This window comes from Clostridium nigeriense (genome assembly GCF_900086595.1).
GTDB lineage: Bacteria > Bacillota > Clostridia > Clostridiales > Clostridiaceae > Clostridium > Clostridium nigeriense.
The window spans coordinates 869243-984585 of the sequence record NZ_LT575472.1 but is presented as its reverse complement, the minus strand read 5'-3'; the positions used below and the strand labels follow the sequence as shown (position 1 = coordinate 984585).

Sequence of the window (115343 nt, the reverse complement as noted above, 5' to 3'; positions counted from 1 at the left end):
CAATATATTATCCTTTTTAGTCTTTCTAAGTTTATACATTACCAAATATAAAAAACCATTGACTATTCTTATAATTTTCTTAAACTTATTACCTTTACTATTTCTATTTTCAACATTCTCAACTAATTTTTCGCAAGATATATTAAATGTCTCTTCTGCGATATATTTATATGCTAAATCATTAGTAAGTATTTTTATTTCTTCATTACTATATGTCTTTACTATAGCTTCAATTAATAAGAATTTATATATTAAATCACTCACTTTATTATAAATAGTTCCTCTGGCAAAATTATATACTTCTATTCCATCATATGTATAAATATCTTTTATTCCAATAGAATTTATTTCTTGCGATTCAAATTTATTTATAAAGTTATCAATTTTTTCATTAATATTAAAATCTAATATGTTTTTATCTATAGCTTTTTTTTCTCCATTTTTTATAACATAGATTTCATTCTTATTAATTAAGATTTTTATCATATTTCCTCCAAATTTACCTACTTAATTTATAAGGAACTATATCACTATAGTTCCTTATAAATTTTATAACTATTTACTTATCTTTATCTACAGCTACTTCATTCTTATCTACTCTATGATATGTCGGAACTATGTTTTCCATCATATCCTTTATTTTTTCATTATTATCTTCTTTTAATAATTCTTTAAGCATATTTAATTTCACTTGTAGCTTATCCATACTCTCAAAAGTCGGTTTTCCAATATATATTTTATTATGAGTAGTATTTCCTAAACCTTCTTCACTCATTAATAATTCTTCATATAATTTTTCCCCTGGTCTAAGTCCAGTAAACTTTATTTTAATATCTTTTTCCGGTTCAAAACCTGATAACCTTATTAAATCACATGCTAAATCATAAATCTTTACTGGTTTACCCATATCTAATACAAATACTTCTCCACCTTTTGCAAAAGCTCCAGCTTGTAGTACTAGTTGAGCTGCTTCAGGAATCAACATAAAATATCTAGTAATATTTTTATGTGTTACAGTAACAGGACCACCTTCTGCAATTTGTCTTTTAAATAATGGTACAACTGACCCATTACTTCCAAGAACATTACCAAATCTAACTGCTACAAAATCAGTTTTGCTTTCTTTATTCATTGCTTGAACTATCATTTCACACAGTCTTTTAGTTGCTCCCATTATATTAGTTGGGTTAACAGCTTTATCAGTTGAAATCATAACAAACTTCTTCACCTTATGTTTATCAACCTGTTTTGCTAAATTTAATGTCCCAAAAACATTATTTTTTATTGCTTCTTTTGGACTATCTTCCATCAGAGGTACATGCTTATGAGCCGCTGCATGAAAAACAACATCTATTTCATAATATTTGAAAAGTTCCTCTAGTCTTTTTTCATCTCTTATTGAGCCTATTAAAGTCTTAACATATAAGTCAGGATACTTTGCCCATAATTCATTTTGTATATCGTAAGCATTGTTCTCATATACATCAAATATAATAAGCTTACTTGGATTATAAGTTGCAATTTGCCTACACAACTCTGATCCAATAGATCCTCCGCCACCAGTTACTAAAACTGTTTTACCTGTTAAATAATCAGATATTCCGTCATTATCAAGAACAATAGGATCCCTTCCTAATAAATCCTCTAATTCTACATCCTTTATCTTACTAACACTCGCTTTTCCAGATATTATTTCATAAATACCTGGTATTATTTTTAACTTACACTTAGTTTGTTTACAAATATCAATTAATTTAGCCTTTTCTTCATTTTTTAAAGAAGGAATAGCTATTATTATTAAATCAATTCTTTTTTCCTCAGCAATTCTAGGTATATCATTAATTGTCCCTTGAACCTTTATTCCTGAAATTCTTTTTCTTTTCTTATATGGATTGTCATCTATAAGCACGACAGGATTTAATTTCAAATCTCTTCTTGAAAGAATTTCATTAATAATCATTGTTCCTGCTGAACCCGCACCAACTATCATTACTCTCTTTTGATCTGGAGAATATTTATATGGAGTATATATTAACATACGTCTATAAACTCTATATAAAATTCTTATTCCCAATACAAAACATATAACTAACACTACAGATAGAACACTAACATTTAAAGGAATCACGTTTCCAAAAAACCTAGTATAGACAATTGATAATCCACCTGCTAATACACTTCCACCAACTCCAAGCAAAAATTCATCAGTTCCTGTCAAATGCCAAAGAGAACTATACATTCTAAAAATGAAAAAGCTAATTAAATAAATTAAACTAACTACAATACAATCTTCCTTATATATGGTAACTATCTTTCTAAATTCATCTGAATATATCATATTTATTACTATTAAATATGCCATATTTACCAGAAATATATCTATACATGCTAATATCAGCATTCTCCATTTTTTCATAGGATTACCTCCACAATTTACATTATATCTGAATTTTATCTACATTTCTTGCAAATTTCTTTAATAATTATACTACTTATTATAAACATTGTCTATAAATCTTAATCTTACAATCTTCATTAAACTAGCGTTTTTTAAACCTAATAATAATTAATTTTATATATTTTAAAAAGTCATTTTTATACACTAATATCAAGCATAATAATAAAATTAAAACTATTGTCGATTTTATTAAAATAGACACCCAAAAACTTACTCCAACTATTACAAAAGATAGCATTGATATACATAAAAATATTCCTGAAATAAAAATCAGCTTAATAATACTTAGTTTTATAGGTTCAATTTTTTTAGATATTAAATAAACTAATAAACAAGATACTAACATTGCTATTAAACTTGCTAATGCAGCTCCCATCATCGAATATTTAGGTATAAATATTATATTTAATATTGAATTTAAAATCGCTCCAGTAAATGTCCCTAAAGCAATAAATTTTACACCTTTTTTATTGTAAAATAATGGATTAACATAAAAATAATATATACCATTAAAAACAAAAGAAAAGCTTAATAAAGGGATTACCTTCCATCCTTCACTATAAGCATCATCGACCATGATTTTAAATATTTCTGGTCCAAATAAAGACATCCCCATAGCTAAAAAGCAATATATAATTGTTATATATTCTGCCGTTTTAACTATTTCAGCTTCATTCTTATCCTTATCTTTCATCTTCGAAAAAAACCAAGGTACATATGCTTGATTCACTGCAACTGTTATAACATTAATTATATTAGCGAACTGAGCTCCAGTTGAATATATGGCCGGTACAGCTAATCCTTCATACCCATTTAAAAAAATTCTATCTATCATAGATACAGCCCAACCTGATAAGGAATGAGGAAGTAATGGTAAAGAGTACTTAAGAGCTTGAATTAAGTAACTCTTCTTTATTTTTATTGTTATTGTTGGTATAAATTTTATTAATGTATAAATAAAAAATATTGTATCTGTTATAGCTAAAGATAATAAAACACCTAAAGCTCCAATCCTAAATACTACTACAAATAATATATTTAAAGATAGGTTTATAATAAAATATAGCAAATTATTTAATCCATAGGTTGAACTTTCTTCTCTTGCTTGTAAAGTACTTTGAAAAATTGTATAAATCGGATTAAAAGTAATAGATATTAATCCTAATAATATATAGGGATAAAAATTAATTCCCTTAGCCATTGGTAATAATATTATATCTTTAAATACTATTAGAATAATCGTCATTATAAAACTATTTAATATAACAAAAGCTATACAAGTACCCCAAAATTCTTTTAATTTTTTATTATTTTCCTTATAATCTACATAGAATCTAACTACTGCAGAATTTAATGATAAAGTATAAAAAATCGATAAAAATGCAACTATTGGTTGAATAACATCGGTTATTCCTTTATCAGCCGGCGATAGTAAACTTGTATAAACTGGCAATAAGAATAATCCTATAGCCTTTTGTAAAATCTGAACTAAACTATAAATACCTGAATTTTTAATTAAACTTTTCTTACTACTCATTTATACTTCTCCTATTTAGAATCCTTTTCAAATAATTCATTCATTATTACCTCAGCTATTTTAAAATCTAGCTCAGTATCTATATCTATTGAATAATAAGAGTCCATAACATATCCAGTTAAACTACTGGGTTGAAAAGTTTTTTCTTTTAAAAGCAATTCCGTTTCTATTAAATAAATAGCTCCGTTAATTCTATAAACATCCGGAAGATCCTGTCTTCTAGTTATTTTATATCCATCCTTTATAAATGGCTTTAAAAGCTCGCCATCAAAAACATTTGTCCAATAAGGATTAACTTCACTTTCACAAACTGATATTAAGGCATTCTCACTACTACTTTTAAGTTTTTCAACAGCTTCATTAATATGTTTAAAGTTTCTTAATGGAGAAGTACATTGTAGCAACATAACATGAGTTGGTATGTATCCTTCACTTTCCTTTAAGTAATTTAACATATGTACTACACAATCTACTGTTGGTGCCACATCTCCTGATAAATCTTCAGGTCTTAAACAAGGAATCTCTGCACCATACTTTTTAGATGTCTCTGCTATTTCAAAATCATCAGTTGATACTACTAATCTATTTATATACTTGCTTTTTTTAGCCGCCTCAATAGTATAACTAATTAGTGGTTTTCCGTTTAAATCTCTTACATTTTTTCTATAGACTCCCTTAGAGCCTCCTCTTGCAGGTATAATTGCTAAAATATTCATAAGTATTCTCCTTATATTATTTTGTTACTAATATTAATAATATAACTAATTATATCATATATATTTTATAATAAAAAAAATAAAAGAGTAACAGATTCCTATTACTCTTTTATTAATATTTTCTTAAAATTGTTTTTGAATTTGATCAGCTAGTATCTTAGCAAGCTTTAATTGATTATTTCTATCTGCTAATTTTTTAGCTTCACTAGGATTTGATATAAATCCACATTCAACTAATACAGATGGCATAAGAGTATTTTTAACTACATAAAAATCCTCATCCTTAGCCCCTCTATTATAATAACCTAGTTCTTTAGCTATATTATCTACCATATTTTTAGCAAGAAGTTGACTTGAACTAATCTTGCCTTTTAGCCCATTTTGTATATTACTTGTTCCAGCCAACGGCGTAGCGCTACTATAATATACTTCTACACCATTTGCTCTTGCATCCGGATTAGAATTATGGTGAATACTAACAAATAAATCTGCATTTAAATCATTTGCTAGTTTAACCCTTTTTTCTAAACTCTCTCTCATAGGAATTGTATCCCTATCTGATTCCTCTCTTGTCATTACAACATCAAATCCTCTAGATATTAACTCTTGCTTTAGTTTTGATGCTACTTCCATATTTAAAATTGTTTCATTATAAGTTATTCCACTATGCGCATATTGAGCCCCAGAGTCACCACCATAATTATGCCCAGGATCAATAACTATAAGTGTATTATTTGGTTTTACAGATATATCCTTAGCTATATAATCATCTTTTTCAGCTGTACTATTTTTATGTTTCACATGTACTACTACACTATAAGTTCCAGATGTTTTCGGTGTAAAAGATGAAGTTCTAGTTGTACTCCAGTCACTTAACAAAGTCCAAGTTTCTGTTACTCTATCACATATCCAAATCTTGTAATACACATCTTTTTGTGGTTCAGCTAAAGCATTAATAGAGATTTTATTATTAACTTTATATGTTCCGGTAACATCAAGTGAAATTGCAGTTGCTTTATTTTTTTCATAAGCATAAATATCCTTTGATAAATAGTCTTCTTGGCTATTTGAAGTTGAGTATTTATTTTTTACATGAACCACAAACGAATAATACCCCTTCTTTTTAGGTGTAAAAGTAGCTGTATTCTTGCTGCTCCAATCACTTAATACCGTCCATGTATCTGTGCTCCTATCACATACCCATAACTTATACAATGTATCTCCTGCAGGATCTGCCATCGCTGTTATTGTGATAGGTTGTCCAATTTCTCCATTTCCAGATAGATTCAAACTCTTTACAGTTGATTTTTTATACTGAACATTAATATCCACAGATTTGTAACTATCTTGGCTTGTAGTACTACTATTCTTATGTTTTACATGCACCACCAAAGAATATGTTCCTGCTTTCTTCGGTGTAAAATCTGCTGTGTTTTTTGTGCTCCAATCACTTAACACTGTCCATGTATCTGTACTTCTATCACATACCCATAACTTATATAAAGTGCTTGCTGATGGATCTGCTGTTGCTGTCATTGTAAGTTTTGATCCAACATACTTTTCTCCTGAAACACTAATTGATTTAGCTGTAGATTTTGCATCTCCAACCTTTATATCAATTGATTTATAATTATCTTGAGTATTTGTTCCACTATTTTTGTGCTTTACATGAACTACAAAACTATATGTTCCTGATTTTTTAGGTACAAATGTTGCTGTATTTTTTGCACTCCAATCACTTAAGACTGTCCATGTATCTGTACTTCTATCACATACCCATAATTTATATAATGTGTCATCCGCTGGTGTTCCACTTGCTGTCATGGTTAATGTTTCATTAACCATTTTATTCCCCGTTACATTTAACGACGATACTGTTGATTTTGGAGCTGTAACATTTACATCTACTGATTTATAGCTATCTTGAGTCTTTGTTCCACTATTTTTATGCTTAACATGCACTACAAAACTATATGTTCCTGATTTTTTTGGTACAAATGTAGTAGTATTATTTGTACTCCAATCACTCAATACTGTCCACGTATCTGTACTTCTATCACATACCCATAATTTATATAATGTATCTGCTGCTGGTGTTCCGTTTGCCGTCATGGTTAATTTCTCATTAACAATTTTATTTCCTGTTACACTTAATGATGATACTGTTGATTTTGGAGATGTTACATTTACATCTACTGATTTATAGCTATCTTGAGTTTTTGTTTCACTATTTTTATGCTTAACATGAACAACAAAACTATATGTTCCTGACTTTTTAGGTGTAAATGTTGCTGTGTTTTTTGTACTCCAATCACTTAATACTGTCCACGTATCCGTGCTTCTATCGCATACCCATAATTTATATAAAGTATCTGCTGAAGGATTAGCTCCAGCTGTCATTGTGATAGTTGAATTAACAATTTTATCACCATTAACATTAAGTGTTGTTGCTATTGACGTTTTTGAAGAAACATTAACATCTATAGACTTATAATCATCTTGAGCCTTTGTACTACTATTTCTGTGTTTTACATGTACTACAAAGCTATAAGTTCCTGATTTTTTAGGAGTAAATGTTGTAGTATTCTTTGTACTCCAATCACTTAATACTGTCCATGTATCTGTACTTCTATCACATACCCACAACTTATACAATGTCTCCGATGAAGGATCAGCTCCTGCTGTCATAGTTAATATTTCATTAACCATTTTATTTCCAGTTACATTTAATGAAGTCACCTTTGAATATGGATTACTTATACTCAAGTCTATAGCTCTTGAATCATCACTATCCTTAGTGCTTTCTTTATACTTTACATCAACATAAACCTTATAGCTACCAACCTTTTGTGGCGTAAATACAGCAGTATTTTTACTACTATAATCCTGTATAGTTGTCCAACTTCTATTTGATACATCATATACCTTAAACCTGTATAAACTACTTGATTCTGGATCTGCCTTTGCTGTCAATGTTATATTAGATTTTACAAACTTAGAACCACTAACATTAAAAGAAGTAACACTTGAACTACCAACTTCAACCTTAAAATCCTTATTAATATAATGATCTTGTGATTCAGTTTTAGAATTTTTATGTTTTACATGTACAACAAAACTATAATTTCCAGCCTTATCAGGATAAAAATCAGCAGTTCTTTTAGAACTCCAATCACTTAATAAAGTCCATTTTTCGGTATCTCTATTACAAGCCCAAATTCTATACAATGTATCCTCTGAAGGTGTTGCATTTGCAGTAACTGTTACCTTTGAACCTGTAGCCTGTTTTCCTGAGATTGAAATATCATTTAAAACAGCAAAATTAAGAATTTTTGATTCATTATTTATCTGAGAGATTATATTTAAAATATTATATCCATATCCTTTTGCTGCGGCCCATCCATTTCCCTCTGGATTTTCTGGTATTCCTAAATGTTCAATATAAATTGCGCTTCCTCTTCTAACATAATCAAATCTTGGATCAACAACAGCCTGCTTTAAGGGCTCTGTGGATGCATATGCCTTTAAATGCTGAACTACTGCCCTTATACCAATCTCAACACTTGGAAAGCTATTTCCCGGATTCCCATTACCAGTTGCACCAATTCCAGCAAAATTATTTTGCTCCGGCTTAACATCTCCTCCAAATTTTAAGTATCCTGTTTCATGCATCATTTGTGCAAATAATATATCATGATTTATGCCTTCAATTTTAGCTTCATTAATTGTAATATCAACAAAATCAACTATGTATTTTAAATCAAGTTTTGTATTATTACTTCTTAGGATATTAATCATTTGAACCCTGTCTAATGATCCTAATCCCATTATCTTAGTTTTGTTATTATTTACATTTATATTTATTATAGTATCCGAGCTATTACCTTTAGTATCTAAAACACTTACTTTTATAACATGTTTACCATTTGAAACATTTGTAAAGTTATATTTAAATCCACTATTATTAGAATTAGGATAATCAGGATATTTACTACCTACATCTTTTCTTTCAATTCCATACGTTGCCGTTGCAATTTTATTATTATCTAAATATATTTCAACTTTACTTATCCCATCCTTACTAACAGCATAACCTCTTATTTGAAAAGCATCTGTTAATTGATGATCCATTACAGGATTCTCAACCTTTGAAATTATAGTTGATTCAGAACTTAATGTAGATAAAGTACTATAATTTTCTTTATCTTCTAATTTTAACACAGTATTAGATTCATTATTGATTTCTTTAGAATTATCTACACTATCTTCTATTGGTGTATCTACACTATCTTCTATTGAATTATCAACACTATTTGTTAAACTTTCCCCATTCTCTCCCCCTTCACTTTTTTCTATTTCTTCTTTAATATTATCTTTTTGAGTCTCTGCTTGGATGTTTATATTTTCTTCTAATTGAACTTTAGATTCTTCTTTAGTTTCTGCAAATGATATTATATTTGGAGAAACTATATTAAAAATAAACATACACAAAGCAAATATAGCTATTTGTTTTAATTTTTTCATTTTATATCCTCCCATTATTTAATGGGCTACTAAAATGGAATAAAATAGCATTGTTTTTTTTACTAAGTCATTATAAATTATACAGGCTTAACACTGCTAATTCAACGTTTTTAATAATTTTATTAATAAAATAAAATAAGTGCTATAAAAAATAGCACTTTTTTACTTACAACTAACCTTTTATAATGTCACAAATTTTCCTTACCTCTTCTTGAGTCAATGATACTGAGCTAGGTAAATTAATTCCTCTATTGCTTACATCAATAGTACCTTCCATAGAACTACATTTACTTCCATAATAAGGCTTCATATCATGCACCGGTAAAAAGAAAGGTCTTGCTTGAATCCCATTCTCTTTTAATAATTCTAAAAGTTCATCTCTTGACATCTTAAAATTATCTTCTACTAAAATTGAATAAAGCCAATAACAATTATTTATATAATCAACTTCCTTTATTAAAGATATCCCTTCAACATCCTTTAATAAATCATTATATAATTTTGCATTTCTTCTTTTAACCTCTAAGTAAGCATCCACATTTTCAAGTTGAGCTAACCCCATAGCTGCCAATATATTAGGCATTCTAAAGTTATAACCGATTTCTTCATGGTGCATAGCTCCATTTTCTGTTATAGTTTTAGTTTGATTTGATAAATACTTAGCTCTTTTACCAACTTCCTCGTTATTAGTAATTAGCATTCCACCTGCTCCAGTTGTTATTAATTTGTTACCATTAAAACTAAAACAACCTATATCTCCTAGAGTTCCTGCTAATTTTCCTTTATAAGTCGTTCCTAATGCCTCTGTTGCATCTTCTATGACATATAAATTATGTTTTTTGGCAATTCTATTAAGCTCATCCATCTCAACTGGATATCCATAAATATGGACCGGCATTATAGCTTTAGTTTTTTCTGTAATTAACCCTTCTACTTTACTAACATCCATAACAAAAGTATCTCTCTCTACATCAACAAATACCGGTACTGCCCCAACATATTTTATTGAATTTACAGAAGATATAAAAGTCATAGATGGTACAATAACTTCATCACCTTCACCGATTCCTAAAGTAACTAAAGCTAATTGAAGAGCAGCTGTACCATTCATAGTAACTACAGCCGATTTAGCATTATTGTATTTTGCAAATTCTTCTTCAAACTTATCAACAAATTTACCTACTGAAGAAACCCAATTAGTATCTAAACACTCCTTTATATATTTCCATTCATTCCCTCTAATTTCAGGTATACACAATGGTATCATCTTTATCCCACCTTTATAAATATAACTTAGAGATTATCTAAAATTTAAGATAATCTCTAATATTAAAATACTTAATTAAACATTATAGATGTCTGGTTTATAATATCTCATATTTTCCTTTATCCAAGTTATTGTTTCGGATAATCCTTCATCAATTGAATACTTAGGAACCCAATTTGTTAATTCCTTTATTTTAGTATTATCAGCCCATAATCTATTAACTTCACTTTTTTCAGGTCTTATTCTATCTTCATCACAAATTATCTTAACATCTTTTCCAATAATATCGATAATCTTCTTTACAGTGTCCCCAACTGATATTTCATAATTAGAACCCGCATTAATTACTTCCCCTATAGTTTTATCTGATTCTGCTACCTTTACAAAAGCCTCTGCAGTATCTTTCACAAAGTTAAAATCTCTAGTTGGTGTTAAACTACCTAACTTTATTTCGTTCTTTCCAGCTAAAATTTGTGATATTATAGTTGGAATAACCGCTCTTGCAGATTGTCTAGGTCCATAAGTATTAAAAGGTCTTAAAGTTGCAATTGGCATATTAAATGATCTATAGAAACTTTCTGCCATTTTATCTGCTCCTATTTTGGAAGCTGAATAAGGCGATTGACCTTGCATAGGATGTTTTTCATCTATTGGAACATATAATGCCGTTCCATAAGTTTCAGAAGTTGAAGTATGTATTATCTTTTGAACATCATGATTTCTACAAGCTTCTAAAACATTTGTTGTTCCTTCCACATTAGTTCTTACATAAGCCATTGGTGAAAGATATGAATATGGAATTGCAATTAATGCAGCAAGATGAAAAACTACTTCTTGCCCCTTAATTATTCTATTCATTCCATCTAATTCTCTTATATCTCCAGTTTCAACTCTTATACTATTTAGTACTTCTTTATCAAAGGTGTCAATCCATCCCCAGTTATTAAAAGAGTTATATTGTACTAACGCTGTTACATCTGCGCCTAATTCTACTAATCTCTCTGTAAGATGACTTCCTATAAAACCTTCTGCTCCTGTTACAAGAACTTTTTTTCCTTTTAAGTCCATTTTTTTCACTCCTAGTTATTATTTTTCTCTTTATTTTCTATTTTTTCTACCATTTCCTTCATTTCGCTAATTTGACCCATATCCATCCATGATTGTTCACTTATCGGATATACCCCTACTGGTACTCCACTATTCATATATTCTTCTACAATATCAGGTAAGTTATAAAATTTTCCTTCCGGAATATCATTTAATACTTCCGGTTCTATAACATACATTCCTGTATTTATAAGAAAAGTATATACTGGCTTTTCAACAATTTCATTAATATTTCCACTTTCATTTAATTTAAAAACTCCATAAGGTATTTGGAAGTTTTTAACTGAAGAAACAACAGTAACTTTATATCCTTTCTCCTTATGATGCTTTAATATAGATTCATAATCAGCCTCAATTAATATATCACAATTTGAAACAAAAAAAGTTTTGTCTATTTTACCCTTTAATAAACTTAAACTTCCACCAGTTCCTAACGGTTTATCCTCTTCTACATAATTAATGAAATACTCCTTATCTAACTCATTAAAATAGGATTTTATCATATTTTTCTTATAGTTAACAGTTAAATAAAAATCCTTACCACCATACAAGCAAAACTTATCTATAATCCTTTCAATTATTGGGGTATCACCAATTGGTATAAGAGGCTTAGGTAATATTTTAGTATATGGATACAACCTTGTTCCCAATCCCCCTGCCATAATCACTATAGGAATATCTTGTAATGTTCTATTTTTATTTTCAATAAGGACATTTTTATTTAAAAATTTAACGTCTAAAATATTCCTATTTAAATTAATTATTGGAACTGCTGTTATGGATTTTTCTAACATTACTTCATCAGCTGAATTAACATCACCTTCCATTAAGTAAATAGGATTTTTATTCATAACATTTTCAACTGATTCTTCCATGTTACCGTTCTTTAGTATCCATCTGCGGAAATCCCCATCTGTAAGAGTTCCTATTAACTCATCATCTTTAGATACTACAAAAAGTATTCCTTTTGCACCTGCATCTAATTTTTTCATGGCTTCTCTTATGTTAACTTCTTTTTTTATTTTTAAGTTATCTATATTCACTATATCACCACATTATCTATCATATTATGTTACATAAAATATATATACTATTATAATTTAAAACTCTATATTATAAAAGGACTTCTTAATATCTATTGGCTTATTTAATACTTTTTTAATTTCTATAATAATCTTCTCAGAAGTTTCACCATTTCCATATGGATTAATTACATTTTTTAACACATCTTTAAATTTATCACTTTTAGCATAATTAATGCTCTCAACTATTTCATTTATTATTGGTTTACAATTTATAATAGACTTAGCTTGAGTTCTACCTTTTTGTCTATCTCCTATATTAATAGTTGCTTTCTTAAAAGAAGGAGCCTCAATTATACCACTTGATGAATTTCCAATTACCATATCACAATACTTCATAGCACTAAGATATCTTTTATATCCCATCGAAGTAAAACTTATTACTTTTTCCTTATTATTGACACAATACTCATCTATAATCTTATTAATAATTCTTCCATCACTATCAGAATTCGCTTTAGTAATTATATACTTCATACCATCAACACTATCTAATGCATTTAAAAGTTCTTTAATTTGTTCTTCTGATGTACTATTTTCAAGGGTTACCGGATGAAAGGTAACTAATGAAAAGCAATTTCCTAAATCAAAGCCTATGCTTTTCTCTAATTCTTCTTTAGACATGAGCTCCATTTCAGCTATATTTTCCACTCCAATTGCTCCAACATTAAACACTCTTTGGGGATTCTCCCCTAATTGAATAACCCTTTTTTTATATTCTTCTGTACTAGTAAAATGTAAATAACTCATTTTGGTTATACTATGTCTAAAAGCTTCATCAAAAGCACCTTCTGTAGTTTCACCACCATGTAAATGAGCTATTGGAATTTTTGCAACAACTGCGGAACTACAAACTGCAAATATTTCAAACCTATCACCTAAAACAACTAACATATCAGGCTTTAATCTTTCAAAAGCTTCCGCAAAACTTATAGTAGCTAATCCCATAGATTTTGATATTCCAACAGGAGTATCTGAACTTAATAATATTTCAATTTTTTCATTTACCTTATATCCATCATCTATAATCTCATTATAGGTCATTCCAAACTCGGGAGATAAATGCATCCCAGTTACAATTAATTGCAATTCTAAATCATTATCCTTATTAATTTTATCAATTAGAGGCTTCAATAACCCATACTCTGCCCTAGTACCTGTTACAACACAAACCTTCTTCATTATAATTCCACCATCTCATCTACATAATAATCTTTTTTAGCCCTTTTACCTAATACTTCATCCCACATTTTAGGTGATAAACCTGTTCCTGGCCTCTTTATTGTTAAATTATCTTCAGTAAATATTTCTCCTGCTTTTATACTAGTACTCGAAATAATACTTTTCCTTGCTATTTTAATATTTTTCTTTTCAGAATCTGTTAGAGCCTTAATACCATTCCCTAAAGCAATTTCTACATTTCTTATAGCATCTACCATATTCTTCAATTCATTAGGTTCTAGACTTGCTTTATGGTCTGGCCCTTCCATATTTCTATCTAAAGTAAAATGCTTTTCTATTATCTTAGCTCCTAGAGCAACTGCTGCAATAGGTACTTCTATACCTTTTGTATGATCCGAATATCCTATTTCAACTGAAAAAGCACTCCCTATAGTATTCATTGCCCTTAAGTTAACCTCTTTCATCTTTGTTGGATAATCAGTATTGCAATGAAGCACTGATATATCATTTGCTCCAGATCCCCTTAAAATTTCTAATGCAAACTCTATATCTGACAAATTGCTCATTCCAGTAGATAATATAACTTTCTTACCCGTTTTAGCTATTTTCCTTAAGTAAGGAACATTTTCTATCTCCCCAGAAGGCACTTTAAAAATCTCTATCCCAAGATTATTTAACATATCTATACTTTCTAAATCAAAAGGAGATGATAAAAACATTATTCCTTTTTCCTTAGAATAGTTTATTAATTCATTATGGTCTTCATAGCTTAACTCTAAAGCCTTTAACATCTCATACTGCGAAACTTCTTTCCCCATATTATTTTTTTGATAATCGGCTTGCTTTGCAGCCTTAGTAACTAGATTCTTAGCCTTAAAGCTTTGAAATTTAACTGCATCAACCCCACATCTTGCTGCCTCATCTATAAGTTTCTTAGCAATTTCTATACTACCATTATGATTAACACCTGCTTCTGCAATTATAAAAACTTTACTCATAGAACACCTTCCTTCCAGGATTACCATAAACCTTACTATTATCTTCAATATTTTTAACTACTACACTTCCAGCGCCTATTATACAATCTTTTCCAATAGAAATTCCTTGTATTATATTAGCTCCAGTGCCTATATGTGAATTACTTCCTATGTATACTCCACCGCTCATAGTTGTACCAGGAGCTATATGTACAAATTCCCCTACTTTACAATCATGTTCTACAATTGCTCCAGAATTTATTATAGCATTATTTCCAATATAAGCGTTAGAATTTACAATAGCTCCCTTCCCTATAAAAACACCTTCTTCTACAATAGCATATTTTGATACAATTGCAGTTTTATCAATTATTGTAGGTAACTTAAATCCTATCTTCTTTAAATTGTTATATATATTTCTTCTAATACTAGTATTTCCAATAGACCCTAATGATATAAAGGCATTATTAACTCCGGAATCAAATAATTCCTCTAATATATCATCAGATCCTATAACTTTTACTCCCATTATTTCAAAGTTATTTTTCGTATCAGTTATACCAACCACTTCATAAGTTTCTAGCTCTAACAAAGAATCTAAAACACTTCTACAATGTCCACCAGCGCCTATAAGCACTACCTTTTCCATAATAGCCACCCCTAGCATATATTAGAAACGGTTAATAACTATACACACTAGTTATTAACCGCCTCCTTTAATCTCTACTAAATATATCCCTAGTATAAACCTTGTTTATCACATCAGATATATCATCAGTTATCCTATTTGCAACTATAACATCTGATATAGATTTAAATTCATCTAAATTTCTAATTACTTTAGAATTATAGAAATTATCTTCCTTTAAAGCCGGTTCATAAACTACTACCTCTACGCCCTTGGCCTTTATTCTTTTCATAACACCTTGAATAGCTGATTGCCTAAAATTATCAGAATCCATTTTCATCGTTAATCTATATATACCTACTATTTTAGGATTTTTCTTTAATATCATATCAGAAATATGATCTTTTCTAGTTCTATTAGCTTCAACTATTGCTGTCATTATATTTTGAGGCACATCTGCATAATTTGCTAATAGTTGCTTGGTGTCCTTTGGAAGACAGTATCCACCATATCCAAAAGACGGATTATTATAATGATTTCCTATTCTAGGATCTAAACAAACTCCATCAATAATTTGCTTAGTGTTAAGCCCTCTAATTTCTGCATATGAATCTAATTCATTAAAAAATGCTACTCTCATTGCCAAAAAAGTATTTGCAAATAGCTTTATAGATTCAGCCTCTGTAGAATTAGTAAAAAGTACAGGAACATCCTTTTTTATAGCACCTTCTAATAACAAATCAGCAAATATTTTTGCTCTTTCTGATTGCTCTCCAACTACTATTCTTGAAGGATAAAGATTATCATATAGAGCTCTACCTTCTCTTAAAAACTCAGGAGAAAATATAATATTATTGGTATTAAACTTCTTTTTAACCTTTTCTGTATATCCTACTGGAATCGTTGATTTTATAATCATTATTACTTCTGGATTAATAGATAAAACACTTTCGATTACAGCTTCTACAGTTCTTGTGTCAAAATAATTTTTTTCAGGATCATAATTTGTAGGTGTAGATATAATTACATATTCTGCATCCTTATAAGCTAAATAGTTATCAGTAGTTGCTTTTAAATTTAACTTTTTATTAGTTAAGTAATCTTGAATTTCAGCATCTACTATAGGAGACTCCCCCTTATTTACCATATCAACTTTCTCTTGTATTACATCTAATGCAATTACTTCATTATTTTGTGACAATAATACAGCATTAGAAAGCCCAACGTAACCAATTCCCACAACTGTTATTTTCATTTTAATATCCTCCTATTTAATCCTCAGAGTCTTTAATACTCCCCAATAACATATATGAAATGCTGATCTTATAATTGATAAATTTTCAATTTCCCTATATAGTTTCCAATGATATTTTACTAATTCAATTTTATTACTAGAGATAGAGTTACTTCTTATTCTATATTTCATTAATATATCTGGCATCCCATAGATATATTTTTCTTTTTTTAAAATTTGTAGCCATAAAGCATCATCATTTCTCTTTCTAATATTAGGAACTACAAATTTACCTAATTTATCTACATCATACATTACCGTTGAATTTCCAACAGGACAACTTAATAAAATACCATTATAATCTGTTTTTAACTTTGTTTTAATAACCTTATTTAATGGATTGCCTACTTCATCAATTTGCTCATAAGCTGTACAAGAAAAAGCATAATTATTATTTTTCATAAAATCTAATTGATTTTTTAATTTATCTCTCATCCACAAATCATCACTATCTAAAAAAGCTATATAATTTCCACTTGCTAGTTCCATTGCTTTAGTTCTTGTAACGGCAGCCCCAGAGTTTTCTTCTAATAAATAATATTTAATTCTCTTATCATTATTTATATATTTCTCTACTACTTCCTTTGTATTATCAGTTGAACAATCATCAACAATTATCATTTCCCAATTATCATAACTTTGATCGATAACTGATTTTATAGTTTCTTCAATAAATTTACCACAATTATAAGTTGGGGTAATTATTGATACTAAATCACTCATTAATAGTGACCTCACTTTCATTAACACTTCTATTCTATAATTTATAAATCTTTTCTCTATTGTTTACAACATTCTTAGTTGCATTTCTTGTATCATAAACCACTTTTGCTCTATTTACTATTTCTTCATAGTCATAAGCTGTGTGTCCAGTAGTTATAACTACTATATCAGAATCATCTATAACTTCTTTCCAATCTACTGAATAATAAGTTTTGTTCTTATATTTTGCAGTATCACAGAAAGGATCATTAACTATAACTTCAGCACCATTCTTTTCTAATAATTCTATTACTTTAAATGATGGTGATTCTCTATAATCATCTATATCATTCTTATAAGCTAATCCCATAACTAATACTTTTGAACCATTTAAAGCCTTTTTTTGCTTATTTAATATTTTCATAATATTTTCTAAAACAAAGTCTGGCATAGAATCGTTTATGATTCCTGATGTTTCAATAAGTTTTGTATGATAATCATACTCTTTAGCCTTCCATTCTAAATAGAAAGGATCTAGTGGTATACAGTGTCCACCAAGTCCTGGACCTGGATAGAATGGCATAAATCCATATGGTTTAGTTTTAGCAGCATCTATAACTTCCCACACATCTATTCCCATTCTGTTACAAAGAATAGCCATTTCATTTGCTAAACCTATATTTATATTTCTAAAAGTATTTTCTAATATTTTTTCCATCTCAGCTACTGCTGGTGAAGAAACCTTATGGATTTCTCCTTCTAATACATTTTCATATAAAGCAGCTGCAACTTCAGTACATTCTTCAGTGCATCCACCTACAACTTTTGGAGTGTTTTTAGTGTTGTAGTGCTTGTTACCTGGATCTACTCTTTCTGGTGAGAATGCTAAGAAGAAATCTTCTCCACATTTTAATCCACTTTCTTCAAGAATAGGCTTTAATACCTCTTCTGTTGTTCCTGGATAAGTAGTACTTTCAAGAATTACTATCATTCCCTTGTGAAGATATTTAGCAACATTCTTAGTTGAATTTACCACATAAGATAAATCTGGTTGTTTATATAAATCAAGTGGTGTTGGAACACAAATACATACTGTATCTACATCATTTATAAAACTGAAATCAGTAGTTGCTCTTAGTATTCCTTTTTGTGTTAATTCACTTAATTCAGCATCAACTACATCTCCAATATAGTTTTGGCCTTTATTAACCATTTCTACTTTTTTATCTTGAACATCGAAACCTATAGTTTCGTATCCAGCCTTTGCTTTTTCAACTGCTAAAGGTAATCCAACGTAACCTAATCCTACTACACCAACTTTTGCAGTTTTATTATTGATTTTTTCTAATAATTGGTCCTTTAAAACTGACATTGTTTTTCCTCCTAAACATACTGGAATCTGTTATTTTAATTTACTTATTATATAATCAATTTGTTCTTTAGTTAACTCTGGATATACAGGAATTGCGAAGGTTCTATGAGATAAGTATTCTGATACTGGCATATCTCCTTCTTTATATCCTAAATCTTTATAAACCTTTTGAAGGTGTAATGGCACTGGATAATAAACTCCTGTTGCTATTCCAGCTTCTTTTAGCTTTGCTATAACTGCTTCTCTATTTTCAGATTGTAATATATACATATGATAAACATGTTCATTATAATCTTTTGCTACTGGAGTTACTAAATCATTATTTTGTAAAGCTTCATTATAAATACTTACTATTTCTCTTCTCTTAGCATTCCAATTATCTATTTCTTTTATTTTAACAGCTAGAATTGCTGCTTGAATTGCATCTAATCTTGTGTTGTATCCAATTAAATAATTATAATATTTAAGAGGATTATAAACTGTATCATTAGCTCCTTCTACACTTTGAACTTCTTCTTCTATATTGTTAAGTAAGTTATAAGCCTTTTGCCCATTTTCTCCACTTCCATGAGTTCTAAGAGCTCTTGCAATAGTTGCAATTTCATCATTATCTGTAACTATCATTCCACCATCACCAGCACAACCTAGGTTTTTAGTTGGGAAAAATGAAAAACAAGCTACATCTCCTAAGGCTCCTATTTTTCTTCCTTTATATTTTCCACCTATAGCCTGACAAGCATCTTCTATAACTTTTAAGTTATGCTTCTTAGCTATTTCACTTATTTCATCCATATCTGCACTTTGACCGAATATGTGAACTGGCATTATAGCCTTTGTTTTTGAAGTTATTTTTTCTTCAATTCTTGTTACATCTATATTAAAAGTTTCTTTTTCTACATCTACAAATACTGGAGTTGCTCCTACTGATGATATTGCTTCAGCTGTTGCAAAGAAAGTAAATGGAGTAGTTATAACTTCATCACCTTTTCCTATTCCCATAGCCTTTAAAGCAAGTACTAGTGCATCAGTTCCGTTTCCAACTGATATTGCATGCTTAACTCCTATATAGTTTGCAAATTCTTTTTCAAAATCTAAAACCGTTTTACCCATTATGTAATTAGCTGACGATAATATTCCTAAAGTAGCTTCATTTAATTCTTTAGCTAATGATTCATATTGAGCTTTTAAATCTATTAAAGGTATATTCATAGTTATACTCTCCTTTATACTCTTATTTCTAGAAAACTAACATTTTCATTTTATCACAATTCAAAATATATATAAACTTTTTAATATAATTTTATTACAGTATTTATTTTAAAAATATAATATTTTCAAATTCTTAATACTTATTTAATAAAAAAATAGATTAACTGTATTAAAGTTAATCTATATTAAATACTATATTACTTATTTAAAATATTTTTTACTTCTTTTACTAATTCTTCTGCTACATATTTTACATCCTCTAAATCTAAAGTACTATAAACTGGAAGAGATATTTCATTTTCATATTGAGCATATGCATTTGGGTAATCTTCAACTTTATATCCTAAATTCTTATATAGTGTAAACATTGGAAGTGGTTTATAATGAACATTAGTTGATATTCCCTTTTCACCTAATGTCTTAATAAGTAAGTTTCTCTTTTCTTCATTAAATCCCTTAATTCTTAATGGATATATATGATATGAACTTTCTGTTCCTTCACCATATTCAGTTACTGGAATTATAGAGAAATCCTCCTTCTCTAATATACTTGTATAGGTGTCAAATATTTCTTTTCTGTACTTTAACATATCTTCATATCTAGTTAATTGAACCCTACCAATAGCAGCATTTATATCTGTCATATTACATTTAAATCCATCTGTAATTATATCGTATTCCCAAGCTCCTGCTTTCATCTTAGATAAGGCATCTTTTGATTGTCCATGTAAGGCAGTAAATTTAAAGTCTTGAAACAGATTTTCTCTTCCTCCAAAGTTATTATCATTATATGTGATAGCTCCACCCTCTGCAGTAGTAAAATTCTTAACTGCATGAAAAGAAAAACTATGAAAATCACATTGAGCTCCAACTTTATGTCCCTTATACTTTGCTCCAAAAGAATGGGCTGAATCTACTAAAATCACTATATCTTCTCTATTTTTTTCCTTTAAAACAGATTTAATTTTATCATAATCACAAGGTATTCCTGCAAAATCTACAGGCATAATTACCTTTGTTTTTTCTGTTATTAACTCTCCCATTTTATCATAGTCCATAAAGAATGAATCTTTAGCGACATCACAAAAAATAGGCTTTATACCTCTATGTATTGCTACACTTGCAGTTGCAGTATATGTATAAGGAGTAGTTATTATCTCATCTCCCTCCTTAATATCAAGCACTTTAAGCACAAGCTCCATAGCTGCTGTTGCACTATTTAATGCCACTGCCTTATTTGCTTCACAATATTCAGCTAATTCTTCCTCAAACTTTGCTAAAGTAGGTCCTGAAGTAATCCATCCTGACTTTAATACTTCCACTACTGCATTGATTTCTGCTTCAGAAATATCTGGAGGAGAAAAAGGTATTTTCTTCATTTCTATCATCCTTTCAATCATATACTTTCTACTAAAAGTTTTCTTATTTATTATATAACTCAATTATATTAAATACAAACTATATATTATATAATTATTTCTTACAATTATATTACTTAATTGAAAGAGATAGGCGTTCTATGATAAAATATTAGTTTGAAAGGGAGTGTAATTAATGTCACGTATAGAAAAAGGCATCCATAAAAAAAAGAAAAAAAAGAAATCTTTTGGTTTTAAAATATTTATAGGATTCCTATGCGTATTACTAGCTTTTGCAGTAATTGGGGGAGGATATTTTATAGGTCTATTAAATAAGATGGATAGCGTTAAATTAAATCAAGATAATTTAGGAATTATTGAAGATGAATTTAAAGATTATAATAATGCCAGTAAAATAAAAAATATAGCTTTATTTGGAGTAGATGCTACTGATGGAGAAGCAGGCCGTTCTGATTCAATTATGGTAGCGACTTTAGATCCTGTTCATAATAAACTTAAGCTAACTTCTATTATGAGAGATTCGTATGTTAATATAGATGGCTATGGAGATGATAAAATAAACCATGCTTATGCTTATGGTGGTCCTGAACTTGCTATTAAAACAATCAATGAAAACTTTGGATTGAATATTCAGGAATTTGTTTCTGTAAACTTCTCTTCTCTTCCTATAATAATTAATATTCTAGGTGGAGTTGATATAGAAATTACTAACGAAGAATTAGAATATATAAATAGTTATATAAATGATATTAATAAAAAAGATGGAACAAACTCACCTCATATAACTTCTGCAGGTGTCCAACACTTAGATGGAACCCAAGCTCTTGCTTATTCTAGAATAAGATATACTTCTGGTGGCGATTATAAGAGAACAGAAAGACAAAGAACTGTACTTGCAGCTTTATTTAATAAAATAACTTCTACTTCAATAGCTTCTTATAACTCATTATTAAATGAAGTTTTACCATATGTACAAACTAACTTAAATGCAGGTGATATACTCTCTTTAGGCACTAAGGTACTTAGTATTGGAAATAACTTAGAACAAGATAGATTTCCGAGAGATGGTTATAGTGAAGGTGCCATGATTAATGGAACTTATTACTTAACCTTCGATAGAGAAACTGCTAAGCAACAAATGAGAGACTATATATTTAATGATATAAAATAAAAATATCCTTATAAATGATTATTAATAAAAAATGTGCTAGTATCAAAATAAATTTTGATACTACCCGATAAAAAGGTGGATTAATTAATTTAAACCACCTTTTTGCACATAATAATTATATGAAAAAGATTATTAATATTCATCAAATAGTATTGCAAATTAATTTAGAAATTATTACACCTAAAGACTATTCTATAAGATCGATATATAAAGTAATACAAGTACCATATTATTGAAAATTATACAAATAATATATTTATGTTGACCTACTTTTAGTAGGAACTATATTTATTTTATCTAGAATCTTGATTCCTTATGAAAAATTTTACTAATATAATAGCTAATTTGATATCTTGATAAAAAAGTTACTGGCTAAGCTAATTCCGATATTAACTATTGAAGAATCTATTATTTTAAGATTTTTAAACTTCTTAATATTAACTGGTGTTTTATAATTTGCTTATTTGCTTTAATAAGTAAATTGGGAAATATATTCTAAAATAAACTTACTGGCTTATTTTTATTTAGTCTTGATAACTGAGAAAAACTTAGCATATTAAATTTTTTTTTTACTTTCGATAACTTTCTGTATCTTATGTTTATTTATTAATTTACTCATTAAAAAGAACAACCTTCAATCATATAATTGAAGGTTATCCTATAATTAAATTTTATATATAAATTTAAATGCTTTTATGCAATACTAAAACTGATACAGCCTCTTTTTTTATTTTTAAATCATTTTTATCTTTGTAGTAGCTTCTTATTCTGTTCTACTTATATACTACTTTACAGTATTCTGAGAAATTATTTTGAATTCATTTATGTTAAGAGAGCCTGTATATATCTCTTATTCTAGAAATAAAGTTTATATAAATACTTACTGTTATTCAAAAATTTATTACAAATCATGAACATAAAATCACCTTATTTTTATTAAAATAATTAAAATGATACATATGATAAAACAACTTCTGCTACTTTTATAGACATTATTTTCAAACCCATAGATTACTATATTTATTATATTTTCATACTATCTTTTAAAATGGCATCTTTAATCCCATAATATAATTCAATAGCTTTTGAAAACTCTCCTTTAAAACACATTATTAGAAATTTTATACCACGTGTAATAATAAATTTTAATTTAATAAAAATAAACATACTTTTTGAATTTTTATTTTTATATTTATTCATAAAAATATATCTTCCTCTATTAGACCATCTAATAGTAAAAGCTGATTGCTCACCCCCACTTGACGATCCAATCTTATGATAAATAACTGCATTGGGATTATACATTATTTTGTATCCGTTCTCCAGTATTTTTGCACAGTAATCTACATCTTCATAGTACATAAAATATTCTTCCGATAAATATTTTTCAAAATTTAGCGATACATTAATTAACATTAAGCACCCTGAAGAAAATGTAACATTTTTTATTTCGTTATATTCTCCATTATCATATTCACCTTCACCACAATGTTGACCTGTATATTTTCTCCAGTTTATATATCCGCCGCCATACCATATCTTTTTTGTATCTGGATAGTATAATATTTTCCCAGTTGCCATTGCAATATTATCTTTATCTTTTTCTACTGTATCTACTAAAATATTTAGGAAATCATCATTAACCAATGTATCAGAGTTTAGTAATAATAAATAATCAGTTTTATTATTCAGTGCATATTTTATTCCTAAGTTATTTCCTCCAGCAAATCCAGTGTTTTTGTTATTTTTAATAAAAATACATTTTTCTTTATTTTTTAAATAAGAATCTAGTTTACTAATTTCATTCTCATTAGAACAATTATCTACAACTATAATATCATAGTTCGGATATTTAATATTATATAAACTATTAATACATTCTATTAAATCGTCAGCCGTATTATAGTTTAATAATATAATACTAACCTTTTTATATTTTTTATCATTATTCATTACTAACTCCATTAATAGCTTCTAAAACTTCATTTGCACATTTATCCCAAGAAAACTTTTTAAGTTGAATTTTAGCTTTTTTCATATATTCTATATATTCTTCATTACTTATATTAATCATAGTTAACAAAGCATTTTCTATATCATCTAATTTATTTGGATCAAACATATAAGCTGCATCTCCAACTACTTCTGGCAATGATGAACTATTAGAACATGCAACTACAGTTTCATTGGTCATCGCTTCTAAAACTGGTAATCCAAATCCCTCATATAGAGATGGATAAACAAATAATTTAGCTGCTTGATATAATAATTTCTTATCCTCATTACTAACAAATCCTAAAAATTTTACTTTATCATTAAGATTTTTCTCATTAACAAGATTAATAAGTTCTTTGCCATAGCCTCCTTCTGTGCCACCAACTATAACTAAAGGAACCTTTAAAATCTCTTTATTTCTATCATATGCTTCTATTACACTATGTAAATTCTTATATCTGTAATGAATTCCTACCATCAGAATATAATTTTCTATATCAAACTTTTCCTTAATATACTTTTTACTATATTCCTTATCAATCTTCTCTTTTGTTTCATCAAATCCATTATATATAACCTTTATCTTATCTTCACTAACATTATATTCTTTAAGTATATCTTTTTTAGTATTTTTAGATACTGTTATAATTAAATCTGAATTATTAATTATTCTCTTTAATATTACCTTATAATAAAAATATTGGTGAATTCTACCTTTAGGAAAGTATAATGGCATTAAATCATGTATAGTAATAATTTGCTTAATTCCCCTTATTGAAACACCATGTTGAGTAGGGGAGTAATGAATAATATTACTCCCTTTATTATCTTTAATCCAATTTTTAAAACTTCTATTTCTTAATATTATATTTTTTATTTTATTATTTGCTTTAACTTTTAAAATTATATTTTTATTATTTTCTTGTAAATCTTCATTATAATTATCTGTATATAGAATTACATCAAAATTATTTTCTAATCTTTCTAATATATTCTTAGAATATACTCCTAATCCTGTAAGTCTATCATTTAAAATTGTTGCATTAAATACATTTTTTTTCTTTATAATGTTCACCAGCCTTTAAAATTAAAAATATAATGTATGGAACTATACAAAACTGTATTATTTCTTTTATTGTGAAATACATTGGATTTCTTATAAATGATACGATTAAATAAGGCACTATAAGACTATACAACAAAGTACCATTTATTGACTTATAGCTATAACTTCTAAGTTTCATAAATAGCATACCAATAATAAACATAAATAAAGCGGTAAAAACTACTCCTCCATTAATTAGATTTTGTGCTGCTAAATTCAATCCACCTACAGGACTTATTATCTCTATAGCACTCAATTCGTTCACTTTTTTAGTAATAAAAAGCATATCCCCTTTATTAGGAAGCAAGAATCGAGGTATTAAAAATATAAAGCCATCTAAAATTGATGCTCCCCATAAATAAGAAATCTTTGTAGAATTGATAACATGCATTGTAGTAAAATTAGTATATGAATTTAGAAAATACTCTAATCCTCCAGATCCACCCATCATATATTTTATCATTGTTTTGAAATCACTTGGAATCAAAGTCTTATAATCTCTATAATATCCTATATAGCCAAGCAGCATTACTCCTATTACACCTAATATAAGTATATGTTTTAATTTTATTTTTCGATATTCATAATTAAAAATAAGCACTAAAGATATACAAGCCATTAATACTTGAATTCTTCCACCTTGAATAAATTTAATTCCAGAAAGAAAAATAAATACATATGGTATAGGCCATTTTAATATGTTTTTTATACTAAACTTCTTTTCGTTTAAAAAAATATAAAATGAGATTATAATACCTGCATAAGCAATTTGAATTCCTGTTGTCATAATACCGACTTCAGCTACTTTCTCAGAATTCCATACATACTTACTAAATAAATATGTTAGTCCTCCCATCTTATGTATTCCTATTAAGAAAAATATTGTTCCTACAAAAGTTAAAAAGTAAGCAAATACTCTTATATTTAATATTCTATGATATTTACATATAAAACTTAAAAAAAAGTTCTTTATATCACAATATATCTTTTTCTTCTTAATAAAGCTAAAATCAAATCTCTTTTTCGGTTCTATGTTACTTCCAAAAATAAATGCCATTAATGTTACTAATCCACATACTAGCATAATTTTTGTTCCAAGGCTTCTATCCATAGCAAGTATGTACCATCTTACTGAATAACTATCCTTTAACTGCTTTATTGGTATATTTAATAAATATATAGAATAATGTATTAGAAATAATGAGCTCAATGAAAAAAGATCTTTTTTCATATCATTAAATATGAACATTGAAAGTATAAATAAATAACCCACTATTAATATAGGTAATGCAGATTCCTTTAGAACTATATATGAGATTAACAATAAAAAAAATAATACTAAATATACAGTTTTCCTATTTTTTATCATAAAACTACTCCAATACTAATTATACATTTCTGTATAATAATTTTGATATTGTCCAGATGTTACATTATTCATCCATCCTTTATTATCTAGGTACCATTTTATAGTCTTAACTATTCCAACTTCAAAAGTAGTTTCTGGATACCACCCTAGTTCTTCTTTTATCTTATTTGGATCGATTCCGTATCTTCTATCGTGACCTTTTCTATCTTCAACAAACTTCTTTAAGTTTTCAGTTACTTTGCTATCTACATTTTCATTAATGTATTTAATAACTGTATCTACTATTTGGATGTTAGTTCTTTCATTATGTCCACCAACATTATAAACTTCTCCAAGTCTTCCGTTATTTATAACCATATCTATAGCCTTAGCATGATCTTCTACGTATAACCAGTCTCTTATGTTTAAACCATCGCCATAGATAGGTAAGTCTTTTAATTGAAGACAATTATTTATTAAAAGTGGTATTAATTTTTCTGGGAATTGGAATGGTCCATAGTTATTAGAACATCTTGTTATGTTAATTGGCATTTTATAAGTATCTCCATATGCCTTTACCATCATATCTGATCCAGCTTTACTTGCTGAATATGGGCTATGTGGATCTAATGGAGTAGTTTCCATAAAGTATCCTGTTTCTCCTAATGATCCATAAACTTCATCTGTTGAAACATGTAAGAATTTAACTCCTTCTTTCCATCCAGCTTCAGTTTCCCAAGCATTTTTTGCACAGTTTAATAAATTTACTGTTCCTAGAACATTAGTCTTAGCAAAAACTTCTGGTTCTCTTATACTTCTATCAACATGAGATTCAGCTGCAAAATGTGCTACATAATCTATTTCATATTTTTCAAATAAAGATGATACTAATTCTGCATCACATATATCCCCTTGAACAAATATATGCCTTAAATCACCTTCAATACTCTTTAAATTTTCTAAATTCCCAGCATACGTTAATTTATCCAAATTTATAATTCTTATATCTTCGTATTTTTTTAGCATATATAATACAAAGTTTGAACCTATAAATCCAGCTCCACCAGTTACTAAATAAGTTTTCATTCCTATCTACTCCCCTTACATATCAAATTAGTTATTATACAAATTACTCATAAAACTCTTTAAAGCTTCTTTCCAATCTCTCATTTCATCGCCAACAGTACATCTAAGCATCATATTATCTAAAGATGAATACTCAGGCCTCTTAGCTGAATTTGGATACATGCTCTTATATTCTTCAGAAGTACATGGATTTACTTTGCAATTTCTTCCTGAAAGATTCATTATTTCTTTTGCAAAATCATACCAACTACATTCACCTTTTCCTGTGCAATGATATATTCCATATTCATCTGTTTCAATAAGTTTTAATATATGATATGCTAAATCATTAGCATTTGTTGGATTTCCAAGCTGATCGTTTACTACGCTTATAGAATCCTTTTGCTCTCCTAGATTCATCATAGTATAAACAAAGTTCTTACCAACATAACCATAAAGCCATGCTGTTCTTACTATATAATATTTAGAAGAAAACTCCCTAACATATTCTTCGCCCTTTAGCTTTGTTTTACCATAAACACTATACGGTACAGTTAAATCAAATTCAGTTAATGGTTTATCTCCAACTCCACTAAAAACATAGTCAGTTGAAACTTGAACTAATTTTGCTCCTATTTCATCTGAAATCATAGCTAAATTTCTAGCTCCAATAGCATTAATTTTAAAAGCTAAGTCTTGATTGCTTTCACAACCATCTACATTAGTTGCCGCTGCACAATTTATAACTACATCTGGCTTTATATCCTTTAAAACCATTCTAACATCATCTAATTTAGTAATATCTAACTCTTCAACATCCAACGAAAAAACTTTAGAATGTCTAATATTATCACTAACTCTTCCTATTTCAGCTTTGCCAGTTTCAATGATTTTTTGAAGTTCATTTCCCAATTGTCCCTTAGAACCTGTTATTAATATTTTCATAGACCGTTCTCCTTAATTAGTAAAATAATTTATTCAAGATTATTAAGAAATAAATCTTTATTCATATATATATCTATTTCTTTTTTTATTTGATTTAAATCATTATCCCACCATTTAGATTCTTTAATTCTTTTTATTTCATTTTCAGAAAACCTATATCCAATTACTTTTCCAGGTACTCCCACAACAATTGCGTAATCTGGAATATCTTTAGTTATTACAGATCCAGCTCCTATCACTGCTCCATCACCTATTTTATTGCATTTTGATAATATTATAGAATTCTGCCCTATCCAAACATCATTTCCAATCACTAGTTTACTTCTTTCAATCTTTTCATCTGAAACAAATCCAACCCTAGGATTGTAAATAAATGGATGGCTCGTTATAAACTCTAACGGATGATTTGCATTAAAAATATAAACATCTTTAGCAAATGAACAGTATTTTCCAATTATTGTGCCACTTGCAATATTTTTATAATTAAAGCATCCACCATAACTCCCTATTCCTATATCGATATTATACCACTTCTTATATAAATCTCTTGTAGTTTCAGACCACATTTCACCTTTTTCAAATTTATTACTTATTTTAATAATAAACTTCCTTATTTTATTTGATTTAATATTATAAAGTATAGAGCGAATCATATTACCCTCCTGAAACATTACAACTATATTCTCTTATTTATTATTCTTTTAATAGTTCCTAATAATGTTCTTATTTTTTTCTTGTTACTCTGTAATTTTGAAGCTTTCTTTATACCATTTTCATATTTAGGTACAGTTCTATTGAAAAACTTCATTGCTATAATTCTAGTTAATAATGTCGTCCTTCTATTAAATTGATATGGCTGAACAAGCTTTAAACTTTCTCTAGGGAAGAATTCAGTTTTTATTTTTTTATCTTCTACTAATTTATTTAGTAGTTCCTCTCCAATACTATTTCTTACTACGACTAAACTCTTTCCACTACCTTCAGCAAAAATTGGATATCCCTTTTCGTCACAGTCCCATCCATCTCCAAAAACTAAGTCTGCTGCCATACCAACACCATCTGGACATACTTTGCATCTTGAATGTAAATATTTATTTAAAATTTTACCCCAACTGTCATCATAAGGCATCTTAAATTCCTTTCCTGAAGTACTTACTGCTGTAGTAAATCCAGGCCAACCATTTCCTCTATATCTAAAATTACTAACTTCATCTTTATTTAAAGAGAATTTTTCCAATACCTTTAATGTCCCTTCAATACTTGGAGTTCCCGCACAAAAGAAAGAAATTTTATAAACAATCTTTTCTTTTATAGATGGCTCTATATTTTCATAATTTCTCAATGCCACTATATCGCATGGACGTCCAACAAATGCATATTTTAGTCCACTCTCTAAATTATTAAGAACTTTATTTAAAGGTGATGCAGGGCAATACTTAGATCCAGTGCTATTTATTATTTTATTTATATCATTTGTTATTTCAACTTTGTTTCCTAAAACATTTTCTTTATCGTCTTCTATATGTATTACGTAATCTACAATCTTCTTTTCTAATAAATAAACTAGGGTTTGAGTAATAGTTCCTCCTGAAGAACCACTAAATCTTATTTCTTCATTTGTAGAATATCCCAGATATATATCCTTATAATCTCCCCATACATGATTTTCTTTATTTTCATTTGCATAAGTTTTAACCCCTGGGCATACTTCTTTTACTAAAGTATCCTCACTTACTTCATTACTTTCATGTATATAATTATTTACAGTTAAAAATCCTTCTTTATTATATTCAATCTTTGAACAATTAGAAAATTTAGTACAAATTCCGCAACCAATACATAAGTTTTCATTTACAACATCATTAATCTTTATTAATTTCATTATTCCTCCAATATATTTAACTTCTCTTAATAAAATTTAAATCTTTCTTACTTATATATCCTATTTTTATAAAAATTATCATTGTAACCAAATAAATAACTCCTCCAAATACTATAAATTTTAATATTGAAGAAATATTAATTATACTACTAATAAAATATATAGGAATTGCTATAATAGCTGGAAGTAAAAATATTTTGATTAATTTTTTATAAGGTAAAACATCTTTTAATTTTATTTCAAAACCTTTAGAAATCTTAACTAACTGCAAGTACACCATAAAATAATGCACTATAACAGTTGATATCGCTGGACCTATAATTCCAAAAATATTTAGGAATATTATATTTAAAATTATATTTAAAACTATTCCCATAATAGAATTTACCATAACATATTTCTGCTGTTTAATAACTATTAATATGTTTCCAAATACAGTGAAATACAATGGAAATTTCAAAAGGTAAATAATAAAAATAGGTGTACTACTTTCTACATATTTATAAGAAAATATTAACTCTATGTATTCTCTAGAAAATAACAACGCAATCCAAAATATTGGGAACATTATCAAAGCAGTTTTTTTACAAGACTCACCCCAAATTGATAATACTTCCTTTGAGTTCTTATTTTCTGCATAGCTCTTAGACATTCTTGGTAAAACAACCGAAGCAATTGAAATAGTTATTATACTAACTAAAGGAATATCAGTAGCTGCATTCGCATATGCTGCATACTCTTCTGGATTAAATCTATTAGATATAAATAAATTGTCTACATACATATTTAAATTTTGTACTAAAGCCACTACTCCTAATGGTATAGCAAATTTAATTTGTTTTACTAATAAACTATATTGTGTCCTAAATTTTAAAGATTCTCTTGACCTTATTATATAGTACATAAACATAGTTCTTAAAAACTCTATTATTACCATAACCAATAAAAGATAATATAAATTTCTTGTACTTATAGTAACGAATCCTAGAGTTAAAAAGTTCACTATGGTATATATAACATATATTTTACCTAATGCAACAGTGCTGTTACTTGATATATATAAATTTTCTAAAAAGCTTGATATTATCATTATAAAAATTTGCAGAGATAGTAAAGTTATATAATTTAAAATATTAGGGTTATTTAATAGTAATGCAACTTTTTCTTTGAATAATACAATAGAAAAACTACTTATTGCAGCTATTAAGCCTAAAATTACTATTGTATTCCCTATTAATCTTTCTTTATCTTTTTTATCTGAAGTAATATAAAAATAACTAATAGTCGTCGGAATACCTACAACGCATATCGATGTAACTAAATTTATTATTAAATTTACTTGTTTATATGTACCATATAAACTTTCAGTAAATAATCTAGCTATAATCATATTAAATATGAGCATAAGAACTCCTCTTATGCCTTTACTAAATGTAAGGATTAAAGAATCTTTTAACACTTATATTCCCCCATAATTATTTATTATTTATTATTTATTATTTCTATAATACTTTCTATCTTTTCTTTTAGTAAGGGAATTTCATTATATAACTTTTCTTTTATTTCTTTTTTATTTTTAAAATTATCTATGATAGAATTTATTATCTCTTTTTCTTCTTGTTTTCTAGGATCTGTTACACAATATCCTAAGCCAATATTATCCCATATTCCTATAAATTTTCTACTATATGCAATTGGACTTGTTGGAACACAACTTGAAATAGCTCCTATACAAGCATGCATTCTACTTCCTATAAAGTAATCACATCCACTTATTATAGCTTTTATTTCATCTTCCCTATAATATCTATCTATTGTTTTAATATTTATATTTAATTTAGAGTTTAATTCCCTTGCTATTTTTTTACACACTCTAAAATCATCTTCTACTTCATTATCTTTAACCATTACATGTGGAATTAATATTATTTCTGAATTAGGTATCTTAGATAATTCTTCAATTAATGAATCTATTAAATGCTTGTAATCTATTTTTAAATTAAACATATTATTTCCATTATATCCACCATTATAAAGTAGAGCACTTACATTTATCCCAATTTTTGTATTTTCGTTATTTTCAACAAATTTTTCTATACTAGTATTACTGTCTGGCTTCATATAAAACGCCATATCTGGAATAAATTCTATTTCTCTATTTATCTTTAGTTCTTCAATAGCAACCTTCTTACTTATTTCATCTCTAACAAAAACTATGTCTGCTTTATTTAAAATATTTTTAGCAACCTTTTTAACCCATAAATTTCTAAATGGTCCTAAAGTTTGTGGCATAATCACCAATTTTTTCTTTAAATTGATTGCAATTACTTTTAGTAAAGAATGTTGTATAAATCTTTTTATTCCATATATATCACTAAAGCTATCTCCTTCGCTTATATCAAGGATCATATCGCTTTCTTTCAACATTTTTATTATATAGTTATCTCCAAATGTCTTACTTTTGAAATAAGTTTCTATTAAATTCTTTTTACCACAAGGAATTTCCATTATATTCTTTTGAATATCATTATATTTAATTGAATTATTAGTCTCTTCTTTTACTGTATAAGATAAAACAACTATTTCTATATCTGTTCCATATTTATCAAGAAGAAGTGTAATCTGCCCTCTTGTTAAAGCGTTTACTCCTTTATTTCCTGAATTTAATGATGCCCCTGCTAAAATTATCTTTTTCATTTTATCTCCTTTGTAATTATTAGCTTAAATTTTATTAGTTTAAAATAATCAATTTTCTATTTTATAAAACTACTCACTAAAATCTAATGAGTAAGTGTGAAAATCAAAATTAAATATTTTGATTTTTACTTATACTCAAAAGGTATATTTAATTCTTTTAAAGTTTTTTGTTTCTTATCTTTTTCAGATAAAAGAATTTCTTCAATTCCTTCTAATGGCCACTCTATTCCTACATCTGGATCATTCCAAAGAAGTCCACTATCATATTCTGGAGCATAGAAATCAGTACATTTATAATTAAAGGTAGCTGTATCTGAAACAACTAAAAATCCATGAGCAAATCCTTCTGGAACATAAAACTGCTTTTTATTTTCTGCTGTTAGTAAAACACCTTCCCACATTCCAAAAGTAGGTGAACCCTTTCTTAAGTCTACAGCAACATCATAAACAGCCCCTTCAGTTACTCTTACTAATTTCCCTTGAGTATACTTAGTTTGAAAATGCATTCCTCTTAAAACACCTTTTTTAGACTTTGATTCATTATCTTGAACAAATTCCATTGATAATCCAGCTGCAACAAAATCATTTTTGTTGTAACTTTCCATAAAGTAACCTCTGTTATCTCCAAAAACCTTAGGCTCTATTATGTATAAGTCTTTAATTTTTGTTTCTATAAAATTAAAATTGCCCATAAATTCATCTCCTAATTTATCTTATCTTAGCTTCCAACTCTTCCACTACATCTATTAAGTATTTTCCATATCCTGTTTTCATTAATGATTTAGCAAGTTCTTTAACTTCTTCAGAAGTTATCCAACCTTTTCTATAAGCTATCTCTTCTAAACAAGCTATATATGTTCCTTGCGTATTTTGAACAGCTTCTACAAAATTAGATGCTTGCAACATAGAACCATGAGTTCCTGTATCAAGCCAAGCCATTCCCCTACCTAATAAATTTACTTTTAGATTTCCTTCTTCCATATAAACTCTATTTAAATCAGTAATCTCAAGTTCTCCTCTAGCTGATGGAGTTAATACCTTAGCCTTTTTAACTACAGAATTATCATAGAAATAAAGTCCTGGAACTGCATATTTAGATTTTGGTTTTTCAGGTTTTTCTTCTAGAGAAATAACCTTATTATTTTCATCGAACTCAACAACACCAAAAGCCCTTGGATCTTGAACATAATAACCAAACACAATAGCCCCCTTCTCTAATGAAGCAGCTTCCTTTAAATGATTAGAAAAACTTTGCCCATAAAATATATTATCGCCTAAAATCATAGCGACATTATCATCACCAATAAATTCTTCTCCTATTATGAATGCTTCTGCTAATCCATTGGGTTGTTCTTGAATTGCATATTCTATCTTTAGTCCAAATTCTGAGCCATCATTAAATAATTCTTTAAAGTTAACTATATCCCTTGGTGTAGATATAATTAGTATCTCCCTAATGCCAGCTAACATAAGCACAGACATTGGGTAATAAATCATAGGCTTATCATAAATTGGCACCATTTGCTTTGACATTGCCTTTGTTACTGGATACAATCTTGTTCCTGATCCACCTGCTAATATTATTCCCTTCATATAATATATTCCTCCTCTATAGTTTACCTATTTTCATACCGATAAACCTTGCTATAAAATTCATAAAAACTTTCGGTAAAAAGTATAATCTATTTTCCTCTTTTATCCTTTTAATTATGTACATAAATACATCTAATCCACGTTCATTAACACTATATTTATTTATGTACGAGTTTTCTTTAAAAAACTTCCCAATATCTCTATATCTCTTGAAAGTATCTTTAAATGACAATTCATGAGAATGGACTACTATAGATTCAGCTTCATAACTAATTTTACATCCATTCATAATTAGTTTATACGCAAAATACATATCCTCATTAGTAGGTAGATTTTTTCCATCATATCCATTTAACTCTAAAAATATATCCTTTAGTATAGCTGATGAAGCATCTGAAAAAAAGAATGTCATTAATCCTAACTCTTTTATATCATCTTTTGATACTATTCTAGATTCTGCTGGATAATTAATTTCTCTAGTATATTTTTCTATAGTATGGTTATCATATGCTATCTGTCTACTAAATGCAGCACTACATTTTTTATTTTCAATACTTTTTACTAATTCATATAACCAATTTTGATTTTCTATTTTTATATCTTGAGTTATAAAAACTAATATTTCTCCTTTAGCTTCAAATGCAGCTTTTTCTCTAACTAAACTATGTGAAAAATCTTTAGATTTTATTTTTATATACTCCACATTTAATTTTTTAAGAATATCTTCACTACTATCTTTTGACTCTGTAAGAATAAATTTGACTTCTAATACATTAACCTTTTCTTGTTTTTTAATATTTTTATACAAATTTTCAATATAACTTTCTCCATTATATACAGGACATATGATACTGATATCCAAACTTATTCCTCCATATACTTAATTTTATCTAATTCTTCTTTTGCTTGTTTAATTTCTTGTTCCTTGCTTTTAGATGAAATCATTATGTATTCTTCAGTTTCAACAATAATTATATCCTTGACTCCATTAACTACTATTGGTTTTCTTGATAAAATAATGTTATTACTAGAATTATAAGTGATTCCATTAGCTATGAATACATTTCCATTTTCATCCTTTTCGGCATATCTCTCTAAACTGTTCCAACTTCCAACATCATCCCATCCAAAATCACAAGGAATAACATATATTGATTCCGCCTTTTCCATAACTCCATAGTCTATTGATATAAAGTCAGTTTTATTATAATTATTATCTATTATAGTTTGTAAATCTTCATACTTACATGATATAACACCTTTTAATGCATCATAAGTATTCGGTAAAAATTCCCTAATCAAATCAATTATATATAAAGAATTCCATAAAAACATTCCACTATTCCATAAATAGTTTCCACTTGATAAGTATTTTAAAGCATTTTCATAATTAGGCTTTTCTACAAATTTGATTGCTTTGCTAACCCCTTTGCAATTTCCATCATTCACCTTTATATACCCATAACCTGTCTCAGGTCTGTTAGGTCTAATACCAAAAGTTATAATAGACTCTTTATTATTTATCAAATAATTACTGGCTACTTTAATTACATTAATAAAATCATCTTCTTTTGATACTAAGTGATCCGCTGGTAAAACTAAAATATTACAATTAGGGTAATACTTGTTTATTAAAATTGAAGACAGTGCTATACAAGGTGCTGTATTCATTCCAAACGGCTCTACTATTATATTTTTATCTGGAATATTAGGTAATTGCTTTTTTACTAAATCAATATACTTTCTAGATGTACAGATAAATACTTTTTCAATATCTATATATCCCTCTAATCTATCTACAGTCATTTGTAACATAGATTTATTGCCTAATAATTTTAAAAATTGCTTAGGCTTTTCTTCAGTCGATACTGGCCAAAATCTAGTCCCTTTTCCCCCCGCCATAATAAGTGCACAATTCATCCAATCACCTCTATTAAAATCACTCTTTTATTTAAATTGCTCCGTCTTTCTTTATGACAGAAATAAAAGTTTTTAAAATTATCTTAAAATCCATTAATAATGATCTATTATTAATATAATGAATATCCATTTGAACTCTCTCATCATAGGTTGTATCACTTCTACCATTTGCTTGCCAATACCCAGTAAGTCCAGGTAACACTGAAAAAACTACTTCTGCATATTTACCATACTTAGAAATCTCTTTTTCAACTATAGGTCTAGGTCCTACAATACTCATATCTCCCTTTAAAATATTAAATAGTTGTGGTAATTCATCTAAGCTTGTTTTTCTTAAAAATCCTCCAACTTTAGTTATTCTTGGGTCATTGTCCAATTTAAAATTTATATAATATTCTTTCTTTTGTTCTTCAGTAAAATTATTAAATATTTCTTGAGAATTTTCATACATAGTTCTAAATTTATATATTTTGAACTTTCTCATATTTTTCCCAATTCTTTCATGTCCAAAAATAACTTTTCCTTTAGAATCAAATCTAACTACTAAGGCCACTATTATGAATATAGGGCTTAACACAATTATAGCAAATAATGATAAAACTACATCCGCTACTCTTTTTATTAAATTATATGCTACCCTTTCTGATTGTTCATATATAATATCCATCTGCTGATTACTAGTATTAATATTATCCATGCTTATCCCCCTTATTTACAATATATACACTATTTTCTTTACATATAAATAACATCATTCTAAATTTTGCACGTATAATTATATCATATAATTTTTTTTAATCAAACTCTCCAGAAGAAGTGATATATTTTAGCTTCACCCTTTCATTTAATACCTAATATCTCTTCTAATTCTACCTTAAAGGACTCTAACGACACTCTAATTATACCATGAAATATTATTAAGTATATAATAGTCAAATAATTCCTTCCTTTATTTTCAATATTGCCATATTTTGATATAATATATCAGTATTTAAAAAATTTGTACTATGGAGGAGAATTTATGAAAAAATTCACAAAAAAAAATAAAATTCTTTTTATTATCATATCATTTGTTTTAATTTTAGCTCTTGGGGGAGTATCCTATACATATTATCTTTCATCTAAAGTAGAAAGAGTAAATGTCGATAGAAATGATGTTATAAATACAGGTAAAGATTTACCTAAAGAAGCTGATGATGTTATTACTATAGCTTTGTTCGGAAGTGACTTCTCCGAAATATATGATATTAGTGCTGCTGATGCAACTATGATTCTAGCCATAAATACTAAGAATAACACTATTAAACTTTGCTCGCTAATGCGCGATATCTACTTAGATTTACCTGATGGTGGTAAAATGAATTTAAATTATACCATTTTAGATGGTGGTCCAAGCTCAATATTAAAAGCTATTAATTATAACTTCAATTTAAAGATAGATAAGTTTGTTCAAGTTGATTTGAAAAGATTACCTAAAATAATTGATGCACTTGGTGGAGTTGAAATTGAAATAACGTCAGATGAGCTGAAATATATAAACAGCTACATAAAACAAATAGATGAGAAAAATGGAACGACAACAGATAATATTTATACAGCAGGAAAACAACTTTTAAATGGTACACAAGCTTCTGCATACTGTAGAATTAGGTACACAGCAGGAAGAGATTTTAGAAGAACTGAAAGACAAAGAGATGTTCTTAATGCTTTATTTGTTAAATTCAAAGATATAAACTTAACTGAAGTGCCTGGAATGATAAATAAAATCCTACCATTAGTAACTACCAATTTAACTAATAGCGAAATAATATCTATATCTACTAAGGCTTTAAGCATGGGATTGAACAATATAGAACAAGAAAGATTCCCTTCTGATGAAAATATAATTAGTGCTGGTTTTACAGATATGTATCATACTAATATAAATATTGAAGGAACAACAGAAGAGTTACATAGATTTCTATTTTCATTAGAATAAAAAAAGCTATAAATGTTATAGTCCTTACTCCGTCGTAACCTCTAAGTCGCCATCATATACAATTTCTATCCCTAAAACTGAAGAAAGGAATTAAGAAAATCTTAATTCCTTTTATTCCACATTCACCTTAATCTCCAAGTAGCATTAATATCAATTCGCTCTTTTAATAATTATTACAACTATTATTCTAAATTTATTTGATGTCTTTGATATCTATATTTATCTTGAGATACAAAATACAAATCAAAACTATCTATATTTTTTATTTCTGAAGTCATAATTGAAAATTCAACAAATCTTTTGTTATCTGCTTCTTTTACTTTACAATCCAAAGCTCTATTATTTATATATGCATAAGCAAAGAAGTCCTCATTACTTTGAATTTCTACCGAAAAGTTTGTTAAATCCTCTCCATATTTATTAACTTTAGTAATTGTAACAAAGTTTTCTTCTTTTATTCCTTTATTATTCATAAAATATTCTAAGCTTTTCATGTGAATTTTATTTTTCATATCATTGTCTGGGAAATAAAAATTAAAATGCGTGTACTCTGTTGACTCAAATAAAACTATATCTGGATTGAATATATTGATATAATACTCATAGTCAATAACATTTCTATAATTATGAATCTTCATAACTTCTGAAAAGCTTTCTGTTATAAATTTTTCTTTATTATCAAAATAACTTCCTGCAAATATTAATATTCTAGGAGCATCTTCATTTTCTGAATTCTTATAATGTGTAAAATTTCTAAAGCTTTCATGCCTTACTATTTCATCTTCTAAATCTTCTATATAAATTGAATTATCATTAATTAAATTAAAATGATTAGTTTTTTCATCAATTTTAAAATTAGAAGCTACAAGAGTTTCATTTATATATTCCTCTACTTTGTAATTACTTAAATTAAATTTATCAACTCTATTATCTAATAAACTCAATCTATCTATTATTGTAGAAATACCAATTATAGCCCCAGCTTCATTCCAATGCCTAGCATCATACTTTTGATCAAATAATAAATTAGAATTTATATCATTATAATCAATTTCTCCATTCTCTGTAGTTTTTCCATCTAAATAAAGCTTATTTAAAGCTTCTTCTACACCTTCTTCTTTTGCTTCCTTTAAGGTTTCTACATTATTTAAATAATTAATTTCTTTTTCCTTTAAAAGCTCTATAAAATATTCTATATCAATATTTTCATAATTAAATCCTTTTGTTATATATTCAGGATATATAAGTTCTTTTCTCGGTTCTACTGCATATAAAAATTTTATATTTCTTTCATTACAATAATCTTGGAATCCCTTTATAAAATCAGCATATATATCCATAAACTCAGGGTTAAACTCATTTTCCTCTGCCTTAGACATTATAAAATCTTCTCTTCCATATTCATATCTAGGATGAGTTATTTCGTGAAATAGACTATCCATAGCTTCAGAGTATAAATCAACTATTTTTGTTCTAAAACCAATTCTATCATCCACATAGCTTTTAATATTTTCAAAAACCTTACCTTCTCTAAAGATATCTTCAATCTCTAAAAGTTTTCTATTATCTATATAAGAAACTTGATTTCTTTTAAAATTCATAAATAAAACTGGAACTAAAATAACTATAAAAAATGAGATTATTAATATAATATCACTTAACGTCTTTTTATCTTTAGGTTTTCTTTTTATTAAATTCATCTTAAGCACCTCATTTTATTAACACTAAAATTGAAAATATATAAATGGACTATAGGTAGAATTAATCATAAATATTAGTGCTATAATAAATAAAAGTATTATTAAAATATTTTTAACTGTTTCAAAATACCTTTTTTCTTTATATTTTGAAACAACTATCTTCAATATTGGAGTTGAAAAAATTATTCCAACAACTATTAAAAACATAGTTTTTACTTGTATAAAATAAGAAACTTCAAAAGTTATATTATTAAAGCTTATTAAACCAAACATTGTGGATAAATATTTCATAGCAGTTGATAAATTATCTGCTTTAAATAAAACCCAACCTATTAATACTATAAATAAAGTACTAAAAGCCTTTATTCCTGAAGGAATATTTTTATACCATTCCTTATCTCTTGCAAATCTTTCCATAATAATGAATAATCCATGCCAAAGTCCCCAAATTACAAAATTCCACGAAGCCCCATGCCAAAGACCAGTTACTAAAAACACAATAAATAAATTAAAATACACATTTCCTGTTCTATTTCCACCTAAAGGAATATATAAATACTCTTTAAACCATGTAGATAAAGATATATGCCATCTTCTCCAAAATTCTGTTATAGACTTCGATATATATGGATAGTTAAAGTTTTCGATAAATTTAAATCCAAAGAAATGCCCAATTCCTATTGCCATATCTGAATATCCTGAAAAATCAAAATATATTTGTAAGCTATAACAAATAGCCCCCAACCAAGCTGTTATAATATCAATTCCTGAAGTATTCACTAAGATAAAAACTTCATCTGCTACACCACCAAGAACATCTGCAATTATAACTTTTTTAGCTAGTCCTATTACAAATCTTGATATTCCATAACTAAATTCGCCTACAGATTCTTCTCTTTTTCTTATTTCCTTATCAACACTTTTATACTTCACTATTGGTCCTGCTACAAGTTGAGGAAATAAAGAAATATAAAGAGCAACAGAAAAAAGATTTCTATTTACCTTAGCATCTTTTCTATAAATATCAATTATATAAGACATACCTTGAAAAGTGAAAAATGAAATACCTATAGGTAAAACTATATTTTTAAATTGTATGTTACTCCCTAATACCATGTTGAGATTCTCTAAAAAGAAATCATAATATTTATAATAAAAAAGTAATCCTAAATTTAAAAATACTCCAATAGCTAAGCAAGTCTTTTTTAATTTATTAAATTTCCTCTTATTATTTGAACTATTCTCTTTAATATCTAATGAATCTATCAAAACTCCAAATATATAATTAATTAGTATTGATACTAATAATATTTTTAAATAAGAAATACCACCACAGGCATAAAAAACAAGGCTTGCTAAAAGTAAAATATAGTTTCTTACTTTTTTATCACATAAATAATATAAAAATATAACTAATGGTAAAAATATAAATATGAATATTGATGAACTAAATACCATTATTTTCTCCTTTGTTATTATCTAAAATTTTCATTAATCCATTCACTAATATAATCTCCATATTTTTAATATATATCGCATTATTTTTGCATAAGTTTTACTGTAACCTATTTTGTTGAATACTATATGAACTTCATGTAAAAAAACTATTAAAAAATGCTATATAAAGCTATTTACATAGTATTATTTTTATAAATTTATTGGTAATAAAAAAAGCCCTAGATTTATTATCCTAGAGCTAAATTAAAATCACTTATATTAATTTAATAATTCGTTAATTTTACTATCAATGCAATCTATTCTTTAAACTTTGGAATTACTATGGTGATAGTTGTTCCCTTATTTATCTTACTCTTTATATTTATTCCATAGCCATTGCCATAAATTAATTTAATTCTACTATCAACATTATTAATGCCTATTCCACTAAAATATCTATTTTTATCTTCATTTCCCTTCATGATTTTATCTATTTTATCATCATCTATTCCTATTCCATTATCATAAACTTCTATTTTTATATTACTCTCATCATACTCTTTTATAAAAACTTGTATTTCTCCTTCTTCTTCTGAAGGAAAAGCATGAAAGAAAGAATTTTCTATAAAGGGTTGTAATATTAGTTTTGGTATTAAATATTCATAGCAGTCAGGCATAATGAAATACTCTACCTTTATCCTATCCCCATATCTTATATTATTAATTAATACATAGTTTTTTAAGTTTTCAATTTCCTCTTTTATAGTTATAAACTCATCTGTTTTACTTATGGTATTTCTTATCATATTTATAAAAGCATCTATTGCAGTAATAGATTTATCTTTACTCCCTTGCCAAATAAGCAGTTTAATGCTAGATAAGGTGTTAAAAATATAGTGAGGATTTATCTGCATTTGTAAAGCATGTATCTCAGCTTTTCTCTTTTCCTTTTGCACTTTCATCAACTCATTAATATGCTTATTTATATCTGTTATCATAAAATTATAAGTAGATGATAACTCTTTTATTTCTTCTGGACCACTTACCTCTATATATTCATTAAAGTTTCCATCTCTTACTTTAGACATTTTTTCGGTCAATAAATAAAGAGGCTTTGTCATTTGCCTTACTATTAAAAATATTCCAGCCAAAACACATAATGTTATAACTGTACAAATAATAGCTATATTCTTAACATCATACATTTTTGCTAAAGCCTTATTATTATCTACTGTACCACATAAAGTTAAATTACAATAAGGTAATCTTTGAACAAATATAGTATTTCTGTTACTTTCATAACTTTTATTTAATTGCTTATTATCTATTAACTCATTAATAGTATCTTCAAAATCTAGTTGAGCTTGTCCAATATTCTCTTTCTTGTTTGAAGATAAAACTATATTATTTTCATCTAACAAAACTATATCATTAATTTCTAAGGTAAAATAATCATAAAACTTTTGAAATGTTTTTTCTTTAATTATAAAATTGATAACGCCATAAGGCTTTTCATCCTTTAGATTCAAAGCCTTAGAAATAATTATTATAGGTTCATTCTTAGTTGATGAGGTTATTCCCTTTTCAAGATATTTATAAGTTATAGTTTTATTATTTTTAAGTGCATTCTTAGTTATATCTAAATTTAGAATTTCCTCTACACCCATTGTCAATAGTTCTGAGCTGTTTAAATAGGACCTTCCATTTAGTCCTACTACTAAAACACTCATATCATAGTTATTAGAATCCATTGATGACTTCATTTGCTTTTTTAGTTCATAAATATTTTTAGATAAGTCCTTTACTGGTAAATCTTTTTCAGTAAAATATGATCTAAAGGCTCTATGAGAATTAACAGAATCTATAACCTTTACTATTTCACTATGAAAATCATAAATATCATCATTCACTTGATCAAAAATCTTCTTTTGGGAATCCTTATAATTATCAGTAAATATTCCTCTCGAAATGTTTATTGTAATATAGCCTACAGAAATGGAAACACATATTACTCCCACTACTACAACACATAATATTTTTACAAATAAACTATTTAATCTTAGTTTCCATTTCATTATCTAACACTCCCTGAATATGCATTTGCCTTCTGTAGCTACTAGGTGTATGTCCCGTAATTTTTTTAAATACCCTACAAAAATAACTATGATCGGAATAACCAATCATTGAACTAATTTCAGATACATATCTTTTATTTTCCTTTAATAAATCACAAGCTTTCTCTATCCTAATTCTATTTAAGTATTCAGAAAAGCCTTCTTTACAATGGTTATTAAAATAATATGATAAATAGTAATAATTAAAATTAAAAGCATTTGCTATATCACTTAATTCTAAAGGTTTATTATAATGTTCTTCTATATATTCTAAGATTTCATTAATCCTCTCTTCTTCTAAGTTTACATTTTTATTAATAAATTCATTAAGCTCCAAGAAAATATTATTAACTTCATCTTCAAATTCTTCTAAGTATGATATTTTATCTATTTTTTTAAAGTACTTTTGACGTAATTCTTCTGCTTCTAAATCATAGGATTCTAAACTTACAATTAAGTTATATAACAAGTTTTTAACTAAATTCTTAAGCTTATATTCATCCATTTTAACTGAGATTGCTTTATCTATATAACTTTTTATTAAGTTTATTGCAGCTACAAAGTCCTTCCTTTTTAGCAAATAATCATATTTACTTGAATCAAACTTTTCTATTCTATCATCTAAAACAATACCTTCAGTATCTAATATTAACTTTTTCTTATAATAAAACTTTTGTGATAAGTAAGGTGAAAATTCATTATTATATTTATCATTTACCTTAGCTATATTATTAAACTTAGGAGTAATAACAAAAAAAGTATTTTCTTGTACAACTTTTTTTTCTAGATATTTTTCAAACTTACTTACTATTTCTTTATCTTCACTTATCTTATAATTAATTAAATATAATAAAACTTCTTCATTAATAATAAACCTAATAAATATATAATTATTACTTATAAGAAACTCTTCTGTAAGTCTCTTATTCTGCTTTAAAAACTCCTTATTTTTACCATAAGATTGTTTAAAATTAATTCCTAAAAGCCTAAAACAAGTATTAGGAAAAATATTAAAGAATTTATTACTATCTATATCATCTTCAAAACCAAGAATATATCTTTCAATTATATTGCTATAATATATATCTTCATTTTTAACTAATTCTAATCCTGGAATTCTATCTACAGCTTTCTTTAGAGTAACTAAGAGTTGATTTGGTGTTAAGGTTGGTTTTAAAATATAATCTACTGCTCCACTTAGAAGTGTGTCTTTTACATATTCAAAATTATCATAGCTGCTTAAAATTATAATTTGTACATCTGGATACTTCTTTTGAATTATCTTTGAAAAATCTACGCCATTTAATATAGGCATAACTATATCTGATATCACTATATTAGGCTTCAAAACCTCTATTAATTTTAATGCTTCTTCACCATTAGTAGCTTCTCCAACTATTGTAAAGCCTTCTTTTTCCCATTCAATCATATGCTTCATACCTTGTCTCATTATAAACTCATCTTCAACAATTAGAACTTTACAATAATTTCTACTCATTAACCCACCTCTTTCAATTCACAATTCACAATTAATAATTATGATATAATTTGTTCCAAATTACTAAAAAACACTATAAGTGTGAAAACTTCTCTTAAGAAGCTTTCACACTAATTATTAATTTCCCTTTATATCTTAGAAATTATAAAACTTAAATCAATATCCTCACTAGATGGAATGGTAAACTCTTCATGAACTGGTGCTCCCCAGCTATCATCTCCACCTACACCCATTTGCTTTGCTATTATTCTAACCCAAGTATAATTAACAGGTGGTAGCTCATATATATGCATGGCATTTTCAAGCTCATAAGCACTATACGGTAACACACTCATTTCAAAAGGCTTATCTACATAGCTAAATTTTAATCCTTTATTTTCTTCACTTATTACCTTTAACCATCTAACCTTTGTTCTATTTCCACACTCTTGAGGAACTAGGTATCTAGACATATTATTTTTAGCAGTATTTTCAAATACTCCTAATCTAGCTCCATTATTACGATCAATATAATTTTCCTCTGGACCATAACCATAGTATTCAAAAATATCTAGGTTCTTTTTAAACTTAAAGTCCATTGAATATAACGGTATTTCATGTAAGCCCTCTACTCCCTCATAATTTATATTAACCTTTATACTTCCATCTGGAGTTACAGTATATCTAGCTGTATTAGTAGTTTTAATACTAGTAGGCATTTCGAACTTATATACTAAAGTAATTTCTTCTTTACTTTCTGTATAATTAAAATCCACCAGTTTTTGATGTAATCCAGCTATTTGCCAATCTGCTGTCCTAAAATTATGGCTATTTCCTCTATCATTATCAGTTGTAGCTCTAAAGAAAGATGTTCTTGGTGCTCTAGTAATATACTCCTCTCCATCATAGCAAAGAGAAATTAATCCCCCTTCTGGAATAGAAAACATCATTCTAAAATCTTTACCTACAACTCCTATATTTACATCTCCATGAATAATCTTAAACTCACTATTATCTAAAACTTTATTATAACCTTTACATTCATTATCAATAATACTATAAATAGCTTGGCCAAAATCTACTTCGTAGCCTTTATTAGCCCAAAGCATATCTTTATTTAATCTCATAGATATATTATAACTGTATTCACCATTTTCCTCAATTAATGGATATTCTATCTTTATATACTTTTTCTCACCTGCTTCAACATCTACATTGATTTTCTCTTCAAATATCCTTATTCCCTCTTTCTCAATGTAAGCTATAAAATCATAATCTCTTGTTCCAATAAATAAATTATTATTTTCAATTGTTACCCCATTTCTATCTGGAATAATTTTTATATTAGAATAAAGTTTTTTAACTTCTTGTGCCTTTGGAGATATTGTTCTATCTGCATAAACTATTCCATCAGTGCAGAAACAATAATCCGTTGCCCTATCATCAAAATCTCCACCATAAGCTAAGGTTTTTATTCCCTCTTTATCTACTTCTACAGCTTGATCTATATAATCCCATATAAATCCACCTTGATACATTGGATACTTATCTTCAAGGTCACTATAAAGCTTCATTCCTCCACAGGAATTTCCCATAGCATGCATATACTCACAGCTTATATATGGTTTTTTAGGATTATTATTTAAATACTCTTCTATATCCTTAGGCTTTGCATACATCCTACTTTCCATATCACTAGCATCATCAAATTCCCTATTCCAAAATACTCCTTCATAATGTACTAATCTAGTATCATCCTTTTCATGGAAGTACTTTGTCATTTCTAAAATATTCTCTCCTGCATAAGATTCATTTCCACAAGACCAAATTAGTACAGATGGGTGATTTTTATCTCTTTCTAACATAGACTCAGCTCTATCTATTACTACATCTCTCCACTCCGGAATTGAACCTGGAACATTCCACTCTGGGTCGCAGGCGCCTAATTTTTGCCATGAACCATGACTTTCTAAGTTAGCTTCATCTATTAAATAAATTCCATATTCATCACAAAGATCATACCATAAGCTTTGATTTGGATAATGAGATGTTCTTACTGCATTAATGTTATGCTTTTTCATAAATTTTATATCCCAAAGCATATCTTCTTCAGTTATTGCTCTACCATTTTTACTGCTAAACTCATGTCTATTTATACCTTTAAAGATTATTCTCTTTCCATTTATATGCATAATATTATTTTTCATTTCAAAGGTTCTAAATCCAAGTTTTTGTGGAACTATTTCAATTAAATTGTTTTCCTCATCCAAAACCTCAAAATATAAAGTATATAAATAAGGCTCTTCAGCACTCCAATGCTTTACATTATCTATTATAGAATTTAAACTTATAGTTTTCTTATCCTTAGGTATTATTGTACCAAAATCATAAACTATCTTTTCATCTCTATCCTTAAGATAAGACTTTACTTTAAACTCATTATTTTCATCATCTAATATAAAATCTAAATCCACTTCTAAATATCCATTTTTATATTCTTTATCTAAAGTTGATTTTACAAATAAATCTCTTATATGAAGCTTCGGTATTCCATATAAATATACATCTCTAAAGATTCCTGAAAATCTCCAAAAGTCCTGATCTTCTATCCAGCTTGCACTACTTCTTTTATAAACTTCAACAGCTAATTTATTTTCTCCATTTTCTTTAATATAATCAGTTATTTCAAATTCTGATGGAGTGAACGTGTCCTCACTATATCCAACAAACTCTCCATTTACCCATATATAAAATGCAGTTTCAACTCCTTGAAAGGATATAAATATTTTTTTACCTTTTAATTCATCCTTTATCTTGAAATATTTTACATAGCTTCCAACAGGATTATCTTCCTTTGATATATATGGAGGCCTAAGCTCCTCTACGCCATCCCAAGGATACATTGTGTTAATATACTGACATTTATCATACCCTTGCATTTGAATATGACCAGGTACATTTATATAATTGAAAGTACTACAGTCATAATCTTCCTTATAAAAATCCTTTTCCCTTCTAGATGGATTCTTAGCATAAGAAAACTTCCATTTTCCATTTAAACTTTGTTTTAAAGGCATATTGTAGCCTAGTAATGTATCTTCTACATTTTCATAGAATAAATGATCTGAATGAGCATCTATCCTATTTACTCTAAATACCTCTGGATTTTCAAGCCAATCCAAGGTTGGTTCAATCTTTTCTATATTCATTCTAAGCCCTCCTCATAATAATATCTCATTTAAATATTAGCAAAAATTTCTAACCTTTAACAGACCCTGTCATACCTGCAACAAAATGTTTTTGCATTAAGAAGAATATTATAGCTGTTGGTAAGGTCGCAATAACAACAGCAGTCATTATCATTCCATAATCAGGAGTATAAGATGATCCTAATGCTGAAATTACTAAAGGCAGAGTTCTTTTTTCTGGTGATTGCAGAGCAATAAGTGGCCATAAATAACTATTCCAGCTTCCCATAAATGTAACTATAGTAGCTGCTGCATAAGTTGATTTCATGGTTGGCATATATATTCTAAAGAAAATTCCTATTTCACTAAGTCCATCTATTCTTGCAGCTTCTATTAAATCCTTAGGAAAGTTTTTTGTATTTTGTCTAAAGAAAAATATTAAGAAGGCCGTAGCAACAGATATAATTATTACTGATCCACTAGTATTTATTGCTACTCCCTTTAATGGACCCATGCTTTTAAACTTACTAAATAATCTAAATAAAGGAACAATTAATGCTGCAAATGGAACCATCATAGAAAGTAATATAAAACTAAACACCCTATCTCTAGTTTTATTTTTATAAACCTCAAAAGCATAACCTGCAAGTGAAGAAACTAACATAGCTAAAGCAGTTGTAATAACTGCAATTACTAAGGAATTTTTAAAAGCTAGAGAGTATTTTAAATCTGAAGCTAATAAGTTTTTTAAATTTTCTAAGAAATAACTTCCTGGAATTAAAGTTCCCTTTGTAACATCTACAGATTTATTAGTAGTCGCAATTATCATCCAAATAAATGGGAATATTGATATAAATGATAGTACACTCAAAAATACATATTTTAAAATACTTAATATATTAAACTTCTTATTCATCTTTATCACCTCCAGCTTTTAATTGAATAAAGGACAATACTACTATCATTAGTACTATTACATATGAAATTGCTGCTGCATAACCAAAGTTTGGTGAATACTTAAATAACAAATTATATATATATTGTGAAATTGTTATGGTTGCATTAGCAGGTCCCCCATTAGTAATATTAACTGTTTCATCAAATAATTGTAGTGTTCCTATAGTTGAATTTATTGTTGTAAATAAAATAATAGGTTTCAATAATGGAAGAGTTATACTCTTAAATTTCATAAAAGCATTTGCTCCATCTATTTCTGCAGCTTCATATATTGAATCATCAATTGCCTGCATTCCTGCTAAATAAAATACCATATTATAACCTGTCCATCTCCATGTTATAGCTATTATTATAAGAGCCTTAGCCCAAATAGGATGAGTGATCCAAGCTATAGGCTCTGCAATAAGGTTAATTTTCATTAAAAATACATTTACAAATCCATCTGTTGCAAATAAACTTTTAAATATTATAGAGTAAGCTACTAAGGATGTAACACAAGGTAAAAATATAGCTGTTCTAAAAAATCCTCTAGCCTTTAATTTCTTATCATTTAATAAAGCAGAAATAGCAAGGGCTAAAATTATCATAATTGGAACTTGAATAACTAAATATAATATTGTATTTAATAATGCCTTTTTGAAAGTTGAGTCTGTAAGTAATCTCTTATAATTCTCTATACCTACAAAATTCAAATTATTACCCATTCCACTTTTTAGAGAAATAATAAAAGCCTCTATCATAGGATAAAATACAAGAACTGTTACTAAAATTATGCTTGGCAAAATAAATAACCATGCTTTTCTATCTAATTTATTTTTTAATTTAATACTTTTACTTTTCATCTTATCCCCCCTTATATGAGAAATAGCCATTTACTAATTTCTCTTTTAATAAATGGCTATTTTTATTATTCATGAACTTATAAAAAAATTACCTATATCACTTTTCATAATTCCGAATGAAATGAGGAATTATTACCTTTAGCTACGAAGTGCTCCTATTAATTTTGCGTTGACTTGGAGCGCATGCGACGGAATAAGCAAAATTATATAGGTGCACTTTCTTATTGGGCAACTGCTGATTCTATTTGAGTTTGGAAGGATTGTAATGTTGAATCAATATCTGCTCCACCTAAGATAGCTTGAACAGCTTCAGTCATAATATCTTCTATTGCATAAGTGTGTAAGCTATAGTTTACTGAAGGAACCTCTCCTGTCCACTTAGCAAAATCTGCAAATATCTCTTGTCCACCAAAGAAATCATTTCCCTTTGAATAATTAGGTGCTTCAGCTGCCTTCTTTAAAGTACTAACTAAAGTTATTGAATCAGCTAAGTCATTCATTAAATCTACATTAGATGCAAAAGTTTTACCTAAGAAATCTACTGCCATATCACTATTCCCAACATTCTTAAGAGCATACCATCCTGCTCCACCTAGTGAAGAAGCGTTAACTGAATCTTTGTTATTAGCCATTTTAGGGAAGGCTGCAACTGCCCATTTTCCGCTTTGATCTTCTGCCTTTTTAATTGAAGGTCCAATCCAACAACCTGTAACTACTGTAGCAACTTCACCCTTGTTAAAGGCACCTACAAATTGATCCCAATCAGCTACTTGCTTTGTTATTCCAGACTCTGTTAAGTCCTTATATACTTTTATAGCATCCTTTAATGCTTGATTATTAGCTACAGTAACTTTTCCTTCAGCATCTGTATACCATGAACCAGCACTTTGTAGCATCATTCTAATTTGTCCTAAATCACTCGGGTCTAATGTACACATAGCAACTCCAGTTTTTTCTTTGACTGCCTTACCTATTTCAATATATTTTTCCCAAGTTAAGTTTTCCATATCTGCCTTAATATAACCAGCTTGCTCTATTAAATCTGTTCTATAAAAAGTTGCTGCAACTCCACTATCAAACGGTATTCCATATAACTTTCCATCTACATAGTTGACACCAGTCTTATATTCTGCAAAATCACTTGGCTTAGCTACTGATGATAAATCTGCAAATTCATCTTTATATGCTGTTAAATATCCTTGTATCTTGTAGTCTTCTATTAGAACTATATTAGGAAGCCCTTCATAAGAACCAGACGATAAGCTTGTATTTAATTTTGCAACTATATCATCTTGAGCCATAGTAACAACTTCAATTTCAGCATCTGGATTATCTTTTAAATATATTTCCTTAGCCTTATTTGCTGCTACTATATTGAAGGCTTCATCCCAAGCCCAAATAGTAATTTTCTTGTTTGCAGTATCTCCAGTATCTTCACCCTTTTCCCCTGATGAATTACCTCCACAAGCTACTAACCCAAAGGTCATTGCAGTTGCCATAATAATTGATGCTAGTTTTTTAAATTTCATTTATACCCCTCCATATTAATAAATTATATTCTCTAAGTCATCTTTGTAATGCTTTACAACTTCTACAATTATATTATCATATCATTTTAAAATTAATTTAGAAAATAATTTATTAAAACTTTTAAATTTTTTAGATTTAATTTTTTCTTTTACATAATCTTTAGACTTTTTTTAGATATTATCACTATTTTTATATTGTAAATTTAATAATATTAGAAACCTATAAAAATATAAAAGGACCTTACATAATGCAAGATCCATTAAAATATTCAAGTTAAAATTCTCTATCTAAATATTTCTCTATTTGACTAATTATATTATTTGTATTGGATGCATATTCCTTTACATCCTTATACCTTGCTTTTTCTATTACATTAGCTAATAAAGATACATCATCAACTTTTTCAATAAGTCCAATGTCATAAAATTCGTTAATTAGCTGAATTTGGTGATTATCAACATGTTCTCTAAAGTCTTTTAGCCTTGCTATTGCAACTATCCTCTTTCTAAGTTTCAATGCCTTAATTATAGTTCCTGTTCCTCCATGTGTTATTACAATATCAGCTTTCCTAAGATTTTTTTCAAATTCTTCTGAATTCAAAAATTGAATAACTTTATAATTTTTAGGTTTATATGTGCTATATCCAATTTGCCCTAATACCTCTTCATTTATCTTATTCTTTTCAATTAATTTATCCATTTCTATTAGTAATCTATTAAATTGAAACTTTTGACTTCCAACTGTTACAAATATCATATAACACCGCCTTTAATAATATTAGATAAGAAAAATAAATTGCTCTTTCTTAAAGCTTTTCAATATATTCCTCCTTTGTATATTGCATTAGGATAAACTTTTAGCATTTCTTCCCATTGCACATAAAACTCATTAGCACACCTATACATTAACTTACCAGTTAATGTTGGACTATTAACCTTAGCGAAAGATTCAATATAAATAATCCTTTTTCTAAAAATCTTTGCAATTAAACACATTGGAATAGTAGCTAGGACCCCTGTTGAAATTACTATTTCAGGTCTTTTTAATAAGAAAATATATAAACTTATAAAAGTATTAATTATCATTTTTAAAATCCATGTTCTTTCTAGTCTATTCACTTGATATAAATAATAAATTTTTTTATTACTTTTTATTGAATTATATTCTGTTTTCTCAGTAACAATAAAACTATTGTGCTTATCAATAATTGGCCTTAGCATCATTAATTGATCTAAATGACCTCCTGTTGATGCTATAAAACAAATTTTTTTCATTTAACCATCACCTAATTATTTTTTATTACTTTTTAGAGTTTCATCTATCTTATATAAATTTTTAATATAATAATTAATAGTTAAAAAAATATATATTATAAATGTTAACACAATTAAAATCCCTACAGTTTCAGCTAGTCCATTGTATGTAAAAGGAATTATTAATACACATCCATAGTTTATAGCTAATAAAAAATTTTTACTATTTATAAAACTAAAAATTGGTTTTATAAAAAATAGTACTATTAAAAATATTGTAGCTAAAATTCCATAATCGAAGGAAAACATGATAATTGGATTTTCAAAATTTACACCCGCAAAAATATATCTACTAATATAGTTTGAATATCCAATTCCATTACCTGTCAATAATCTTGGATACATCTTAAAAAAAATTATTTCCCTAATTCCTGCCAGCCTTCCATTAGTTACATCTCCCCAAGATGCTGTTTCTCTAAATTTTGACCATATATAATTATCAACAACTGGCGTATATAAAAATATCAGCATAATAATTGGTAAAATAAAATATGGGATGCTTTTTATCTTACAACATGAAACAGAATATATAACACCAAGAAAAATAACAGTAATCATTGATATTCTACCAGAAGCTAATACAGTTCCTACTAAAGCTATAAAAATATCAGTAATAATAAACAAATCATTTCTTTTATTAAAATATCTAGAAAATATAGTATTAAAGCTTATAAATATTGCATAATACCACCCTGATGTTAAAGGGTGCCCCACAATACCACCTGTTCTACCAACTTTAATTGACAAAATTACTTGAATAATGAAGGTACTATAAACAAATATATTAAAAATCTTAACTATCTTAGTGAAAAAATAATTTACATCCACATCTCCATAATTAACTAATAGTATTAATAACGGAGCTAAAAAACCAATTAATGTTCTTAGAAAAATTAAAATTCCATATCTATTTACTATAAAATTTACAACAATAAGTCCTGATATAAATAGAAATATAAGAAAGTTAATTTTATCAAATTTATTTTTTTTATATACAAACATAGCAATAAATATTGTTATAGGAATTACATGATAATTAAATATACTACTACCTATAAAATTATTTAAATATGTTCTTATTCCCTGGCTCATAATAACTATCATTAAAAACAATAATATAATTAAATTTTCCTTAACATACTTCTTTTGAGACATACCCTCTCCTTCTAAGATAAATCTTTATAATTATAAAAAACCATAAATGGCTTTATCTTTCCTTAAGAACTTTTTTATAAAATTTTAAATGAGAATTTATATACTTTTCTGATGAAAAGTTTTGAGTAAAAGTTCTATATGCACCTTTTTTTAAAGATTTATATAAATCTATATTATAATATATTTCATTTATTCTTTTCGCAAAACTACTAATATCTTTAACAGGAGCTAGATATCCATTTATACCATTAATTATTTCCTCACAAGTACCTGGAATATTAGTTGCAACAACAGGTATTCTTTGTGAAAAAGCTTCTATTGGCGCTAAAGGAAGTCCTTCTACATATGAACATAGTAAGACTAAGTCTATATGCTTTAAATGTTCAATGACATTGTCCTTACTTCCTATCATAAATACATAATCATCTAAATTATTTTTACTTATATACTCTCTTAGGTTCTTACTCTCTTCCCCATCTCCAATAAAAAAAAACCTTGTGTTTTTATTAGTCGCAATAACTTCTTTAGCTATATCAACAAAATCATAAACTCCCTTATAGTCTATAATTCTACTTATTTGTGCTATTGAAAAGTAATTTTTATTTTTAGCATCTATCAATATACTATCAATATTTTTATTTTCATTTTTTATTTCTACTGTATTATAAATTGTAGTTATATTTTTTTTATTTAATTTACACTTTTTTATTAAAATATCTTTTGCTGAATTACTTACACAAATTATACTGATCCCTCTTAAAAATAATCTAGTTAAGAGATACTTATTTTCTATACATACATGTTGCGTATGTATAATCTTTATTCTAGTAAAAAGAGTAGCTACTTTTGAAAGCACTGTAGTCATTCTATGATGGCTATGAATTAACTGAATATTTTCTTCCATAATTATCTTTATTATCTTAAATATATTAAATATCATTGCAAATATATTTAAAAGACTGACATCCTTTATTATATAATGCTTAATTCCCATATTAATAAAATTAGGAAGTAGCTTTCCTCCTGAACTTGCTAAAATTATCTTATTTTTATCCTTAAGTTCCTTACAAAGCTTTAATATACACTTAGTATCCCCGCCTAAGTGTACTGAATTACTAATATATAAAATATTCAAATTAAAATTCTCCTTATATATTTTTAATTTGAGTAATTATATCTTTTAAAATATATAATTACCCTACTTAATTGAAATTTTAGACTTCCAACTACTATAAACATCATAAAGTAGTTCTTTTATAGGATTATTAAAAATAATCATTAAAGCTCCATAAAATATAAAACATAATATACAGCATAATAATAATGATAATATAGTAATTTCAAGGAAAAATGTGATTATATTTACTAATATAAAATTTACTAATCCAAATAATAAAAAAATATATGTTCCTTTAAAAAGTGATGATATCTTTAAGTATCTTTTTACTAATACCACCTTTAAAATAGTAGCTGTCAACTCTGATAAAATAACTGTAGCTACTGCACCACCTACCCCTATAATTGGTATAAGTGTAAAGTTAAATATTAAACTCACTAAAGCGGCAGAAATTATTGGAATTATATACTCCCTATTTTTACTAGTAGGAATAATAAATTGATTCGTAAATACTAACCCAACAGGAATAATTATTGCTATTAAACTAATTATCATCATATATGGAGTTATTAAATTAAAATCTTTTCCAAAATATAGAGGTACAAACTGCCTTGATACAGCTGACATAGAACTAGCTCCAAAAATACCAATGCAAATTGTAATTTCTAATGATCTTTTTAAATACTTCTCTATATCTTCTATATTATTTTTTTCATATAGATTAGCTATTGTTGGCATAAGTACAGTACTTAATGAAGTAATAAATGCTAGAGACATCTTTGGAACCTTTAAGCTTTGAGAGTAATAACCTACATCAGTTAAGCTAGTTAGAGAACCTACAACAATTTGATCCGCCACAGTATAAAGTTGTATGCATATTTGAGGAAGAAAATATATTAAAGATTCCTTTATATATGGTCTTATATTTACTTTAGTAAAATTAATCTTATTAACGTACTTAATCAAAGAAATCCAGTATGTGAAACATCCAAAAAAACTCGATAAAGAAGTAATTAATATATATTTATTTAAATCTTCATAGTTTTTTACAAAGATAAAAATTGAAATTACACTTATAATTCTTATTAAAGTATTTCTAACAACTATTTTCTCAAAATTTTCTAAGCCTATATAAAACCAACTAATATCTAAAAATACTGATAAAACTATAGGTAATTGAAGTAAAAACAAAAGTTTCAAAGAACTTCCTAAGTTTATAAAAAATATTATATAAAATAAAGTTGATAAAGATGTAGAAATAACTTGTAAACACCATATATTCCAAAAGGTTTCACTTCTACTTTCTTTTTTATCTCTTTTATAAGCTATGTGCTTACTTCCATATCTATCTATACCTAGCTTTCCAAAGGAAGCAAAAACAACTGCAAAAGAAGCAGTATAGTCACTTCCACCTATTCCATCCGCCCCTAAAACCCTAGATATATATGAGGCTGTTAAAAATGGTAATATTAAAATTAGAGCTTCATATGAAGCATTATACATATAATTTTTTAAAATTCTTTTATTACTCATAATTTTCTTTTTACTTTCTTGATAAAATTAAAGATTCTCAACTTCCATAAAATAATTCTAAGTTTATCTTTATGACTTAAATCTTTTAAAAATAAAAAGTCTTTAAAAGATATATTTAACTTATAGTAATCTGATTTTTTAAAGGAATTATAATTATTATTTAAACTTTCATTAGTATAGTGATATATAAAATAAGATAAGATATGGGCTTTAAAAGTTTTAAAGCTATTTTCATTTATCTCGATGTTATTTTCTTCTATATATTTCTTAACACTTGTCATTGCATGATAATAATCTACGGTTAACTTTTTATTTTTTTTATTAACTGTAGAGCCTTCTCTTTGCCTATAAAAATATAAAGGCTCATCTAAATATGAAATTTTGTTAGCATTACTAATAGCCTTAAATACTGGAAAAATATCCTGAATATATCTATCTTTTTCGAATTGAAAATTATTTTCCTTTAATAAGCTAAACTTAAAAAGTTTATTCCATAACTGGCCTTGAATTTTATACTTAAGCATCATATCTACTACCCGATAATTATCATATATAGTAAAGGAAGGCATATTCTTTAAAAATTTTATATAATTATTCTTATCATAATAAAGATAATAATTTGAAATAACTACATCACATTTAGCTTTTATAGCTATACTGATTAATTTCTCTAACATGTCTGCTCTTAAAAAGTCATCAGAATCTACAAATAATATATATTTACCAATAGCATACTTTAAAGCTAAATTTCTTGCTTCCGACACTCCTTTATTTTTCTGAGAAAGTATTTTTATATGTTTAAACTTATTTCTATACTCATTTACTATTTCTAAACTTCTATCCCTTGACCCATCATCTACAATAATTAATTCATAATTTTTATAGCTCTGATTCATAATGCTGTCCAAACACTCTCTTAAATATTTTTCTACATTATATATAGGTAAAATTAAACTAATCATAATTTATCACTTTTAAATAACCTCACAAAATTTAATAATCTTTCTTTAAATTTTGACCTTAATATTTGATGAGGTTTTCTCCAAGTTCCTTCATAATAATGAATAGTATAAGTATTATTTGTAATTATAGGTTCTTCCCAAGAATGCCTTTTAGGATAAAAATATTCTTTAGGATAAATTGCAACCTTATCTAAAAAATAAGAAACTTCATTAAAGTTTTCTTTATACCCATTTTCCTTTGCAATTAATGTAAGATGAATTGGTATAGCAAGTTTTTGAAGATTTTCTTTAAAATCATCGTAATTTAAATTATTATAGTATTTTAAAACTTCTTCTATAAATTTATCTTCCTTTTTGCATCCCCAAATTCCAAAAGCAATTAAAAAATCTTCTATTCCACCAAAAGAGTTATTCTTTAATAATTCATCAAAAGGCTTCAATACTTCCATATCAGTATCTAAATAAATTCCCCCATAATTATAAAGAACCCAAAGCCTACAATAATCCGATACAAAGGCCCACTTCTTATTTTTATAAGCCTCTTTAGTAAAATAAAAATCCTCAATATTAAAATTTTTTTCATTCCATTCAACTATTTCATAATCTTTTAAATATATTTTCCATGAATCAATACATTTTTTAACTATTTTAGGCTTTTCTTTTCCACCAAACCAACAATAATGTATTACTTTAGGAATACATTCCATAGATTATCCCTCCCCACATTTTATAAAATCTACATTACTATAGGATCGTTATATCTTTCTAAATCTATTAATTTAGATATTTCTAAATCTTTTTCTATAGGACGGAATCTATCTGTACCATTTGCAGGTGTAAAAGTTAATTCACTAAAATATAACCTTTCATCAACAGCATTAAAGTCAACTCTTATATATTCAAATCCTTCTGCTAGTTTTTCTCCAAGTTCAATTAATTTCTCTAAGTACATAGGCTTTTTTATTTCACCTGAAGAATTTTTCACCTTTCCCCTTGTATATACCCTTGTCCAATCAGTAAGAAAATAATCTTCTGTATATATTTTAAATCTACCTGTATGAACTTCTATAAGTTTTACCTTTCCAGAAAAGCAGTGCAGATTATACTCTATTAAAGCTCCATCTTTATCTTCTAAGTATTCTTCACAAACAATTTTCTTCTTAATATTTTTATATTGAGGCTCTTTAGTGTATTTATAATAGTCTTCCTTATATAATTTTTTAAGATGTTTATTCGTTTTATCTATGTCTAATAAAGCTTTATTTTTACAAATTATATTCTTATCTGACCCATTATTTAACTTTAAGATAAACTTTTCAGGTAAATATCTATAATCAATTTCACTTACCTCATCGTACACTGCAATTAATCTAGTTAAGTACTCCTCTCCTATTTTACACTTTATATAATCTCTAACTAAATATTTATCTACTAATGTTGTAAATCTCTCAAGATTGCCATAAACCTTTATCCACTGTAATTTTTCTCCATAAAACTTCGGTTTTTTTAAATTTAAGATTCTCCCATAGGTTCTTAAATTATCAATCTGCATTACTAACCAATCAGGTAAATAAACACAAATTCTTCTTAAAGCTCTTTTCACTCTATTACCTCCTATAGTTCTACTACCTTTCCCCATACTTATAAGAATATTTTTTAGAATCTATTTTTATTGCATTTAATATAGCTCCTATTACATTTACATTAATACTTTTCAGCCTCATATATGCTTCTTTTATTTCTTCCTTATTTGTTTTTCCACATTTAACTACTAATATAACTCCATCAGCTTTAGTTGATAAAATTTGTGAATCACTTACAAATAGTACTGGTGGCGAATCTAATATAATATAATCATATTCATTTCTTAACACTTCTATAAAAGCATACATTCTTTCTGATGCTAAGGCTTCTGCTGGATTGGGTGGCATATGCCCTGAAGTAATAATATCTAAGTTATCACTATACTTTTTTAGTAATAACTTAAATGAGTCTTCTCCTACTAATATTTCTGATAAGCCTAAAGTATTTGATACTTTAAATCTTCTATGAATGCTAGGCTTTCTAAAATCACAATCTATTAATATAACTCTTTTATTACCTTGTGCTAATGTTAAAGCAAGATTGGAAGATATAAAAGTTTTTCCTTCTCCTGGATTTGGGCTAGTTACTACTATAACCTGATAATTTTTATCTAGAGAGGAATATTGAATATTGGTTTTTATCGTTCTAAAGCTTTCAGCTATAATAGCTCCAGATGGTTTCTCTACTTCAAGCATTATATTTCCTCCTATTTTTATTTTTCAATTAAAGGAACACTCCCAATTATAGGAATATCTAGTTCCTTCTCCAATTCCTCTTTACTCTTAATAGTTTTATCAAATCTTTCTATTAAAAAAACTGATGCTATTCCTAACACAATTCCAGCTAATGCTCCTATTAGTACATTAATTTTTTTATTAGGACTTACTGGTTTTTCAGGAAGTCTTACCCTTTGAACTACTTTAACATTTCCATTAGGTAATATTTCTTTTGAAACTTTTACAAACTCACTTGTGAGGTTATTAATAAAATTTCTAGACTCATTAGGATTTAAACTTCTGTACTTTACCTCAAGAATCTGAGTGTCAGCAATTGCTATTACAGTTAATTTATTTTCTGCCTCTTCAACTGTAGAATTAATTTTAGACTTTTCTATACTACTTAATAAAATATCAGGGGTTCTAATTATTTCTGAATAAGTTTTCATTAAGGTCTGGTACATAATAATATCATTTGCACTATAATTTTGATTTTCTCCTATGGCTTCCTTTCCTATAAAAAACTTAGTACTTGCCTCATACTTAGGCTTAATAATAAAGAAGCTTAATATTAAAGATGAAATAATAAAGATTAAAAATATTAAAACTACGATTTTCCACCTTTTCTTTAAGGTTAATAAAAAATCTTCTATGCTTACAAATTCCCTTTCCATAACACTCCCCCTTTAGTACTACTACTTATGAGCACCTATTTATATAAAATTACGCTAATAACTATGATTAGTCATTAAAACAAACTTCTCTGACAATACATCAAAGTCTATTTCGTCAAAATTGCTATATACTCCTAATAATAGAACTAGATATTCTTTTCTAATTTCCTTATTTTCTTTGATGATTTTATATTCCATAGCAAACCAGCTATTATTTTTACTTTATATTAAGAACCTCTTCCCTTCCTACCGAGTAATAATCTACCTTTACTCTTCTAATTTCTTCTAGATTATAGCAATTTCTACCATCAAATATTACTGGTGTTTTCATTAGCTCTATATATTTTTCTAAATTTAATGATTTTATCTCCTTCCATTCAGTAAATATAAACACCATATCAGCACCTTTTAATGCTTCCTCTGGATTATATACATAGCTTATATCTATATCATATTTTTTCTTAAAGTTATTTATTCCTACTGGATCAAAAGCCACTATTTCAGCACCATCTTCTAGTAATCTTTTTATATTAGGAATTGATGGAGCTTCTCTTAAATCATCTGTTTCAGGTTTAAATGTTAATCCCAGTACTGCAATTTTCTTTCCTTTTAAACTTCCAAACCTTTGCTTAGCCTTTCTAAACATTTTAAATTTTTGATTTTCATTTACTTCTATTGCTGCCTTTATAGTTTTTATTTCATATCCATGATCATTTGCAAGCCAGTGCAAAGCCTTAGTATCCTTAGGAAAACATGATCCACCATATCCAAGTCCTGCATTTAAGAACTTGTCTCCAATTCTTTTGTCATAGCTCATCCCCTTAGTTACATCCACGATATCTGCTTTCACTATTTCACAAAAGTTAGCCATTTCATTTATAAAACTAATTTTTAATGCTAAAAAATCATTTGAGGCATACTTTATCATTTCAGCACTTCTTCTATTAGTACAAACTATAGGTACATTAAATTTATCGTATATATTTCTTAAAGTATTTTCTGCATTCTTTGATTCTACCCCTATAATTATTCTACTAGCTTTCATTGTATTCACTATTGCTGTTCCCTGAGATAAAAACTCTGGATTAGATGCAACCTCAATTTTTACCGTATTTACTAATGTTTCTTTTAAAAACTCCTCAATCCTATCATTTGTCCCTATCGGTACAGTAGATTTAATAACAACTAAGCAATCACTTTCAACATTTTCAGCAATTTCCCTTGACACTTGAAACACATAATCTAAATTAGCTGACCCATCTTCTCTTTCTGGAGTTGAAACTGCAACAAATATAACATTTGAATTTTTATAAACATTTTTAAAATCTGTAGTAAAGTCTAACTTTTTTTCTTTAAAATTTCTTATTATCATTTCATCTAATCCTGGTTCATATATAGGTGATATTCCTTTTTTCAAGAGATTAATTTTATTTTCATCGATATCAACACAGGTTACACTATGTCCAACTTCCGCAAGACATACCCCTGTAACTAATCCAACATATCCAGTTCCTGAAACTGCAATTTTCATTTTTCTCCCCCATCATTTGATATAGTAACTTAATAAGCATTATTATCTCCAAACAATAAAAAAATTGTTTTAAATATTAATCTTATATCTAATAATATATTTCCTTCATTTACATATTTAATATCAAGTTCCATCCATTCATTAAAATTTATATTATTTCTTCCGGATATTTGCCAATAACATGTAAGTCCTGGTTTTACTTCCAATCTCTTTAACATCCAAGGTTCAAAATTCTTTACTTCATTTGGAAGGCTTGGCCTTGGTCCAACTAAACTCATTTCTCCCTTTAATACATTTAACAATTGTGGTAATTCATCTATACTTGTTTTTCTTATAAATTTTCCTACCTTAGTGATTCTAGGATCTTGCTTTATTTTAAACATAGGTCCAGACATTTCATTTTTATCTTTTAATAGCTTTTTAAGTTCCTCTGCATCTTCTACCATTGACCTAAATTTATAAATCTCAAATTCTTTTCCATTTAATCCAACTCTTCTTTGAGAAAAGAGTACTTTTCCCTTAGAGTCTAACTTAATTAAAATTGCTACTATTAAAAATACTGGACTTAACAAAATAATTCCTATAATGGACCCAACTATATCCATAGTTCTTTTAAAGATTGAATAAACAATCTTCTTCATAAATACACCCCTATTTTTGGTTATTTATTTGACTTCATACTAATTAACATACCAATTAACAAATTTATGAAGCCCTTCCTATATGTTTGTAGATGGTCAAAGCTAGTTACTTATTGAATTCTACTTATTGAGACATAAATAATTGGAATATCCTCCTCCCTTAAAGGCTCAAATAATTTTTTAACTTTAACTTTTCTTCCTAATGAATTATTTCAATTATCTTCAATAAACTTATCAATTATATTTATAATTGCCTTAAGATCAATATTAAGGCTTTTTAGTAACTTAATTTTTTATAAATCTATATAATGCTAAGGGTAAATTTTTTCTTATATATTCTATGCTTTAATTAAAGTTCTGTTACCATAAAAATTATATTATTATATATTTTCCTTAATTTAATATGCTTAAATTTCTTAAATTATGATAATAATTATCTATTAATATAATTTGTTTATATTAATAGATAATTTGAGCACCTTCCCCCTTTACAACTTTTAATTTTAATTTTATAATTTTAATCTTAAAGTACTAATAACTTTACTCTTATTTCTAATTTTCTTTAGGAGGATCTATGATTAATATAAAAAATAAATTTAACCCTAGTTTTTTTTATATTTCTGTAATATTTCTATTTTTAAGTATTCTTTTTTTTATGACCTATTCTAATAATTACATAAAAAACAGTTTGATAAAAGCATATTAAGATCTATTGAAAATTTATCAGTTGAAAATAGCATAAGTATAAACAATGAGATTAAAAATAAATTTAATCTTTTAACTGGGATTGCTAATTCACTTACAAAAGAGGATTTGGAAAATCCTCAAAGTACAGTAAAAAACTTTGAAAAAATGATTGAGATTAATAATTTGAAAAATATAGATATTGCTATGCCAGATGGTATTTCTTATGCTACTAAAGGCGAACCAATAGATATCTCTGATAGGGATTATTTTATAAAATCTATGAAAGGAGATAATTATGTTAGCGAAATAGTTATATCTAGATTAGATGGAAAAAAGACTAATATTTTTAGTGTTCCTATATTTGATGAAAATAAAGTTATTGGAGTATTGACTGCATCAGTAACCACTGAAGAATTTGTTAAAAATATAAGTTTTCATAGTTCAAATAAGTTAGGTTTTACATTTATAATTGATGAAAATGGTAACTTAATAGCTCATGAAAATAATCTTTACTTTCCAACTGAAAATTTTAATTTATTTAATATACCCCACTTAGAAGATTCAGATAACCATTTAACTTTAAAAACTTTAAAAGAAAATATAAAGAATTTAAATAATGGATATGTAGAAATAGACTATGCCAATGAAACCTACTATATGTATTATACAAAATTAGATTATTCTAATTGGTGGTTATTAACACCTATTCAATCCGAAACAATTAAAAGTACCTATAGTTACATCATAGAAACTATGAGAACAATTAACATAATAATACTACTTTTATTATTAATACTATTTGCTATTACATTACATAAAGAAAAGAAAAACTACAATAAGCTTAAATCAATAGCCTATATGGATCTTGTAACTGAAGGAAGAAATAATTTATTTCTTAAAGAAAATATTAGCTCCTTCATAAAAAAAGAGCATAATTATGCCTTTTGCAGTTTAGAAGTTATTAACATTAAAAATATAATTAATATCTTTGGTGTTAATAAAAGTAATTTCTTATTAAAAGAAATTTATATGTACTTATCTCAATTTTTAAAGAAGGATGAAATTGTAGTTCATAGTTGTTTAGGAGAATTTAACTTACTTATTAAATATGATACTATTAAAGATTTTACTAAAAGAATAGATAAAATAAATTTTTCTAATATTGATGGTAATATAAAATTTAAAATAGGAATTTATTTAATTGATAAAACTAAAATTAACTTTGAAAATATGTGCTCCTATACTAATATTGCTAAAGAAGCCTTAACTGGAGATAATAAGTATTTTATATATAACAATCAACTGCATAAAAGAGAAGTTGATAAAATTAATTTAGAGCAAGATATAAAAAGAGGCATTGAAAACAAAGAATTTAAATCATGGTTTCAACCTAAATTCGCTAAAGATGGAAAAACTATAATAGGGGCTGAAGCCTTAGTTAGATGGTATAAATATGGAAGTATAATATCTCCATATATCTTTATTCCATTATGCGAAAAAACCGGCTTAATAAGAGATTTAGATGAACTGCTTTTTGAAGATATTTGTAAAAATCTTCGACTATGGATTAATAAAAAGAAAAATGTTGTTCCTATATCAGTAAATTTATCTAGAGCTTATATGGATAAAATTGATTTTATTGAAACCTTAGAAAAATATATTAATAAATATCAAATTCCAAGAGAACTAATTGAATTTGAAATAACAGAAAGTTCAATGATAGAAAATGAGGAAAAACTTAAATTAAATATTTCCTCGTTACGTAATAAAGGTTTTAAAATATTATTAGACGATTTTGGAGTTGGCTATTCTTCAATAAAAACTATTTCTGACATTCATTTTGATACTATAAAAATAGATAAAAGTTTTGTTAATGAAATAGGTGTACAAAAATGGGAACATATAATAAATTACACTATTTCACTTGGGAATAAATTAGGTATGGATGTTATTGCAGAAGGAATAGAAACTGAAGAACAATATAAATTTCTGTTAAATTGTAATTGCAATATGTTTCAAGGTTACTATTTTAGTAAACCATTAAGTCCTAAAGATTTTTCAAATCTTATTTAAAGATTATATACGTAAATAAGGTGCTACTTTAGTAGCACCTTATTATTTATTTAAGCTCTGGCCAAAATTCTTTATTTGCTTCTATCATATCATCTAATATGTCTTTCGCTACTAATGCTGATGGAACTGTTTTATTCATAGCAAAGGCTTGAAGTACCTTAGCATAAGAACCTTCTATTGCTCCTTCTACTAATAACTTTTCTGAAGCTACTTGCTGTTCCATTAAACCTTTATGGAAAGTTGGAATAGCATCAATTTTGATAACTTCTGCTCCATTTTTGCCCATTAGTGCTGGCAATTCTACCATAACATCATCATCTATATTTGGTATATTTCCGTTATTAGGCTCAATAACAATAAACTTTTGCTTTAAATCATTTTTAATAGATACAGCTAAATCTGCAATAAAGTTACCATGTGCCCCATGATAGAATGCATCTTTTGTTATCTCTCCAGTTTTTAAATAATGATCTACACCTTCGAATAAATTCTTTTCACGACTCATCATAACTTCATTTGCTCTAGTCCATTCTGCATCTGAATGTTCTACTACATCCTTAGATAGCAAGTAGTATTGTAAATAAGTATTTGGTAAATAATCTGGGAATAAATCCATCATAGTCTTCATATTATTCCAAACCTTAATCCAAGATTGAGAAGCATGTCTTTCTCCTTCTTTTAATGGATTCTTTTTCATAGCTTCAACATATTGTCTTGGCATTAAAGTTCCAACTTCATTTAAATATTCACGAACTTCTTTAATTATATCTCTTCCTTCATAAGTAATTTCAGTAAACCATCCAAAGTGATTTAATCCAAAATACTTATAATCCATCTTTAAATAATCTACATCTCCTAAGCATTTACTAATCATTTCTAAGATAGCTATTGGCATATCACAAATGTTTATTATTCTTGCATTAGGCCTTAAAACTCTACAAGCTTCAGAAACTACTGCTGCAGGATTTGAATAATTTAATATCCAATAATCTTTAGCAGCATATTTTTCAACATCATCTATAACTTCCATCATAGGAAATATAGTTCTAAGTCCATAAGCTAGTCCACCACATCCACAAGTTTCTTGTCCAACACATCCATGTTTTAGTGGAATTTTTTCATCCATTTCACGCATAGCATATTTACCAACTCTCATTTGAGCAAATATAAAGCTTGCATCCTTATAAGCTGTTTCCTTATCAGTAGTTACAGTTAACTTAATATTTGAATTTAGTTCTTTTAAAATATAGTCTACTACAACAGCAACCTTATTTTGTCTTTCTTCATCAATGTCAAATAATCTTACTTCTGTTGCTTCTAAGTCCTTTTCTCTTAATGCTATTGATTTTACTATTCCTGGAGTAAACGTACTTCCTCCACCTACTATTGTTATTATCATATCTACACATCTCCTTTTGCTATAATTAATCTATAATGACTGAACATATATAAGTTTTAATTTACAGGTGTTATTCCGAGTCAACTAAAACTTAAATATATTCACTTGAGAACTAAACTTTAAAATTAAAGTGTTAATAACACATCTTCAACTTCCTTACGTACCTCAGGTACTTCAATTCCAAATATGATTTGAACATTATTTCCCCTCTTAACTATTCCACTATTTCTACATTTATTTATTTCTTCTTCGTTTAATAAAGAAAGATCTTTAACATCTACTCTTAATCTAGTAAAACAATTAGTTACATTTACTATATTTTCTTTTCCACCTAATCCATTTATTATTGCTAAAGCTTCTCTTGCTCCAACTCTATTTCCTATTTTGTTGCCTTTAGAATCACTACTAACTTCTTCTCTACCTGGAGTTTTAAGATTAAACTTCTTAATTATGAATGAGAATAATACAAAGTAAACAGCTATTTGAATTAATCCTAAAATAAACATTACTGGCCAATTAGTCTTTTGAACACCTGCTATAAGGTTATTTAAAGTTATAGTAATTATACCTCCACCTAACATAGAAGTTACATTAAAGACCTTTAATAAAACTATAAATAATCCTGCTATTGCTGAATGTATTAAATATAAAACTGGTGCTGCAAATATAAATAGAAAATCAAATGGTTCAGTTACACCCGAAAGACAAGCTGTAATTGCTAAGGGCATTAATAGTGCCTTTACACTTTGTTTGTTTTCTTTAAATGCAGTCTTATAGAATGCTAATGCTATTCCTATGTAACCAAAAGTTTTAGTAAATCCAGTTGCCATATAATAAATTGTATCTGAGAACTTTGTTACTGCTGGATTACCAAATTCAGCAATTGTTATAGCATAAGCCCCTGCTAAAGTTTGCTCTCCAACTTGCATTACTCCTCCAATATCAGTAAATTGGAACGGAACATAAACTAAGTGATGTAAACCTGTTGGTATAAGTAATCTTTCTAAGAAACCATATATAAATAATCCAAAGTTTCCGCTATTTTTAATAACTACTGTTAAAGCTTGTATTCCTTGAGCTACTACTGGCCATACAAATGTAACCATAACTCCTAGAGCTAAACTCACTAAAATCATTAATATAAATGAGAAACGAGTTCCTGAATACATTGCCCAATAACCTTTAAACTTAGAGTCGCAAGATTTATTAAATACATATCCTACTAAGCAACCAATAATTATTCCACTAAATACACCCATATCAGATACTTGAATTCCTAAAACAGATGCTTGTCCAGTACCTATCAAACCTAACATTTCGCTTGGAGTTTTTAACATCTCAAAAGTTTTCAATGTAATGTTATTTGCCTTTAAGAACATTAAGTAAGACATGAAAGCTATAATTGATGCCTGATGTTTCTCCTTCTTAGCTAAAGCTGCTGCAATTCCTATACAGAAAATTATTCCTAAATTATTAACTAAAATCATTATGCATTCATAAATCAGCTTTCCAACTAATTGGATTGGTGTCCATTTTAAAAACGGTAAAAATTGAGTAACTGTTGCATTGGTTAAAAGTACACCAAAAATTAAAATCATACCTGCAACAGAAAGGTACATAAGAGGTTGAACCATAGCTTTCGCAAATTTTTCTGCCGATGCTAAAAATTTTTCTTTCATAATTTTTCTTCCTTTCAAAATAAACATTAGTAAATTTATATATTATTTTAATGAAAACGTTTAATAGAAGCAAAAAATATAGACCTAAATTATACTTAAGAAAATTTCTAAATATAATCTAGGTCTAGCCTGCCTTACCAGTAACAATCCTAATTTCTTATAACTTTTAATAAATGTACCATCAAATAAACTTTTTCTTGTTTTAAAATTTGATAATCAAATGTAGATCTTATATAATCTTCTACCTTTTCAACACAAACTTCTAACTTTGAATCTTTCTTTTTAAGTAAATCATATAAGTCATCTACTCCATCTACTGTTTTCGTAGAGTTAGTTATTATTCTTTGGGCTAAAAACTTTAAATGAGTCGTTAACCTTGAATAATCTAATCTATTTTCAGTTAAATCAATATCATAAACTTCTTTTAATATTCTTGATACCCCAGAACATAGAACTAAAATTTTTCGAGTATTATTTGTTCCAATATCTAAACATGCATTTACGATATGTATTGCTATATAGCTTGCTTCATCAACTGGAAGTCTTTCTCCTGTATACTTCTTTACAATATCTAATGCTCTTAATCCAATTTTATATTCTTCAGAATATAGGGATTTAATTTCATTACTCATAAGGTTAGGTAAAATTAAACCTTCTTTAAGTCGTTCTACTGCACAAAAAATATGATCAGTTAAAGATATTATAATTTGGCTACTAAGTTTAATATCTAACTCCTTACTTGCAATTCCAATTATTTCTTCAACAGCTTGGAAATATTCAATTGGAGTGTTTTCAAAAATCTCATTAAACTTACTCTTGCTTTCATCTTCTATAAAATATCTTTTTTCTATCTTATCTTCGTCTATCAAATCGCCAACCTTTTTCTTAAACCCAATACCTGAACCTTGTACTATTACTTCTTTATTATCATCTGTAATAGTAGCCACTATATTGTTATTAAACAATCTGATAATTTTCATTAGTATAATCTCCCAACCCGTAAATTTAAATAAAAAAAGACCTAAATTAAACTAAAGAAATAAATCAGTTTAATGTTAGGTCTTGCCTGCGTTATCAGTAACAATCCATATGTTATGGTTTTATTATACAAGCCTTTTTTCCCTTTGTCAATGTTTACATAGAAATATTTTTATTTATTATACAAAATTCAACAAATTAATACATTTATTTTGAACTTTATCTTGTTATTTTATTAACATATTGGTATAATGTGTATGAAATGTATATTTAATATATATTAATAATTTAATATTGAAACAACTTAGGGGGAATCATAATGAAAATCAAAACATTAGCACTATCAATTGCTGTATTAGCAACACTATTAACAGGCTGTGGAAACAAATCAGAATCAACCGATGTTAAAACACCAGAAAATACTCCTACAACTGAAGCTAAAACTGATGTAGTATCAGGTGCTTCACAAGTAAATGACGAAGAAACTTTTAAGCAAAAAATCTCTAAGGATAATACTAACTTTATGATTATAGTTAATAAGGACTTAACTTTCACAGAAGATTTAGTAGTTGAAAGTGGAATTAAAAAAGACAAAGAAGGCAAAGAAGCTCCTAATCGTGCAATTGCACCTGCTGCCGAAGATGCTAGCTTAAATATAAGTGAAAGATATACTATTACAGTACCAAACCTAATTTTCGCTGGTGAAAATGGAAAATTTGAAAATGGTACACTTAAAGGAAATATATATGTACAAGCTGAAGGATTTATACTTCAAGATGCAACAGTAGATGGAAACATATATTTTGCAACTCAAGAACTAAAAGATGCATTTGAAGTAGATGAAACTTCTAAAATAACCGGATCAGTTGAAGTAAAAGAGTACACAAAATAATATTAATTATCTAGAAAGACTTAACAAGAACTTTACTTAAAACTAAAAATCTCAGTTAACTAATTTAATAGTCAACTGAGATTTTTTAATTTTATTATTTTACATTTATTCATATTACCTAGAAAGTTTTTTATACTTTTCGCTTACTAAATCGTACATATTTTCTACAGTATTCATACAATTAATAACTATGCTATTAAAATATAAATCATTACTAATTAAGCCATAATCCTTAGCTTTCTTTGACATAATTTGATCTACAGTTAACTCATTACTTTCTAATGTTATCTGAATTCTATTTAAAACAATTTCTATATTATCTAGAACCTCATTTATATTCTTATCCTCTTGCAAAATTCCTTCATTATTAATAAGTATATATGAAATCTGTTGAATTTCGTGTATAAGTTGTTTGTTTATTTCTAATAAATTATTATAAAAGGATTCTTCACATTCATTTTTCTTTTTGTAATTTTTGATATCTACATTTATTTGATTTGATCTTATTAGTAATTCCCTTAAGTATGTGCTATCAAATTCACTTCTGTTTTCTAAAGCCTTTCTTAACATTAATACCATTTCTCTGTCTATTGTAATAAGCTTAGTTACATTTAATTTAAATTCATAACTACTCTTATTAGGCAAGATGTACTTATTTGCTAATATTGAGATAATAGCTGCAATAAATATATATGCTAATCTAAGTTCTATCGCTTCATCCCTATCCATTGCTAAAGTAACTAGAGCAAGTCCATAGCAAGTAGTATATGAAGTCATAATCCATGTTGATGGTATTACTGAATACATGCATACTGTCATTAAAACTATTATTATAATATGAGCATTTGTTGTGTTAAATATACTAAGTAATAAAAATGTTAATATAGAACCAAGAATTGTACCTAAAATACGATTATTAATTCTTTCTGCGCTATCCTCATAAAAAGGAGCAATCATTAAGAATGCATTCATAGGAATCCAATAAGCATGATTTAATCCTGATAACCTAGATATTAAGAAAGTTACTGTTAATACAAATGATAACCTTAATGCAAAACGCAATTGAAATCTATCTAATTTAAGATTGTAGCTAATTCCATGTATTTTATGTGTTATTTTTGGTATTTTCCAATTCTCCTTTATATTATCAAAATTTGAGTCAGCCATATTAGAAAGTGCTACTTTCAAAATATTAATAATATACTCTATATCATATTCTATTTTCTTATTCGTAAAATATTTTTTTTCTATAAAATTATCTAATAATTTTATTAAATCTGTATTATTCTCTTCATTAATCTCTTTTGATATTTTTTTTAATAATTCACTTAATTCATTTAAAAATAAAATATCACTATCCTTTAAGTCATCATAACTCATATAAATACTTTTTATAACATACTGAAACTTCTGGAATACCAACATAAAATAATAATTATTGGAACCAAAACTATCTACTAAATACTTATAATTTCTACTTGAGTATATAAGATTATTTAATCTATAAATTATTCTATTAAGTTCATCTATATCTCTTTCTAATTTTTCCTTTTTTGATAGCTTATTTATTTGTTTTGATAAGTTTAATAGACCAATTTGTGCTAATTCGTAACTATTTTTCTTTTTCTGTTTTAATGAACTTATAAATAACCCTATAGTTACTACTAACATACCAAAAATTAAAGCACTAAATCTTTTAGGTAAGTCTGAAAATTGAATAGGTCTTAGCTCTAAAAATACAAATGCCATTACATATACAAAATATCCTCTTGGTGTAAAACTATCTGTATATAAATAAACTATAAGAGATGGCAACATCAAATTTACTACTATACATAATATTAAGCTTAGGTTTGCAATATAAGAAAAAGTTGATATTAATATTAACATAGAAAATATTCTTAATAATCTTTTTAAATTAAATTCTTCTTTAGATTTAATTCTAAATAATATTGTTAAAAATGGTGCTATTATAACTTCACTTGTTCCAAATATTTTCAGGAAAGAAAAAAATAAAATAATAGCTACAATAATAGTTGGTAATCCATTTACAAATCCATTTCTTACATTTTCTAACTGTTTTTTTACTATTTCCACCTGTCATTCACCTCTATCATAGCTCTCATTTAATATACTTAATATATTCTTTTCAAATTTTTTTGTCAATAATTGCTCATTCTATTTACTTCTTTTATAAATATTATAATATTATGTAAATTCTCATTTCTTCTTGGTGTTATAGATTATTGTCGCCATTATCTTATTAGCACTTTTTTCATTAATAAATCTCTTCTTTAATATATCTACCAAGGGATTATATATCACTTTTTCCCCAACTTTTTTTACTTTAGCTTTACTATAAACTAAAATCTTACGAAATACTTAACGTAATTTTATTTCTCATACTAAAAAAACCAGTAGCAGAATAACTATAATTATTCTGCTACTGGTTTTTATATAAAAATATTTTTTTATATAATGATTACTTTTCATCAATTCTCTTATAAACTTCAACAATTTCCTTTGCTAAATCTGTAAATGCCATTGAAGTCATTAAGTGGTCTTGTCCATGTACCATTAATAAAGAAACTTCTGACTTATTTCCTTTAGCTTCTTCAGTTAACATTCCTGTTTGAGAATGATGAGCCTTTACTAATGAAGCTTCTGCTGCTGAAATCTTAGCTTTAGCTGATTCAAAGTCTCCAGCTTTAGCAGCTTGAATTGCTTCCATAGCATTGCTTTTAGCATCTCCACCATACATAATTAACTCCATAATAACTTCTAAGTTTGTTTGTTCTTCCAAATTAAACACTCCTTTTAAGTAATTAGATCTATAATTCTATTTCATTAATTTAATTGCTTGATCCAATACCTTTTCTCCATTCATCATACCGTAATCTGTCATTTGTATTACATCTAGTGCAATTCCCATTGGTGCAACCTTTTCTTCAAATTGCGCCTTCATAAATCTTACTTGTGGTCCTAAAAGTAATACATCTACCTTTTTCTCATCTAAATAAGCATCTGCTTCACCTGCTGAAATAGCAAATATATCTGCTTCTATGCCCTTAGCTTCAGCAGCCTTTTGCATTCTAGTAACCATTAAACTAGTACTCATTCCTGCAGCACACACTAACATAATTGTCTTTTTCATATATATACACCCTTTCTTATCTGTGGTTAATACTCTCTCTAATTTTGGTAATATATAGGAAGATAAGTTAAATTTTAACCCATCATCCTAAATATTCAACTATATTTCCTTTTATTTAATAATTAACGGTTAATTGAACGTGCTATCATTGATACTGTATGGCGAACACCACGTATTGCCTTACTCATAGCAAAAATATTCTCGAAAGGTGCAACTCCACCATAACCAGCATCCCCAATATGTTGAATATCTACTCCACAGATCTTATTTCTTATTGCAATTTGTTTAATAGTATCTTCATCTGAGCTTTCTTGGCTAGTACCAATAGCAGTTAATACAAGAGCACCTTTTTCATGTGCTACCCTAACTACTTCTTTTAGTTCTGAATCATCAAAACCAGGTACAGTACCAACTGCAGGTACTAATATAATATCTGCACCAGCATCAATGAAACTTTCCACTGCCTTTAAATCAGCAACTGGCTCATTAACACCAGCTCCATGCATTTTACCAGCAATTATTAATCCTGAGAAATTTTCTTTTGCTAAACGAATTGTTTTTTCTATTTGTGAATTAGTAACTCCTGTACCTGGATTACCAGTAAAGCATACAAAATCCATACCTAGCTTTTCAATTTCCTTAATTGTTTCAAGGTTAGCTTGTCTACCTTTACTTATAGTATAAAGATCCTCTGCCATGTCAGCCTCTAAGTCTACTGGCTCTAGATTTACACCTATTGGACGACCTACTAAATTATGTAGTTCATCTACAAAAGAAGATCCTTCTTTTACTTCTAGCCCAAAGATCCAAGGGTTTAAAACATCTACACAATTAAGCAGAATTAAATCCGCTCCAAAAGCTCTAGCTATCTCAGAGTTAGTAATATCACCGATAAAGGATTCTCTTGGTGCCACATTCTCTGAAAGAATGGTTCTCCCTTCGCTTGCTTTAATACTTTGTTTTAACTCTGCTGCGGTCATTTGTAGTATCTCCGAAGCATTTGCACTAATTAATCTTTTACCCATAATTACTCCTCCAAATATTTCTTTAACTTTTATATATATTAATTTATTTCAATTTGACTAATTTTACTTAATTCATTACTTCATTAGCTTCTACTGCTTCTAAAGCTAAATTTTGTTTTTCAACTGCTTTATAGAAGAACCAATAAATTGCTACGTCTACAAGTATACATACTAATTGCAATATAGCTCCGCTTATATGATTTCCAGTTATAAGGAATCCACTAAGAATTGGTGGCATTGTCCAAGAAACTGTTATACCTTTAGTTCTTGCAACTAATCCCGAAGCCATTGCTACATATGATATTACCGCATTTGCTACTGGTGCTAAAATAAATGGTATTATTAATGAAACATTCATCACTATTGGTAAACCAAACATAGCAGGTTCATTAATATTAAATATACCAGGAGTTAAAGTTAATGGCGCCATAGCTTTAGTCATTTTACTTGCATTTTTACGTCTAGCAATAATTGCAATAATTGTTCCAAATATGTTATTACCAAGTAACCCTAAAGGTCCTCCTAGAACTATCATCATTATGTCATGAATATTACCAATATTCATCTTATCAAGAACTGCAAAAACAACTAACCATAAAGTTATAATAGCTGCACCTGGAATTAAAGCACTAAAGATTCTAGCAACTGCAGGTGGAACAGAATCTGGTAATTTTATTTGAATATCACGTTTTATAAACCAGCAAAAAATTGAAGCTGAAATAATGCCAAGAATCATAGCTACGAATAAACCTTTACTTCCCATGTAGCCAACTGGGATGCCTGTACCTGTTTCACCACTTACAAAAGGTGTAACAACTATAAATGAAGATAATGCTATAATACCTGCTGAAACTCCATCAACTTTATTTTGACGAGCTAAGCTATTTGCAATTCCGAAACTTGCTACTATCCCCATCAATCCGAAACTACTATCTACACCCTTCCATAAATAAGCATCAATTCCTACAGCTGCAACCAATCAGTCCATGCTTTAACTGGAAAACTTGCTATTATCATGAATAACGAACCAATAATAATTAGTGGCATACTTAATGTTATACCATCACGTATTGAAATTAATACTTTGTTTGACCCAAGCTTTGCAGCTATAGGTAACATTTTTTCTTCAAGAAACTCATTTAGTTTTTTCATATTGACCTCACCTCACTTAATTAATTATAAAAAATAAATTATAATCATATTAAAACCATTTCATATGATATATTAATAATAATTAATTATTTATTAACTAAATATTATATTATATTTTATAATCTGTCAATGTTATTTTTAAATTAAATCAATATAATTGTTTATAAATTATTATTAATATTATATAATATCATTATGAAAGGAGGTTAAATATGAAACTTACAAAAAACCAACAAAAGTTAAGATTTAAAATTTTAGATAAAATATATGCTAAAGGTCCAATTTCAAGAATTGACATATCAAAAGAAACTGGTATTACACCTGCAACAGTTAGTGAAATTACCGGAAATATGATTCAAGAAAATCTTATACATGAAATTGGTGAAGTCATACCTGAAGAAAGTAAATCTGGTAGAAAAAAAATACTTTTAGGGGTATCTTCTAACCATAGTTTCTATATAGGTACAGAATTATCTCTTAAATATATCTCTTTTTGTTTAACTGATAATACTGGAAAAATTATTAATGATAAAATAATTTCACTAAACTCATCTAATTTAAGTGAAACTTTAACAGAAGAATACTATATTAATGAGTTAAATAATTTTATAGATAAATATAAGAAATTTAGTCCAAAAGCAATTGGTGTTGCACTACCAGGGCACTTTGATGATAATACTAAGAGTATTATTAGTAATAATGTATTTTGGAAAAATTTTGATATAAAATATATTTTAGATAATGTTGAACTACCAATTTTCTTTGAAAATAACGTCAAATGTATGACACTAGCTGAAAGGCTATTTACCTTCACTGGAATTGATAGCAACTTTATCTTCTTTCATGTAAGTAGAGGAATGTTTTGCTCTTATATGTATAATGGTAATCTATATGCTAAGGATAACTTTCTTGTTGGAGAAATAGGTCATATAGTTGTACACCCAGATGGAGAGTTATGTGAATGTGGTAAGAGAGGTTGCCTTCAAACCTATGGTAGTGAAGCATGGATTATTAAGAAGTCTCAAATCCTTTTTGATAACTCAGAGGTCACATACTTAAAGCAATTGGTTTCAGATAAAAATAAAATATCAATAGAAACTGTATTAAAAGCATATAGCTTAGGGGATGAAGGAATAATAAAAATACTTCACTCTGCAATTAAGTACCTTTCAATTACTCTAAATAATTTGTCCATGATGATTGATTGCAATAAAATTATAGTTCATGGAGAATTGTTTAATGAACCTTTATTAAGAAATCTATTAAAAGAATTATTAAATCAAAATATTAGTCTATTATCTAAACATAAAAAGCAGGATATTATTATTAAAAGTTATCATAGTTACAATGGAGCTTTAGCTGCTGCTGCTCTTTGTTTATCCAAACATTTAATTGAATTTAATTAAGTTATTCAAACTTCAATAATATTAAATTCATCTAAAAAAGGCACTAGTTGATTATTTTAAAACCAAATAGTGCCTTTTATAACTATATAAAAACTTAATTAATATAAGTTTAACCCATTATAAATATTTATACAGCATACTATAATTATAACTGTTCGAAATACTTTTGCTACCTTATCTTCTGATAACACTTTGCTTGCTTTTACTCCTATTAAAGCTCCAATAATAGCTGCTGGTATTATGTATAAAAGCATACTTAAGTTATACTTCTCTAATCCACCTGAAATTGTTATTGTAAATAACTTTGATAATTGTGAAAAGAAAATTGTACAAATAGAGTACACTGTCGCTTCTTTTATTCCCATTGAAAATACCAACATAAATAATGCTACATTAATAGGTCCTCCACCTATATCTAATAAACTGGAAACAAATCCTAAAATTATTCCACATGTTATATATGAAATAAAATGATTTAACTTTAAACTCTTAAAGTTATATTTACTATAAATAAATGCAAATATAAGAGTAATAATAGTTATTGTAATTTGAACCAACTTAACTATAGCTTCATCTTCAAATAAATCCAATAGAAAATTAAATGCAATATTACCTCCACATCCCCCTATCATAGCTCCAATAGCAACAAAAATAATTATCCTCCAATTAAACTTCATTCCACTTTTTATCCTCTTAATTATAGATACAATAGACATAGTAAAAACAGCCATTGTAGAATAAAATGATATGACTTCTACAGGATCTGCGCCAATAAAATCAAAAATAGGTTTAATTATGACGCCTCCCCCCATGCCAGATATTGCTCCTATTGCATTTGAAAAAATAATTACCAAAAAATATATACTCCCAATCATGTTCATATCCCTCTAGCATATTTAATGTTAGCTATTATTAATTCCTAATTGGCTGTCTCTGTGACAGCCAATTTAAATTTTTATTTATTAGAATAAATAGGTTTATCACTAAATTTAAGCTCTTTAATTAAGTTATTTTCAGTTTCAAATATAATAATTTCATTTTTGTCTTTTAAGAAACCAGATGGAACATATAAATATTGTATCGGTCCTCTAGACCAATATCTACCAATATTAAATCCATTTATAAATATACATCCCTTTCCATATTCGGAACAATCTATAAATGTATCACAGATCTCATCTAACTCAATAGTAAAATGATAAAATGTAGGTGTATTTACTATAGTCATAACTTTTTCTTCAAATTTAATTTTTGAAATCATATCTTCATCAAGTAATAAAGGATATTGCTTCCATTCACTATGGAAATGATTATTTATCATAACTCCACCCTTTATACCTTTTCTTTGAGTAGAAGCATTTAACTTATGTCCATAATTTACTCTTCCTAAATTTTCAACTAATATATCAATCTTTATAACTTCATTTTCACTACTAAACTCAACTTCTGTTCCTATTTCTTCCTTATATTGAGTAGAAATAAGTTTTTCATCTACATATATATGACATCTATCTGAAGCATCTATTACTTTTAATTTTTCATCATGATAATAATTTTTTATTTCACTACTATATAACATATATCCATAGTTACAATCTAAATCTTCCATCCCCTTGGGATATACTGTTTTTACTTCTTTAGAAATATCTGAAATAACAGACATAAGATTAGCAACTCCATCAGTTTTGTAACTACCAATATTCTTTACTGTTCTCTTTCTTGGAGGCATTTGTTTAATATTAGGATATAGTGATTTCATAACCTTTTGTAATTCAAAATATTTATCACTTGGATTTCCCCATTCAGTTAATACCGCATCATAATCATAAGAAGTAACTTGTGGCAAATCATTATTTCCCCTTGCAGAACAACCATTCATAAACCCAAAGTTTGTTCCACCTCTAAACATATAGAGATTTATACTACCAATTTCAAGCATCTCCTTAACATCATTAGCTAAATCAATAGAATCCCTGCGAATAATCTCTTCACCCCATCTATTAAACCATCCATCCCAATATTCCATGCACATAACAGGCCACTTTTTATCGTTTTCTTCCATAAAATCTTTAAGTATCTTACAATTTTCTTTTGATTTTGATCCAAAATTACCAGATACAAAAATATTATCTTCAATTAGTGATCCAGATTCTAATGCTTCAATCCACGTTCCATCTGAAGTGAAAAGGGGAACATCTACCCCATTTTCCTTCATCATTGATGCTACAATTCTTAAATATTGTTTTTCATTACCATAGGAACCATATTCATTTTCAACTTGCATCATTAAAATTGGTCCACCATTCGTTACTTGGTACTTAAGTAATTTCGGTAATAATACTTTGTAGTAGTTTCTTAATTTTTCAATAAATTTATTATCTGAACTTCTAAGCTTTATATCTTTATCCTTTAAAAGCCATGCAGGAAGACCACCAAATTCCCATTCAGCACATATATAAGGCGTAGGTCTTAAGATAACATATAAACCTATCTTTTCAGCCGTTTTTATAAATTTTTCTATATCTTTGATTCCTTTAAAATCAAATTTTCCTTCATATGGCTCATGAATATTCCATGGAATATAAGTTTCAACTGTATTAAATCCTAATGCTTTTAAATTGAACAATGTGTCTTCCCATTGTGAAGGATGTATTCGGAAATAATGAATAGCTCCAGATAGAATTTTGAATTTATCATCATCTATATAAAACTCTTCCCTTATTTCAAACTTAGGCATTAAATTTCCTCCTTATTAGCCATTTTTACAAAAGGTAAATAAACTAATGTAGCAATTACTAAATTAACTACTGATAACACAATTGCTCTCCAGTCAAATCCCGTAGAGAAGAAACCATATAATACCGGTGGCATAACCCATGTAACATTTTGAGTAACTGGAGCTACTAAACCAAAACTAGTTGCAAAATACGCAACTGTAACCATTAAAGCTGGTGCTAATATCTTTGGTATAAATAATATTGGATTCATTACTGTAGGAAGACCATACATAACCGGCTCACCAATATTAAAAATACATGGAACTATACCTAACTTTGCAACTTCCCTATAATGCTTATTTCTTGATTGCAAGAATATTGCTATCAATAGGCCTAATGTTGCATACCAAACAAATGATCCAAATGATACGCTTGTCCATAAATAAGGAATTGGTTGACCATTTTGAAAAGCTTCCATATTAGCTAATAAAGCTACTCCAAAAACCCCTTCCATAATTGGTGCCATAACGTTTCCACCATGTATACCAAAAAACCAAAGTAATTGTATCATTACTGCAAGAATTAAAACTGCAAAGTAGTTTTGAGATAATCCTAATAAAGGCATTTGTAACATTTTATAAATCCAATCATTTATTAATTCTCCAGTAACTCTATTAAATACATATGTTAATATAGCTATAGAATATAAAGCAAGAAAACCAGGAATTATTGACATAAAAGGTTTAGCAATTGCAGGGGGTACTGACTCTGGTAATTTAATTGTCCAGTTCTTATTCATAACTTTACAGAATATAATAGAAGCTATAAAGCCTATTATCATTGCTGTAAAATATCCTCTTGAGTTAATTTGGTTTATAGGAAGAACATTTCCAGCTGTAACAGATAAAGAGTTTCCATCAACGAGAATACCCTTAACTCCATTAAAAATGCCATTTAAAACTTGCTCATCAGCATTTGGTAATTTTATTTTTGTAGAAACAGTATTACCAATTGAAATTATAAATGCAGAAAGGGAAATTAAGCCAGATGATAATGTATCTGTTTTATAAATTTTCGCAATATTTACCCCTAAAGAATAAATAAATAATAAAGACACTATGGCTAAACTTCCTTTAAATATCAAATTATTAATATCTACAAGCCAACTAAATGTTTGGGGAATAGAAGTATTTCCAAACTGACCAGGTACATCCACTAAAAATGCATTTAATAAAATAGCTATAGAACCAGTCATAACCACTGGCATTGTTCCTATAAAAGAATCTCTAAGAGCTATTAAAAATTTTTGATTACTTATTTTTGAAGCAATTGGTAATAGATATTTTTCCATAGATTCCATAAATTTGTTCATTTTATCTCTCCTTAATAATTATTATTTTTTAAAATAGATAATGTTGGATCAATATAGTCTTTTTTTATTAAATTTCCATATTGTACAAAACCCTCTTCTCTATTTTTTAATTCTTCAATTAAAATTTTTCTTAATTCATTAATAATATTTTTATAATCATAATTATTACTTAAATCATTCATTTCATTAGGATCATCTTTTAAATTAAAAAGCTGTTCTTCATTTTTAATAGGAAACCATATATACTTCCACTCTTTTGTAAGAATAAATTGACTAGAATATTCTCCAAAACTATGTTCTCCATGAATATAATCTCTCATTGAATATTTTTCATCGTATATACAATCTTTAAAGCTTTTACCATCAATATCTGGTACACTCTTTCCTACTGATATGTCTATTAAAGTTGGAAATACATCCCTCATTTCTATGAGCTCTTTAATCCTTTTCACTTTACCGTCTAGAATATTACCTGGATCATATAAAAATAGAGGAATATGAATACTTCCTTGGTAAGGGTATGCTTTTCTCAAAAGATTATGCTCACATAATTGATCTCCATGATCTGATAAAAAGATAATAATAGTATTTTTATCAAGCCTATGCTCTTTTAAAGCTATTAAAAATCTACCAATCTGATGATCTATATGAGTTATTAATCCATAATATCCTGCAACAAATCTTTTAAAATCCATTGGACTTAATTTTCCTCGTGTTGCTATAGTAGAAAGTGGGTTATCTTCTCCAATATTTTTCGCCCATTCAGCAACTTTATTATTAGGCAATTCATTTAACATACTCATATACATATTAAAATAATATGAAGGAGGATCTATTGGAGAATGAGGTCGTGTAAACGACATCTTTAAAAAGAATGGAACCTCTTTATCCCTTCGCTTTAAAAATTCAATACTTTTAGTTACAACCCAGTTTGTTGGATGTAGTTCCTCTTCATATTGCCAAGGCCTTGCTACCCATGAATTACAATCTAATCCATTATCAAATAAATCTACATCATGCCCTTTTTTTTCTCTAAACCACTTTAAATAATCATCTACATTTTCAAATTGTGTAGAGAATTCTTTATCATATTTTCTAGCAAAGTGTAAATATCCATCATGCAGCTCTACATGTTCGAATCCAAGTCTATTTCTTTCTGGATATACATGCATCTTTCCAATACATTCTGTTTGATATCCTAAGCTTGTAAATTCTTTAGCTAGCGTATTTTTGTATTTCCAAGGTACACCATCTTCATATCCTACACGACCATGATTTTTTTGAGATAGTCCTGTTAATAAAGATGCCCTTGAAGCAATGCATGTTGGAACTGCGGTGTAAGCATTATCAAAATTGTATCCTGTATTAGCCATCATATCTAAATTAGGCGTAGAAATAACCTCATTACCGTTAGCCCCCATACAATCATATCTCATTTGATCAACCATCATTAAAATAACATTAGGTTTGTCCAAATATATCACATCCTTTCTTATAAATACTTTTTATAACATTTACAATTAGTGACTTATAGTTAGATATTAACTTAACTCTAGTTAAAATTTTTAATCGTTTTCTTAAATTGCTTATCTTGACTTAAATAATTATTTTATAATCTAAAAGAAATGATACTTATAAATAATATCCTACTTCATATATATCTTATTTTTTATAAAAAATTATTTATAAAGCATAATTACCCCTTAAATATGTATTATTAATAATAATTAATTATCAATTCTGTTTAAAGTATAATTTACGAAAAATAATTTGTCAATACATCTATTACCTTTTTTACATATATTTATTTATAATTTATAATAAATTCAATTAATATATAATATCTACAAATAATTTTATTTTTCAATTTATTACTTATTATATCTTCTTATACTTAAATTTAATTTGTATGATACTTTGCAAGAAATATAACTATTATTATGTAGTTATTTAATTAATTTGTATTAATCGTTTTCTTTTAATATAAATTATCATTATACGTAAATTTATTAAAAATAAAAGATTTTTTCTCATTTAAAAATTTTTAGTAATTTAGCGTTATCTTATTTTTTATAAAAAATTATTTATAAAGTATAATTTCAGTTAAAAAATATATAATTGATACTAATTTATTATTAATTACGTATAAAGTATATTTTACCAAAAATAATTTGTCAAGACATCTATTTCCTATTTTAGATATTTTTTATTTATAATTTATAATAAATTTAACTTTCATAAGTGTTTTACAAAAAGAAAAAATAATATTTAGATTATATATTAAAATCCAATTTTACCTATTAATAAGTATTCTTAAATAAAAAAAGACCTAATTACATAACTAAAATAATTACGTAATTAGATCTTACTTACTAAAAATAATTATAAAATTAACTTACTTTCAAATAAATAATTCATTTAAAATATCCAAACTCCATTTACTTATATTATTTAATTCATCTCTATTAATTAATCACAATTAATCTTATATAACTCATTTACTCTTCTTAATAAATTTTTTTTACTTATATTTTCATTTTTTAATAATTCTATAAACTTCTCATCTTCTATTAATTTCATTATTTGCGTTATAATTTTAATATGATTTTCATTATCTATACTTGCTATGGTTATAAAAATTCTTATATTATTATGACTTCCTATTGTTATTGGAGTTTTAAAAGTATTGATTGTTATTCCAAAATTCTTCACATATTTATCAGGCCTTGCATGAGGTATTGCAATTCCATCATCAACAACTATATAAGCACCTAAACTTTTAACATTATCTATCATTGCTTGTATATATTCTTCTGTAATAACTTTGTTTTTTAATAGTGGTTCTGCACTTATTTTTATAGCTTCTTCCCAACTACTCACCTCTAAGTTTAACTGAATATTTTCTTCTGAAATATAACTCAATATATTTTTATCAATATTATCATATAAATTTATTTTTCCTACTTCACTGAAGTAATAACTTAAGTCCTTAATCAAATTTTCTCTATTAATTATATTTGAGTTTTTCTCTATAATATTAATTATTTCATTTATATTTATTATTTCATTTTGATTACTTTCAATAATATAATTTTTTTTATCTTCTATTTTAGTAAATATTTCATCTTCTTTATTATTTTTGCTTACATTTAGTTTTCTTAATGCTAAATACTTACTCAAAACTTCAATATCTTTACTATTTAAAATTGGTGAAACTTTTATAATAGGTGCGTTAAAACTTTCATTTATATCAACTGAAGATACTATATAGTCAATTTTATTTTTATCATAAAAAAAACTCCTTATATTATGTATAGAAGTAACCCCTATTACTTTTACATCAAATCTTCCCTTTATCTTAGCTTCTAACAATCTTCCAGTAGCAAATCCTGCTGAGCAAGCTATTAAAATATTTTTAGTTCTTCCAATCTCATCCTTCTTACTTTTTTCTATAGTAGCTTCTATATACATAACTATATATCCTATCTCATCATCACTTAATATATAGTCAAATTTTTCATTTATAAAACCTACTGCTTCTTTTACTAATTTGAACTCATTTTTATAATTACTCATTATGGTTTCTAATATAGGATTTTTACTTATCACATTATGCTTAAGTCTAAAAATCAAACTCTTTAGATGGCTTATAAAACTTTCAAATAAATTGTTATCCATTCTAAACTCATTTCCAAAAGTTAATCTTAAATTATCCATTATCCTACCAGCTATGTAACAAGCATCGAAATAATCTTTTGATTCAAACAGCTCTCCTTCACTTTTACTACCAGATAATATTTTACTGGTAATCATATTAACTTCCTCACTACCTAAAGAAATTGAAAATTTATGTTTTATTTTATCTGCAATTTTTAATGCTGCCTCATACTCTTTTTTATAAGTTGAACTTAAGCTTTTATTTTCCTTAACAGTTGGCATTCTCCCCGCCCTATTAATAACTACAAAAACAGCAATAACTAAATTATTAAAACCTTCTTCAGAAAACACTCCAAAATCTTTTTCTATCTCTCTAACAAGTTCCTTTATATATTCCATATTTTCTTTATTAATATCTAAATTCTTAATACTAAGCAAAACATGATTATTTTCATTATTGTAAATCTTCTCTAGAGTTTCAATAATATTATAATTACTTTTATCTATAAGTAAGCTTATTATTGCTTTTCTTATATCACTTTCATTTCCTTGTATTTTAAACCCTTTATTTGAAACCTTTATAATTTCTATACTATATTTATTAAGCCATTCCTTAACCTTCTTTATATCATTAACTAAGGTAGTCTTACTTATAGATAGCTTTTCTTGAAATTCACTATATGTGTATTCTTTATTTGAGTTTAGTAATTCATATAATAATATGCCTACCCTTTCTTCTGTTGAAAATACATAACTTTTAATATTAATATTATTTATAAGTTTTTTTACCTTTTCTTTTTCCTCTTCTGTTATTACAAATTTCAATGAGGAATTAGGTTTTTTATCTATCTCTGTAATTTTACATTCTCTTAGGTAGCTATTAATTTCATCAATATCATATCTAATCATTCTCTTTGAAACACCAAATCTATTTGCTAAGTCCTCCACATTTACGCTATTATTAGAATTAATTAATAAATTTAATATTTCTATATACCTTATATTCATTCCTCTCTCCCCCTTAGTTATATCCCATATATATTAGTATTGTACTTATTTTTTATTATACATATTTAAATTGTTAATTGCGAAAATAAAGGCTAGATAAACCTATCTAGCCTAATTTAAAAATTCATGGACATTTTGAATTGATTATTACATTGATTCTCCATCATCATAATTGTTATTAATAACCTTTGACTTTGTATTTATAAAACTTGGAACTAATACAGCAATAATTAGTATCGCTAATAATATAATTACTCCCATAGATCCTAAGAATTCATAAAGCTTTCCTATAGCAATACCTATAATACCAAAATCAAAATCACCAAAGGTTGTATTTTGGAAACCTAAGTCTCCAAGTACAGGAAGTAATAATGCTGGAATAAAAGTTATTAATAGTCCATTTACAAAAGCTCCAATTGCAGCTCCTCTCTTCCCTCCTGTTGAATTGCCATATATTCCTGCTGTTGCTCCACAGAAGAAATGTGGTACAAGTCCCGGTATAATTAATACTCCACCTGCTACTCCAAGTAATAGCATTCCAATAACACCACCTATAAAACTAGCAACAAATCCTATAACAACTGCTGTTGGTGCATAGGTAAAAAATACTGCACAATCTACTGCTGGTACTGCATCTGGAATTACCTTTGTTGCAATACCTTGGAAAGCTGGAAGTAGATCTCCTAAAATCATTCTAACACCTGCATAAACTATAGTAACTCCTACTGCAAACTTCATTGCTGACATTAAAGCAAATAAAATCATATTTTGTCCACCTGATAAAGTAGCAACAAATTCAGAACCTGCTGCTACTGCTGCTATTAAATAGAATGCCATCATTGTTAATGCAGTTGAAATTGTTGTATCTCTTAGGAAGCTCCACTTTTCTGGAATTTCCATCTTCTCTGTACTATTTTCTGGATTACCTACCTTACCACCTATCCATGCTGATACATAATAAGCTAAACTACCAAAGTGTCCCATGGCAACTTCATCACCATCAGTAACCTTTAATGTATATTTTTGCCCAATAGCTGGTAATATTGCACTAACTAAGCCTAAGAAAGCACCTCCAATTCCAATCAAAGCAATTCCTTCAAAACCAGCTGTTTGTAAAACTGCTGATAATAAACATGCCATAAAGAAACTATGATGTCCTGTTAAGAATATATACTTGAACTTAGTAAATCTAGCAATAATAAGATTAGCTATAAGCCCTGCTACTAATATTGACATAGTTTCAACACCAAGAACCTTTTGGGCAACTGAAACTATTGCTTCATTATTCGGTATAACTCCACTAATATTAAAGCCTTTTTGAATCATTTCTCCTAAAGGATTTAAGTTAGAAACTATAAAATCTGCTCCTGCTCCAAGCATTAAGTATCCTAATATAGGCTTTAATGTACCAGACATCACCTTATGAGCTGGCTTTTTTAATGCTATTAACCCTATAAATGCCATTAATCCCATTAATAATGCTGGTTCTTTTAAAAAATCTCTAAAAAATTCTAAAATACCTTCCATAATACCAATCCCCTTTATAAATAATAATATTAAAATAAAATATTAATTTAAATCAGCACTTTTAGCTTTTATCCTATCTAGTATATCTTCCTTTATTTTCTTTTTATTTATATAACTTCTAACGATTAAAGTCTTATCTTTATTAAAGTTTGGAGCCAATTCCTTAACAGTTACAAAAAGATCACATTTCTTACCTACAGCTGCACTTACGTCACAAGATTCAACATCTACCCTTATCCCCTCCTCATCACATATTTCTTGTATCTTCATAGCTAGCATTAAGCTACTACCAATGCCATTACCACATACAGTTATAATTTTCATAAAAATCCTCCTTACTTATATTTATTTTTCTTATAAACATCTAATATCAAATCTAATAGATCACCTTTTGAGTTACAATTATCTATATTATTTAATAACTCATCGCTATCTAAAATAAAAGCTAGATCTTGAATTAACTCAATATGAGATTTATTTTCTTTTGCACAAATTGCAAATATAATCTTAACAGGATCAAATTCCTCACTCCCAAAACCTATACCATTCTCTAAAGTAACTATAGCTATTCCTATATCATTGACTCCACAATCTGGCCTACCATGAGGCATCGCTATTCCTGGTGCCATTACTATATAAGGCCCCATTTCTTTAACTGTTTCTATCATAGCTCTTATATATCTTTCCTCAATTTTTTTATTATTTAAAAGTAATTTTCCAGCTATAACTACAGCATCTTCCCATTTTTCTACTTTTACTTTTATATCAATTAATTCTTCAGTTAATAAATTTTCTATCATAGTCTTAACCTCTCTTTTATTACATATCTATTCTACAATTGAAAATCCTAAACTCTTTCCATCCTTAAAAAAGTCTTTTACTGTTTCTATAGAGTAATCAGTTAAGTTCTTTCCAAACAAATTAAATTTTTTTAATATACTATTTTGAACAGTAATTATATGACAGCCAATATTACTAGCCTCAATTATATTGTATAATTCCCTACAGCTTGCCCACAAAATTTCAACCTTAGGATAATCTTTAGCAAGTTCAATAGCTTCTTTCATTATTCCTACTGGATTAACTCCAGCATCAGCTATTCTTCCAGCAAATATGGATATTATAGCAGGAGTATCCTTATTTAAAACATTTAATACATCTTTCACTTGATCAACTGTAAAAACTGCTGTTATATTTAATTTTATATTTTCTTCAGATAATTCCTTGATTATATTTCCATTAGACTCCCCCTTAGTATTAACTACAGGAATTTTAATATAAACGTTTTCTCCCCAAGTATAAAGTTCTCTTGCTTCCTTTAAAATAGATTCTTCATCATCAGAAAAAACTTCAAATGAAATTGGCATATCTTTTATTTTATCTAATACTTTCTTTCCAAAATCTTTATAACTTTTTATTCCTGCAGCTTTCATTAATGAGGGATTTGTAGTAAATCCACTTACAATTCCTTTATTATATTCTTCTAACATTGATTTCAAGTCTGCTCCATCTGCATATATTTTTATATTTAATTTACTTCTCATTTTACTCTCCCCTTTGTTTTTAATTCCTAATACTATAGTACAATAATAATATTCATTTAAGAATATCATTTTATTTCCCTTTTATTAGGAAACAAAAAAATCTCCAGGATACTTTTAGATACTTGAATTTTTTTGTAATATATTAATTATTATAATGAAATAGGAGCTGTCTTAAAAACAGCTCCTAAATAACCTCTATATTTGTTTCATATGATAGAAATTAATATTTATAGTGAATCATATTCTTGTATTCTTCAAAAATCTTTTTATTAAGCTCATCTCCACCATCTATATTAGCACTATAGAATATTGGAGGCGTTTTCAATCCATTGTAAAGAAGTTCTTGTGTAGCTTGTGCAACTATTGAATTCATAATTGTTGCTGCTATTACTGTAGAAGTAGGACTAACCTTTTGATCTAATCCATCTATCTCTACACATGCATCACCCTTTTCCCCATGGTTATCAATAACTATATCACTAACTTGGTATAGATTCTTTCCTGATGAATGTCTTGAGGATACTTCCTTTGAATAATTTAAATTAGTTATACAAATTACAGTAGCTCCAATTTTTTTAGCTTCCATAGCAACTTCTATACTTACTGGATTTCTTCCTGAAACTGAATGCACAATTACAACATCTCCACTAGAAATATTGCTCTTTTTTGCTATTGTAGTTCCATATCCCTCTAATCTTTCAATTTCACTAGTTAAAGTTATTGGATAAGTATCTAACATTAAATTTTTAGCAAATATAGGATTTATCACTACAAGGCCACCAGCTCTATAGAATAATTCTTCGCTTAATATTCCTGCATGTGATGCTCCAAAAGAAAAGATAGATTTTTTATTAAGTATAGCATCTACAATTACTTTTGTTGCTTTAATCATATTTTCTTTTTCTTCAATCTCTACTATATCTATTAATTCTTTTATTTTATCAAAATATTTAAATGTCATATCCTTTAAAATTCCCTCCTAAGATTAAATAATCATGTAATTATATAATTAATCTTTTAGAAATTTGACTTTTTATATTCCCCCAAATATTGAAGCTATTAACTTACCTATAATTCCAAATAGAGATAAGTCATTACCACCAAATATTAATATCCAATTTTGAATTGTACCAGAGTAAATTACTGCTGATATTCCTACTAAAACTACCATTAAAATAGCAGCTGTTATTGTTCCTATAATAGCACCTCTAAGACCACCTTGTCCCTCTCCTATAACTGCTGCTGCACCACATTCAAAGAAAGAAGTTATAACTAGAGGTATTAGTAACACATTAAATATATTTAAATAATTACATACTAATACTAAAATTGTTGATGTTATCATTGCGGTAATAAATCCTATTAATACAGCATTAGGTTTATAGTTAAATAATATTGGGCAATCAAAAGCTGGAATTGCATTTGGAACAATCTTTTCAGAAATTCCTTTAAATGCTGGTACTATTTGATTAATTAACATTCTAACGCCTTGTAGCATTACTATTAAACCAGCCCCAAAAGTGAAGCCTTGAGTAATTGCATACATAACTAAGTTTTGATCTAAATCTGCAAAACCTTCTGGAATAACAAGTCCAACAACTAAGAACATAATAAAGATAACGATTCCACCTGTTATTGAAATTTCTCTAAAGAATGAAAGTCCTGCTGGAAGCTTTAAATCTTCTGATGATTTTTCTTTATTTCCTAATTTACTAGCCACAAATCCAGATAATAATGCTAAAATTCCACTTGGATGTCCTAATGTAAATGAGGTATCTCCAGTAACATCAGAAACATACTTTCTTAATAACCAAGGCATAATTGACCAATAAAGTGCAGATAAAATAGCACCGAAAAGTATAAGTGCCCATCCAGTTAATCCACCTTCAACCCCTGCAGCTATGAATATAAATGGGAACCACCATAACATATGTCCTGTTAAGAATATAGTCTTAATTGGAGTAAATCTAGCTATTAATATATGAATAGCTAATCCAATAAACATAGCTAAACCAATTGTTCCACCATAGCTTGCTGTAAATGTTGCATCATTCAATCCTTCTAAAGCTACTCCTGACGCAGTTAAACTTTGGAAAGCAGAATTTATTGGTGATATTGAACTTATTAGCATTGAAGTTCCTTGATCTAATATTACCATTCCAAAAGCTGCTAATAATGAACCTTTCACTATATCAGCAACCTTCTTCTTCTGTAATATTAATCCTATCGCAGCTATTAAGCCTAATAATAATGGTGGGTTACGTAATACGTTATTAATTAAAAAATCCATAAAACCATCCTCCTATTTATTATTTAAATACTTTTGTATAACTTCTTTAACTTCTGCTAAATCCATATATTTTTTTACTGGATAAACAGGTACACCTACTGTTCCTTGTAACTCTTGTTGAAGTTCTTGACTAGTGAATATAACATCACAATCAGTTCCTCTTGCATCATTTATATCTGTATTATTTACTTCTGCACTAATACCCATTTCTTTTAAAACCTTTTCTATTGACATTTTTAAAATCATTGATGATCCCACGCCAAATCCACAAACTGCTAAAATTTTCATATTAACCCTCCTGTTATTTATATATTTTTTTATTCTTTATCATTTATAATTTTTAATATCTTTTCTTTATTACCTTCTCTAAAAACACCTAAGTTTTCTTTATCAAATAAAATTTCTGATAATGATGCTAAAGCCTTAATATGACTATTATTATCAATGGTTGCAAGCACCATAAAAATATTTACTGGCTTTCCTAATAGATCCACCTCTTCTTCAACTGTTAGTAATGACATAGCTAATCTATTAACTCCATCCTTTGAATTAGCATGTGGCAATGCAAATCCATCTGCTAAAACTATATATGGGCCATGCTTTTTGATACTTTCTATCATTGCATCTACATATCTCTCATCTATAGAGTTATCTTCTAATAATGGCTGAGATGCAAGTCTAATTGCTTCTTTCCAATCCTTAACTCTCAATACTTTATTAACTCTCTTCTCATTAACTAATTCTTTTAGCATTGGTTGATACTCCTCCTTCTCATCCATCTGATAAATAATTTTTATTAAATCATTTTTAAGATTTTCATAATTAATTATGTTTGCATTTTTCTTTATAGCTTGCATTATTCTTTCTATATTGAACTGTAAATTACTTTGATTAAAACTAACAAGCTTGTCCATAAGTTGTTTAATATCTAACTTACTTAGCATTGGGTTTACAACTATAACGTTTTTCTTACCTGGTATGTCCATTGTAGAAACTATATAATCATACTCTATATTAGATTCATGTAGCTCCTTAATTGACATAACAGCTATAATATCAATTGTTGGTATATACTTGTATAGTTGGATTTCAAGATTTTTTGATATTAATAACCCATTGGGACATACAACTAATACTTTCTTTCTTCCTTTTATCTCATTTTTTGTCCCTCTCAAATATCCTCCAAAATAAGCAGCAATAAATCCTATTTCTTCTTCTCTTATACCTATAAAATCTGGAAAGTCTTTCTCATCTTCTAATATGGATTTAATTATTTTATATAATGATCCATGTTTTCTCTTAATTTCATCTAGAGATGGATTACTAATTGGGAAAGCAAATCTTATTCTATAGTAAGAAGATAATAAATGTCTTTTTAAATTTCTCTTAAATTCATTTTTATCTTCAATTGTTATTGCTGTATTTGCTTCAAACCTCTTAATTAGAATATCCACATAGTTTTTTATTTTCTCTTCTGAAATATTATTATTTAAGCTTGGTAAAGTACTTACGTAAGCACATAAATATGCAACTTCACTTTCCTCTGCTTCTTTGATTAATAGATTTTTAAGTAACTTATAGTAACCAAAACCCTTTACATTGCATTCAAATTTATAGGAATGAATAGAAAAATTATTTTTAATTCTTTTGTTAAGAAATGAAATAAATCTAGAAAGATTAGTTAAAGAATAATCTGTAAGATTTAAAGTGCACTCTTTATCAAAAGCTAATATATCTTCACTATACTCTCTTAGTAGTTCTCTATTTTCTTCCATAAGAAGTATATATTTTTCTCTAATTTTTAGTTCACTTCCTATTATTTTATATCCCTTCTTGTAAACTAATTTTAATCCATCTTTAAGAAGATTCTCCTTAATACAATCAATGGTTTGAACTATAGTATTTTTAGAAAGTCTCATCTCATTTACTAAAGATTCAATAGTGAATTTTTCTTCATTGAAAATCTTATATAAAATATAGTTCCTTCTATTTTCAATATTTATAAAGTTATCTCCTGCAATAAACATTTTTTTATACAATTTATCATAGTCTCCCACGAATGAAAAAACATGATTTATACTTTTTACTTCACCGCAGTCCTTTATATCATAATTGATATCCTCGATATTATAGTAAAGAGTTCTTTTTGATATATTAAATATTTCAATTAAATCTTGTAATTTTATGCTTCCTTTATCTAATATAATTTTTAGTATCTTTTCTGATCTTTCTCTCATATCCATCCCTCACTTTAATTATCTACTCTTACAGTATTATAAACAATACCAAATTACTGCACAAACTTAACAGAAATTCAATTTAATTGCAATCTTCCATTATAATTATAAGAAAACTCAGGTGACCAGTAGTCTGATCACCTGAGTTTAATATTCTTTATATTCTTATTTTAATTCTGTATAAAACCCCTTATTTCCTTAAACCATATCATCTAAGACTTCTTTTGAAGTTAAAGTTATTTATTATTATTTTTAGGTTTTCTTTGGCTTATTATAATTGCACCACCTGCTATTAAAACTAATGCTAGGATAATTATTTGAGTGCTTGATACTGCAGCACCAGTTGCTGGTAAGTTTCCCTTTCCTGCTTCAATATTCTTATCACCTTCGCTACCATTATTAGTAGTATCGTTATTGTCTCCATTACCTCCAGTAGCTCCGTTATCAGTACCATCACTTCCAGTATTGTCATTACCCTTTGCTAATTCTAAGTTGGCTAAAGCTATTTCTAATCCTTTTACTGTTTCATTTACTTCTTTTTGAGTAGCTTTTTCATTATTTAAAACAGCTTTACCTTCTTTTAATTTCCCATTAAGTGCTTTAACACTTTCTTTTGTATATTTAGATGTATCCATTGATTCAACTCTATTTATTAAGTTTTCAAGCTTAGATTTATCTGGGGCTAATCTTAAATCTAAATAAGCTTTAACTAATTTATTGTAAGCATCTTTTACTTCTGCTTCCATTGCATTTTCATCAGCTATTACTTTATTAGCTTTTTCAAGTTCAGCTTGAAGTTTAGACCAAGTTGACTCTATATACTTAGTTCCATCTAAAGTATTTATTGTTTTAACTAGCTTTTCAAGTTGTTCTTTATCACCTTTTTTGAATTCTAACATATGAATTACTTCAATTAATCTCTTAGCAGCTTCATCTACTTCAACTTCTGTAGCATTTTCATTTGCTAAAACATTTTTTGCATTTTCCAGTGCTGCTTCAAATTCTTTAACTACTGCTGGAACTACATTTTCAAGAGCTCCATTTGCTTTTAAATCTTCAGCGTATTCTACAGAGCTTTTTAACATTGTTTTATCAACATTTCCTGGAGCTTCATTATTTTCTCTGAATTTCGCAGTTAATACTATATCAAATTCAGCTATAAATCTATAAGTTATATCCCTGCTAACTTCATTATCATCTTTATCAAACCAACCTATAAACTCAAATCCTTTATTAGCTGTTGCAACTAAAGTAACTTCTTGTCCCTCTGCATATTTTCCTGCTCCTGCAACTGAACCCCCCTCTGTTTTATTTACTGTAATAGTGTATTCCTTTGGTGTTAGTAACACATAATTTACAGTATAAATATTTGTGGATCCATCCTCAGCTCGAACAACTATTATTGATTTATTATTATGGATTGGTAATACAGTTACTGAAGCATTATCAGATGATGTTGCTTCAACTAATTCAGGTAATTTTTCTAAATTAACTGAGTATTCATTTACAGCTGGGTCAAAGTTTTCTAAAACTTTACCATCTAGCTTTATTTCATTTAAATTATTTTTTGACTTAACATTTTCTTGAGCTACATATTCATAAACCTTTACTTCTGTTAATCCAACACAATTTCCTGACTGTGGCTGTTGCATATAAATTCTAATACTATCAGTATTTATAACATTATCTAAGAAATAAGTTGTTTCACCAGCAGTATGTGATACTTCTGTTGTATTTGTATGTGGTGCTACTACATATTCTCCCTTTTCATTTTTATAACTAATTTCAACTTTCTTTGGAATTCTTGCGCTTAAATTATCTGTAAATAACCATAAGTCTAAACGATCTATATCGTATTTATTCTTCCAATCAAATTGAACATAAGCTCCCTTAGGTTCACCATTTTCACCAGCTAGATTACGTTCATTCCAGTTTGTCCAACGCTCATTAACATTTTCACCACCATTTGTAGTTCCATTATTAATTGAATTTAAGTTATCTGCTGTTACTTTAGGACTTTGTGATAATACTGGAATATCATCATTTTCATTAGCTTTGTTTATAGCAAGATTTCTAGCTGCTTTCAAAGCTGGAACTATACGTACATTTGCTATAACATTATAAGTCTTACCTAATAATTCTACAGTACCAGGAACAGAAATATTTGTATTTTCTTTAGAAAAATCTAATCCTTCAAGATTCCAATTAACAACAAATTCTTCTGATTCAGTACCATTTGCTAAATATCCTTTTACAGCCTTAGGAAGTGTAGGCGTATTTCCCGCATATGTGAAAGTTGATACATTTTCCATGGAAACTACATTACCTACCACATGTACATTAGCAATTACTGCAATATCTGTACCTTCTAACTTTCCAGTAGCTTTAAAAATTTGTGGAGTGCCAAGCTCTGACTCATCATATTCATTCCACTGAACTTTTATAGTTTCAGTAGTTCCATCATTATATCTAGCTGCAACTTCCTTTGGTAATGCTGGCTTTTCATCTAATCCAACATAATAGTCTTTAACTATATCATAAGATTCTATATATTTATTATCCCCTGCATTATTTACAGTGTTAATAGTTATAGATTGAGATTCTATGCCTTCCCCTAAAACAGTTAATGTCATATCTCCAGCATCTTTAGTTGACTGTACTATAACTAAAGCTTTACCATTAAATGCACTTCTACTTCCAGACTTGAAACTTTCTGGTTTATATCTATCTGTATCAGAAGCATTACCATTATCTAAACCAACTATCTTACCATTTCCTTCTAGAGTATAATTTAATCTATTACTAGCTCCAGATGCAATATTTCCATTAGCATCTACTAAATCAACTGTAATATAAGACAAATCATATCCATCTGCATCAATTGTAGCTCTATCAGCACTTAACTCTACAGTAGATACTTTTCCATAAGTTTTAATTAATGATCTACCTTCTGTATCAGTTATCAAATTACCATCTTTATCATATGCCTTAGCTTCAATTGTTCCTTCTTCATATTTTACATTAAAGCTTGGATATAATGAATCGTTTTCAAAAGTGTAATATTTATATCCTGCAGCTGTTGTATGCTCTGTTGATGCCTTAGTACCAACAAGCTTATTATTTATATATAATTCTACTTTATAAGCATCTGTAAATACATCAACTTGTACATTTCCATTTTGAACTGGAATATCTTCTTTATTCCATGTTGGTAATACATGTAGAGTGTTTACATCATCATTCCATTGGCTTTGATATAGATAGTAAATATCCTTTTCAAATCCTGCTGTATCAACTATACCAAAGAAACTTGATTTAGGAGCAGGTCTACCTCCTGAAACGCTTCCTGATCCTGTTCCATTCCAAGGTGTTGGTTCTCCAATATAATCAAATCCTGTCCATACATATTCCCCAGCATTATAATCATGTTTTATTGTATATTTCCATGCATCACTAGCTGAATGTCCCCAACCAACTTTATTAGAGTTATTATCAAACTCTGGTAGTTGTAAATCTGCATTACTTTGAGCACTTCTCTCTCTTGTCTTATAATATCCTCTACTATGAACTGCACTACTTGTCTCTGCACCATATAATATCCAATTAGCTTTGCCATTTCTTAAACTATTAAATTGATTTTCATTAGCATAGTTAAATCCAACTACACCACCATTATTAGCTACAGCATCTGAAATAGCGACAGCTCTACTATCCCATCCCTTACTCTTATTATCTCCAATAGTAACAGGTCTAGTTGTATCTTCTTCTTGAATCCAATCAATAATATTTTCTGCAATATTAACATAGTTAGATGTATCTCCACCTATACCTTCCAAAACTTCATTTCCTATTGACCACATAATTACTGATGGATTATTTTTTGAAGTCTTAACCATTGACTTAGCTTCAAATTCCCCCCAAGACATTCCTGGCTCACCATTAATTATTTGATTACCTTCTTCTATAGGGACATTAAAGAACTTAGCAAAGTCATTTACATTACCATTCTTAGAGTTTGTCCAAGTGTCAAAAGCTTCATTTATAACTAAAAGCCCTAATCTATCACAAATTTCTAATAGCATTTCACTTGCAGGATTATGAGTAACACGAATTGAGTTTACACCCATTTCCTTCATTATTTCCATTTGGCGTTCAACAGCTCTATAATAAGATGCTGCTCCTAAAGACCCTTGGTCATGGTGCATACTAACACCTTTAAGCTTCATATTTTCTCCGTTTAATGAGAAACCTGTATCTCTATCAAAATTAAAATATCTAAATCCAAAATTTGTATAATAAGTATCAACGACTTCATCATTTACAATAACTTCATTTTTTACTTTATACATATTTGGATTATCAACTGACCATAAAGCTGGATTATTTACCACTGCAGTTTGAGCAAAGTCAGCACTACCATTTGCAGCTATATTTTTAGTTTCTTCAACTGGTGCACTTACAGCTTCTTCATTATTATTAATAACAGTAGTTTTAAGCTTAACATCTGCAGCATTATCTGATTCATTTTCTATAACTGTATCAACTACTACATCAACACTTCCACCTTGTTGTGCTTCGATTTCTGGTGTAGTAACAGTTGTTCCTAAATGTGAAACATGAATAGTATCCGTTAATGTTAATGTAACATCTCTATATATTCCACTTCCTGAATACCATCTACTGCTTGGAGTTGGATTTTTCACCTTAACTGCTATTATATTTTCAGTTTTTCCATCACATATAAGTTCATCTGTAATATCAAAGGCAAAGGCAGTATATCCATAGTTATGTTCCCCTACTAATTTCCCATTTACATAAACTTCTGAATTCATATAAACACCATCAAAGTTTATAGTAAGTTCCTTGTCTTTATACTTCTCTGGAACAACAAAATGTTTACGATACCATCCAGTACCGCCTAGTAAAAACCCACTTTCTGCTTCACCCTGAACTGTGAAATCACCCTCAATACTCCAGTCATGCGGTAAGCTTAAAGAAGTCCAAGATGAATCGTTAAAATCTACAGATTCAGCAGAAGCTTGATCACCCTTGTAGAAACGCCAATCTTGATTAAATAAAGTTGATCTTTCTCCATCTTTAATGAAGCCTACGTAAACTGTTTCTGCTTCCTGCGTTTGTCTAGTTTGTGCTTTTACAGTTGTTGGCACTAAACTAGTCATTACCGACATACCCACCAATAAAGCACAAACTCTTTTTTGAAATGCTCTCATCCCAATTCCCCCTATTATAATATTATTTTGTTAGTCTATTTGAACAATATTATTACTCTTAAATAGTTCTAATTTAAAAACTATTTATTCCATATTATTGAACAAAGCAATTGTAATAATCCTAACTATATGCTAACCATATTCTAAAAAATTCAATTACTTTCTTCTTCTTAATACTCCTCCAGCACCAAGAAGTAATGTTGCAATTCCTACTAATGCAAATGTTGAAGTTCCACCTGTTGCAGGCAAGTTACCTTTACCAGCTATACCATTTCCATTATTGCCGTTATTATTGTTCCCACTATTGTTATTCCCATTATTACTGTTATTGCTGTTACCATTATTACTGTTGTTGTTATTATCTTTTACTACTAACTGATCTATCGCTTGTTGTAATTCAAGTTCCATTCTTAATATATCTTCTTCTGTTACATTTTTATCTTTCAAGACTTTTTTTGCTTCTTTAATTTTATTATTAAGAACTTCATAACTTTCTTTTGTATATTCTTCTTCATTGTAGCCTTCCGCTTTATTAATTAGGATTTCAAGCACATCTTTACTTGCCCTTATTTCTAATTCAGAGAAAGCTTTAAGTAATTCATTATAAACTTTTAAAATTTCTTCTTCTGAAGAATTTTCGTTTAAAATAACATTTTTAGCCACTTTTAAATTATCTAATAAAGCATTCCATGAAGTTTCTGTGTAGTCTTCACTATTTAAATTCATTATTTTTTCTATTAAATAAGTTAGTTCTTCCTTGTTATTATTTTTTAATTCTAAAGCTTCAATTCCTTCTTTTAGCATATCTACTGCTAAATTTACAGATTCTTGTGTTTCATTTTCATCTTTTATTATAGTTTCTACTCTTTCTATAATAGATTGTAGACTTGCAATGCTCTCACTTGTATATTTATCTAAATCAATAGTTTTTGTTTCATCTAGTAAATTTATTAACTCAGTTTTATCAGCCTTTAATATAAGATTTTCAATTGTATTTTTTAGCATATTTACAACTTCATTAACTTCTTTTTGTGTTGAATCTTTGTTATCTGCTATATTTTGTGCAATTATTAATACTTCATTTAAATTTTCTAAACTTATTGGTGTGTATTTTGATACGTCTATTTTATTAGCATTTTCTATAAATGTATTTAATTCTGACTTATCAACTAAATCCAATACTCTTTTTATCTTTATGCTGTCAATATTAACTGTTGATTCATCATTATTGAAGAACTTTATTTTATTTAATCCTTTATTAAGTGAAACACTAATAGTTTTAGTTGCAAAATTAGGATCTGTTTTAGCACATTCTATTTCCTCTGATAGTGATTCATTATTATTTAAATAATATAACTTATTATTTGCTCCTGCGAAGTATCTTATTTCTATATCATATAATGCCTCTTCATCTGAGTTTATCCACATATTAAGCCATGCATTTCCTCTACTTGTATTACCTAGCCACCCTACAACTTTACCACCATTTGCTCCGTCTTTATTTTCTATTTCTCCACCTGCACCATCCACTTCCAGATTCTCAGCTTCTATTAATACTTCTTCACCTGTTAATATAATAGGATTTTCTTCACTGTTTGGCTTGTTATTTTCTGTATCCTTTAACTTGAAAATAACATTTATAGTCATATCCTTCTTTATATTCTCTATAGTATAGCTATCTCTAGCACCTATTGAAACTCCATCTACTATAACATCGCTAACTTCATAATCTTTATTAGGTATAAAAGTAAATGTTTTAGATTTTCCTTCTTCTAAACTTACTACACCATCTGGACTAATACTTCCATTTTCTCCAGCAGTTGCAGTTATTGTATGAGTAGCTTCTATTAACTTTTTAGGTATTACTTCAAAAGCATCTATATTAGGTGAAGATTGTGCATCAGCTGTAAAAGTTAACTCACCAGCACCAGCTTTAGTTACTATAACATCAAAGCTTGTCTTTATTATAGGAACTGGATTTTGATTACCTGTTCCTAGAACTGATTTACTGCCTGGTTCAATATTAGTTCCACTCCAATTGACTTTATTTAAATTGCCTTCACTTCTTCCTGATTGATATGACATATTAAAGGTATACACCCCTGGCTTTTCAGCATAAAAAGGAACTCTTATCCTGTTTCCTGTTTCAAACCAAGTAACCATTTTCCCATTACTTGCTTCAGGTTTTTCTGTTATTCTTACATATTTATTACCTTCTATAGGAACAAGAGTAAATAATTCAGCTTCTAATGTCTTTTTATCCTCTAAAATGCTAGGTAGTACAAAAGGCTTTCCCTCTGTATAAGGTTTATCAGTATTAATATCATTATCTATAATAGTTACTTCTGCTTTCTTATTAAATCCTATTATTCCCCCATTTGTCGGAGTATCAATATTACAATAAAATTTTACATTTCCTGATTTTTCTTCATTATCTATAGTTTCAATAGAAACCTTAGCTATTGTTTCTCCATCAGCAAATGTAACTGTTTTATTTATATCCTTGTAATGTCTACCGTGAACAGCACTATCTGGAGAAGTTGAAAAATGTATAGTAGCTTCCCCCTTGCTTCCTCCAACCCTTTTTATAGTTATTTCTTTTATTTCACCTTCATTAACTGTATAATTAGTATTTTCTATTTCAAACATTCCTGCTGCATTATTATTTAAATAATAAGCACCATCTAATCCTATAAATGTACCTGAAGATGAGGCATTCTTTTCTCCTTTAATAACTATTTGAACTGTATGTTGCCCATAATCTAAATCATCAGTTTGATATAAAATTTGAGAAATTGATCTTTTAGCTCTATAGGTGTCCACATCAGCAGCCTTTTCTCCATCAATCCATACTTCCATAATTCCATGTCCTGGATCAAAAGTACCAATAACCCATGCTTTTGTTCCTGTAAATGTAAAACTTGCATCTTTCCCCTTAGTATTTGAATACATTCCAGTATTTCCTATACCAATATTTTCTTGGGTCCAACTATTCTTATTTTCAAAATTTACATTATCTATAAATTCTGTGCCAGATGGTACTATTGATTTTATTTCAAAATCTTCATCTGCCTTATAAACTTCAACATTTTCAATTAATGGTACAGCTAAGGAGTTCTTAATATTTATTCTAATTTTAGAAGCTTTCACTGCTGCACTTCTAACTAATCGTTTTGCTCCAATTGTATATCCTTTTCCAAATTCTTTCCAAGCACCATCAGAATACGTTTCCACTGAAAATTCTGATACTCTTTGCCCTAGCTTTATATATTCTTCAATGGATACAATATCAAAAGTCTTTTCTTCACCTAAATCTATTGTTATATTTCCAGTAGTTTGTCCCTCATCCATTGTCCAATAAGTATCATTATTATCATCTAATACATTATTTGCACTATAATCATTACTATTTCCTCTAATTGATGAAGCTGTAGCAGTAGTTGTTTCTGGATTTACTAAATTTTCATCAAATGAATTATTAATAGCACTTGAAAACTCATTTATTCTAGCAATATCTTCTTTTGTAAAATGTCCTGTTCTGTCTGGAGCTACATTAAGTAATAGTGGTTGACCTCTTCCTACTGAACTAAAATATATTTCTGTTAATTGCTCCATAGTCTTTGGACCATTTCCTGAATGCCAAAACCATCCACTTGTTAATGAAACATCACATTCACCTACACTCCATATATCACCATTTGGATCTCCATTATTAAGATATTGATTTTCATCTCCTGCTCCTGAGTTATATCTATCTCTTATACGCTTTTGGTTAACTTTTGACCAAACTGGATCTCCTGCTTTTCCTGACTCATTTCCTATCCATCTTACAGTTGAACCATATGGACTAAATACTACAGCACCAGGTTCTAATTCTTCTATTAAATCAAACCATTCTTCAAATTTATAATTTTGAGCTGCTGCTCCGCTACCTTTAGCCCCATCCATCCATACTTCTACAAACTTTCCGTTATTCCCATATTTATTATTTCCTAGTATTTCTCTTAACTGCTCCATATAGAATTCATTATAATCGCCATTACTATCATTTTCATCATTAGTTCCTGTTCCATATCCATAAGAAGGTGCATTAGCATCCCATGGTGATAAATAAATTCCCATATCCATGTTGTACTTAGTGCAAGCCTTAGAAACCTCTTCTAAAACATCACCTTCTCCATCTTTAGTAGCTTGCCAATCTACACTCTTTTCTATATCATGTTCGGTAATTTTACTTTTCCATATTGCAAACCCATCATGATGCTTTCCCACCATAATAATACGTTTAAATCCTGCATCTTTTAATGTCTTTACCCATTCATCTGCATCCAAATCTGTAGGATTAAAAGTATTTGGATTTTCTCTTCCATTTCCCCACTCACTATTTGTAAATGTATTCATTCCAAAGTGAATAAAAGCCGCTAGCTCCTCCTCATGATACTGTACTTGAGACTCATTTGGAGTTGGACCAAATGCTTCTGGTGGTTTTACAGTATTAGTCTCAGCTGCAAATGCGGTTATGGGTAGCATTTGGAATACCATACTTGCAATAACTATAGTAGATAATAGTTTTTTTACACTTTTCATATATTCTCCTCCCATAAAATTTTATAAAAAATTAAGCAATCTTTACTTAATTTTTTTACATTTTAATTCATTTCAAAACTTTATATCCATAGTTTTTCTAACTAATTTCAGATGTTATTTATTTCCATATTATACCATAAATTGTTATTTATTTTGTGTTTTTCCCAAACATCATATAAATTTATAGATTTACTTAATAATTTTTATATATTTAATTTATAAATAATAAGGTCCTATGGAATTCTCCATAGGATCTTAAAAAATTCAAATTACTTTCTTCTTCTTAATACTCCTCCAACACCAAGAAGTAATGTTGCAATTCCTACTAATGCAAATGTTGAAGTTCCACCTGTTTCAGGTAAATTACCCTTTCCTACTTCAGTATTCTTATTATCTTCATTGCCATTATTAGTATTATCATTATTGTTGCTAGGATTATTATCTGTGTCAGTATTAATTTCATTATTGTTAGTACTATTGTCTCCACTGCTACCACCATTGCCAGTGTTATTATCATTGTCAGTTCCATTATCTGTATCAGTGTTATTATCTTTCTTTTCTTCTAAGCCAGCTAAGGCTATTTCTAACTCTTCTGATGCCTTATTAACTTCCTCCTGAGTAGCTTCTTCATTATCTAAAACATCTCTAACTTCTTTTAACTTTTCCTTAAGTGAATTAACACTTTCTTCAGTATATTTAGATGTATCTATAGATTCAGCTTTATTTATTAATTCTTCAAGCTTAGACTTGTCAGGTATTAATCTTAGCTCTAAATAAGCCATAATTAATTTATTGTACCCTTCATCTATTTGCTCCTGAGTTGCTTCTTTATTACTTAATATAGCCTTAGAATTATCTAATTCTGTGTTGAATTTAGTAACACTTCCTGTTGTATACTTAGATAAATCCTTAGCTTCTAACTCAGAAACTAGCTTTTCAAGTTTAGACTTATCTGCTGCTAATTTTAAATTAGCAAATGCTTTTCCTAAGCTTTCATAAGTCTTAGATACTTCTTCTTCCATTGCATTTTCATCTTCTATTACTTTATTAGCCTTTTCAAGTTCAACTTGAAGTGCTTCCCAAGTTGCTGTTGTATATTTGCTTTCATCTAAAGCATTTATTACCTCAACTAATTTTATAAGCTCTGTCTTATCGCCTTTTTTGTATTCTAGCATATGAATTACCTTAACTAATCTCTCTGTAGCTTCATCTACTTGAGCCTTTGTTGCCTTTTCATCTGCTAAAATATCCTTAGCTTCTTTTAATGCTTCCTCAAACTCTTTAACTACTACTGGAACAACATCTTCAAGAGCTCCATTTGCCTTAACTTCCTCAGCATATTCTACAACTATTGTTAATAATGTCTTATCAGCTTCTGGAGTATCTATATCTTCCTTAACTAAAGAATCTATTGCAATTCTTAAAGCTGATACTGCACTATTTACCATCTCCTTAGTTGCTTCTGAATTTTCTAATACTACTTCTGCATTTTCTAATGCTGTATTAAAAATATCTAAAGATTCTTCTGTATAATTTTCACCATTATTCTTAATATCATTAGCTTCACCAATAATATTTGATAACTTTTCTATATTAACTAACTCTTCAATTGCAGCTGATAAATTATCTTTAGCAATATTAATTTTTTCTTGATTTGAATTTTCTATATCATTTAATATAGCTTTTGCAGCTTCTAAAGCTTCTGTAAATTTAGCAAAACTTCCTGCTGTATATGATTCTTTCACATAGTCTTCTGAAGTAGCTACTAATTCTTCTAATTCAGATGTGTTAGGAATATTCTTATCATTCATTGTTACTATTTCATATATAGTAGGAGCTATGCCAGCCCAATCAATTCTTATTTCAAAAATATTATCGTATTTAGTATTTATAATTTCAGTTAAGCTTTTACTTAATGTTCCAAGTTCATTCCAAATAGCTCCACCAGCTTCATTATATCCAGTTCTAGCCATAACTTTTGCATTTGAAATGTCATTTCCACTTTGAACAATATTTATCTTATTAATATTAGTATTTTCAGACAAACGATAAGTTAAACTTCCTGATTTAATTTGTCCATTATTTGTATTTGGCTTATATGCTGTAGTTAAATTTCCATCATTAATATTTTCTGGAGCAAATCCAGCTAATTCTATCGGATCTGATATATAGCTTGGATTGTTGTCTGGTCTTATATACTCTCCATCATTTATTAAAATTTCGCTTATTTTAACCCATCTATACATATAATCTGATGTAAATAGTATTCTTAAATATCTTGCTTCTTTAGCAGAATCTAATTCTCCTTTTACAAAAGCATGAGAAATTGGAACTGTAGTTGTACTATCTCCATGATCATATCCACCTTCAACAGGTTTATATTCCATATCGCTACTATCATTAGTTATACCATCCCCAATAGTAATTATATCTGTCCACTCTTCTCCATCTAAAGATATTTGGAATTTAGCATCTCTTAAATAATCTCTTTCTGTATCTAGGACAGCATAAGTAATATTTTTTATATTTATACTTTGACCTAAGTCAAATACTATTCCTTTATCTTTCCTTGGGAAAGCATCGAAGGATGCTGAAGTATTAAAGTTTTTATCAAATATACTTGAAACCTTACCATTAAGCTTTACATAAGATTCTTTTATAGATGGCGGATAAGTTTCATTAGATTTAACTTCAAATTTATTTAAATTAAAGTTAACATCCTTATTGGCTAATAATCTAATATATCTAGCATCTTCTAAAGCTCTTCTACTTTCTAAATTAACATTAGTCCATTCTATTTCATTCATAGACGTTTGTAATGTTAATCCATCCATATTTGATACTTCTAATTCTATTTCACTTAAGTCCTTTATTCTATCTAATTTAAGCCCTATATATTCATCAACATTTAAAGTTATATTTTCCTTTGGAACTAATTTAGTTAGTTCTTCACTTTTAAAAATTGATGTAAGTTTTAAATCAGTATTTGTATACACATGCTTTGTTGATGCATTTTCTCCATGTTTTTTCACACTAATTTCTGAGAAAATTAACCACTTGTTAAGAGCTTCCTTATTAGTTAATCTTACATATCTAGCTTCTTTTCCTTCAAAGTTTTCTTCAATTATATCTTGTCCAGAAGCTTTACCAGTGTATTCTTTGAATGTTGTCCAGTTTGAATTATCTGTTGAATACTCTAATTTATAGCTAGTCCATTTATCTCCTGAACCATTTCTTCCAACTACAAATCTAACATCTCCTACTGGAATTACTTTTCCTAAATCAATTCCAATAAAATCTCCAGCTTTAGTTACATCACCAGCATGAGTTTTATACCAAACATCTGTCGAATCATTTCCATCAAATAAGTTTGCTTCAGTTCCTGCATAAATTTGTGGCCAATTACTTCTTATTACAGATTTATTTATTTCTGAATCTTCTTCTGTAATATCGCTTTTATTAACAGTAATATCTTTTACTCCAAACCAAGTATTGGTTCTAGCCTTAGTTGCAATAATACGAATTCCCATTACATCTAAGTCTATCCCTTCAATTGTAATCTTATTTGGCATAGTATATACTTTACCATCTTCTAAATCTAGCCAAGTCTTACCATCAACTGTATATTGAATCTTAGCTTCTTGCATTGTATCATTTTTATTTGCAATAGCACCTAATAAAAATTCTACCTCTTTAATTTTAATTGTTCTATTATATTTAATACCAATATAAGTACCTTCCGAAATACTATTGGGATTTTTGTAAACAATTTCAGTTGAAGGATTATTATCTAAAATATTATTTAAATTTCCTGCTGGAGTATCTGCTCTATTAGTAATAATTGTTGATACTACCTTAGATGGATCTACTATACCAGAAACTATTGGCGCTAAAAATGATTCCATTTTTTTTATAAATGGAACAATATGTTGAACTCCTACTTCTGCATATTCAATATGATCTACATATTTAAATCCATAAGTTTTTGACTTTTCAAAAGCTGATTGTCCTTCTGAATAATTAGACCATATTTCACTATTATTTCCTTCTTCATTTGCAATAATAGCTTTTAAGTATGCAATTGCTGCTGTTGTTGTATCTTCCCAAGAGTTTAACCAGTAAATTATTTGATCTCTTGTTTTTTCATTACCTGGGTTATTTTTATAATAGTCTGCTGAATCATTTAATTTTGTAAATTCTTCAATTAATGCTAATGCATCTTCTTTAACACTAGCTCCAGAAGCAACCTTTTCTTTAAATTCTGTTAGCTTTGGTGCAAGTTCCACAGATTCTTGTAATACTCTTACACGACTATCCATATTTTGATTAATCATATGCTTACTTATTTCACGTAAAGCTTCAGAAGCTTTAGTTTCTTCAGCTGTGTTATGATCCATATATTTAAATGAATCATGCCAGTTTTGATCTGCTTGTTCCTTTGTCGCCCAAATATTCCATGAATAATCTGCAACTGCAAATAATGCTGATTTATTAGCTTCTGATTGTTGCATTGGATTTAACATTATTCCTTCAATAAGTGTTGGATCTACACCTGGATGTAAGAAAGTATCATTCCCCCCCATTATTAAGTGTTGTTTAGAGTTATCTGAACATGGCCAGTTAATCCAATAATATGGTGCTCTACCAGTGTTATTCTTAAAGGTTTCTGAGAAGTTTTGAGTTACTTCCCCCCATATTCTTCCTCCAGTCATAACAAGTTGAACGTTTTCTGGTGCTTGTTTTAAATGAGTAAATTCATTACTTGATCCATTTCCCATATAGTCATAAGGAATATATGGTAGTGTAGTTTTCATATCAGGATATTGAAGCTTTACTTCATTTTCTAACCAATTTGTCATATCATTTATTAATCTAAGTCCTAATTCTCCACCTGGATTAGCAAAGTCATCTGCAAGTATAGCAACTTGTCTAACACCTTGATCGATAACTTGCATAAGCTTAGTCTTTAAATCAGCTAAATCCTTTTGATATCCAGCTTCATTTTTATTAATTCCAAAAGCATCATTTCCTGGGAATGGATGAATTCCATAAACGAATCTAGTTTTAGAAGCATTACCTGCATCAGCTAGTTCTTTAATCCACTTTAACTCATCTTCAGTATAAAGTGAACGCCATTGAACCCTATGCTTTGGATCATCTTTTGGTGCATAGAAATAAGCATTTAATTTATAATACCCACCATAAGTCATAAGATCACTTCTATCTTCAATAGACCATGGATTTCCATAGTAACCTTCTATAAATCCACGAGTAACCACATTTCCGTAATCCTCAATTTTAAAGTTTCTTATTGTCATATCCTCTATTTGATTTACTAAATGATATAGAGTAGTTAGACCATAAAATGCTGAGTCTGTATCTCTACCAAGTACTGTGATAACATTATTATCAGCTCCTAAGAAATATGAATCAATTTTTTCATAAAGGTCTTCTGTTTCTATTTTGTACTTATTTGAATAAGTATCAACAGCCTCTCCTGAATCCTTAATTCCAACTAGAATATTAGTTTTTCCATCAACTATTTCATTAGATGTAGAAACTTCATAACTAATATCATTCGCCTTTAAAATCTCAATTTCTAATCTGTTTTTTGTATAGCTATCTATACCCGATTCATAAATAACGTTTACACCATTTTCAAAAGAAAAATCACCTTCTTGGTAACTTATTTTTTGTGGTGCGGGATAAATTTCATATTCAGTACTTTTAGCTTCCAAAATAGGAATTTCTTCTGTTCTAGTTTCAGCTGAAGCCTTTATGCTACCTGCCATATTAGAAAATAATATAGCACTTGCTAGCATTAATGATAAATATCTCTTAGATTTTTTTATCATATCCTCTCTTCTCCCCCTATAATATTTAAATTTTTAATTTCCCTTTGCAGTAATCATATAAATACTCGCACTATTAAAGAATTAATGATACTATTTCATTAAAATTTCAAATTAATAATTGCAATTATTTTTTGTATTATTTATTCTTAATTCTAGATTTTGAAATAAGATTATTATGCATTTATTAACATTTAACATAAAAAAAAGCTGAAAGGGTATAAGATACCATCTCAGCTAATGCTCAAATTTAATTGATTACACGCTCAAGGATATTAATGTATTAATTTCCATTTAATTGTAATATATTTTGGTAATTTTTTCAATTAATTTCTTTAAAATATTGATATTAATTAATTTTTTATTAAATACTGTATTTTAACATCATTAAAAGTCCTTAAAGTTATTTTTTAAATAAAAACTCAGGTGACCAGTAATCTGATTACCTGAGCTTTATTTTTTTATATACTATTTAAGTTCTGGCCAGAATCCTTTATTCGCTTCTATCATATCATCTAATATTTCTTTAGCCACTAAAGTTGATGGAACTGTTTTGTTCATTGCGAATGATTGTAATACTTTTTGGTAAGAACCTTCAACAACACCTTCAACTAATAATTGTATATAATTAATATTTCTTATATATAGATTCAATAGAATTACTCATTTCAAAAATACCTATACGATTCTTATATTTTATTAGTTTGATATAATATAAAAAAGCTGTCATTATGACAGCCTTCTAAAATTTGATAATTTTGTATTGTAAATTTCATATTATGAGAGAAATCTTTTTATAACGCCATATAATAAATTAGTTCATTTTTATAGAGCTCTACTCAATCAAACTCCCGCCATTAGTTCTTATAACTTCTTTATACCAATTAAAGCTCTTTTTCTTATAACGTTCCAGAGTACCTGACCCATCATTTTGACGATCAACGTATATAAATCCGTATCTTTTCTTTAATTCAGCTGTAGATGCACTAACTAAATCAATACATCCCCAGCTTGTGTATCCCATTATTTCAACGCCATCTTCTATAGCTTTTCCTAGTTCTACTAAATGGTCATTTAAGTATTTAATACGATAATCATCTAATACTGTTTTTTCACCATCTACTTCTACTAATTCATCTACAGCACCTAAGCCATTTTCAACAATAAATAACGGTTTTTCATAACGATTATAAAAATAGTTACATATATATCTTAAGCCTTGAGGATCTATTTGCCATCCCCATTCAGATTCTTCTAAATATGGATTCTTAACGCCTGAAGTTAGATTTCCTCTTCCCTTTTCATATTTAGATAAATCTTTAGCTGTACATTTACTCATATAGTAACTAAAAGATATAAAGTCTACTGTATTCTTTAGTATTTCTTCATCTTCTGGTTCCATTTGAATATTAACACCTAAGTCTTTAAATATCTTCTTTGTATATCTTGGATACTTACCTCTTACATGAATATCTGTAAAGAACATAAGATCTCTATCACGTTCCATTGAAGCTATCATATCATCTGGATGTGGAGTCATTGGATAATTAACTACTCCAAGAACCATACAGCCTACCTTTGCATCTGGCATAATCTCATGAGCAAGTTTTACTGCTAATGCACTTGCAACTAATTCATGATGGGCTGCTTGATAAACATCTTGCTTTGTTAACTCTGATTTTGGAGTTAATATACCAGCTCCCATTAATGGAAAATGTATTACAGAATTTATCTCATTAAATGTCAACCAATATTTTACCTTACCCTTATAACGTTCAAAAACTACTCTACAATAATTTTCAAAGAACTTAATTAACTTTCTATTTCTCCATCCATCATAGGTTTTAGCTAAATGAAGTGGTGTTTCATAATGTGATAATGTTACTAATGGTTCGATTCCGTATTTCAAACATTCATCTATAACATTATCATAAAACTTTAATCCTAATTCATTTGGAGTTTCTTCATCTCCATTAGGAAATATTCTAGACCAAGCAATTGAAAATCTTAATGTCTTAAATCCCATTTCTGCAAATAGTTTAATATCTTCTTTATATCTATGATAAAAATCTATACCAACTAACTTTAAATTTTCTTCTACTGGCCCATCAGAAATTGCTCCAACTACACCATGTGGCATTATATCTTGAATAGACAATCCTTTTCCATCTTCATTATAAGCCCCTTCACATTGGTTAGCTGCTATAGCTCCTCCCCATAAGAAACCTTCATTAAATCTTGTTGACATTAAAATTCTCCTTTCTTAATTAAGAACTCTTATCAATGTATCTTCTTTCTTAACATAAGTTTTCTCAGTTCCTAATACATCCATATAATCTGCAGTATTAGTAATAATAACTGCTGTAGTTATATCATATCCAGCATTTTTTATAGCTTCTTTATCAAATTCTATTAATAAATCTCCTGCTTTAACTACATCACCTTGTTTTATATAAGCTTTAAAATATTTTCCTTCTAATTTTACAGTATCTATTCCTATATGAATTAATACTTCTACACCATTTTTATCCTTTAATCCAATAGCATGATTAGTTTTAAATAAAGATTCGACTGTACAATCAAATGGAGCAAAAACTTTTCCTACTGTTGGTATTACAGCTGCTCCCTTTCCCATAAGTTCTTGTGCGAATACATCATCATTAACTTGAGCTAATGGAATAACTTCACCTTCTACTGGAGTTGATACAGATATTTCTCCTACTATTGATTTAACTGTATTTTCAACTTTTTCTGTAGAATCTTCTTTATTTTCTTCTTCAATATCATCAAATCCTAATATTAAAGTTACTATTGTAGTAGCTACTATTGCAATAACTATTGTAATACATGCATTTATAACATTTGACATATCATCACTAATATAAACTGGAATTGCAGCAAGTCCTGCTGTTGCTGATGCATATGTTCTTATTCCAGTAATACCAGCATAAAGACCAGCTATACCTCCACCTATCATAGATGCATATAAAGGTTTTTTAAGTTTAAAGTTTACACCATATAAAGCTGGTTCTGTAATACCCATAAATGCAGTTGTACTACTTGATAAACTTAATTGTTTTAATGATTTATTCTTAGTCTTTAACCCAACTACTAAGCTTGCAGTTGCTTGAGCTATATTTGATGATAACATACCAGGTCCTAGAATTGTACCATATCCTAAAGTTGCATATTGAATTTGTTGGATAGGTGCAAAGCAATAATGCATACCAGTCATGATAAATAATGGAGTAAATGTACCCATAATAACAGGGATAAGCCATCCAGCTTTATCATTTATAAAATTCATTCCAATAGCAAGAATTTCTCCAACATAGTTACCTAAAGGTCCTAAAGCAGTAAATCCTATTAAAGAAGTTATTATTAAAGTAATAAGTGGCACTAAAAATACTTTTACTGAAGCAGGTGATATCTTCTTTGCAATTTTTTCAACATATGATTGTGCAAATACTATTAAAAGTATAGGAACAACACTTGAACCATAAGAAATCATTCTTACAGGTATCCCAAAGAAAGCAACTGGATCACCTGTATTTAAAGCTGAAAAACTTGGATGTAATAAAGCTGCTCCAAGTACAGCAGCTAAATAAGGACTACACTTAAATCTCTTAGCAGCTGAATAAGCTAATATAACTGGTAAGAAATAGAATACTGTATCACTTAAAAAGCTTAAATAAGCATAAGTTTGAGAACCTGCATCTACTAATCCAAAAAGCTTTAATACTGCTAATAAAGCCTTTATCATACCTGATCCTGCAAGAGCTGGAATAACTGGAGTAAATATTGCTGTTATAGTACCTAAAACTTTATTTATAACCCCTGTTTCTTTATCTTCAGAGTCTGACGTCGAACTTTCAGCAAATTTACCTAGTTTATGTATTTCATCACAAACTTTGCTTACATTTGTTCCAATTATAATTTGGAATTGTCCATTTTTATTTACTACACCTTGAACTCCATTAAGTTTCTTTATAGCTTCTGTGTCAGCCTTGCTAACATCATTTAAATTAAATCTTAATCTAGTCATACAATTTGTAACACTAGCTACGTTTTTTTCTCCACCAACTAATCTTAATATGTCGTTGGCTATTTTTTTGAAATCCATATTTCTTCTCTCCTTTAAAATTTTATAAAAAAAACCTAGAGTATTAGAAATAAACTTTAAATATAAACTAAATTAAAAAATTCACTTTATAAATAAATTCTTCTCATACTCTAGGTCTTGCCTGCACTACCAGTAACAATCCTATTAAATAGATCTCATTCAATTTTTACTACCTTGTGATAATCCTCTTAATATGAACAGTTAAATAAACTAATTCATCTGAATTTAATTCCTTATCATATTTATCCTTAACTAATTTGGCAATTTTTAAAGTACATTCATAAGCTTCTGGATATCTTAACTTAACAACCTCTTCAAAATCTTCATCTCCAATTTCACTTAAAGTACTATTTAGTATTCTATAAGCGAAAAACTTTAAATGAGTTAAAAATCTACTATAATATAAGGACTCTTCATCAATATCAATTTTAAAATGATATCTTATTACATTTAATACATTTTGAATAAATTCAGTAACTTGTATAGTATCCCTTACAGCTTCTCCACCAAGCTCTGCATTTACTATATGCATCGCAATTGAAGCTGCTTCATCCTCTGGTAAAGTTATATTAAACTCTTCATTTAAAAGCTCCAATGCTTTTAAGCCTATACTAAACTCTTTAGGATAAAATCTTTTTATTTCCCATAATAATGCATTACTAAAAGGTAATCCATTTTCTTGTCTTGCTATAGAAAAACTTATATGATCTGTTAATGTTAAATAAATATTTTCACTTAGCTCTTCATTAAGTGTTTCCTTAGCATACTTTATAATACTCTCTGTAACCCTCATATACTCCATAGGAATTTGAGTTAATATTGAGAAAAGCTTTCCTGATACAGATTTTGATTTTAAGAAAAATTCTTTTTCAACCTTACTTTTATCAACTTCATCTCCCTTTTTCTTTTGAAATCCAATACCTGCTCCTAAAAGAATTCTCTCCTGCCTTCTTTCATTTACTGCACATATTACATTATTATTTATTATGCGTGTAATCCTCATATATAAAACTCCTATCATATATGAATTTTAAAAAAACCTAATAGGTATATAAATATAATTAAACAAAAATTACATTTATATACCTATTAGGTCTTGCCTGCTTTCCAGTAACAATCCTAATTACTAACATTATTAACTTGTCTACA

Annotated in this window: 84 protein-coding genes and 1 pseudogene (1 of these 85 cut by a window edge); 5 read left to right on the top strand and 80 right to left on the bottom strand. The window is 27.8% G+C overall.

Annotated elements, in window-relative coordinates; translation table 11 throughout:
- The 16 genes from BN6774_RS04815 to BN6774_RS04740 all read right to left on the bottom strand — a co-directional run.
- Window positions 1–486: the 5' end (the start) of a UDP-N-acetylglucosamine 2-epimerase gene (locus tag BN6774_RS04815; protein WP_066890609.1), read on the bottom strand. Its footprint begins 1215 nt before the window's first position; the window shows 486 of its 1701 coding nt (coding positions 1–486); it begins with the start codon at window positions 484–486; the stop codon falls past the left edge of the window.
- A gap of 73 nt (window positions 487–559) precedes the next feature.
- The gene (locus tag BN6774_RS04810; protein ID WP_066890606.1) at window positions 560–2416 is read right to left on the bottom strand and encodes a polysaccharide biosynthesis protein; all 1857 of its coding nucleotides are present in this window, start codon (window positions 2414–2416) and stop codon (window positions 560–562) included.
- Between the two features lie 124 nt (window positions 2417–2540).
- The gene (locus BN6774_RS04805) at window positions 2541–3995 is read right to left on the bottom strand and encodes a lipopolysaccharide biosynthesis protein (protein WP_066890603.1); all 1455 of its coding nucleotides are present in this window, start codon (window positions 3993–3995) and stop codon (window positions 2541–2543) included.
- A gap of 11 nt (window positions 3996–4006) precedes the next feature.
- Window positions 4007–4717 carry an acylneuraminate cytidylyltransferase family protein gene (locus tag BN6774_RS04800; protein ID WP_106404258.1) on the bottom strand — a complete coding sequence of 237 codons (711 nt, stop codon included), beginning with the start codon at window positions 4715–4717 and terminating at the stop codon, window positions 4007–4009.
- Between the two features lie 117 nt (window positions 4718–4834).
- The gene (locus BN6774_RS04795) at window positions 4835–9235 is read right to left on the bottom strand and encodes an N-acetylmuramoyl-L-alanine amidase (protein ID WP_066890597.1); all 4401 of its coding nucleotides are present in this window, start codon (window positions 9233–9235) and stop codon (window positions 4835–4837) included.
- A gap of 172 nt (window positions 9236–9407) precedes the next feature.
- Window positions 9408–10502, bottom strand: coding sequence for a LegC family aminotransferase (locus BN6774_RS04790; RefSeq protein WP_066890594.1), 1095 nt, complete (start codon window positions 10500–10502; stop codon window positions 9408–9410).
- A gap of 75 nt (window positions 10503–10577) precedes the next feature.
- A complete protein-coding gene (locus BN6774_RS04785) occupies window positions 10578–11570 on the bottom strand; it encodes an NAD-dependent 4,6-dehydratase LegB (RefSeq protein WP_066890591.1) in 993 nt (330 codons plus the stop codon).
- 11 nt (window positions 11571–11581) lie between these two features.
- The gene (locus BN6774_RS04780) at window positions 11582–12652 is read right to left on the bottom strand and encodes a nucleotidyltransferase family protein (RefSeq protein WP_066890588.1); all 1071 of its coding nucleotides are present in this window, start codon (window positions 12650–12652) and stop codon (window positions 11582–11584) included.
- A 57-nt stretch (window positions 12653–12709) separates the two neighbouring features.
- Window positions 12710–13873, bottom strand: coding sequence for a UDP-N-acetylglucosamine 2-epimerase (gene neuC, locus BN6774_RS04775; protein WP_066890585.1), 1164 nt, complete (start codon window positions 13871–13873; stop codon window positions 12710–12712).
- Complete coding sequence (gene neuB / locus BN6774_RS04770; protein WP_066890582.1) at window positions 13873–14871, bottom strand: N-acetylneuraminate synthase; 999 nt, start codon at window positions 14869–14871, stop codon at window positions 13873–13875. The genes neuC and neuB overlap by 1 nt, the downstream gene beginning before the upstream one ends.
- Window positions 14864–15499, bottom strand: a complete 636-nt coding sequence (locus BN6774_RS04765) for an acetyltransferase (protein WP_066890580.1) — start codon at window positions 15497–15499, stop codon at window positions 14864–14866. The genes neuB and BN6774_RS04765 overlap by 8 nt, the downstream gene beginning before the upstream one ends.
- Window positions 15500–15566: 67 nt before the next feature.
- Window positions 15567–16733, bottom strand: coding sequence for a nucleotide sugar dehydrogenase (locus tag BN6774_RS04760; protein ID WP_066890577.1), 1167 nt, complete (start codon window positions 16731–16733; stop codon window positions 15567–15569).
- 12 nt (window positions 16734–16745) lie between these two features.
- A complete protein-coding gene (locus BN6774_RS04755; protein WP_066890575.1) occupies window positions 16746–17495 on the bottom strand; it encodes a glycosyltransferase family 2 protein in 750 nt (249 codons plus the stop codon).
- Between the two features lie 34 nt (window positions 17496–17529).
- Window positions 17530–18846 (bottom strand): nucleotide sugar dehydrogenase, encoded by a 1317-nt coding sequence (locus BN6774_RS04750; protein WP_066890571.1) that lies wholly within the window; start codon window positions 18844–18846, stop codon window positions 17530–17532.
- A gap of 30 nt (window positions 18847–18876) precedes the next feature.
- Window positions 18877–20055 carry a DegT/DnrJ/EryC1/StrS family aminotransferase gene (locus BN6774_RS04745; RefSeq protein WP_066890568.1) on the bottom strand — a complete coding sequence of 393 codons (1179 nt, stop codon included), beginning with the start codon at window positions 20053–20055 and terminating at the stop codon, window positions 18877–18879.
- Between the two features lie 197 nt (window positions 20056–20252).
- Window positions 20253–21434: a DegT/DnrJ/EryC1/StrS family aminotransferase gene (locus BN6774_RS04740; RefSeq protein WP_066890565.1), complete on the bottom strand. Its 1182-nt coding sequence runs from the start codon at window positions 21432–21434 to the stop codon at window positions 20253–20255.
- A gap of 175 nt (window positions 21435–21609) precedes the next feature.
- On the opposite strand from BN6774_RS04740, the gene BN6774_RS04735 reads away from it, so the two are divergent.
- Entirely contained in the window at window positions 21610–22605 is a 996-nt protein-coding gene (locus BN6774_RS04735; protein WP_066890563.1) for an LCP family protein, read from the top strand.
- 1023 nt (window positions 22606–23628) lie between these two features.
- On the opposite strand, the gene BN6774_RS04730 is transcribed toward BN6774_RS04735, so the two are convergent.
- The 14 genes from BN6774_RS04730 to BN6774_RS04665 all read right to left on the bottom strand — a co-directional run bounded on the left by BN6774_RS04730 (window position 23629) and on the right by BN6774_RS04665 (window position 37852).
- The gene (locus BN6774_RS04730; protein ID WP_084766884.1) at window positions 23629–24570 is read right to left on the bottom strand and encodes a glycosyltransferase family 2 protein; all 942 of its coding nucleotides are present in this window, start codon (window positions 24568–24570) and stop codon (window positions 23629–23631) included.
- Entirely contained in the window at window positions 24551–25675 is a 1125-nt protein-coding gene (locus tag BN6774_RS04725; RefSeq protein ID WP_084766882.1) for a glycosyltransferase family 4 protein, read from the bottom strand. Before BN6774_RS04725 ends, BN6774_RS04730 begins: the two co-directional genes overlap by 20 nt.
- A complete protein-coding gene (locus BN6774_RS04720) occupies window positions 25644–27074 on the bottom strand; it encodes an O-antigen polymerase (RefSeq protein ID WP_066890557.1) in 1431 nt (476 codons plus the stop codon). Before BN6774_RS04720 ends, BN6774_RS04725 begins: the two co-directional genes overlap by 32 nt.
- Window positions 27075–27089: 15 nt before the next feature.
- Window positions 27090–28139, bottom strand: a complete 1050-nt coding sequence (rfbB, locus tag BN6774_RS04715; protein WP_066890554.1) for a dTDP-glucose 4,6-dehydratase — start codon at window positions 28137–28139, stop codon at window positions 27090–27092.
- Between the two features lie 27 nt (window positions 28140–28166).
- Window positions 28167–29063, bottom strand: coding sequence for a dTDP-4-dehydrorhamnose reductase (rfbD, locus tag BN6774_RS04710; protein ID WP_066890551.1), 897 nt, complete (start codon window positions 29061–29063; stop codon window positions 28167–28169).
- Window positions 29064–29092: 29 nt separating this feature from the next.
- Window positions 29093–29716, bottom strand: coding sequence for a CatB-related O-acetyltransferase (locus BN6774_RS04705; protein ID WP_159426814.1), 624 nt, complete (start codon window positions 29714–29716; stop codon window positions 29093–29095).
- Window positions 29717–29739: 23 nt separating this feature from the next.
- Window positions 29740–30945, bottom strand: a complete 1206-nt coding sequence (locus BN6774_RS04700; RefSeq protein WP_066890548.1) for a Coenzyme F420 hydrogenase/dehydrogenase, beta subunit C-terminal domain — start codon at window positions 30943–30945, stop codon at window positions 29740–29742.
- Window positions 30946–30961: 16 nt separating this feature from the next.
- Complete coding sequence (locus BN6774_RS04695; RefSeq protein WP_066890545.1) at window positions 30962–32404, bottom strand: oligosaccharide flippase family protein; 1443 nt, start codon at window positions 32402–32404, stop codon at window positions 30962–30964.
- Window positions 32405–32427: 23 nt separating this feature from the next.
- Window positions 32428–33642, bottom strand: coding sequence for a polysaccharide pyruvyl transferase family protein (locus BN6774_RS04690; protein ID WP_066890542.1), 1215 nt, complete (start codon window positions 33640–33642; stop codon window positions 32428–32430).
- A gap of 125 nt (window positions 33643–33767) precedes the next feature.
- On the bottom strand, window positions 33768–34334 hold the full coding sequence (gene rfbC, locus BN6774_RS04685) for a dTDP-4-dehydrorhamnose 3,5-epimerase (protein ID WP_066890539.1): 567 nt from the start codon (window positions 34332–34334) through the stop codon (window positions 33768–33770).
- A gap of 16 nt (window positions 34335–34350) precedes the next feature.
- On the bottom strand, window positions 34351–35235 hold the full coding sequence (rfbA, locus tag BN6774_RS04680; RefSeq protein WP_066890536.1) for a glucose-1-phosphate thymidylyltransferase RfbA: 885 nt from the start codon (window positions 35233–35235) through the stop codon (window positions 34351–34353).
- A gap of 16 nt (window positions 35236–35251) precedes the next feature.
- Window positions 35252–36097 (bottom strand): glycosyltransferase family 2 protein, encoded by an 846-nt coding sequence (locus tag BN6774_RS04675; RefSeq protein WP_066890532.1) that lies wholly within the window; start codon window positions 36095–36097, stop codon window positions 35252–35254.
- Between the two features lie 2 nt (window positions 36098–36099).
- Complete coding sequence (locus BN6774_RS04670) at window positions 36100–37155, bottom strand: mannose-1-phosphate guanylyltransferase (RefSeq protein ID WP_066890530.1); 1056 nt, start codon at window positions 37153–37155, stop codon at window positions 36100–36102.
- Window positions 37156–37186: 31 nt separating this feature from the next.
- Window positions 37187–37852 carry a sugar transferase gene (locus tag BN6774_RS04665; protein ID WP_066890527.1) on the bottom strand — a complete coding sequence of 222 codons (666 nt, stop codon included), beginning with the start codon at window positions 37850–37852 and terminating at the stop codon, window positions 37187–37189.
- A gap of 324 nt (window positions 37853–38176) precedes the next feature.
- On the opposite strand from BN6774_RS04665, the gene BN6774_RS04660 reads away from it, so the two are divergent.
- Window positions 38177–39133, top strand: coding sequence for an LCP family protein (locus BN6774_RS04660; RefSeq protein ID WP_066890523.1), 957 nt, complete (start codon window positions 38177–38179; stop codon window positions 39131–39133).
- A gap of 182 nt (window positions 39134–39315) precedes the next feature.
- On the opposite strand, the gene BN6774_RS04655 is transcribed toward BN6774_RS04660, so the two are convergent.
- The 21 genes from BN6774_RS04655 to BN6774_RS04560 all read right to left on the bottom strand — a co-directional run bounded on the left by BN6774_RS04655 (window position 39316) and on the right by BN6774_RS04560 (window position 63604).
- On the bottom strand, window positions 39316–40833 hold the full coding sequence (locus BN6774_RS04655; RefSeq protein WP_066890520.1) for an alginate O-acetyltransferase AlgX-related protein: 1518 nt from the start codon (window positions 40831–40833) through the stop codon (window positions 39316–39318).
- Between the two features lie 24 nt (window positions 40834–40857).
- Entirely contained in the window at window positions 40858–42291 is a 1434-nt protein-coding gene (locus BN6774_RS04650) for an MBOAT family O-acyltransferase (RefSeq protein WP_066890518.1), read from the bottom strand.
- A gap of 296 nt (window positions 42292–42587) precedes the next feature.
- Entirely contained in the window at window positions 42588–44345 is a 1758-nt protein-coding gene (locus tag BN6774_RS04645) for a sensor histidine kinase (RefSeq protein WP_066890515.1), read from the bottom strand.
- A complete protein-coding gene (locus BN6774_RS04640; protein ID WP_066890512.1) occupies window positions 44320–45882 on the bottom strand; it encodes a response regulator transcription factor in 1563 nt (520 codons plus the stop codon). Before BN6774_RS04640 ends, BN6774_RS04645 begins: the two co-directional genes overlap by 26 nt.
- Before the next feature lie 128 nt (window positions 45883–46010).
- On the bottom strand, window positions 46011–49070 hold the full coding sequence (locus BN6774_RS04635; protein WP_066890509.1) for a beta-galactosidase, LacZ type: 3060 nt from the start codon (window positions 49068–49070) through the stop codon (window positions 46011–46013).
- Window positions 49071–49119: 49 nt separating this feature from the next.
- A complete protein-coding gene (locus BN6774_RS04630) occupies window positions 49120–49965 on the bottom strand; it encodes a carbohydrate ABC transporter permease (protein ID WP_066890506.1) in 846 nt (281 codons plus the stop codon).
- Window positions 49958–50848 (bottom strand): carbohydrate ABC transporter permease, encoded by an 891-nt coding sequence (locus tag BN6774_RS04625; protein WP_066890503.1) that lies wholly within the window; start codon window positions 50846–50848, stop codon window positions 49958–49960. Before BN6774_RS04625 ends, BN6774_RS04630 begins: the two co-directional genes overlap by 8 nt.
- Before the next feature lie 221 nt (window positions 50849–51069).
- Window positions 51070–52377, bottom strand: coding sequence for an ABC transporter substrate-binding protein (locus BN6774_RS04620; protein ID WP_066890500.1), 1308 nt, complete (start codon window positions 52375–52377; stop codon window positions 51070–51072).
- 274 nt (window positions 52378–52651) lie between these two features.
- The gene (pssE, locus tag BN6774_RS04615) at window positions 52652–53134 is read right to left on the bottom strand and encodes a PssE/Cps14G family polysaccharide biosynthesis glycosyltransferase (RefSeq protein ID WP_066890497.1); all 483 of its coding nucleotides are present in this window, start codon (window positions 53132–53134) and stop codon (window positions 52652–52654) included.
- Between the two features lie 59 nt (window positions 53135–53193).
- The gene (gene pssD / locus BN6774_RS04610) at window positions 53194–53652 is read right to left on the bottom strand and encodes a PssD/Cps14F family polysaccharide biosynthesis glycosyltransferase (protein ID WP_066890494.1); all 459 of its coding nucleotides are present in this window, start codon (window positions 53650–53652) and stop codon (window positions 53194–53196) included.
- 15 nt (window positions 53653–53667) lie between these two features.
- A complete protein-coding gene (locus BN6774_RS04605; protein WP_066890491.1) occupies window positions 53668–54846 on the bottom strand; it encodes a hypothetical protein in 1179 nt (392 codons plus the stop codon).
- A 52-nt stretch (window positions 54847–54898) separates the two neighbouring features.
- A complete protein-coding gene (locus BN6774_RS04600) occupies window positions 54899–55981 on the bottom strand; it encodes a glycosyltransferase family 4 protein (protein ID WP_066890488.1) in 1083 nt (360 codons plus the stop codon).
- Between the two features lie 63 nt (window positions 55982–56044).
- The gene (locus BN6774_RS04595; protein WP_066890485.1) at window positions 56045–57496 is read right to left on the bottom strand and encodes an oligosaccharide flippase family protein; all 1452 of its coding nucleotides are present in this window, start codon (window positions 57494–57496) and stop codon (window positions 56045–56047) included.
- On the bottom strand, window positions 57493–58458 hold the full coding sequence (locus BN6774_RS04590) for a glycosyltransferase family 2 protein (RefSeq protein WP_066890482.1): 966 nt from the start codon (window positions 58456–58458) through the stop codon (window positions 57493–57495). The genes BN6774_RS04595 and BN6774_RS04590 overlap by 4 nt, the downstream gene beginning before the upstream one ends.
- On the bottom strand, window positions 58455–59165 hold the full coding sequence (locus BN6774_RS04585; protein WP_066890480.1) for a glycosyltransferase family 32 protein: 711 nt from the start codon (window positions 59163–59165) through the stop codon (window positions 58455–58457). Before BN6774_RS04585 ends, BN6774_RS04590 begins: the two co-directional genes overlap by 4 nt.
- A 29-nt stretch (window positions 59166–59194) precedes the next feature.
- Window positions 59195–60061, bottom strand: a complete 867-nt coding sequence (locus BN6774_RS04580) for an ATP-grasp fold amidoligase family protein (protein ID WP_159426813.1) — start codon at window positions 60059–60061, stop codon at window positions 59195–59197.
- Between the two features lie 22 nt (window positions 60062–60083).
- Window positions 60084–60737 carry a CpsD/CapB family tyrosine-protein kinase gene (locus BN6774_RS04575; protein WP_066890475.1) on the bottom strand — a complete coding sequence of 218 codons (654 nt, stop codon included), beginning with the start codon at window positions 60735–60737 and terminating at the stop codon, window positions 60084–60086.
- 17 nt (window positions 60738–60754) lie between these two features.
- Complete coding sequence (locus tag BN6774_RS04570; protein ID WP_066890473.1) at window positions 60755–61432, bottom strand: YveK family protein; 678 nt, start codon at window positions 61430–61432, stop codon at window positions 60755–60757.
- A gap of 54 nt (window positions 61433–61486) precedes the next feature.
- Window positions 61487–61630: a hypothetical protein gene (locus tag BN6774_RS18475; protein WP_159426812.1), complete on the bottom strand. Its 144-nt coding sequence runs from the start codon at window positions 61628–61630 to the stop codon at window positions 61487–61489.
- A 19-nt stretch (window positions 61631–61649) separates the two neighbouring features.
- The gene (locus BN6774_RS04565) at window positions 61650–62963 is read right to left on the bottom strand and encodes a UDP-glucose dehydrogenase family protein (RefSeq protein ID WP_066890471.1); all 1314 of its coding nucleotides are present in this window, start codon (window positions 62961–62963) and stop codon (window positions 61650–61652) included.
- Window positions 62964–62992: 29 nt separating this feature from the next.
- A complete protein-coding gene (locus tag BN6774_RS04560) occupies window positions 62993–63604 on the bottom strand; it encodes a sugar transferase (RefSeq protein ID WP_066890469.1) in 612 nt (203 codons plus the stop codon).
- A 699-nt stretch (window positions 63605–64303) separates the two neighbouring features.
- Between BN6774_RS04560 and BN6774_RS04555 the strand changes: the two genes are divergently transcribed.
- On the top strand, window positions 64304–66364 hold the full coding sequence (locus BN6774_RS04555; RefSeq protein ID WP_328586447.1) for an EAL domain-containing protein: 2061 nt from the start codon (window positions 64304–64306) through the stop codon (window positions 66362–66364).
- A gap of 46 nt (window positions 66365–66410) precedes the next feature.
- On the opposite strand, the gene BN6774_RS04550 is transcribed toward BN6774_RS04555, so the two are convergent.
- From BN6774_RS04550 to BN6774_RS04540, 3 genes are all read right to left on the bottom strand, one after another.
- Entirely contained in the window at window positions 66411–67763 is a 1353-nt protein-coding gene (locus BN6774_RS04550; RefSeq protein WP_066890465.1) for a family 4 glycosyl hydrolase, read from the bottom strand.
- A gap of 125 nt (window positions 67764–67888) precedes the next feature.
- Complete coding sequence (locus BN6774_RS04545) at window positions 67889–69442, bottom strand: PTS transporter subunit EIIC (RefSeq protein ID WP_066890463.1); 1554 nt, start codon at window positions 69440–69442, stop codon at window positions 67889–67891.
- Window positions 69443–69591: 149 nt separating this feature from the next.
- The gene (locus tag BN6774_RS04540) at window positions 69592–70422 is read right to left on the bottom strand and encodes a PRD domain-containing protein (protein ID WP_066890461.1); all 831 of its coding nucleotides are present in this window, start codon (window positions 70420–70422) and stop codon (window positions 69592–69594) included.
- A gap of 317 nt (window positions 70423–70739) precedes the next feature.
- On the opposite strand from BN6774_RS04540, the gene BN6774_RS04535 reads away from it, so the two are divergent.
- The gene (locus BN6774_RS04535; RefSeq protein WP_066890459.1) at window positions 70740–71312 is read left to right on the top strand and encodes a hypothetical protein; all 573 of its coding nucleotides are present in this window, start codon (window positions 70740–70742) and stop codon (window positions 71310–71312) included.
- A 114-nt stretch (window positions 71313–71426) separates the two neighbouring features.
- Here the strand turns inward: BN6774_RS04535 and BN6774_RS04530 are convergent, their stop codons facing one another.
- The 6 genes from BN6774_RS04530 to BN6774_RS18815 all read right to left on the bottom strand — a co-directional run bounded on the left by BN6774_RS04530 (window position 71427) and on the right by BN6774_RS18815 (window position 76643).
- The gene (locus tag BN6774_RS04530; protein WP_066890457.1) at window positions 71427–73409 is read right to left on the bottom strand and encodes an FUSC family protein; all 1983 of its coding nucleotides are present in this window, start codon (window positions 73407–73409) and stop codon (window positions 71427–71429) included.
- Between the two features lie 385 nt (window positions 73410–73794).
- Window positions 73795–74124 carry a PTS lactose/cellobiose transporter subunit IIA gene (locus tag BN6774_RS04525; protein ID WP_407922088.1) on the bottom strand — a complete coding sequence of 110 codons (330 nt, stop codon included), beginning with the start codon at window positions 74122–74124 and terminating at the stop codon, window positions 73795–73797.
- Window positions 74125–74151: 27 nt separating this feature from the next.
- Window positions 74152–74466, bottom strand: a complete 315-nt coding sequence (locus BN6774_RS04520; protein ID WP_066890453.1) for a PTS sugar transporter subunit IIB — start codon at window positions 74464–74466, stop codon at window positions 74152–74154.
- Between the two features lie 122 nt (window positions 74467–74588).
- Entirely contained in the window at window positions 74589–75491 is a 903-nt protein-coding gene (locus BN6774_RS04515; RefSeq protein WP_066890451.1) for a DUF7916 family protein, read from the bottom strand.
- Window positions 75492–75558: 67 nt separating this feature from the next.
- On the bottom strand, window positions 75559–76470 hold the full coding sequence (locus BN6774_RS04510; protein WP_235829581.1) for a PTS sugar transporter subunit IIC: 912 nt from the start codon (window positions 76468–76470) through the stop codon (window positions 75559–75561).
- Window positions 76455–76643: a hypothetical protein gene (locus BN6774_RS18815; RefSeq protein WP_235829580.1), complete on the bottom strand. Its 189-nt coding sequence runs from the start codon at window positions 76641–76643 to the stop codon at window positions 76455–76457. The genes BN6774_RS04510 and BN6774_RS18815 overlap by 16 nt, the downstream gene beginning before the upstream one ends.
- A 212-nt stretch (window positions 76644–76855) precedes the next feature.
- Here BN6774_RS18815 and BN6774_RS04505 point away from each other — a divergent pair, with 212 nt between their 5' ends.
- Complete coding sequence (locus BN6774_RS04505) at window positions 76856–78049, top strand: ROK family transcriptional regulator (protein ID WP_066890449.1); 1194 nt, start codon at window positions 76856–76858, stop codon at window positions 78047–78049.
- 98 nt (window positions 78050–78147) lie between these two features.
- On the opposite strand, the gene BN6774_RS04500 is transcribed toward BN6774_RS04505, so the two are convergent.
- The 20 genes and pseudogenes from BN6774_RS04500 to licT form a co-directional block, all read right to left on the bottom strand.
- Window positions 78148–78903, bottom strand: coding sequence for a sulfite exporter TauE/SafE family protein (locus tag BN6774_RS04500; protein ID WP_235829579.1), 756 nt, complete (start codon window positions 78901–78903; stop codon window positions 78148–78150).
- 101 nt (window positions 78904–79004) lie between these two features.
- Window positions 79005–80786, bottom strand: coding sequence for a glycoside hydrolase family 35 protein (locus BN6774_RS04495; RefSeq protein WP_066890443.1), 1782 nt, complete (start codon window positions 80784–80786; stop codon window positions 79005–79007).
- The gene (locus BN6774_RS04490; protein WP_066890440.1) at window positions 80786–82138 is read right to left on the bottom strand and encodes a PTS sugar transporter subunit IIC; all 1353 of its coding nucleotides are present in this window, start codon (window positions 82136–82138) and stop codon (window positions 80786–80788) included. Before BN6774_RS04490 ends, BN6774_RS04495 begins: the two co-directional genes overlap by 1 nt.
- Before the next feature lie 11 nt (window positions 82139–82149).
- Complete coding sequence (locus tag BN6774_RS04485) at window positions 82150–83613, bottom strand: arylsulfatase (RefSeq protein ID WP_066890439.1); 1464 nt, start codon at window positions 83611–83613, stop codon at window positions 82150–82152.
- A gap of 994 nt (window positions 83614–84607) precedes the next feature.
- On the bottom strand, window positions 84608–86803 hold the full coding sequence (locus BN6774_RS04480; RefSeq protein WP_066890437.1) for a BglG family transcription antiterminator: 2196 nt from the start codon (window positions 86801–86803) through the stop codon (window positions 84608–84610).
- Window positions 86804–86950: 147 nt separating this feature from the next.
- Window positions 86951–88330 carry a PTS ascorbate transporter subunit IIC gene (locus tag BN6774_RS04475; protein WP_066890435.1) on the bottom strand — a complete coding sequence of 460 codons (1380 nt, stop codon included), beginning with the start codon at window positions 88328–88330 and terminating at the stop codon, window positions 86951–86953.
- A gap of 42 nt (window positions 88331–88372) precedes the next feature.
- Window positions 88373–88654 carry a PTS sugar transporter subunit IIB gene (locus BN6774_RS04470; protein ID WP_066890433.1) on the bottom strand — a complete coding sequence of 94 codons (282 nt, stop codon included), beginning with the start codon at window positions 88652–88654 and terminating at the stop codon, window positions 88373–88375.
- An 11-nt stretch (window positions 88655–88665) separates the two neighbouring features.
- On the bottom strand, window positions 88666–89130 hold the full coding sequence (locus tag BN6774_RS04465; protein ID WP_066890431.1) for a PTS sugar transporter subunit IIA: 465 nt from the start codon (window positions 89128–89130) through the stop codon (window positions 88666–88668).
- A gap of 27 nt (window positions 89131–89157) precedes the next feature.
- Window positions 89158–89874, bottom strand: coding sequence for a transaldolase (locus BN6774_RS04460; protein WP_066896425.1), 717 nt, complete (start codon window positions 89872–89874; stop codon window positions 89158–89160).
- A gap of 220 nt (window positions 89875–90094) precedes the next feature.
- Window positions 90095–90835 (bottom strand): SIS domain-containing protein, encoded by a 741-nt coding sequence (locus BN6774_RS04455; protein ID WP_066890429.1) that lies wholly within the window; start codon window positions 90833–90835, stop codon window positions 90095–90097.
- A 72-nt stretch (window positions 90836–90907) separates the two neighbouring features.
- The gene (locus BN6774_RS04450) at window positions 90908–92164 is read right to left on the bottom strand and encodes a PTS ascorbate transporter subunit IIC (protein ID WP_066890427.1); all 1257 of its coding nucleotides are present in this window, start codon (window positions 92162–92164) and stop codon (window positions 90908–90910) included.
- Between the two features lie 12 nt (window positions 92165–92176).
- Entirely contained in the window at window positions 92177–92452 is a 276-nt protein-coding gene (locus BN6774_RS04445; protein ID WP_066890425.1) for a PTS sugar transporter subunit IIB, read from the bottom strand.
- A gap of 29 nt (window positions 92453–92481) precedes the next feature.
- Window positions 92482–94401, bottom strand: coding sequence for a BglG family transcription antiterminator (locus BN6774_RS04440; RefSeq protein ID WP_066890423.1), 1920 nt, complete (start codon window positions 94399–94401; stop codon window positions 92482–92484).
- Between the two features lie 236 nt (window positions 94402–94637).
- The gene (locus BN6774_RS04435) at window positions 94638–99632 is read right to left on the bottom strand and encodes a glycoside hydrolase family 2 TIM barrel-domain containing protein (RefSeq protein WP_122982997.1); all 4995 of its coding nucleotides are present in this window, start codon (window positions 99630–99632) and stop codon (window positions 94638–94640) included.
- 156 nt (window positions 99633–99788) lie between these two features.
- Window positions 99789–104219: an alpha-L-fucosidase gene (locus BN6774_RS04430; protein WP_066890421.1), complete on the bottom strand. Its 4431-nt coding sequence runs from the start codon at window positions 104217–104219 to the stop codon at window positions 99789–99791.
- A gap of 269 nt (window positions 104220–104488) precedes the next feature.
- A complete protein-coding gene (locus tag BN6774_RS04425; RefSeq protein WP_084766876.1) occupies window positions 104489–110074 on the bottom strand; it encodes a beta-N-acetylglucosaminidase domain-containing protein in 5586 nt (1861 codons plus the stop codon).
- A 465-nt stretch (window positions 110075–110539) separates the two neighbouring features.
- Window positions 110540–110692, bottom strand: a pseudogene (locus BN6774_RS04420) (6-phospho-alpha-glucosidase); the annotation flags it as partial.
- A 214-nt stretch (window positions 110693–110906) separates the two neighbouring features.
- Complete coding sequence (locus BN6774_RS04415; RefSeq protein ID WP_066890416.1) at window positions 110907–112319, bottom strand: glycoside hydrolase family 1 protein; 1413 nt, start codon at window positions 112317–112319, stop codon at window positions 110907–110909.
- Between the two features lie 15 nt (window positions 112320–112334).
- Window positions 112335–114194, bottom strand: coding sequence for a beta-glucoside-specific PTS transporter subunit IIABC (locus BN6774_RS04410; protein ID WP_066890415.1), 1860 nt, complete (start codon window positions 114192–114194; stop codon window positions 112335–112337).
- A gap of 169 nt (window positions 114195–114363) precedes the next feature.
- A complete protein-coding gene (gene licT, locus BN6774_RS04405; RefSeq protein ID WP_066890413.1) occupies window positions 114364–115197 on the bottom strand; it encodes a BglG family transcription antiterminator LicT in 834 nt (277 codons plus the stop codon).
- Window positions 115198–115343: the final 146 nt, after the last annotated feature.

What these genes read in the sequence shown, in the direction of transcription:
- BN6774_RS04690 (WP_066890542.1), bottom strand. Translation starts at nt 33,642, where the DNA reads ATGAAAAAGATAATTTTAGCAGGGGCATCATTAAATTCAGGAAATAAA.
- BN6774_RS04445 (WP_066890425.1), bottom strand. Translation starts at nt 92,452, where the DNA reads ATGAAAATTTTAGCAGTTTGTGGATTTGGCGTGGGATCATCAATGATT.
- BN6774_RS04790 (WP_066890594.1), bottom strand. Translation starts at nt 10,502, where the DNA reads ATGATACCATTGTGTATACCTGAAATTAGAGGGAATGAATGGAAATAT.
- BN6774_RS04425 (WP_084766876.1), bottom strand. Translation starts at nt 110,074, where the DNA reads ATGATAAAAAAATCTAAGAGATATTTATCATTAATGCTAGCAAGTGCT.
- BN6774_RS04550 (WP_066890465.1), bottom strand. Translation starts at nt 67,763, where the DNA reads ATGATAATAACAATAGTAGGTGGAGGAAGTACGTTTACTCCAGGAATA.
- rfbC (WP_066890539.1), bottom strand. Translation starts at nt 34,334, where the DNA reads ATGGGCAATTTTAATTTTATAGAAACAAAAATTAAAGACTTATACATA.
- BN6774_RS04810 (WP_066890606.1), bottom strand. Translation starts at nt 2,416, where the DNA reads ATGAAAAAATGGAGAATGCTGATATTAGCATGTATAGATATATTTCTG.
- BN6774_RS04455 (WP_066890429.1), bottom strand. Translation starts at nt 90,835, where the DNA reads ATGACATTTAAATATTTTGATAAAATAAAAGAATTAATAGATATAGTA.
- pssD (WP_066890494.1), bottom strand. Translation starts at nt 53,652, where the DNA reads ATGAAAAAAATTTGTTTTATAGCATCAACAGGAGGTCATTTAGATCAA.
- BN6774_RS04755 (WP_066890575.1), bottom strand. Translation starts at nt 17,495, where the DNA reads ATGAGTGATTTAGTATCAATAATTACCCCAACTTATAATTGTGGTAAA.
- BN6774_RS04665 (WP_066890527.1), bottom strand. Translation starts at nt 37,852, where the DNA reads ATGGATAATATTAATACTAGTAATCAGCAGATGGATATTATATATGAA.
- BN6774_RS04740 (WP_066890565.1), bottom strand. Translation starts at nt 21,434, where the DNA reads ATGAAGAAAATACCTTTTTCTCCTCCAGATATTTCTGAAGCAGAAATC.
- neuC (WP_066890585.1), bottom strand. Translation starts at nt 13,873, where the DNA reads ATGAAGAAGGTTTGTGTTGTAACAGGTACTAGGGCAGAGTATGGGTTA.
- licT (WP_066890413.1), bottom strand. Translation starts at nt 115,197, where the DNA reads ATGAGGATTACACGCATAATAAATAATAATGTAATATGTGCAGTAAAT.
- BN6774_RS04540 (WP_066890461.1), bottom strand. Translation starts at nt 70,422, where the DNA reads ATGAAAATTATCAGATTGTTTAATAACAATATAGTGGCTACTATTACA.
- rfbD (WP_066890551.1), bottom strand. Translation starts at nt 29,063, where the DNA reads ATGAAAATATTAATAACAGGTTCTAAGGGACAATTGGGAAATGAACTT.
- BN6774_RS04655 (WP_066890520.1), bottom strand. Translation starts at nt 40,833, where the DNA reads ATGAATTTAATAAAAAGAAAACCTAAAGATAAAAAGACGTTAAGTGAT.
- BN6774_RS04785 (WP_066890591.1), bottom strand. Translation starts at nt 11,570, where the DNA reads ATGGACTTAAAAGGAAAAAAAGTTCTTGTAACAGGAGCAGAAGGTTTT.
- BN6774_RS04535 (WP_066890459.1), top strand. Translation starts at nt 70,740, where the DNA reads ATGAAAATCAAAACATTAGCACTATCAATTGCTGTATTAGCAACACTA.
- BN6774_RS04480 (WP_066890437.1), bottom strand. Translation starts at nt 86,803, where the DNA reads ATGAATATAAGGTATATAGAAATATTAAATTTATTAATTAATTCTAAT.
- BN6774_RS04570 (WP_066890473.1), bottom strand. Translation starts at nt 61,432, where the DNA reads ATGGAAAGGGAATTTGTAAGCATAGAAGATTTTTTATTAACCTTAAAG.
- BN6774_RS04720 (WP_066890557.1), bottom strand. Translation starts at nt 27,074, where the DNA reads ATGATAAAAAATAGGAAAACTGTATATTTAGTATTATTTTTTTTATTG.
- BN6774_RS04430 (WP_066890421.1), bottom strand. Translation starts at nt 104,219, where the DNA reads ATGAAAAGTGTAAAAAAACTATTATCTACTATAGTTATTGCAAGTATG.
- BN6774_RS04515 (WP_066890451.1), bottom strand. Translation starts at nt 75,491, where the DNA reads ATGGGTAAAAGATTAATTAGTGCAAATGCTTCGGAGATACTACAAATG.
- BN6774_RS04765 (WP_066890580.1), bottom strand. Translation starts at nt 15,499, where the DNA reads ATGGAAAAGGTAGTGCTTATAGGCGCTGGTGGACATTGTAGAAGTGTT.
- pssE (WP_066890497.1), bottom strand. Translation starts at nt 53,134, where the DNA reads ATGATATTTGTAACAGTTGGAAGTCAAAAGTTTCAATTTAATAGATTA.
- BN6774_RS04620 (WP_066890500.1), bottom strand. Translation starts at nt 52,377, where the DNA reads ATGAAATTTAAAAAACTAGCATCAATTATTATGGCAACTGCAATGACC.
- BN6774_RS04545 (WP_066890463.1), bottom strand. Translation starts at nt 69,442, where the DNA reads ATGAAAGAAAAATTTTTAGCATCGGCAGAAAAATTTGCGAAAGCTATG.
- BN6774_RS04795 (WP_066890597.1), bottom strand. Translation starts at nt 9,235, where the DNA reads ATGAAAAAATTAAAACAAATAGCTATATTTGCTTTGTGTATGTTTATT.
- BN6774_RS04440 (WP_066890423.1), bottom strand. Translation starts at nt 94,401, where the DNA reads ATGAGAGAAAGATCAGAAAAGATACTAAAAATTATATTAGATAAAGGA.
- BN6774_RS04560 (WP_066890469.1), bottom strand. Translation starts at nt 63,604, where the DNA reads ATGAAGAAGATTGTTTATTCAATCTTTAAAAGAACTATGGATATAGTT.
- BN6774_RS04745 (WP_066890568.1), bottom strand. Translation starts at nt 20,055, where the DNA reads ATGAATATACCTTTAATAGATTTAAAAGCTCAATATGAATCATTAGCT.
- BN6774_RS04640 (WP_066890512.1), bottom strand. Translation starts at nt 45,882, where the DNA reads ATGAGTAGAAATTATTGTAAAGTTCTAATTGTTGAAGATGAGTTTATA.
- BN6774_RS04435 (WP_122982997.1), bottom strand. Translation starts at nt 99,632, where the DNA reads ATGAGAGCATTTCAAAAAAGAGTTTGTGCTTTATTGGTGGGTATGTCG.
- BN6774_RS04585 (WP_066890480.1), bottom strand. Translation starts at nt 59,165, where the DNA reads ATGGAATGTATTCCTAAAGTAATACATTATTGTTGGTTTGGTGGAAAA.
- rfbA (WP_066890536.1), bottom strand. Translation starts at nt 35,235, where the DNA reads ATGAAGGGAATAATATTAGCAGGTGGATCAGGAACAAGATTGTATCCA.
- BN6774_RS18815 (WP_235829580.1), bottom strand. Translation starts at nt 76,643, where the DNA reads ATGAAAAAACTAAATGAGTTTCTTGAAGAAAAAATGTTACCTATAGCT.
- BN6774_RS04650 (WP_066890518.1), bottom strand. Translation starts at nt 42,291, where the DNA reads ATGGTATTTAGTTCATCAATATTCATATTTATATTTTTACCATTAGTT.
- BN6774_RS04605 (WP_066890491.1), bottom strand. Translation starts at nt 54,846, where the DNA reads ATGTCTCAAAAGAAGTATGTTAAGGAAAATTTAATTATATTATTGTTT.
- neuB (WP_066890582.1), bottom strand. Translation starts at nt 14,871, where the DNA reads ATGAGTAAAGTTTTTATAATTGCAGAAGCAGGTGTTAATCATAATGGT.
- BN6774_RS04465 (WP_066890431.1), bottom strand. Translation starts at nt 89,130, where the DNA reads ATGATAGAAAATTTATTAACTGAAGAATTAATTGATATAAAAGTAAAA.
- BN6774_RS04590 (WP_066890482.1), bottom strand. Translation starts at nt 58,458, where the DNA reads ATGATTAGTTTAATTTTACCTATATATAATGTAGAAAAATATTTAAGA.
- BN6774_RS04705 (WP_159426814.1), bottom strand. Translation starts at nt 29,716, where the DNA reads ATGATTCGCTCTATACTTTATAATATTAAATCAAATAAAATAAGGAAG.
- BN6774_RS04490 (WP_066890440.1), bottom strand. Translation starts at nt 82,138, where the DNA reads ATGAACAAATTTATGGAATCTATGGAAAAATATCTATTACCAATTGCT.
- BN6774_RS04660 (WP_066890523.1), top strand. Translation starts at nt 38,177, where the DNA reads ATGAAAAAATTCACAAAAAAAAATAAAATTCTTTTTATTATCATATCA.
- BN6774_RS04460 (WP_066896425.1), bottom strand. Translation starts at nt 89,874, where the DNA reads ATGAGAAGTAAATTAAATATAAAAATATATGCAGATGGAGCAGACTTG.
- BN6774_RS04520 (WP_066890453.1), bottom strand. Translation starts at nt 74,466, where the DNA reads ATGAAAAAGACAATTATGTTAGTGTGTGCTGCAGGAATGAGTACTAGT.
- BN6774_RS04730 (WP_084766884.1), bottom strand. Translation starts at nt 24,570, where the DNA reads ATGGAGTTAGTAATGAATAATGATAAAAAATATAAAAAGGTTAGTATT.
- rfbB (WP_066890554.1), bottom strand. Translation starts at nt 28,139, where the DNA reads ATGAAAACTTATTTAGTAACTGGTGGAGCTGGATTTATAGGTTCAAAC.
- BN6774_RS04470 (WP_066890433.1), bottom strand. Translation starts at nt 88,654, where the DNA reads ATGAAAATTATAACTGTATGTGGTAATGGCATTGGTAGTAGCTTAATG.
- BN6774_RS04475 (WP_066890435.1), bottom strand. Translation starts at nt 88,330, where the DNA reads ATGGAAGGTATTTTAGAATTTTTTAGAGATTTTTTAAAAGAACCAGCA.
- BN6774_RS04565 (WP_066890471.1), bottom strand. Translation starts at nt 62,963, where the DNA reads ATGAAAATTGCAGTTTCAGGAACTGGATATGTTGGATTAGTTACAGGG.
- BN6774_RS04625 (WP_066890503.1), bottom strand. Translation starts at nt 50,848, where the DNA reads ATGAAAAGTAAAAGTATTAAATTAAAAAATAAATTAGATAGAAAAGCA.
- BN6774_RS04700 (WP_066890548.1), bottom strand. Translation starts at nt 30,945, where the DNA reads ATGAAATTAATAAAGATTAATGATGTTGTAAATGAAAACTTATGTATT.
- BN6774_RS04575 (WP_066890475.1), bottom strand. Translation starts at nt 60,737, where the DNA reads ATGCTTGAAGTAGAGAAACCATCTGGAGCTATTATAGCTGAAAGCTTT.
- BN6774_RS04645 (WP_066890515.1), bottom strand. Translation starts at nt 44,345, where the DNA reads ATGAAATGGAAACTAAGATTAAATAGTTTATTTGTAAAAATATTATGT.
- BN6774_RS04630 (WP_066890506.1), bottom strand. Translation starts at nt 49,965, where the DNA reads ATGAATAAGAAGTTTAATATATTAAGTATTTTAAAATATGTATTTTTG.
- BN6774_RS04805 (WP_066890603.1), bottom strand. Translation starts at nt 3,995, where the DNA reads ATGAGTAGTAAGAAAAGTTTAATTAAAAATTCAGGTATTTATAGTTTA.
- BN6774_RS04735 (WP_066890563.1), top strand. Translation starts at nt 21,610, where the DNA reads ATGTCACGTATAGAAAAAGGCATCCATAAAAAAAAGAAAAAAAAGAAA.
- BN6774_RS04495 (WP_066890443.1), bottom strand. Translation starts at nt 80,786, where the DNA reads ATGCCTAAGTTTGAAATAAGGGAAGAGTTTTATATAGATGATGATAAA.
- BN6774_RS04635 (WP_066890509.1), bottom strand. Translation starts at nt 49,070, where the DNA reads ATGAATATAGAAAAGATTGAACCAACCTTGGATTGGCTTGAAAATCCA.
- BN6774_RS04450 (WP_066890427.1), bottom strand. Translation starts at nt 92,164, where the DNA reads ATGGATTTTTTAATTAATAACGTATTACGTAACCCACCATTATTATTA.
- BN6774_RS04505 (WP_066890449.1), top strand. Translation starts at nt 76,856, where the DNA reads ATGAAACTTACAAAAAACCAACAAAAGTTAAGATTTAAAATTTTAGAT.
- BN6774_RS04670 (WP_066890530.1), bottom strand. Translation starts at nt 37,155, where the DNA reads ATGAATTGTGCACTTATTATGGCGGGGGGAAAAGGGACTAGATTTTGG.
- BN6774_RS04415 (WP_066890416.1), bottom strand. Translation starts at nt 112,319, where the DNA reads ATGTCAACAAGATTTAATGAAGGTTTCTTATGGGGAGGAGCTATAGCA.
- BN6774_RS04750 (WP_066890571.1), bottom strand. Translation starts at nt 18,846, where the DNA reads ATGTCAGTTTTAAAGGACCAATTATTAGAAAAAATCAATAATAAAACT.
- BN6774_RS04595 (WP_066890485.1), bottom strand. Translation starts at nt 57,496, where the DNA reads ATGAGTAATAAAAGAATTTTAAAAAATTATATGTATAATGCTTCATAT.
- BN6774_RS04760 (WP_066890577.1), bottom strand. Translation starts at nt 16,733, where the DNA reads ATGAAAATAACAGTTGTGGGAATTGGTTACGTTGGGCTTTCTAATGCT.
- BN6774_RS18475 (WP_159426812.1), bottom strand. Translation starts at nt 61,630, where the DNA reads ATGGAATATAAAATCATCAAAGAAAATAAGGAAATTAGAAAAGAATAT.
- BN6774_RS04410 (WP_066890415.1), bottom strand. Translation starts at nt 114,194, where the DNA reads ATGGATTTCAAAAAAATAGCCAACGACATATTAAGATTAGTTGGTGGA.